The sequence below is a fragment of the Streptomyces sp. NPDC003720 genome (genome assembly GCF_042875075.1).
Lineage (GTDB): Bacteria > Actinomycetota > Actinomycetes > Streptomycetales > Streptomycetaceae > Streptomyces.
The window spans coordinates 371,585-484,965 of sequence record NZ_JBIANZ010000003.1 but is presented as its reverse complement, the minus strand read 5'-3'; the positions used below and the strand labels follow the sequence as shown (position 1 = coordinate 484,965).

The 113,381-nt window shown below is 72.7% G+C and carries 99 protein-coding genes, 2 tRNA genes and 2 pseudogenes (2 of these 103 running past the window's edge); 33 read left to right on the top strand and 70 right to left on the bottom strand.

The annotated features are described in order from the left end of the window. The 3 genes in view from ACFYU0_RS11100 to nirD are tightly spaced (each overlapping or abutting the next) and all read left to right on the top strand, a layout consistent with a single transcriptional unit that may run on beyond the window. Positions 1-276, top strand: the 3' end of a protein-coding gene (locus ACFYU0_RS11100; protein ID WP_389299670.1) for an NAD(P)/FAD-dependent oxidoreductase. 942 nt of this gene lie to the left of the window's left edge; the window shows 276 of its 1,218 coding nt (coding positions 943-1,218); its start codon lies beyond the left edge, outside the window; the stop codon is at positions 274-276. Then, complete coding sequence (gene nirB, locus ACFYU0_RS11095) at positions 276-2,897, top strand: nitrite reductase large subunit NirB (protein WP_389299668.1); 2,622 nt, start codon at positions 276-278, stop codon at positions 2,895-2,897. Before ACFYU0_RS11100 ends, nirB begins: the two co-directional genes overlap by 1 nt. Then, a complete protein-coding gene (gene nirD, locus ACFYU0_RS11090; protein ID WP_351659644.1) occupies positions 2,894-3,244 on the top strand; it encodes a nitrite reductase small subunit NirD in 351 nt (116 codons plus the stop codon). Before nirB ends, nirD begins: the two co-directional genes overlap by 4 nt. A 74-nt stretch (positions 3,245-3,318) precedes the next feature. Here the strand turns inward: nirD and ACFYU0_RS11085 are convergent, their stop codons facing one another. From ACFYU0_RS11085 to ACFYU0_RS11060, 6 genes are all read right to left on the bottom strand, one after another. Further along, entirely contained in the window at positions 3,319-4,242 is a 924-nt protein-coding gene (locus ACFYU0_RS11085; protein WP_389299665.1) for an oxidoreductase, read from the bottom strand. A 109-nt stretch (positions 4,243-4,351) separates the two neighbouring features. Continuing rightward, complete coding sequence (locus ACFYU0_RS11080) at positions 4,352-4,852, bottom strand: GNAT family N-acetyltransferase (RefSeq protein WP_389299661.1); 501 nt, start codon at positions 4,850-4,852, stop codon at positions 4,352-4,354. An 84-nt stretch (positions 4,853-4,936) separates the two neighbouring features. After that, positions 4,937-5,605 (bottom strand): class I SAM-dependent methyltransferase, encoded by a 669-nt coding sequence (locus tag ACFYU0_RS11075; protein WP_351659635.1) that lies wholly within the window; start codon positions 5,603-5,605, stop codon positions 4,937-4,939. Between the two features lie 71 nt (positions 5,606-5,676). Next, a complete protein-coding gene (locus ACFYU0_RS11070; protein WP_389299658.1) occupies positions 5,677-6,285 on the bottom strand; it encodes a CAP domain-containing protein in 609 nt (202 codons plus the stop codon). Positions 6,286-6,590: 305 nt separating this feature from the next. Further along, positions 6,591-9,311, bottom strand: coding sequence for a pyruvate, phosphate dikinase (gene ppdK / locus ACFYU0_RS11065; protein WP_351659629.1), 2,721 nt, complete (start codon positions 9,309-9,311; stop codon positions 6,591-6,593). A 396-nt stretch (positions 9,312-9,707) separates the two neighbouring features. Continuing rightward, the gene (locus ACFYU0_RS11060; protein WP_351659626.1) at positions 9,708-10,928 is read right to left on the bottom strand and encodes an ROK family protein; all 1,221 of its coding nucleotides are present in this window, start codon (positions 10,926-10,928) and stop codon (positions 9,708-9,710) included. A 121-nt stretch (positions 10,929-11,049) separates the two neighbouring features. Here ACFYU0_RS11060 and ACFYU0_RS11055 point away from each other — a divergent pair, with 121 nt between their 5' ends. Together ACFYU0_RS11055 and ACFYU0_RS11050 are read left to right on the top strand one after the other, a co-directional pair. Continuing rightward, entirely contained in the window at positions 11,050-12,552 is a 1,503-nt protein-coding gene (locus ACFYU0_RS11055) for a hypothetical protein (RefSeq protein WP_389299655.1), read from the top strand. Beyond that, the gene (locus tag ACFYU0_RS11050; RefSeq protein ID WP_389299652.1) at positions 12,549-14,486 is read left to right on the top strand and encodes a glycogen debranching N-terminal domain-containing protein; all 1,938 of its coding nucleotides are present in this window, start codon (positions 12,549-12,551) and stop codon (positions 14,484-14,486) included. Before ACFYU0_RS11055 ends, ACFYU0_RS11050 begins: the two co-directional genes overlap by 4 nt. A 203-nt stretch (positions 14,487-14,689) precedes the next feature. Here the strand turns inward: ACFYU0_RS11050 and ACFYU0_RS11045 are convergent, their stop codons facing one another. After that, positions 14,690-15,094 carry a hypothetical protein gene (locus tag ACFYU0_RS11045; protein WP_389299965.1) on the bottom strand — a complete coding sequence of 135 codons (405 nt, stop codon included), beginning with the start codon at positions 15,092-15,094 and terminating at the stop codon, positions 14,690-14,692. Between ACFYU0_RS11045 and ACFYU0_RS11040 the strand changes: the two genes are divergently transcribed. Further along, a complete protein-coding gene (locus ACFYU0_RS11040) occupies positions 15,047-16,729 on the top strand; it encodes a CDP-alcohol phosphatidyltransferase (protein WP_389299952.1) in 1,683 nt (560 codons plus the stop codon). The genes ACFYU0_RS11045 and ACFYU0_RS11040 overlap by 48 nt on opposite strands. Positions 16,730-16,736: 7 nt before the next feature. Here the strand turns inward: ACFYU0_RS11040 and dusB are convergent, their stop codons facing one another. After that, entirely contained in the window at positions 16,737-17,879 is a 1,143-nt protein-coding gene (gene dusB, locus ACFYU0_RS11035; protein WP_389299649.1) for a tRNA dihydrouridine synthase DusB, read from the bottom strand. An 81-nt stretch (positions 17,880-17,960) separates the two neighbouring features. Between dusB and ACFYU0_RS11030 the strand changes: the two genes are divergently transcribed. After that, positions 17,961-19,412 carry an MFS transporter gene (locus tag ACFYU0_RS11030; RefSeq protein WP_389299646.1) on the top strand — a complete coding sequence of 484 codons (1,452 nt, stop codon included), beginning with the start codon at positions 17,961-17,963 and terminating at the stop codon, positions 19,410-19,412. 30 nt (positions 19,413-19,442) lie between these two features. Here ACFYU0_RS11030 and ACFYU0_RS11025 read toward each other — a convergent pair whose 3' ends face one another. Further along, positions 19,443-20,324, bottom strand: a complete 882-nt coding sequence (locus ACFYU0_RS11025; protein WP_351659606.1) for a helix-turn-helix transcriptional regulator — start codon at positions 20,322-20,324, stop codon at positions 19,443-19,445. 101 nt (positions 20,325-20,425) lie between these two features. Between ACFYU0_RS11025 and ACFYU0_RS11020 the strand changes: the two genes are divergently transcribed. The 4 genes from ACFYU0_RS11020 (at position 20,426) to ACFYU0_RS11005 (ending at position 24,761) form a co-directional block, all read left to right on the top strand. Then, positions 20,426-21,856 (top strand): MFS transporter, encoded by a 1,431-nt coding sequence (locus ACFYU0_RS11020; RefSeq protein WP_389299644.1) that lies wholly within the window; start codon positions 20,426-20,428, stop codon positions 21,854-21,856. Positions 21,857-21,958: 102 nt separating this feature from the next. After that, complete coding sequence (locus ACFYU0_RS11015; RefSeq protein ID WP_389299641.1) at positions 21,959-22,183, top strand: hypothetical protein; 225 nt, start codon at positions 21,959-21,961, stop codon at positions 22,181-22,183. Between the two features lie 146 nt (positions 22,184-22,329). After that, positions 22,330-22,677, top strand: a complete 348-nt coding sequence (locus ACFYU0_RS11010) for a trypco2 family protein (RefSeq protein WP_389299639.1) — start codon at positions 22,330-22,332, stop codon at positions 22,675-22,677. After that, complete coding sequence (locus ACFYU0_RS11005; RefSeq protein WP_389299636.1) at positions 22,674-24,761, top strand: hypothetical protein; 2,088 nt, start codon at positions 22,674-22,676, stop codon at positions 24,759-24,761. Before ACFYU0_RS11010 ends, ACFYU0_RS11005 begins: the two co-directional genes overlap by 4 nt. Positions 24,762-24,799: 38 nt before the next feature. Here the strand turns inward: ACFYU0_RS11005 and ACFYU0_RS11000 are convergent, their stop codons facing one another. The 3 genes from ACFYU0_RS11000 to ACFYU0_RS10990 all read right to left on the bottom strand — a co-directional run bounded on the left by ACFYU0_RS11000 (position 24,800) and on the right by ACFYU0_RS10990 (position 27,993). Continuing rightward, entirely contained in the window at positions 24,800-25,402 is a 603-nt protein-coding gene (locus ACFYU0_RS11000; protein WP_389299634.1) for a TetR family transcriptional regulator, read from the bottom strand. 26 nt (positions 25,403-25,428) lie between these two features. Next, positions 25,429-26,439 (bottom strand): aldo/keto reductase, encoded by a 1,011-nt coding sequence (locus ACFYU0_RS10995; protein WP_351659595.1) that lies wholly within the window; start codon positions 26,437-26,439, stop codon positions 25,429-25,431. Between the two features lie 171 nt (positions 26,440-26,610). Then, entirely contained in the window at positions 26,611-27,993 is a 1,383-nt protein-coding gene (locus ACFYU0_RS10990; protein ID WP_389299631.1) for a glycine--tRNA ligase, read from the bottom strand. A 163-nt stretch (positions 27,994-28,156) separates the two neighbouring features. Between ACFYU0_RS10990 and ACFYU0_RS10985 the strand changes: the two genes are divergently transcribed. Genes ACFYU0_RS10985 through ACFYU0_RS10970 form a run of 4 tightly spaced genes read left to right on the top strand, consistent with a single transcriptional unit; the run spans position 28,157 to position 31,309 of the window. Then, positions 28,157-29,140, top strand: a complete 984-nt coding sequence (locus tag ACFYU0_RS10985) for a metal ABC transporter substrate-binding protein (RefSeq protein WP_351659590.1) — start codon at positions 28,157-28,159, stop codon at positions 29,138-29,140. Between the two features lie 17 nt (positions 29,141-29,157). Beyond that, entirely contained in the window at positions 29,158-29,928 is a 771-nt protein-coding gene (locus ACFYU0_RS10980) for a metal ABC transporter ATP-binding protein (RefSeq protein ID WP_389299950.1), read from the top strand. Continuing rightward, the gene (locus ACFYU0_RS10975; protein ID WP_389299627.1) at positions 29,928-30,830 is read left to right on the top strand and encodes a metal ABC transporter permease; all 903 of its coding nucleotides are present in this window, start codon (positions 29,928-29,930) and stop codon (positions 30,828-30,830) included. Before ACFYU0_RS10980 ends, ACFYU0_RS10975 begins: the two co-directional genes overlap by 1 nt. A 59-nt stretch (positions 30,831-30,889) precedes the next feature. Beyond that, positions 30,890-31,309 (top strand): transcriptional repressor, encoded by a 420-nt coding sequence (locus tag ACFYU0_RS10970; RefSeq protein ID WP_351659581.1) that lies wholly within the window; start codon positions 30,890-30,892, stop codon positions 31,307-31,309. 197 nt (positions 31,310-31,506) lie between these two features. Here the strand turns inward: ACFYU0_RS10970 and ACFYU0_RS10965 are convergent, their stop codons facing one another. The 3 genes from ACFYU0_RS10965 to ACFYU0_RS10955 are packed head-to-tail and all read right to left on the bottom strand — an operon-like array spanning position 31,507 to position 33,400. Further along, a complete protein-coding gene (locus ACFYU0_RS10965; protein ID WP_351659578.1) occupies positions 31,507-32,346 on the bottom strand; it encodes an isoprenyl transferase in 840 nt (279 codons plus the stop codon). A gap of 33 nt (positions 32,347-32,379) precedes the next feature. Next, positions 32,380-33,126, bottom strand: a complete 747-nt coding sequence (recO, locus tag ACFYU0_RS10960) for a DNA repair protein RecO (RefSeq protein WP_351659575.1) — start codon at positions 33,124-33,126, stop codon at positions 32,380-32,382. Between the two features lie 49 nt (positions 33,127-33,175). Continuing rightward, positions 33,176-33,400 carry a hypothetical protein gene (locus tag ACFYU0_RS10955; RefSeq protein ID WP_351659572.1) on the bottom strand — a complete coding sequence of 75 codons (225 nt, stop codon included), beginning with the start codon at positions 33,398-33,400 and terminating at the stop codon, positions 33,176-33,178. 229 nt (positions 33,401-33,629) lie between these two features. Here ACFYU0_RS10955 and ACFYU0_RS10950 point away from each other — a divergent pair. Further along, positions 33,630-33,764 (top strand): annotated as a pseudogene (locus tag ACFYU0_RS10950) (peptide ABC transporter ATP-binding protein); the annotation flags it as partial. Continuing rightward, on the top strand, positions 33,765-34,691 hold the full coding sequence (locus ACFYU0_RS10945; protein ID WP_351659569.1) for a dihydrodipicolinate synthase family protein: 927 nt from the start codon (positions 33,765-33,767) through the stop codon (positions 34,689-34,691). It abuts the pseudogene before it with no gap. 37 nt (positions 34,692-34,728) lie between these two features. Here the strand turns inward: ACFYU0_RS10945 and ACFYU0_RS10940 are convergent, their stop codons facing one another. The 4 genes from ACFYU0_RS10940 to leuA all read right to left on the bottom strand — a co-directional run bounded on the left by ACFYU0_RS10940 (position 34,729) and on the right by leuA (position 38,989). Beyond that, positions 34,729-35,097, bottom strand: a complete 369-nt coding sequence (locus ACFYU0_RS10940; RefSeq protein ID WP_389299621.1) for a hypothetical protein — start codon at positions 35,095-35,097, stop codon at positions 34,729-34,731. A 47-nt stretch (positions 35,098-35,144) separates the two neighbouring features. Next, complete coding sequence (locus ACFYU0_RS10935) at positions 35,145-36,332, bottom strand: exo-alpha-sialidase (RefSeq protein WP_389299619.1); 1,188 nt, start codon at positions 36,330-36,332, stop codon at positions 35,145-35,147. Between the two features lie 55 nt (positions 36,333-36,387). Continuing rightward, positions 36,388-37,083: a TerB family tellurite resistance protein gene (locus tag ACFYU0_RS10930; protein WP_389299616.1), complete on the bottom strand. Its 696-nt coding sequence runs from the start codon at positions 37,081-37,083 to the stop codon at positions 36,388-36,390. Positions 37,084-37,267: 184 nt separating this feature from the next. After that, a complete protein-coding gene (gene leuA / locus ACFYU0_RS10925) occupies positions 37,268-38,989 on the bottom strand; it encodes a 2-isopropylmalate synthase (RefSeq protein WP_351659559.1) in 1,722 nt (573 codons plus the stop codon). 352 nt (positions 38,990-39,341) lie between these two features. On the opposite strand from leuA, the gene ACFYU0_RS10920 reads away from it, so the two are divergent. From ACFYU0_RS10920 to ACFYU0_RS10905, 4 genes are all read left to right on the top strand, one after another. Further along, complete coding sequence (locus ACFYU0_RS10920; RefSeq protein ID WP_351659556.1) at positions 39,342-40,412, top strand: M4 family metallopeptidase; 1,071 nt, start codon at positions 39,342-39,344, stop codon at positions 40,410-40,412. A 21-nt stretch (positions 40,413-40,433) separates the two neighbouring features. Then, positions 40,434-40,700, top strand: a complete 267-nt coding sequence (locus ACFYU0_RS10915) for a protealysin inhibitor emfourin (protein WP_351659553.1) — start codon at positions 40,434-40,436, stop codon at positions 40,698-40,700. A gap of 70 nt (positions 40,701-40,770) precedes the next feature. Further along, positions 40,771-42,084, top strand: a complete 1,314-nt coding sequence (locus tag ACFYU0_RS10910) for a GH1 family beta-glucosidase (RefSeq protein ID WP_389299611.1) — start codon at positions 40,771-40,773, stop codon at positions 42,082-42,084. After that, the gene (locus ACFYU0_RS10905; protein WP_389299609.1) at positions 42,081-43,331 is read left to right on the top strand and encodes an MFS transporter; all 1,251 of its coding nucleotides are present in this window, start codon (positions 42,081-42,083) and stop codon (positions 43,329-43,331) included. The genes ACFYU0_RS10910 and ACFYU0_RS10905 overlap by 4 nt, the downstream gene beginning before the upstream one ends. Positions 43,332-43,334: 3 nt before the next feature. Here ACFYU0_RS10905 and ACFYU0_RS10900 read toward each other — a convergent pair whose 3' ends face one another. Further along, on the bottom strand, positions 43,335-44,180 hold the full coding sequence (locus tag ACFYU0_RS10900; RefSeq protein WP_351659545.1) for an NAD(P)-dependent oxidoreductase: 846 nt from the start codon (positions 44,178-44,180) through the stop codon (positions 43,335-43,337). 123 nt (positions 44,181-44,303) lie between these two features. Between ACFYU0_RS10900 and ACFYU0_RS10895 the strand changes: the two genes are divergently transcribed. Continuing rightward, a complete protein-coding gene (locus ACFYU0_RS10895; RefSeq protein WP_351659542.1) occupies positions 44,304-45,152 on the top strand; it encodes a helix-turn-helix transcriptional regulator in 849 nt (282 codons plus the stop codon). A gap of 18 nt (positions 45,153-45,170) precedes the next feature. On the opposite strand, the gene era is transcribed toward ACFYU0_RS10895, so the two are convergent. Beyond that, positions 45,171-46,124 (bottom strand): GTPase Era, encoded by a 954-nt coding sequence (era, locus tag ACFYU0_RS10890; protein WP_351659539.1) that lies wholly within the window; start codon positions 46,122-46,124, stop codon positions 45,171-45,173. Between the two features lie 174 nt (positions 46,125-46,298). Here era and ACFYU0_RS10885 point away from each other — a divergent pair, with 174 nt between their 5' ends. Both ACFYU0_RS10885 and ACFYU0_RS10880 read left to right on the top strand, forming a co-directional pair. Further along, positions 46,299-47,621, top strand: coding sequence for an ammonium transporter (locus tag ACFYU0_RS10885; protein WP_389299605.1), 1,323 nt, complete (start codon positions 46,299-46,301; stop codon positions 47,619-47,621). Beyond that, positions 47,618-47,956 (top strand): P-II family nitrogen regulator, encoded by a 339-nt coding sequence (locus tag ACFYU0_RS10880; protein ID WP_351659533.1) that lies wholly within the window; start codon positions 47,618-47,620, stop codon positions 47,954-47,956. Before ACFYU0_RS10885 ends, ACFYU0_RS10880 begins: the two co-directional genes overlap by 4 nt. A gap of 16 nt (positions 47,957-47,972) precedes the next feature. On the opposite strand, the gene ACFYU0_RS10875 is transcribed toward ACFYU0_RS10880, so the two are convergent. The 7 genes from ACFYU0_RS10875 to ACFYU0_RS10845 form a co-directional block, all read right to left on the bottom strand. Beyond that, the gene (locus ACFYU0_RS10875; protein WP_389299603.1) at positions 47,973-48,335 is read right to left on the bottom strand and encodes a cytidine deaminase; all 363 of its coding nucleotides are present in this window, start codon (positions 48,333-48,335) and stop codon (positions 47,973-47,975) included. Between the two features lie 65 nt (positions 48,336-48,400). Then, positions 48,401-49,423 (bottom strand): S66 peptidase family protein, encoded by a 1,023-nt coding sequence (locus ACFYU0_RS10870; RefSeq protein WP_389299600.1) that lies wholly within the window; start codon positions 49,421-49,423, stop codon positions 48,401-48,403. Positions 49,424-49,464: 41 nt separating this feature from the next. Continuing rightward, positions 49,465-49,824, bottom strand: a complete 360-nt coding sequence (locus tag ACFYU0_RS10865) for an MmcQ/YjbR family DNA-binding protein (protein WP_351659525.1) — start codon at positions 49,822-49,824, stop codon at positions 49,465-49,467. Continuing rightward, complete coding sequence (locus ACFYU0_RS10860; RefSeq protein WP_351659522.1) at positions 49,821-51,119, bottom strand: hemolysin family protein; 1,299 nt, start codon at positions 51,117-51,119, stop codon at positions 49,821-49,823. Before ACFYU0_RS10860 ends, ACFYU0_RS10865 begins: the two co-directional genes overlap by 4 nt. Positions 51,120-51,137: 18 nt before the next feature. After that, the gene (ybeY, locus tag ACFYU0_RS10855; RefSeq protein WP_365123631.1) at positions 51,138-51,635 is read right to left on the bottom strand and encodes an rRNA maturation RNase YbeY; all 498 of its coding nucleotides are present in this window, start codon (positions 51,633-51,635) and stop codon (positions 51,138-51,140) included. Between the two features lie 12 nt (positions 51,636-51,647). Beyond that, positions 51,648-52,727, bottom strand: coding sequence for a PhoH family protein (locus tag ACFYU0_RS10850; protein WP_351659516.1), 1,080 nt, complete (start codon positions 52,725-52,727; stop codon positions 51,648-51,650). Between the two features lie 147 nt (positions 52,728-52,874). Continuing rightward, entirely contained in the window at positions 52,875-54,017 is a 1,143-nt protein-coding gene (locus tag ACFYU0_RS10845; protein ID WP_351659513.1) for a PfkB family carbohydrate kinase, read from the bottom strand. A 275-nt stretch (positions 54,018-54,292) separates the two neighbouring features. Here ACFYU0_RS10845 and ACFYU0_RS10840 point away from each other — a divergent pair, with 275 nt between their 5' ends. After that, entirely contained in the window at positions 54,293-55,528 is a 1,236-nt protein-coding gene (locus ACFYU0_RS10840) for an MFS transporter (protein ID WP_389299595.1), read from the top strand. Here the strand turns inward: ACFYU0_RS10840 and ACFYU0_RS10835 are convergent. From ACFYU0_RS10835 to hrcA, 10 genes are all read right to left on the bottom strand, one after another. Next, positions 55,492-56,484 (bottom strand): adenosine deaminase, encoded by a 993-nt coding sequence (locus tag ACFYU0_RS10835; RefSeq protein WP_389299592.1) that lies wholly within the window; start codon positions 56,482-56,484, stop codon positions 55,492-55,494. The genes ACFYU0_RS10840 and ACFYU0_RS10835 overlap by 37 nt on opposite strands. Positions 56,485-56,504: 20 nt before the next feature. Continuing rightward, the gene (locus ACFYU0_RS10830) at positions 56,505-57,410 is read right to left on the bottom strand and encodes a ribonuclease Z (RefSeq protein WP_389299590.1); all 906 of its coding nucleotides are present in this window, start codon (positions 57,408-57,410) and stop codon (positions 56,505-56,507) included. 6 nt (positions 57,411-57,416) lie between these two features. Next, complete coding sequence (locus ACFYU0_RS10825; protein WP_389299589.1) at positions 57,417-57,770, bottom strand: histidine triad nucleotide-binding protein; 354 nt, start codon at positions 57,768-57,770, stop codon at positions 57,417-57,419. A gap of 64 nt (positions 57,771-57,834) precedes the next feature. Continuing rightward, positions 57,835-61,041 carry a S41 family peptidase gene (locus ACFYU0_RS10820; RefSeq protein WP_389299587.1) on the bottom strand — a complete coding sequence of 1,069 codons (3,207 nt, stop codon included), beginning with the start codon at positions 61,039-61,041 and terminating at the stop codon, positions 57,835-57,837. Positions 61,042-61,087: 46 nt separating this feature from the next. Further along, positions 61,088-61,642, bottom strand: a complete 555-nt coding sequence (locus ACFYU0_RS10815) for a hypothetical protein (RefSeq protein WP_351659498.1) — start codon at positions 61,640-61,642, stop codon at positions 61,088-61,090. A gap of 102 nt (positions 61,643-61,744) precedes the next feature. Continuing rightward, positions 61,745-62,137, bottom strand: coding sequence for a VOC family protein (locus ACFYU0_RS10810; protein WP_389299584.1), 393 nt, complete (start codon positions 62,135-62,137; stop codon positions 61,745-61,747). 16 nt (positions 62,138-62,153) lie between these two features. Beyond that, positions 62,154-62,906 (bottom strand): 16S rRNA (uracil(1498)-N(3))-methyltransferase, encoded by a 753-nt coding sequence (locus ACFYU0_RS10805; protein WP_351659492.1) that lies wholly within the window; start codon positions 62,904-62,906, stop codon positions 62,154-62,156. Then, positions 62,903-64,024 carry a nitronate monooxygenase gene (locus ACFYU0_RS10800; RefSeq protein WP_351659489.1) on the bottom strand — a complete coding sequence of 374 codons (1,122 nt, stop codon included), beginning with the start codon at positions 64,022-64,024 and terminating at the stop codon, positions 62,903-62,905. Before ACFYU0_RS10800 ends, ACFYU0_RS10805 begins: the two co-directional genes overlap by 4 nt. A gap of 169 nt (positions 64,025-64,193) precedes the next feature. Then, a complete protein-coding gene (gene dnaJ, locus ACFYU0_RS10795) occupies positions 64,194-65,330 on the bottom strand; it encodes a molecular chaperone DnaJ (RefSeq protein ID WP_351659486.1) in 1,137 nt (378 codons plus the stop codon). Beyond that, positions 65,331-66,347 (bottom strand): heat-inducible transcriptional repressor HrcA, encoded by a 1,017-nt coding sequence (gene hrcA, locus ACFYU0_RS10790; RefSeq protein ID WP_389299580.1) that lies wholly within the window; start codon positions 66,345-66,347, stop codon positions 65,331-65,333. Positions 66,348-66,507: 160 nt separating this feature from the next. Between hrcA and ACFYU0_RS10785 the strand changes: the two genes are divergently transcribed. Both ACFYU0_RS10785 and ACFYU0_RS10780 read left to right on the top strand, forming a co-directional pair. Further along, positions 66,508-67,230, top strand: a complete 723-nt coding sequence (locus tag ACFYU0_RS10785; RefSeq protein WP_389299577.1) for an MBL fold metallo-hydrolase — start codon at positions 66,508-66,510, stop codon at positions 67,228-67,230. Between the two features lie 34 nt (positions 67,231-67,264). After that, positions 67,265-68,074 carry a DUF3097 domain-containing protein gene (locus tag ACFYU0_RS10780; protein WP_389299575.1) on the top strand — a complete coding sequence of 270 codons (810 nt, stop codon included), beginning with the start codon at positions 67,265-67,267 and terminating at the stop codon, positions 68,072-68,074. 37 nt (positions 68,075-68,111) lie between these two features. On the opposite strand, the gene hemW is transcribed toward ACFYU0_RS10780, so the two are convergent. The 4 genes from hemW to lepA all read right to left on the bottom strand — a co-directional run bounded on the left by hemW (position 68,112) and on the right by lepA (position 75,381). After that, positions 68,112-69,344, bottom strand: a complete 1,233-nt coding sequence (hemW, locus tag ACFYU0_RS10775) for a radical SAM family heme chaperone HemW (protein ID WP_351659474.1) — start codon at positions 69,342-69,344, stop codon at positions 68,112-68,114. A gap of 27 nt (positions 69,345-69,371) precedes the next feature. Continuing rightward, positions 69,372-71,183 (bottom strand): SpoIIE family protein phosphatase, encoded by a 1,812-nt coding sequence (locus ACFYU0_RS10770; protein WP_351660173.1) that lies wholly within the window; start codon positions 71,181-71,183, stop codon positions 69,372-69,374. Between the two features lie 187 nt (positions 71,184-71,370). Then, positions 71,371-73,245, bottom strand: coding sequence for an AMP-dependent synthetase/ligase (locus ACFYU0_RS10765; RefSeq protein WP_351659471.1), 1,875 nt, complete (start codon positions 73,243-73,245; stop codon positions 71,371-71,373). A 261-nt stretch (positions 73,246-73,506) separates the two neighbouring features. Then, entirely contained in the window at positions 73,507-75,381 is a 1,875-nt protein-coding gene (gene lepA, locus ACFYU0_RS10760; protein ID WP_351659468.1) for a translation elongation factor 4, read from the bottom strand. 227 nt (positions 75,382-75,608) lie between these two features. Between lepA and rpsT the strand changes: the two genes are divergently transcribed. Continuing rightward, positions 75,609-75,875, top strand: coding sequence for a 30S ribosomal protein S20 (gene rpsT / locus ACFYU0_RS10755; protein WP_181795096.1), 267 nt, complete (start codon positions 75,609-75,611; stop codon positions 75,873-75,875). 189 nt (positions 75,876-76,064) lie between these two features. On the opposite strand, the gene ACFYU0_RS10750 is transcribed toward rpsT, so the two are convergent. From ACFYU0_RS10750 to leuS, 9 genes are all read right to left on the bottom strand, one after another. Then, positions 76,065-76,460 carry a nuclear transport factor 2 family protein gene (locus ACFYU0_RS10750; RefSeq protein ID WP_389299570.1) on the bottom strand — a complete coding sequence of 132 codons (396 nt, stop codon included), beginning with the start codon at positions 76,458-76,460 and terminating at the stop codon, positions 76,065-76,067. 131 nt (positions 76,461-76,591) lie between these two features. Continuing rightward, positions 76,592-77,581 carry a DNA polymerase III subunit delta gene (gene holA, locus ACFYU0_RS10745; protein WP_351659462.1) on the bottom strand — a complete coding sequence of 330 codons (990 nt, stop codon included), beginning with the start codon at positions 77,579-77,581 and terminating at the stop codon, positions 76,592-76,594. 126 nt (positions 77,582-77,707) lie between these two features. After that, complete coding sequence (locus ACFYU0_RS10740; RefSeq protein WP_351659459.1) at positions 77,708-77,953, bottom strand: hypothetical protein; 246 nt, start codon at positions 77,951-77,953, stop codon at positions 77,708-77,710. 92 nt (positions 77,954-78,045) lie between these two features. Continuing rightward, positions 78,046-78,894: an arylamine N-acetyltransferase gene (locus ACFYU0_RS10735; RefSeq protein ID WP_389299567.1), complete on the bottom strand. Its 849-nt coding sequence runs from the start codon at positions 78,892-78,894 to the stop codon at positions 78,046-78,048. A 28-nt stretch (positions 78,895-78,922) separates the two neighbouring features. Next, positions 78,923-81,502: a ComEC/Rec2 family competence protein gene (locus ACFYU0_RS10730; RefSeq protein WP_389299565.1), complete on the bottom strand. Its 2,580-nt coding sequence runs from the start codon at positions 81,500-81,502 to the stop codon at positions 78,923-78,925. Next, positions 81,499-82,656 (bottom strand): helix-hairpin-helix domain-containing protein, encoded by a 1,158-nt coding sequence (locus ACFYU0_RS10725; protein ID WP_389299562.1) that lies wholly within the window; start codon positions 82,654-82,656, stop codon positions 81,499-81,501. The genes ACFYU0_RS10730 and ACFYU0_RS10725 overlap by 4 nt, the downstream gene beginning before the upstream one ends. 133 nt (positions 82,657-82,789) lie before the next feature. Continuing rightward, the gene (locus ACFYU0_RS10720; RefSeq protein WP_351659448.1) at positions 82,790-83,635 is read right to left on the bottom strand and encodes a DegV family protein; all 846 of its coding nucleotides are present in this window, start codon (positions 83,633-83,635) and stop codon (positions 82,790-82,792) included. Positions 83,636-83,707: 72 nt separating this feature from the next. After that, positions 83,708-84,439: a hypothetical protein gene (locus ACFYU0_RS10715; RefSeq protein ID WP_389299559.1), complete on the bottom strand. Its 732-nt coding sequence runs from the start codon at positions 84,437-84,439 to the stop codon at positions 83,708-83,710. Between the two features lie 160 nt (positions 84,440-84,599). After that, positions 84,600-87,470 (bottom strand): leucine--tRNA ligase, encoded by a 2,871-nt coding sequence (leuS, locus tag ACFYU0_RS10710; protein ID WP_351659442.1) that lies wholly within the window; start codon positions 87,468-87,470, stop codon positions 84,600-84,602. Between the two features lie 427 nt (positions 87,471-87,897). Here leuS and ACFYU0_RS10705 point away from each other — a divergent pair, with 427 nt between their 5' ends. Both ACFYU0_RS10705 and ACFYU0_RS10700 read left to right on the top strand, forming a co-directional pair. Further along, positions 87,898-89,190, top strand: a complete 1,293-nt coding sequence (locus ACFYU0_RS10705) for a cytochrome b/b6 domain-containing protein (protein WP_389299556.1) — start codon at positions 87,898-87,900, stop codon at positions 89,188-89,190. Next, positions 89,187-90,797: an NADH-ubiquinone oxidoreductase-F iron-sulfur binding region domain-containing protein gene (locus tag ACFYU0_RS10700; protein ID WP_351659436.1), complete on the top strand. Its 1,611-nt coding sequence runs from the start codon at positions 89,187-89,189 to the stop codon at positions 90,795-90,797. The genes ACFYU0_RS10705 and ACFYU0_RS10700 overlap by 4 nt, the downstream gene beginning before the upstream one ends. A gap of 121 nt (positions 90,798-90,918) precedes the next feature. On the opposite strand, the gene ACFYU0_RS10695 is transcribed toward ACFYU0_RS10700, so the two are convergent. Continuing rightward, positions 90,919-90,991: transfer RNA gene (locus ACFYU0_RS10695), tRNA-Ala, on the bottom strand. Between the two features lie 102 nt (positions 90,992-91,093). Here ACFYU0_RS10695 and ACFYU0_RS10690 point away from each other — a divergent pair. Then, a complete protein-coding gene (locus tag ACFYU0_RS10690; RefSeq protein ID WP_389299553.1) occupies positions 91,094-92,335 on the top strand; it encodes a glycosyltransferase 87 family protein in 1,242 nt (413 codons plus the stop codon). On the opposite strand, the gene ACFYU0_RS10685 is transcribed toward ACFYU0_RS10690, so the two are convergent. The 8 genes from ACFYU0_RS10685 to ACFYU0_RS10650 form a co-directional block, all read right to left on the bottom strand. Then, positions 92,314-92,547 carry a hypothetical protein gene (locus ACFYU0_RS10685; protein WP_006136074.1) on the bottom strand — a complete coding sequence of 78 codons (234 nt, stop codon included), beginning with the start codon at positions 92,545-92,547 and terminating at the stop codon, positions 92,314-92,316. The two genes, ACFYU0_RS10690 and ACFYU0_RS10685, sit on opposite strands and share 22 nt — an antisense overlap. Before the next feature lie 541 nt (positions 92,548-93,088). Next, positions 93,089-93,161, bottom strand: a tRNA-Ala gene (locus tag ACFYU0_RS10680). 130 nt (positions 93,162-93,291) lie between these two features. Further along, positions 93,292-93,966: a histidine phosphatase family protein gene (locus ACFYU0_RS10675; RefSeq protein WP_389299946.1), complete on the bottom strand. Its 675-nt coding sequence runs from the start codon at positions 93,964-93,966 to the stop codon at positions 93,292-93,294. Continuing rightward, positions 93,957-94,403, bottom strand: a complete 447-nt coding sequence (gene rsfS, locus ACFYU0_RS10670; RefSeq protein WP_389299551.1) for a ribosome silencing factor — start codon at positions 94,401-94,403, stop codon at positions 93,957-93,959. Before rsfS ends, ACFYU0_RS10675 begins: the two co-directional genes overlap by 10 nt. A gap of 101 nt (positions 94,404-94,504) precedes the next feature. Next, positions 94,505-96,277 (bottom strand): LytR C-terminal domain-containing protein, encoded by a 1,773-nt coding sequence (locus ACFYU0_RS10665; RefSeq protein ID WP_389299548.1) that lies wholly within the window; start codon positions 96,275-96,277, stop codon positions 94,505-94,507. A 16-nt stretch (positions 96,278-96,293) separates the two neighbouring features. After that, on the bottom strand, positions 96,294-96,956 hold the full coding sequence (nadD, locus tag ACFYU0_RS10660) for a nicotinate-nucleotide adenylyltransferase (protein ID WP_351659424.1): 663 nt from the start codon (positions 96,954-96,956) through the stop codon (positions 96,294-96,296). A gap of 56 nt (positions 96,957-97,012) precedes the next feature. Beyond that, the gene (locus tag ACFYU0_RS10655) at positions 97,013-97,177 is read right to left on the bottom strand and encodes a hypothetical protein (protein ID WP_351659421.1); all 165 of its coding nucleotides are present in this window, start codon (positions 97,175-97,177) and stop codon (positions 97,013-97,015) included. A 141-nt stretch (positions 97,178-97,318) separates the two neighbouring features. After that, positions 97,319-97,483, bottom strand: coding sequence for a hypothetical protein (locus ACFYU0_RS10650; RefSeq protein ID WP_351659418.1), 165 nt, complete (start codon positions 97,481-97,483; stop codon positions 97,319-97,321). Between the two features lie 105 nt (positions 97,484-97,588). Here ACFYU0_RS10650 and ACFYU0_RS10645 point away from each other — a divergent pair, with 105 nt between their 5' ends. Next, on the top strand, positions 97,589-98,719 hold the full coding sequence (locus ACFYU0_RS10645; protein ID WP_389299544.1) for a M48 family metallopeptidase: 1,131 nt from the start codon (positions 97,589-97,591) through the stop codon (positions 98,717-98,719). 43 nt (positions 98,720-98,762) lie between these two features. Here ACFYU0_RS10645 and ACFYU0_RS10640 read toward each other — a convergent pair whose 3' ends face one another. From ACFYU0_RS10640 to proB, 5 genes are all read right to left on the bottom strand, one after another. Beyond that, positions 98,763-99,833 carry a hypothetical protein gene (locus tag ACFYU0_RS10640; RefSeq protein WP_389299542.1) on the bottom strand — a complete coding sequence of 357 codons (1,071 nt, stop codon included), beginning with the start codon at positions 99,831-99,833 and terminating at the stop codon, positions 98,763-98,765. An 89-nt stretch (positions 99,834-99,922) separates the two neighbouring features. Continuing rightward, positions 99,923-100,519 carry a hypothetical protein gene (locus tag ACFYU0_RS10635; RefSeq protein ID WP_351659409.1) on the bottom strand — a complete coding sequence of 199 codons (597 nt, stop codon included), beginning with the start codon at positions 100,517-100,519 and terminating at the stop codon, positions 99,923-99,925. A gap of 59 nt (positions 100,520-100,578) precedes the next feature. Next, positions 100,579-101,865, bottom strand: coding sequence for a glutamate-5-semialdehyde dehydrogenase (locus ACFYU0_RS10630; protein ID WP_351659406.1), 1,287 nt, complete (start codon positions 101,863-101,865; stop codon positions 100,579-100,581). 144 nt (positions 101,866-102,009) lie between these two features. Beyond that, entirely contained in the window at positions 102,010-102,444 is a 435-nt protein-coding gene (locus tag ACFYU0_RS10625; RefSeq protein ID WP_351659403.1) for a hypothetical protein, read from the bottom strand. A 138-nt stretch (positions 102,445-102,582) separates the two neighbouring features. After that, positions 102,583-103,710 carry a glutamate 5-kinase gene (gene proB / locus ACFYU0_RS10620; protein ID WP_351660167.1) on the bottom strand — a complete coding sequence of 376 codons (1,128 nt, stop codon included), beginning with the start codon at positions 103,708-103,710 and terminating at the stop codon, positions 102,583-102,585. Positions 103,711-104,012: 302 nt separating this feature from the next. Between proB and ACFYU0_RS10615 the strand changes: the two genes are divergently transcribed. Continuing rightward, complete coding sequence (locus ACFYU0_RS10615) at positions 104,013-105,344, top strand: polysaccharide pyruvyl transferase family protein (protein WP_389299539.1); 1,332 nt, start codon at positions 104,013-104,015, stop codon at positions 105,342-105,344. 22 nt (positions 105,345-105,366) lie between these two features. Here the strand turns inward: ACFYU0_RS10615 and ACFYU0_RS10610 are convergent, their stop codons facing one another. The 5 genes and pseudogenes from ACFYU0_RS10610 to obgE form a co-directional block, all read right to left on the bottom strand. Next, entirely contained in the window at positions 105,367-106,605 is a 1,239-nt protein-coding gene (locus tag ACFYU0_RS10610; protein WP_351659397.1) for a glycosyltransferase, read from the bottom strand. Positions 106,606-106,840: 235 nt separating this feature from the next. After that, a complete protein-coding gene (locus ACFYU0_RS10605; protein WP_389299537.1) occupies positions 106,841-108,967 on the bottom strand; it encodes a hypothetical protein in 2,127 nt (708 codons plus the stop codon). A 175-nt stretch (positions 108,968-109,142) separates the two neighbouring features. Continuing rightward, complete coding sequence (locus ACFYU0_RS10600) at positions 109,143-110,639, bottom strand: SDR family NAD(P)-dependent oxidoreductase (protein WP_389299535.1); 1,497 nt, start codon at positions 110,637-110,639, stop codon at positions 109,143-109,145. Between the two features lie 735 nt (positions 110,640-111,374). Then, positions 111,375-111,797: pseudogene (locus tag ACFYU0_RS10595) on the bottom strand (alkaline phosphatase D family protein); the annotation flags it as partial. A gap of 337 nt (positions 111,798-112,134) precedes the next feature. After that, positions 112,135-113,381 carry the 3' portion of a GTPase ObgE gene (gene obgE, locus ACFYU0_RS10590; protein WP_389299532.1) on the bottom strand. It continues 202 nt past the right edge of the window, so the window shows 1,247 of its 1,449 coding nt (coding positions 203-1,449); its start codon lies beyond the right edge, outside the window; it ends in the stop codon at positions 112,135-112,137.

Here is a 113,381-nt window from a genome sequence, read left to right as displayed (position 1 = left end):
ACCCGGCTCACCCTGACCGGACCCGACTCGCCCTTCGACCTGGCCGCGTTCGGCGAGACCGAGGCCCGCCCCGGCGACGACGTGGTCCAGCTCGCCGACGCCACCCGGGGCACCTACCGCAAGGTCGTGGTCCGCGACGACCGCCTGGTCGGCGGGGTCCTGGTCGGCGAACTCGGCACCGTCGGCGCGCTGGCGCGCGCCTGGGAGGGAGCGGAGCCGCTCCCGTCCGACGGCGGCCCCCTGCTCCACCTGCTCACCAACGACGGAGGCTCCTGATGACCGCCACCCCGGAGGCCGCTTCGGAGGCCACCCCCACGATCGTGCTCGTCGGCCACGGCATGGTCGGCCAGCGCTTCCTCGAAGCGCTCGCCGAGCGCGGCCTGACCGCCACGCACCGCGTGGTCGTGCTGTGCGAGGAACCGCGTCCGGCGTACGACCGGGTGCAGCTCACCTCGTACTTCTCGGGCCGCACACCCGAGGAACTGTCCGTGACCGACCCGGAGTTCATCAAGGACCACGGGATCGAGCTGCACGTCGGCGACCCGGCGCGGACGGTCGACCGCGAGGCGCGGACGGTGACGGCCAGGTCGGGTCTCGTCGTCGGCTACGACGTCCTCGTCCTCGCCACCGGCTCCTACCCGTTCGTGCCGCCGGTCCCCAACAAGGACGCGACCGGCTGCTTCGTCTACCGCACCATCGAGGACCTCCTCGCGATCGAGGAGTACGCGCGGACGAGGGCCGTCACGGGCGCCGTGGTCGGCGGCGGCCTGCTCGGCCTGGAGGCGGCGGGCGCGCTCAAGGGGCTCGGACTCACCTCCCACATCGTGGAGTTCGCGCCGCGCCTGATGCCGGTGCAGGTGGACGACGGCGGCGGCGCGGCGCTGCTGCGCACCATCGAGGACATGGGTCTGAGCGTGCACACCGGTGTGGGCACGCAGGAGGTCGTCGTCGGCGAGGACGGCGCGGTCACCGGCATGAGGCTGTCCGACGGTTCCGAACTCGCGACGGACCTCGTGGTGTTCTCCGCCGGCGTCCGCCCCCGCGACCAGCTCGCCCGGGACTGCGGCCTCGCGGTCGGCGAGCGCGGCGGCGTCACCGTCGACGAACAGTGCCGTACCGTCGCGGACCCGCGCGTGTTCGCGATCGGGGAGTGCGCGCAGGCGTCTGACGGCCGGGTGTACGGCCTGGTCGCTCCCGGCTACGAGCAGGCGGAGACGGCGGCGGCGGCCATCGCCGGGGACGAGGCGTCCTTCACCGGCGCCGACCTGTCGACCAAGCTGAAGCTGCTCGGCGTGGACGTGGCCTCCTTCGGCGACGCCCACGGCACCGCCGAGGACTGCCTGGACGTCGTCTACTCCGACTCCCGCGCGGGTCTGTACAAGAAGCTGGTCGTCGGCCGGGACGGCACGCTGCTCGGCGGCATCCTGGTCGGCGACGCGGACGCGTACGGCACCCTGCGCGCGCTGACCGGATCGGTTCCCCCGGTCTCCCCCGAGTCGCTCGTCCTGCCCGCCGGAGCGGACTCCGGGGCCCAGCTCGGCCCGTCGGCCCTGCCGGACGAGGCGGTCGTCTGCTCCTGCCACAACGTCAGCAAGGGCGCCATCCGCGGCGCGGTCACCGAGCACCGCTGCACCACCGTGCCCGAGGTGAAGAAGTGCACCAAGGCCGGCACCGGCTGCGGCAGTTGTGTGAAGGTGCTCGGGCAGCTCGTCACCGCGGAGCTGGAGGCGTCCGGCGTCGAGGTCGACAAGGGCCTGTGCGGCTGCTTCGCCCGGACCCGCGAGGAGCTGTACGAGATCGTCCTCGCCCTGCGCCTCACCTCGTACCAGGAGCTGCTGGACCGGTACGGCCGCGAGGACGCCCGGGGCGGCGACGGCTGCGAGGTGTGCAAGCCGGCGGTGGCCTCGGTCATCGCCTCGCTCGCCCCGGTGATCGGCGCGAGCGGCTATGTGCTGGACGGCGAGCAGGCGGCCCTGCAGGACAGCAACGACCACTTCCTCGCCAACCTGCAGAAGAACGGCTCCTATTCGGTCGTGCCGCGCATCCCCGGCGGTGAGATCGCGCCCGAGAAGCTGATCGTGATCGGCGAGGTGGCCCGGGACTTCGGCCTCTACACGAAGATCACCGGCGGTCAGCGGATCGACCTGTTCGGCGCCCGGGTGGAGCAGCTGCCGCTGATCTGGGCCCGTCTGGTGGACGCCGGCTTCGAGTCGGGCCACGCGTACGGCAAGTCGCTGCGCACGGTGAAGTCCTGCGTGGGGCGGACCTGGTGCCGCTACGGCGTGCAGGACTCGGTCCGGATGGCCATCGACCTGGAGCTGCGCTACCGGGGCCTGCGCTCGCCGCACAAGCTCAAGTCGGCCGTCTCGGGCTGCGCCCGGGAGTGCGCGGAGGCCCAGTCGAAGGACTTCGGCGTCATCGCCACGTCCAACGGCTGGAACCTGTACGTCGGCGGCAACGGCGGCGCCACCCCGCGCCACGCCGACCTGCTCGCGCAGGACCTGTCCGACGCCGAACTGGTCCGGCTGATCGACCGGTTCCTGATGTTCTACATCCGCACCGCCGACCGCCTCGAACGCACCTCCACCTGGCTGGAGCGGATCCCCGGCGGCCTGGACCACGTGCGGGACGTGGTGGTGCACGACTCGCTCGGCATCTGCGACGAACTGGAGTCTCTGATGCGGGCCCACGTCGCGCACTACCGGGACGAGTGGGCCGAGACCATCGCCGACCCCGAGAAGCTGGCCCGGTTCGTGTCCTTCGTGAACGCCCCGGACACCCCGGACCCGGTGGTCGCCTTCGTCCCCGAGCGCGACCAGATGAAGCCCGACCTGCCGCTGCTGTCCATCGGCCTGCGACCGGCCGACGACGTCCTGGAAGGAAGCGCCCGACGATGACCCTGGCACCCGAGACGACCGATCTGCTGGTCCAGCTCCGGCTGGAGGACGGCTGGTTCACCGTCTGCGACCTGCACCGCCTGGTGCCCGGCCGCGGCATCGCCGCCCTGCTGCCGGACGGCCGCCAGGTGGCGGTGTTCCGGGACCGCGCGGACCGGCTGTACGCCATCGACAACCGCGACCCGTTCGGCGGCGCCGCCGTCCTCTCCCGCGGCCTGACCGGCACCCACCGGGGCCGGCCCTTCGTGGCCTCCCCCCTGCTGAAGCAGCGCTTCGACCTGGAGACCGGGCAGTGCCTGGACGACGAATCGGTCCGGGTGACGGCGTACGAGGTGCGCCGAGCCTGACGCACCGGGCGGGACGGCGGCGCCCGGGTACAGCGGTGACCCGGGCGCCGCCGTCCCGTCGTCGCGTGGGCCGGTCAGACCCGCAGGGCGTCGTACCGTACCCCGGTCAGCTCCTCCGAGGCGGCCCAGAGCCGGGCCGCCGCCTCGTCGTTCAGGGTCCAGGGGGCGCGGCGGGAGGGCGCCGGGGAGCCGCGCCACATCGCGAAGGACGGCCCCCAGAACGAGTCGGGCCGTACGCCGGGGGCGGTCGCCGCGTACAGCGTGGGCAGCGCGCCCGCCTCGGCCGGCTGGGCGAAGACGCGGTTGGCGAGCTCGATCATCCGCTCGGCTCCCCGGCGGCCCTCGGCGCGCGGCCCGGCCGTCTGGAGGTTGGTGGCCGCGTACCCGGGGTGCGCGGCGGCCGCGACGACGCCGGAGCCGTGGGCGGCCAGCCGGCGGCACAGCTCGTGGGTGAAGAGCAGGTTGGCGGTCTTGGAGCGGGCGTAGGCGGTCCAGCGCCGGTAGTGCCGCTCGCTGTTGAGGTCGCGCGGGTCGATGTTGGCGAGGACGTGCAGGAAGCTGGACACGGTGACGATCCGGGCGCCGGGGGCGGCCAGCAGGGCGGGCAGGAGCAGTCCGGTGAGCGCGAAGTGCCCGAGGTGGTTGGTGCCGAACTGCCGCTCGAACCCGTCGGCGGTGGTGCCGTAAGGCACCGCCATCACGCCGGCGTTGTTCACGAGCAGGTCGAGCCGTTCGTACGGCAGCCCGGCCGTGAACTCCCGGACGGACGCCAGGTCCCCGAGGTCCAGCCGGCCGAGCTCCACCCGTGCGTCCGGCACCTCGCCCCGCAGCCGCTCGACGGCGTCCCTGCCCCGCGTCTCGTCGCGGCAGGCGAGCACCACCCGGGCCCCCTTGCGGGCCAGCTCGCGCGCGGTGACGTAACCGAGGCCGCTGTTGGCCCCGGTGACCACGGCGGTGCGGCCGCTCTGGCCGGGGACGTCCTGCGCGGTCCAGCCCATGCGGGCCCCTCCTCAACTGGACAGGGCGGCCGGGCCGACGGCTCGGCCCGCATCCTGGCGGGTCCAGCGTAGGCGCCGGGGGCACGGTTTCCCGCGGCGACATGACGGTCTACCGCCGAAGCCCCAGGTCGCGCTGGTACCAGGTGCCGCTCTTACCGCCGAGGTGAGCCGGGTCGGCCGGGCCGACGGGCACGAACCCGGCCTTGACGAGCACCCGGTGGGACGCGGCGTTGCCATGGCCGGCGGCCGCCCGCAGGGTGCGCAGCCCGTGCCGCGCCGCCGCCAGCCGGCACAGCTCCCGGACGTTCGCGGTCGCCACCCCGCGGCCCGCGACATGCCGCGCGACCCGGTAGCCGAGCTCGGCGGCGCCGTCATCGAGGTCGTACAGGTTGAACCGGCCCAGGACCGAGCCGTCCCCGGCGACGAGCGCGTAGAAGGCGCAGACGCCGGCCTCCTGCTCGGCCAGCAGGGCGTCGTAGCGCTCGGTGAACCGGGCGAAGAACTCGTCGCCGCGGTCGGAGACGGAGGCGGCGAAGTAGGCGCGGTTCGCCAGCTCGAAGGCCAGCACCGCCGGGGCGTCACCGGCCTGCAGCCGCCTCAGCTCGGACACCGCGCGACCGTACTGGGACGACGCGCACGGGCGTCCGTTGCCGCACTGTCCGTTCACGAGCCATGCCTCCGGAGCCCGGGTTCCTCAGACGGGGCGCTTGGCCATGACGACCACGCCCGGCCCGCTCCACTGGTCCGCGGGGAGCCGGAGTTCGGCGACCGGGTGCAGTCCGGCCTGCTCGATCAGGGCCACGAGCTGCTCCGGCCGCCACTTGTGCGTGGTCCAGCGAACGGGCACTCCTCCGTAGGCCTCGGTGCGCACCACGTCCTCGTCGCCGACGTGCGTGCCGGCGATGAAGTGCCCGCCCGGCTTCAGGGCGTAGGCGAAGTGGGCGAGGACCTGGGGAAGGACGGCGCGGGGGAGGTTGAACAGCGACCACCACCCGAGCACGCCGCCGAGGGAGGCTTCGCCGAGGTCGAGTTCGGTGGCGGAGGCGACGCTGAAGCGGCATCGCGGGTGCAGACGGCGCGCGTTCTCGATCATGCGGGGAGAGAGGTCCACCCCGGACACGTCGAGTCCGCGTTCGGCGAGGTAGCCGGTCACCGTGCCGGGACCGCAGCCGACGTCGAGGACGGGCCCGAGGTCGCCGACGGAGTCGGCGAAGGCGTCGATCGACGCCTTGAGCCAGGGCTGGCGGCGGATGTCCCCCATGCCCGTCGTCAGCACCATGTGGGCGTAGTTGTCGGCCACCTGGTCATAGGACTCACGGACGACGTCGAGATCGGCTGGGCGGTCGATAGGGCGTGTGCGCATCAGCCCACACTAGGACCGTGGGCCGGCGGGAGTGGAGGGAACAGGTCAACGCTGCTTATGTGCTTGGGCGTTCACTGCTGGCAGCGTCCGAACGTCACGACGTACGTGCCCGCGCTGGACGACGAGGCTCCGGCCCGGTCCGCCGAGCCCGGCTGGGCCCACGGGCCGATCTCGCGCAGCGACGGCTTGAGGATGATGGCGCGGTGACCGGGGCTGTTCATCCACCAGTTGACGGCCGCCTGCGGAGTCCCCGATCCGCCCCACCCGGTGTACGTGATCTCGCTGAACTCCCACGAGCGGGGGTTGGGACAGTAGCCGGCGCCCTGGATGCGGGTCTGCGGGGTCGAGCCGGTCTGCGGGTTGCGGTGCGGGTCCTGGCCCGGTCCCCACCACTTCAGCTGGACGGCCGCGACAGCGTGCTGCTGGGCCGCGTTCGTCAGGGCCTGGTTGATGGCGAGGGCGGGCAGCCCGCGCTGTGTGCGCTGCGCGTTGACCAGGCACATCACGGCGGCCCTCGCCTGCGTGATCGTCGCGGCGGTCGGGGCCCGGTCGGCGGCGGCGGGGTCGCAGGTCACGGCCGCCGCGGGCGAGGCCGTGACGGCAGGGAGGAACGTGGCCGACAGGGCGGCGACCGCGGCGGTGCTCAGCAGTCTTCGTGTGCGCGATATGTGGCTTCGCACGGGCACTCCACCTCCTGTGAAAAAGAAAGGTGTTGTTATCCAGGCTGCCACCGGCCCTGACCCGTCGCCATCCGGGCCCGGAGTGCACACCGGGGGCACACCGAGGACACGGCGGTGTCGGGCCGGTTCGGCGGCGGCCGGCACCAACAAGCCGCACTCCGGCCGGTGTAACCGAAAAGCCCCGCGGACGACGTGTGAAGGGGCGGCACCCCCGCACAGGGTGCCGCCCCTTTCTGGTGCGCCGGAGCCGTCGTCGATCGGTGTTGAGGGTCGGGGACCGACGACGGCTCCGGGGCCGGTGGGGGTCAGCGGTGGTCGCTGCCCGCCGACTGGGTGGCCGCGCGGCCCGCTTCCAGGCGGGCGACCGGGATGCGGAACGGGGAGCAGGAGACGTAGTCCAGGCCGGCCTCGTGGAAGAAGTGGACCGACTCCGGGTCGCCGCCGTGCTCGCCGCAGACGCCGAGCTTGAGGTCGGGGCGGGTGGCGCGGCCGGCCTGGGCGGCCGCCTTCACCAGGGAGCCGACGCCGTCCTTGTCGATCGTCTCGAACGGGCTGACGCCGAAGATGCCCTTCTCCAGGTAGGCCGTGAAGAAGCTCGCCTCCACGTCGTCCCGGGAGAAGCCCCAGACCGTCTGCGTCAGGTCGTTGGTGCCGAAGGAGAAGAACTCGGCGGCCTCGGCGATCTGGCCGGCGGTCAGCGCGGCGCGCGGCAGCTCGATCATCGTGCCGATGGCCAGCTTGAGCTTCGTGCCGGTCGCCGCCTCCACGTCCGCGATGACCTGGTCGGCCTCGTCGCGGACGATCTCCAGCTCCTGGACGGTGCCGACCAGCGGGATCATGATCTCGGCGCGCGGGTCGCCCTTGGCCGCCTTGCGCTCGGCCGCGGCCTCGGCGATGGCACGGACCTGCATGGTGAACAGGCCGGGGATGACCAGGCCGAGACGGACACCGCGCAGACCCAGCATCGGGTTCTGCTCGTGCAGGCGGTGGACGGCCTGGAGCAGGCGCAGCAGGTTCTCGTGCGGCTCCTGACGGGCCTCGGCGAGGGCCACGCGGACGGAGAGTTCCGTGATGTCGGGCAGGAACTCGTGCAGCGGCGGGTCGAGCAGGCGGACGGTGACCGGCAGGCCGTCCATCGCCTCGAACAGCTCGACGAAGTCCTTCTTCTGCAGCGGCAGCAGCTGCTTGAGGGACTCCTCGCGCTCCTCCTCGGTGTCGGCGAGGATCAGGCGCTCGACCAGTTCCCGGCGGTCGCCGAGGAACATGTGCTCGGTGCGGCACAGGCCGATGCCCTGGGCGCCGAAGCGGCGGGCGCGCAGCGCGTCCTCGGCGTTGTCGGCGTTGGCGCGCACCCGCAGCCGGCGCTTGCGGTCGGCGAAGGCCATCATGCGGTGCACGGCCTCGACCAGCTCGTCGGCGTCGTCGGCGCCCGGGTGCATCCGGCCCTCGAAGTACTCCACGACCGGGGACGGGACCACCGGGACCTCGCCCAGGTAGACCTTGCCGGAGGAGCCGTCGATGGAGATGACGTCGCCCTCCTCGACCACGTGGCCGCCCGGCACCGTCATCCGGCGGCGCTTGGTGTCGACCTCCAGCTCCTCGGCGCCGCAGACACAGGTCTTGCCCATGCCGCGCGCGACCACGGCCGCGTGGGAGGTCTTGCCGCCGCGCGAGGTCAGGATGCCCTCGGCGGCGATCATGCCGTCCAGGTCGTCGGGGTTGGTCTCGCGGCGGACCAGGATGACCTTCTCGCCCGAGCGGGACCACTTGACGGCGGTGTAGGAGTCGAAGACCGCCTTGCCGACCGCGGCGCCCGGCGAGGCGGCGATGCCCCGGCCGACCTTCTCGACCTTGGCGGACTCGTCGAAGCGCGGGAACATCAGCTGGGCGAGCTGGGCGCCGCTGACGCGCTGGAGCGCCTCGGTCTCGTCGATCAGGCCCTGGTCCACGAGCTGGGTCGCGATCCGGAAGGCGGCGCCGGCGGTGCGCTTGCCGACGCGGGTCTGCAGCATCCAGAGCTGGCCGCGCTCGATGGTGAACTCGATGTCGCAGAGATCCTTGTAGTGGTTCTCCAGGGTCTCCATGATCTGCATGAGCTGGTCGTACGACTTCTTGTCGATGCTCTCCAGCTCCGCGAGCGCGACCGTGTTGCGGATGCCCGCCACGACGTCCTCGCCCTGGGCGTTCTGCAGGTAGTCGCCGTAGACGCCCTGGTGGCCGGAGGCGGGGTCGCGGGTGAAGGCGACGCCGGTGCCGGAGTCGGGGCCGAGGTTGCCGAAGACCATGGAGCAGACGTTGACGGCGGTGCCGAGGTCGTGCGGGATGCGCTCCTGACGGCGGTACAGCTTGGCGCGGTCGCCGTTCCAGGAGTCGAAGACCGCCTTGATGGCGAGGTCCATCTGCTCGCGCGGGTCCTGCGGGAAGTCCCGGCCGGCCTCGGTCTTGACGATCTTCTTGAACTTGGTGACGAGCTTCTTGAGCTCGGCCGCCTCGAGATCGGTGTCGACGGTGACCTTCTTGGCCGCCTTGGCGGCCTCGAGCGCCTCCTCGAACAGCTCGCCGTCGACGCCGAGGACGGTCTTGCCGAACATCTGGATGAGGCGGCGGTAGGAGTCCCAGGCGAAGCGGTCGTCGCCGGCCTGCTTGGCCAGGCCCTGCACCGACTTGTCGGAGAGGCCGATGTTGAGGACGGTGTCCATCATGCCCGGCATGGAGAACTTGGCGCCGGAGCGGACGGAGACCAGCAGCGGGTCGTCGGCCTGGCCGAGCTTCTTGCCCATCTTCTGCTCGAGGGCGTCGAGGTGCGCACTCACCTCGTCACGCAGTGCCACGGGCTCCGAGCCGCTGTCGAGGTAGACCTTGCAGGCCTCCGTGGTGATGGTGAACCCGGGAGGGACCGGCAGGCCCAGGTTGGTCATCTCGGCGAGGTTGGCGCCCTTGCCGCCGAGAAGGTCCTTGAGGTCCTTGTTGCCCTCGGTGAAGTCGTAAACGAACTTCGCTACGTGGGGTTCTTTGTTTTCCGACACGGGTCTCGACTCCTTGAGGCCGCGGTGGCTGCCCTGACGGCGAGGAACATACCCAGATCGAAGGCCCCTGGGTACGTCCACTTGTGCGTCATGCGCCCGTAACCACGCGTCCGCCAGTGGATTGAAAGTCAAGGCTTGGCAAGTGGAGACGCCTCGATGTTTTCACTTCTTGAACGCATCCATCCCCAGAGGGGCGGCTGGGCGCTCATGTGAGCGACCCTCCGACACGTTTGAGTTCGATCGATGAACGATCAAAGGGTGGCACCCAGTGCCACCCTTTGGAGAAGTGCAGTCGCTCAAGATCCGCTCATCTGAGCGCCGCCCTTATCAAGGGTGGCGAGAATCACGCTGTCACACTGAGCCGGATTTCACCATGCGGACGTGGAAACGCCCGGTTCACACGCCGAGTGCGGCGAGCCGTTCCTCCACTCGCAGCGGCGCGTACAGGTGCTCCACGACCAGCGCACCCGCGCCGACCAGCGCGGCCCGCTCCCCCAGCCGCGACGTCACCACGTCCAGCCGGGCCGTCGAGCGGGGCAGCGCCCGCTGGTAGAGCAGCTCGCGCACGCCGGTGAGGAAGGGGGTTCCGGCCAGATCCCCGGCGATCATCAGCACGCCCGGGTTGAGCAGGGTCACGACCGTCGCCAGCACGTCGCCCACCCGCCGCCCGGCCTCCCGGGCCAGCGCGGCCGCCTCCGGGTGCCCGGCGGCCAGCAGGTCCCGCACGTCCGAGCCGGACGCGGCCGGCACCCCGGCCTCCGTCAGCCGCCGGGCCACGGCCCCGCCACTGGCGACGGCGGCGAGACAGCCGTACGAGCCGCACCGGCACAGCGCCTCCGCGCCCACCCTGATGTGCCCGATGTCGCCCGCGCCGCCGTCCACGCCCCGGTAGATCGAGCCGTCGACCACGACGCCCGCGCCGATGCCGGTGGACACCTTGACCAGCACGAAGGCCGCGCAGTCCGGATGCCCGGTGCGCTGTTCGCCGTACGCCATGAGGTTGGCGTCGTTGTCCACCAGGACCGGGACCGCGGGCGCGCCGGTGTGCTCGGTGAAGGCGCGGGACAGGCGGCCCCTCGTGTCGTAGCCGTCCCAACCGGGCATGATCGGCGGCTGCGCCACCCGGCCGCTCTCGCGGTCCACCGGCCCGGGCACCGCGAGGCCGATGCCGCAGACCTCCGCCGCCCGGCGGCCCGCCTTCGCGAGCACGTCGGCGAACCAGCGGCCGAGTTCGCCGAGCACGGCCTCGGGGCCGTCCTCGACTACCAGCGTGCCGGCGTGCTCGGCGAGGATCTCGCCGGTCAGGGTGAGGACGGCGGCCCGGGCGTGCCGGGTGTCCAGGTCTGCGGCGAGGACCACCGCGTGGGAGTCGTCGAACTCCAGGGTGATGGAGGGCCGCCCGCCGAGCGGCGAGCCGACCGGGCCGCCGGCCCCCTCGCGCAGCCAGCCGGCCCGGAACAGCCGGTCGAGACGCTGGCCGACGGTGGCGCGGGACAGCCCGGTGGCCTGCTGCAGCGCGCCGCGTGTCACGGCCCGTCCGCTGCGCACCAGTGCGAGCAGATCGCCGGCGCTCGCCTGGCTTCCGCTCTTCCCGGTCCTGCCCGGCCGTCCGGTCATGCGCACCCCCTTGTGTTTCCCAAGCCTGCATTACATATTGGGTTTTGCGTGTTAAATAGACGTAACCCTGCGGTAGCCACAGCCAAACCCGGTTCGGCCGGACGTCTTCGGGGAGCCCCGAGTGGATCGCACTGCCCAGCTCGTCGCACGTCTCCCGGAGCGGGAGCCCGCATACGATCCACCGGCGTCGGCGTCGTCCCTGCACGCCGGAGCCGCGCGGGTGCTGGCGGAGAACTGGACGGGCACGTCGACGGTCCCCTCCCGGAGCCTGTACCCGCACCAGTGGTCGTGGGACTCCGCGTTCGTCGCGATCGGGCTGCGCCACCTGTCGCCGTTACGGGCGCAGACGGAACTGGAGACGCTGCTGGCGGCCCAGTGGGGCGACGGTCGCGTCCCGCACATCGTCTTCAACCCCTCCGTACCCCTCGACGCCTACTTCCCGAGCCCCGACTTCTGGCGCTCCTCGGCCGCCGGGCGCGCCGCGGGCGCCCCGCGCACCGTACAGACGTCCGGCATCGTGCAGCCACCGGTGCACGCGCTGGCGGCCTGGCTGGTGCACCGCGCCGATCCGGGCCTGTCCCACGCACGCGGCTTCCTGGCCCGGGTGTACCCCCGACTGGCCGCCTGGCACCGGTATCTGCTGCACCGGCGCGACCTGGGCGGGGGCGGTCTCGCCTGCGTCGTGCACCCCTGGGAACAGGGTATGGACAACAGCCCCTGCTGGGACGCCCCGCTCTCGCGGATCACCCCGGCCCCGGCCCGCTCCTTCCGCCGCGCCGACCTCGCCCACGGCGCCCCGGAGGACCGGCCGACGGACCTCGACTACGGGCGGTACGTGCGGCTGGCGGCGGACTACCGCGACGGCGGGTACGCCGACGGCGGCGGGGAGTTCGCGGTGGAGGACCCGGCGTTCAACGCGCTGCTGATCGCCTCCGAGCAGGCGCTGGCACGGATCGCCGGGGAGCTGGGGGCGGCCGGCACCGCCCGGTACGCGCGCGCCGAGCGGCTGACGGCGGCTCTGGTGGAGCGGCTGTGGGATCCGGCGAGCGGCCTGTTCCGCTGCCTGGACCTGCGCGGCGGGGGCCAGGTCCCCGAGCGGAGTGTCTCGGGTCTCGTCCCGCTGCTGCTGCCCGGGCTGCCCCGGGAGGTCTCCGGCGCGCTCGTCCGCACGCTGTGCGGACCGCACTTCGGGCTGGGCACGAGCACCGAGCTGGTGCCGAGCTACGACCTGCTCGGCGAGGCCTTCGACCCGCACCGGTACTGGCGCGGCCCGGCGTGGTTCAACACGAGCTGGCTGCTGGAGCGGGGCCTGCGCGCGCACGGCCACCCGGAACGGGCGGACGCGCTGCGAACGGCGGTGCTGCGGCTGGCACCGGCCGGCGGCTTCGCCGAGTACGTCGACCCGTACACCGGCGAGGCGTGCGGCACGACCGGCTTCGCCTGGACGGCGGCACTCGCGCTGGACCTGCTGCACCGGGGCCCGGGGCACGGGGACACGGCCGGCGCCGGGGACACGGCCAGCGCCGGGGGCACGGCCAGGACGAGGGACACGGCCGAAACAAGGGACACGGCCGAAACAAGGGGCACGGCCGGGACGAGGGACCAGGGAGGGGACCGGGGATGACGGATCGGCAGCATCTGCTCGTGCACGGGGCGACGTTCGCCGCCGTGGGCGACCGGGGTGACATCAGCGGGGTGCGGGGCGGCGGCTCCCCGGACGGACTGTTCGTGCGCGACGCCCGGCACCTCAGCCGGTGGCAGCTCACCGTGGACGGCGCGGTGCCCGAGGCGCTCGCCCCGGTCACGGACGGCGACGCGGCCCGCTGTGTGCTGGTGCCGCGCGGCGGCCGGCAGGAGCCGCCCGCCTGCACCCTGTTCCGCGAGCAGGCGGTCGGCGACAGCTCGTTCGTGGAGTCGCTGCGGGTGACCGGCAACCGCCCGGTGCCCACCACGGTCCGCCTCGCCCTCACCGTCGACGCCGACTTCACCGACCAGTTCGAGCTCCGTTCCGACCACCGCACCTACGCGAAGTCCGGCGCCGTGCGCTCCCGCGAGGTGCTGGACGACGGGATCGAGTTCTCCTACCGGCGCGCCGAGTGGCACTCGGTCACGACCATCACCGCCGACCCCGCCCCGGACGCCGTCGAGGAGACCGGCACCGGCGCCCGCCGTCTCGTGTGGACCCTCGGCCTGGAGCCCCACGGCACCGCCGAACTGGTGCTGCGCGTGATGGCCCGCCCGCACGGCGACCGGCGCGCCCTGCGGGTGCCCCGCTCCCCCGCCTCGGTGAGCGAGCAACTCGCCGCGGCGGAGGCCCGGTTCGCGGAGGGCGTGGCCTTCCCCACCGGCCGGCCGGAGCTGGCGGCCGCCTGTGCGCGGGGGCTCGCCGACCTGGCCGCGCTGCAGGTCCCGGCGACCGGACCGGACGGCGAGGAACTGCGCGTGCCGGCGGCCGGCGCCCCCTGGTTCCTCACCCTGATCGGCCGGGACGCCCTGCTCACGTCCCTGTTCACGCTGCCGTACCACCCGCGGCCGACCGCCGCCACGCTGCTCGCCCTGGCCGCGGCCCAGGCGACCGGCGCCGGCGCGTCCCCGCTCGCCCAGCCCGGCAAGATCGTGCACGAGGTGCGGCACGGGGAGCTGGCGCACTTCGGGCAGGTGCCGTTCGGCCGGTACTACGGCTCGGTCGACGCCACCCCGCTGTTCCTCGTCCTGCTCGGGGCCTACACCGAGGGGACCGGCGACACCGCCCTGGCCCGGCGTCTGGAGCCGCACGCCCGCGCGGCGATCGGCTGGATGCTGGACCACGGCGGGCTGACCTCGCGCGGCTATCTCGTCTACCGCGCCGACGAGGGCGGTCTCGCCAACCAGAACTGGAAGGACTCCCCCGGCGCGATCTGCTGGGCCGACGGGACCCGGCCCACCGGGGCGGTGATGGCGGCGGGCGCCCAGGGCTACGCGTACGACGCGCTGCGCCGCACCGCGTGCATGGCGCGCGGGGTGTGGGGCGACGAGACGTACGCCGCCCTGCTGGAGCAGGCGGCGGCCGATCTGCGGGACCGCTTCCAGCGGGACTTCTGGATGGGCGAGCACTCCTTCCCGGCGCTGGCCCTGGACGGCACGGGCCGCCAGGTCGACGCGCTGGCCTCGGACGCCGGGCATCTGCTGTGGTCGGGGCTGCTGGACAAGGAGTACGGGGAGGCGGTCGGACGGCGGCTGCTGGAACCGGACTTCTTCTCCGGCTGGGGCGTGCGCACCCTCGCCTCGGGCCAGCCGGCGTACCACCCGCTCTCGTACCACCGGGGCTCGGTCTGGCCGCACGACAACGCGCTGATCGCCCTCGGCCTCGCCCGCTACGGCCTGCACGACGAGGCCCGTACGGTGGCGCACGCGCTGGTCGACGCCGCGACGGCCAGCGGGCACCGGCTTCCGGAGGTACTGGCGGGCTACGGCCGCGGCACCCATCCGGAGCCGGTCCCCTATCCGCACGCGTGCGTCCGCGAATCCCGCTCGGCGGCGGCCCCGCTCGCCCTGCTCACTGCGGTCGGCGGGGTCTGAGGGGCGCCTTGACCACGGGTTTGCCGGGTGTTTGCCCGGTGCCGTGAACAGGGGCGGACGGGCGCCCGTACGACATGGGCGGCGGGCCAGGCGGGCCGGGGTTGCTTCGGCCCTGCCCATCCTCCCAGCGTGGCCCGCCGCCTCCGTCACGGGTCTCGCACGGAAGGACCTCCGGGTTGCCTCAGCACACGAGTACGCGCCAGTCACCGGACACGACCGGAGAAAACGAGGCCGCCCTCGGCAAACAGAGGAAACGGGAGGAAACGGAACGACCCGCCCGAGCCGGTCAGGCCGAGCAGAGCGAGCGGGTCGAGCGGGCGGGCGAGGCCGAGCAGGGCGAGCCGGCCGAAGGCGCCGACCGAGCCGAGCGGGCCGGGCAGGCCGAGCGGGTTGAGCGGGTTGAGCGGGTTGAGCGGGACGAGCCGACCGCGACGGCCGAGTTGACCGAGCCGGACGGCCGGGCCGGCCCGGTCAAGCCAACCGAGCAGGCCGGGCAGGCCGAGCAGCCTTCCGCCGCCGGTGAGCCCTCCGCATCCCGGGCGGGCAGCCCCGTTCGGCGGGTGCGGGATGCCTGGTCCGGGCGGGTCGGGCGTTGGCGGCGGGCGCATCCGGGGGGTGCCAGGGTGCTGTCGGTGGCCGTCACCGTGCTGGCCGCCGTCCTGGTCGTGGCCGCGCTGGTGCTGCCGAACACCGTGGTCGGGCTCGGGCCCGCCAAGTTCGCGCGCATACCGGGCGAGGCCGTCATCGGGGCCGCCGTGCTGCTCGCGCTGCCGCGCCGGCCACGGGTGGCGCTGGCCGCGGTGTCCGGTGTCGCGCTGGCCGCCATGACCGTGCTGAACCTGCTCGACATGGGGTTCAACCAGTACCTGGGCCGCCCGTTCAACCCCGTCCTGGACTGGAGCCTGCTCGGCGACGCGCAGTCGTACCTGGAGGACTCGCTCGGCCGCACGGCCACCCTCGCCGCCACCGCCGGCGTGGTCGTGCTGGTGCTGCTGCTGGCCGTCCTGCTGGCCCTGGCCACCGTCCGGCTGGGCAACCTGCTCGCCCGGCACAGCGGGGCGGCGACCCGCGGCACGATGATCGCGGGTGTCGTCTGGATCATCTGCTCCGCCCTCGGCCTGCAGATCGCCGGGGTGCCGGTCGCCTCCGACCGCACCACCACCGCGCTGAGGATCGAGTCCCGCCGGGTCTCGGACACCCTCAAGGACGAGGCGCAGTTCCGGAAGGTCGCCGGCGAGGACCGGTTCGGCGCCACGCCGGGCAGCCAGCTCGTCCCCGACCTGCGCGGCAAGGACATGGTGTTCACGTTCATCGAGAGCTACGGCCGCAGCGCCATCGAGGACCCGGTCATCGCCCCCGGCGTCGACGCCACCCTGAACGCCCGGACCGAGGCCCTCGCCAAGGCCGGGTTCCACGCCCGCAGCGGCTGGCTGACCTCAGCGACCTACGGCGGCAGCAGCTGGCTCGGCCACTCCACCACCATGTCGGGCCTGTGGGTCAGCAACCAGCAGCGCTACCGCACGGTCATGGCGAGCGACCACCTCAGCCTGACCGAGGCTTTCAAGAAGACCGGCGCCTTCGACACCGTCGGCGTCATGCCGGGCGTGCAGAAGGGCTGGCCCGAGCAGAAGTGGTACGGCCTCGACAAGGTCTACAACGCCTTCCAGCTCGGCTACCGGGGCCCGAAGTTCAGCTGGTCGACCATGCCCGACCAGTACGCGCTGCAGAGTTACGAGCAGCGCGTGCACAGCAAGCGCCCGGCCGCCGGGAAGTCGCGGATGTCGCTGCTCATCCTGACCTCCAGCCACCAGCCCTGGGCGCCGGTGCCGAAGATGGTCGACTGGGACGCGCTGGGCGACGGCTCGGGGTTCAAGGACATGGAGGCGGCGGGCGCCAAGCCGGCCGACGTCATCGCCGACACCACCAAGTCACGTCAGCAGTACGGCAAGTCGATCCAGTACTCGGTCACCGCGCTGACCGAGTGGCTGGAGCGCCACGGCACGAAGGACACCGTGCTCGTCTTCCTCGGCGACCACCAGCCGATCGCCCGGGTCAGCGGCAACCACGCCAGCCGCGACGTGCCCGTCTCGATCGTGGCCAAGGACCCGAAGGTGCTGGACCGGATCGCCGACTGGCACTGGACGGAGGGCCTGCGCCCCGCCCACGACGCCCCGGTGTGGCGGATGAGCTCCTTCCGCGACCGGTTCCTGACGGCGTACGGCTCGGTCCCGCACCCCAAGTAGAGGCTGATCAGCCGCCGGAGGTGTCCAGCTCCGCGTCCTCGCCGACGCCCGCGCAGTCGTACGGGTCCTTCAGCCAGCCGTCCGGCAGCACCACCCGGTTGTTGCCGGACGTACGGCCGCGGGGCCCGTCGGCGCCGGCGGGCCAGGGCTGGTCGAGGTCCAGCTCGTCGAGGCCCAACCGCAGCTCCTGGAGCGAGGAGGTGATCGCGAGCCGCTTGCGCATCTCGGAGCCGACCGCGAAGCCCTTCAGGTACCACGCCACGTGCTTGCGGAAGTCGACGACGCCCTTGGACTCGTCGCCGATCCACTCGCCGAGCAGGGTGGCGTGCCGGACCATGACGTCGGCGACCTCGCGCAGGGAGGGCCGCGCGATGTCGTCCGTCCGGCCCTCGAAGGCGGCCACCAGGTCGGCGAACAGCCACGGCCGGCCCAGGCAGCCCCGGCCCACGACCACACCGTCGCAGCCGGTCTCACGCACCATGCGCAGCGCGTCCTCGGCCGACCAGATGTCTCCGTTGCCGAGCACCGGGATCTCCGGGACGTGCTCCTTCAGGCGGGCGATGGCCTCCCAGTCGGCGGTGCCGCCGTAGTGCTGGGCGGTCGTGCGGCCGTGCAGCGCGATCGCCGCGACGCCCTCCTCGACGGCGATGCGGCCGGCGTCGAGGTAGGTGATGTGGTCGTCGTCGATGCCCTTGCGCATCTTCATCGTGACGGGGAGGTCCCCGGCGCCGGAGACCGCCTCGCGCACGATGGCCCGCAGCAGGTTCCGCTTGTAGGGCAGCGCGGAGCCGCCGCCCTTGCGGGTCACCTTCGGGACCGGGCAGCCGAAGTTCAGGTCGATGTGGTCGGCCAGGTCCTCCTCCGCGATCATGCGGACGGCCTTGCCGACGGTCGCCGGGTCCACTCCGTAGAGCTGGATCGAGCGCGGCTTCTCGGACGCGTCGAAGTGGATGAGCTGCATCGTCTTCTCGTTGCGCTCGACCAGCGCCCGGGTCGTGATCATCTCGCTCACGAACAGGCCCTTGCCGCCGCTGAACTCTCGGCACAGGGTGCGGAAGGGAGCGTTGGTGATGCCGGCCATGGGGGCCAGGACCACCGGCGGCCGGACGGTGTGCGGGCCGATCTGCAGGGGGGACTCGGGCGTGGGCATTCCCCCATTGTCACGTATCCGCGGAGATCATGTAGCGGTCATTAGTTAACCGCACTATCGAAATCCCGTACCATGAGCCACATGCCCGAGCTCAGCCACCGCCGACGTCTGCTGGTGCTCGCGATCTGCTGCATGAGTCTGCTGATCGTGAGCCTCGACAACACCGCCCTGAACGTCGCGCTGCCCTCGATGCAGCGCGAGCTGCACGCCACCACCTCCGGCCTGCAGTGGTCGATCGACGCCTACACGCTCGTCCTCGCCTCGCTGCTGATGCTCGCGGGCTCCACGGCGGACCGGATCGGCCGCAAGCGGGTCTTCATGACGGGCCTGGTCCTCTTCTCCGTCGGCTCGCTGCTCTGCTCCCTCGCGCCGAACCTGGAACTGCTGGTCGTCTTCCGCATGGTCCAGGCGGTCGGCGGCTCCATGCTCAACCCGGTCGCCATGTCGATCATCACCAACACCTTCACCGACTCCCGCGAACGGGCCCGCGCGATCGGCGTGTGGGGCGCGGTGGTCGGCATATCCATGGCGGCGGGCCCGCTGGTCGGCGGCCTGCTGGTGGAGTCGGTCGGCTGGCGCTCGATCTTCTGGGTCAACCTCCCGGTCGGCCTCGCGGCCCTGCTGCTCACCCTGCGGTTCGTCCCCGAGTCCCGCGCGCCCCGCGCCCGCCGGCCCGACCCGGTCGGCCAGGTCCTGGTGATCGCGCTGTTCGGCTCGCTGACGTACGCGATCATCGAGGCGCCGGACTCGGGCCCCGGCACGGTGGCCCCGTTCGGCGCGGTGGCCCTCGCGGCCCTGCTCGGCCTGCTGGCCTATGAGCCCCGGCGCGAGGAACCCCTCATCGACCTGCGCTTCTTCCGCTCGGCCCCGTTCAGCGGGGCGACGGTGATCGCGATCAGCGCGTTCGCCGCGCTCGGCGGCTTCCTGTTCCTGTCCACGCTCTACCTGCAGAACGTGCGCGGCCTCGACGCCCTGCACGCGGGCCTGTGGATGCTGCCGATGGCCGTGCCGACGTTCCTGTGCGCACCGCTGTCCGGCCGCCTCGTGGGCAGCCGGGGCCCGCGGCTGCCGCTGCTGGTGGCGGGCGCCGCGATGACCGTGAGCGGTGTGCTGTTCGCGGCCTTCGAGGCGGAGACCTCGAACACCACGCTGTTCGCCGGGTACGTGCTGTTCGGCATCGGCTTCGGCTTCGTGAACGCGCCGATCACCAACACGGCGGTCTCGGGCATGCCCCGGGCCCAGGCCGGTGTCGCCGCCGCCGTCGCCTCGACCAGCAGGCAGCTCGGGCAGACGCTGGGCGTCGCCGTGGTCGGCGCGGTGCTGGCCGCGGGCGTGGGCTCCTCGCCGTACCGGGACACGTTCGTCGCGGCTGCCCGGCCCGGCTGGTGGATCCTCGCCGGGTGCGGTCTGGCCGTGCTGGTCCTCGGCTGGATGACCAGCGGCCGCTGGGCCCGGCGCACCGCCGAGCGGACCGCCGAGGAGCTTCAGTCGGCGGACCTGAAGGACGCCGTGGGGGTCACGGCCCGCTCCTAGGAGCTCCGGGGCCCAGGAGCGCTCCCCCGGTCACCGCGGCGCGGACGCCAGTTCGCACAGCCTCTCCAGGCGCTCCCGGGTCTCCTCGTTCTTCGGCGTGTAGGTGACCAGCCGGGGTCCCGCCTGCGGGCCCAGCCACAGGTCCGTGTGCTCCAGGGTCAGATGGCCGACGTACGGGTTGAGGAACTCCTTGGTCTTCGAGCGGTTGCCCACGACCTCGTAGCGCTCCCAGATCTCGCGGAACTCCGGGGACTCGCATTCCAGGCGCCTGAGCAGCATCTTCCAGGCGGGCTCGCCGAGGTGGCCGGCCATCGAGGCGCGTAGCCGGGCGGCCATCAGGCGCATGGTCTGCTCCAGGTGCACGACGGCCGCCCGCCAGTCGCTGTGGGTGTACACGAGGAGCATGCAGTTGCGGTCCTCCGGCGGGACCGCGTCCAGGTCGCCCATGAGGCGGGCGTAGGTGCGGTTGTAGGCGAGGATGTCGTACCGGCTGTTCTGGACGCAGGCCGGGAACGGCTCCAGCGCGCGCAGTGTCTCGCGCAGGGCCGGGGTGACGCTGGGGCAGCTCGCGGCCGGTGTGGGATCGGCGGCCGCGGCGAGCTGGAAGAGGTGGGCGCGTTCGCTCGCGTCCAGCAGCAGGGTGCGGGCCAGGGCGTCCAGGACCTGCACCGAGACCTGGATGTCCCGGGCCTGTTCGAGCCAGGTGTACCAGGTGACGCCGACCGCGGAGAGCTGGGCGACCTCCTCCCGGCGCAGACCGGGGGTGCGGCGCCGGGTGCCGCGCGGCAGCCCCACCTGCTCGGGTGCGATCCGCTCGCGGCGGCTGCGGAGGAAGGCGGCCAGCTCGTGCCGCCGTATCTCGGCGCCGTGCGGGGGCCGCGCGGGGGCGGACACCGGTGCAGTCGTCGTCATGCCTCAAGGATGCTGCCCGACGGATCCTGTTGCCAGGTATTTCTTCTACCAGGATGAGGAGACTCTGGTACCAGTCTGAGCGCGGACGCAGGCTCGGTGCCATGACAGAGACCGTCACCCCTCCCGCCGTCCGCGTCCGGGCGTCGGCGCCGCCCGCGCTGAGCGGGCCGGGGCTGTTCACCGTTCTGCTGGCCGCGGCGCTGCCGCTGGTCGACTTCTTCATCGTCAACGTCGCGCTGCCGACCATCGGCGCCGATCTCGGCGCGGGCGAGGCCGTGCTGGAGCTGGTCGTGGCCGGCTACGGCGTCGCCTACGCCGTGCTGCTCGTGCTCGGCGGGCGGCTCGGCGACCTGTTCGGGCGGCGCCGGCTGTTCGTCGTCGGAATGGCCGCCTTCGGGCTGACCTCGCTGGCCTGCGGGCTCGCCCCGGGCGCCTGGAGCCTCGTGGCGGCGCGGGTCGCGCAGGGCGCGTCGGCCGCCGCGATGCTTCCGCAGGTGCTCGCCACCATCCAGGCCGCGACCAGCGGCACCCGCCGGGCGAAGGCCATGAGCCTGTACGGCGCCACGGCCGGGCTGTCCATGGTGGCGGGCCAGATCCTGGGCGGCCTGCTGGTCGCGGCGGACATCGCCGGGACCGGCTGGCGGGCGATCTTCCTCGTCAACGTCCCGGTCGTCGTGCTGGGGCTGGTGCTGGCCGTGCGGCACGTGCCGGAGACCCGCTCGCAGCGCCCGGAGCCGGTCGACGTGCCCGGCACCGTCCTGCTCGCCGTGTCCCTGCTGACCCTGCTCGCCCCGCTGACCGAGGGCCGCGCGGCGGGCTGGCCGCTGTGGACCTGGCTGTCGCTGGCCGCGTTCCCGTTCGCAGCGGCCGCCTTCTACGTGGTGGAGCGGCGGGCGGACCGGCTGGGGCGGACCCCGCTGGTGCCGCCGAGCCTGTTCGCGCTGGCGTCACTGCGGCGGGGGCTGGCGCTGATGGTGCCGTTCTCGATCGGCTTCAGCGGGTTCATGTTCGTCATCGCGCTGGCGCTGCAGCGGGGTGCCGGCCTCGGTCCGGTGCCGGCGGGGCTCGCGCTCGCGCCGATGGCCGTGGCGTTCCTGTTCGTCTCGCTGGCCGGGCCGCGCCTGATCGCCCGGTACGGCACCCGGGTGGTCACGGCCGGCTCCGTCCTCCAGGGCGTGGGCGTGGTGCTGATCGCCCTCGCCGCCTGGCGGGACTGGCCGCACCTGGGCTTCGGCGCGCTGCTGCCGGGCGCGGCGGTCGCCGGCGCCGGACAGGCCCTGCAACTGCCCAACGTGCTGCGGATCGTGATGTCCGAGGTGCCGGCGATCCGGGCCGGGGTGGGCAGCGGTGTGATGGTCACCACCCAGCAGTCGGCGTTCGCGCTCGGCGTCGCCACCCTCGGCACCCTGTTCCTGACCCTGGTCCCGCAGCAGGGCATGCGGGACGCGCTGGTCGTCACGCTGCTGGTGCAGTTCGCGGGCATCGTCCTGACCGGCCTGCTGAGCCTGCGGCTGCCCCGCCGAATCGGCTGAGCCGGGGCCCGGCGGGGGCAACTCGCCGCCGGGGATCCCCCGTTGATGTTGGACTTGCTGCAGACTCCTTGCGGTCGGACGGGCCGGACGCGGGGAGGCGTCATGTCGCGGGACAACAGCACGAGCAAGGTGAGCCGGTGGGACCGGCACGGCCGGGAGCACGTGGTCCGGGTGCGGCGCACCGGCGTGCAGCGCACGATCGACTGCGGCACCTGCGGCTGGTCCCGCAGCGCCCAGTTCCTGCCCTGGCTGAAGGCCGAGGAGCACCTGGCCGAGGCCCACCAGGCCACGGTGGACCCGGCGGGAACCCGGCAGCCGTCGCGCTGACGGCCGATGCTCGGCGGGTCACCTTCTGACGGCCTGACACTCACACGCGCCCCCCTGACACGCCCCGCGCACTTCGTCCCGGCTCATGCGAGCCTTCCACCCCTCGTCCCGCCCGGGGACAGTTGCCCTCCTGCGAAGGGGGGCACATGAGCGGGGACGACAGGGCGACCGAACTGAGTGAGGCCATCGAGGCGGTCCGCGCGGGTCTGCAGACCGCCGCGGGGATGGGGGCGGGGAAAGGCCTGCGGTTCCGGGTTGAGCAGGTGGAACTCGAGTTCACCGTCGAGCTGAGGCGGTCAGCGAGGGGCGGAACCGGGGTGCAGGCTTGGGTGGTGAGGGCCGACGCGGGTGGTGAGCGCTCTGCCGGCAGCACACACCTGCTGAGGGTCGTGTTGCAGGTGGCGGAGGGCAACCTGATTCATTCTCCGCAGCCGGGTCATGGCCTGGCGGTACCGCCACCCGCCAACTCCGGAGCGGACGGAGGAGGATCATGACCGACTGGAGGCGCGTGGCGGTCGTCGAATCCGCTGACGGTATTTCTTCCGGGTACCGGATCACCCCGCACCTGGTACTCACGGCGGGGCATGGGATCTCGGATCCGTCATCCGGCGGCAAGGTGAGAGTGGCCTTCATGCTCTCGCCACGACAGCGGTGGAAGGCAACGGTCGTTTGGCACAGTCGCTACGGCTGCCGCGCGGGCAGCACATGGCAAAGAGTCGGAGAGTGCCACCACCAGCCACCCGCTGTCGCAGCGGCCGAGTCGCTCGACCTCGCCCTCCTCTGCGTCGACGCGGGGCCGGACGGCGCCCAGGCACAGGCGCCGGTTCGCTGGGGGCGCTTCGCCACTGGTGAGCGACAGAGGGCCGAGGCTGTAGGGTTTCCGAATCGACAGCGGTACCAGGGTTACCTCGACCCGTACGGGGTGCAGGGGACGATCAGCCCAGCGACCGGGCGGTGGACCCAGTTGCCCAGCCTCGATCTACCCGGCTGGTCGATGACGGGCGGGACCGACGACTGGCGGGGGTTGTCCGGGGCGGCTGTCTTCGTCTCCGAGTTCTACGTCGGGTGTGTGCAGACCTTCGACCGCACACGTTTCAAGGTCATGCCCGCCGACCGCATGTTGTTCCACCCCTGTTTGCGAGCTTGGATCACGAGGGACGCTGGGACCCCTCCCGTGGAGCCCGCGGACTTGTGTCATGTGTTCACCGCACCGCCGCCGCGGCCCCGTACACCGGCCCAGCTCCTCGACCCGGAAGTGAGGGCGACGCCGTTCCGAGGCAGCCGCGAACTGGTCCAGGAGCTGGCGCAGTGGTGCCGTAACCCCGAGGACGCAGAGGCGCGTCTACTTACCGGATCCATCGGGGTCGGCAAGACCCGCACCGCTGTGGAGTTGATCCGGGAACTGGCGCTCGCCCCGGAGCCCTGGGCGGCGGGGTTCCTCCGTCAGGAGACGCTCGGCGCACGGCAGTGGGACATCTTCCAGAACCTGCAGGCGAATCTGCTGCTCGTCGTGGATCGAGCGGAGAGTCGTGACAACGACGAAATCGAGACGCTGCTGAACGCGGCAGCCCACCACAGGGACCGCGTCCGCATCCTGCTGCTCGCGCGGTCGGAGGACCCTTGGGATGGGAAGTGTCTTCCCACGGCCGTGCCTCCCTTCGCGGAAGGGGTGAACGCACAGGATCTGTACGCGGCGGCCCGAGAAGCCTTGGCCTACCGTCTGGATGCGCTGAAGACCCGGCGCACGCCGGGCAGCCTCTCCAACCGGCCCGCCATAATCCGGGACGCCGACACTCCGGCGGAAGTCCAACTCATCGCTCTGACTGACCTGCTGTGGGAACGCGGCTTGGCCCATCTCGCGGAGGACGCCCGCATGGTGCTCCTCGATATGGAACGGCAGTACGTGCGCTCCGCCGTCCGTCGGCGGCTGCCCCGAGTCGACGAGACCTTGCTGGACCTCGTCCTGACGTCTGTGGCGCTTTCCGGCGGACGCGATGAGAGCGACTCGGCGCGGGACGTCCTTGAGGCCCTGCGGTTCAGGTACCGCTACATCACGGCCGGGGACGGGCTGCGGACCGACTACCGGGTCGTCCGTGAGGTCGACACGATCCTGGAGTCCCTGAGCAGCCTGTATCCCCCGCGCGAGGCGGAGCACCACAGCCGCCTCCCCGATACCGTCGTAGCTGCCCAGATCGTTCGGGCGTGGGGAGACGAGCGAGCGCGGGAGTTCGTCTGCGAGCTTCTGGCGGATGATATGCGACTGAACACCGGCTACGCCCTGGAGGAGGCGCACTGCCTGTTCCCGGATGAGGTTGACGGGCTTCCGTCGCCCTGGGATGAACCGGGGGAGGCCGGTGCCACCCTGCGGGAGATCCTCGACGCCATGGACGTCTCCCCGGAATTACCGGAAACTCCTCCGGCTCCATACCTCGCCTCGCGCAAGCCCGACGCCCCCATCGCGTACGACGACCCAGATCATGTCGAGCCTCTGCCCCCGCCGTACGACTTCGTCGACGCACCCCAGATCAAGGACCGTGGCGACCATCGCGGCATCGGCCGCCAAGGCCCCTGGCTGTGACGATCTAGCACTCCCGCCATCGTACGCACCGCTGGCGCTCAGTCCCGGCCGCCGGTCGATCGCAGCCCTCGTATCAGCAGGTCCACGACCGCCGTGAACTCCTCCTCGATGCCGGGCTGCCGCCACTCGGCGGCGTAGCACGGGTCGTGGAAGCGGCCGGTGGCCTGGAAGACGGCGCGGGCCGTGGTGGCGGGGTCGGCGGGGCCGAAGGCGCCCGCGGCCATGCCCGCCTCGACGACGCGGGTGAGCTGGCCGGTCAGGTCGGCGAGGTGGTCGCCGACCACCGTGCCGTTCTCGCTGGTGAGCACGGTGTAGGTGGCGAACAGTTCCGGGTCGTCGCCGGCCTTGTGCCGCTTGGCGTCGAACAGGGCCGCCAGCCACTCCCGCAGCCGGTCCTCGGGGGCGCCGGTCCCGGCGGCGATGCCGGCCAGCCGCTCCGAGGTGCGGTCCAGCCACCGCTTGGTCACCGCCTCGCGCAGCGCCGCCTTGGTACGGAAGTGCCGGTACACGCTGCCGTGGCTGACGCCGAGCGCGCGGGCCACGTCGACCACGGTGGCCTTGGCCGGGCCGTGGCGGCGCAGCACCTCCTCGGTCGCCTCGAGGATGCGCTCGGCGGTCAGGGTCTCGCTGGTCGGTGCCATGCCTCAGACGGTACCGGGGAGCGGGATCAGCGTTCGCTGTCGAGGAGTGCCATCTGCGCGCTCGGGTAGCGGTCGCCCGCCGCCGCGTCCGCCGGAACGGCCTTCTCGATCGCGGCGAGGTCGGCCTCGTCCAGGGTCACGTCGAGCGCGCCCAGCGACTCGGCGAGCCGGTCACGGGTGCGGGCGCCGACGAGCGGCACGATGTCCTCGCCGCGCGAGAGCACCCAGGCGATGGCGGTCTGGGCGACCGTGACGCCCTTGCGGTCGGCGATCTCGCGCAGCGCCTCGACCAGGTTCAGGTTGTGCTCCAGGTTCTCGCCCTGGAAGCGGGGCGAGAAGGAGCGGAAGTCCCCCGCGGCCAGCCGCCGGTCGCGGGAGTAGTGCCCGGAGATCAGGCCGCGGGAGAGCACGCCGTAGGCGGTGATGCCGATGCCGAGCTCCCGGGTCGTGGGCAGGATGTCCCGCTCGATGCCCCGGGAGATCAGCGAGTACTCGATCTGGAGGTCGGCGACGGGTGCGGTGGCGGCGGCCCGGCGGATGGTCTCGGCGCCTACCTCGCTCAGGCCTACGTGCCGGACGTAGCCCTTCTCGATCAGTTCGGCGATGGCGCCGACGGTCTCCTCGACGGGGACGTCCGGGTCGAGGCGGGCGAGCCGGTAGACGTCGATGTGGTCCACGCCGAGGCGCTGCAGGGAGTAGGCGGCGAAGTTCCGCACGGCGGCGGGCCGGCCGTCGACGCCGGTCCAGTTCCCCTCCGGGTCGCGCAGGGCGCCGAACTTCACGCTGACCAGCGCCTTCTCCCGAGCGGCCGCGGGGGCGGTGCGCAGGGCCTCGCCGATCAGCATCTCGTTGTGGCCCATGGCGTAGAAGTCGCCGGTGTCGAGCAGGGTCACGCCCGCGTCCAGGGCGGCGTGGACGGTCGCGACGGACTCGGCCCGGTCGGTGTCGCCGTACAGCGCGGACATGCCCATGCAGCCGAGGCCGAGGGCGGAGACCTGGGGGCCGGTGGTGCCGAGGTTTCGGGTTCGCATCGTCATGCCTTCACCCTGCCATGACGAATGACAGATTTCAATATCTGTCATTCCATACTTGTCGCCCGTCGCCGCATCGCACACCGCGGGGCCCGGCCCCCGCGGACAGCACAACGCCCACCTCCCCGCCGGGCGAACCGGCCGGGAAGTGGGCGTGGAGTGCGAGCCGCGCGGGCCTCAGCAGCCGAGAAGGCGCTGGGCCAGGTAACCCTCGATCTGGTCCAGGGACACGCGCTCCTGCTTCATGGTGTCGCGCTCGCGCACGGTCACCGCGTTGTCCTCGAGCGTGTCGAAGTCGACCGTCACGCAGAACGGCGTGCCGATCTCGTCCTGACGGCGGTAGCGGCGGCCGATGGCGCCCGCGTCGTCGAACTCGATGTTCCAGTTCTGGCGCAGCGCCTGGGCGAGGCCCTTGGCCTTCGGCGACAGTTCCGGGTTGCGGGACAGCGGGAGCACGGCGACCTTCACCGGGGCGAGGCGGTGGTCGAGGCGCAGCACCGTGCGCTTCTCCATCTTGCCCTTGGCGTTGGGCGCCTCGTCCTCGACGTACGCGTCGAGCAGGAAGGCCAGCATGGTGCGGCCGACGCCGGCCGCGGGCTCGATGACGTACGGCGTCCAGCGCTCCTGGGCCTCCTGGTCGAAGTAGGAGAGGTCCTGGCCGGAGGCCTTGGAGTGCGCGCCGAGGTCGTAGTCGGTGCGGTTGGCGACGCCCTCGAGCTCACCCCACTCGCTGCCGCCGAACTGGAAGCGGTACTCGATGTCGGCGGTGCGCTTGGAGTAGTGGGAGAGCTTCTCCTTCGGGTGCTCGTACCACCGCATGTTCTCCTCGCGCAGGCCGAGACCGGTGTACCAGTTCCAGCGCTGCTCCATCCAGTACTCCTGCCACTTCTCGTCCTCGCCCGGCTTGACGAAGAACTCCATCTCCATCTGCTCGAACTCGCGGGTCCGGAAGATGAAGTTGCCGGGCGTGATCTCGTTGCGGAAGGACTTGCCCATCTGCGCGATGCCGAACGGCGGCTTGCGGCGCGAAGTGGTCTGAACCTGGGCGAAGTTGGTGAAGATGCCCTGGGCGGTCTCCGGACGCAGGTACGCCACGGAGCCGGAGTCCTGGGTCGGGCCGAGGTGCGTCGACAGCAGACCCGAGAACTGCTTGGGCTCGGTGAACTGGCCCTTGTTGCCGCAGTTCGGGCAGTTGACGTCGGCCAGGCCGTTCGCGGGGGCGTGGCCCTTCTTCTCCTCGTAGGCCTCTTCCAGGTGGTCCGCGCGGAACCGCTTGTGACACGAGGTGCACTCGGTCAGCGGGTCCGTGAAGGTGGCGACGTGGCCGGAGGCGACCCAGACCTCGGGGGCCAGGATGACGGACGAGTCGATACCGACCACGTCCTCGCGCGACGTCACCATGTAACGCCACCACTGGCGCTTGATGTTCTCCTTGAGCTCGACACCCAGCGGTCCGTAGTCCCAGGCGGCACGCTGTCCGCCGTAGATCTCACTGCAGGGGAAAACGAAGCCACGGCGCTTGCTCAGGCTGACGATGGTGTCGATCTTGTCGGCGGCCACGGTGCTCTCTTCATTACGACGACGGGCGTTGAAGCGAGATGCTTCCAGCGAATTGATTCAGGTTACCGGCGCAGGCTCCCCCACAGCCAAATCGGCCCCCTGTCCAGGGTCTCACCCCGGGCGTTGTTGACAACGGTTTCCATGTTTGTTGAAAATGACTGTCATGAACGAACGTCGACGCCGCGCGTCCTCCCGAATAGGCAAGGCCGGGCCCGCGGTCGCGGTCGCCACCGCGCTGGGCCTGGCGACCCTCACCGGCTGCTCCACCGGCAGCGCCGCCGCGGGCGACCCGGGCAGGTTCGAGGTCGTCGCGTCGTTCTACCCGATGGCCTTCCTCGCCGAGCGGATCGGCGGCGGCCACGCCGACGTCACCACGCTCACCTCGCCCGGGCAGGAGCCGCACGACCTGGAGATCAGCCCCCGGCAGATCGGCCGGCTCGAGCAGTCCGACGCCGTGCTGTACCTGAAGGGCCTGCAGCCGAGCGTCGACGACGCGGTGGCCCAGTCCCCGGTCCCGGTCAAGATCGACGCGGCCTCGCTGACCACCCTGGAGCAGCACGGCGACGAGGTCGGCGGCCACGCCCACGGGCACGACGAGCACGAGCACGAGAGCGAGGAGCCCGGCGGCAAGGACCCGCACGTCTGGCTCGACCCGGTGCGCTACGCCCAGGTCGCCGAGGGCGTCGGCAAGGCCTTCGAGAAGGCCGACCCGGACCACGCGGCCGACTACCGGAAGAACACCGCGGCCCTGGTGAAGGAGCTGGACGCGCTGAACACCCGGTTCGAGGACGGGCTGGCGCACACGGACACCAAGGTCTTCGTCACCGCCCACGCCGCCTTCGGCTACCTCGCCGAGCGCTACGGGCTCACCGAGGAGGCCATCAACGGCCTCGACCCCGAGTCGGAGCCCAGCGCCGCACGGATCAGGGACCTGCAGCGGATGGCCGGGGCGGACGGCGTCACCACCGTCTTCTACGAGACCCTCGTCAGCGACCGGACCGCGAAGACCGTGGCGGACGACGCCGGGCTGCGGACCGACGTCCTGGACCCGCTCGAGGGCATCACGTCCAGGTCCCGCGGCACCGACTACTTCTCGGTCCAGGAGGCCAACCTCAAGGCGCTCCAGCGGGCCCTGGGCGCCAAATGACCGGCAAGGAGGGGCAGATCATGGAAGAAGCCGTCATAGCGCTGCGCCGGGTGACCGCCGAACTCGGCGCGCGTCCCGTGCTGCGCGGCATCGATCTCACCGTGCGCCGCGGCGAGGTCGTCGCGCTGCTCGGCGCCAACGGCTCCGGCAAGTCCACCGCGATCCGCACGATCATCGGCCAGGTGCCCGCCACCGGCGGCACGGTCGAGCTGTTCGGCACCCCCCGCCGCGCCTTCCGCGACTGGGCGCGCGTGGGCTACGTGCCCCAGCGCACCACGGCCGCCGGCGGGGTGCCGGCGACGGTGAGCGAGATCGTCTCCTCGGGCCGGCTGTCCCGCACCCGCTTCGGCCTGTTCCGCGGGTCCGACCGGGAGGCCGGGCGCCGCGCCCTGGAGCTGGTCGGCATGGCGGACCGCGCCGGGGACCCGGTGGACGCGCTCTCGGGCGGCCAGCACCAGCGGGTGCTGATCGCCCGCGCGCTGGCCGCCGAGCCCGAGCTGCTGATCATGGACGAGCCGATGGCGGGCGTCGACCTGGCCAGCCAGGAGGTGCTGGCCGCGACCCTGCGCGAGCAGGTCGGCCGGGGTGCCACGGTCCTGCTCGTACTGCACGAACTGGGCCCGCTCGAGCCGCTGATCGACCGGGCGGTCGTCCTGCGCGACGGCTGCGTGCTGCACGACGGCCCGCCGCCGAAGGCACTGGGGCAGCACGCCCTGCCCGGCCACGACCACGTACACCCGCACGCGCCCGCGGGCACCGAACCGATCCGCACGGGACTGCTGAGCTGATGGAATTCCTGAACTACGCCTTCATGCAGCGGGCGCTCCTCGCGGCCGTCCTGGTCGGCGTCACCGCGCCCGCGATCGGCATCTTCCTGGTCCAGCGCCGCCAGCCCCTGATGGGCGACGGCATCGGGCACGTGGCGATGACCGGCGTCGGCCTCGGCTTCCTGCTGAACGCCTCCCCGGTGTGGATGGCCACGGCCGTCTCGGTGCTCGGCTCGGTCCTGATGGAGCTGATCCGCTGGTACGGCAGGACGCGCGGCGACATCGCGCTCGCCATGCTCTTCTACGGCGGCATGGCGGGCGGCGTGATGTTCGTCAACATCGCGCCCGGCGGGTCCAACGCCAACCTGACCTCGTACCTGTTCGGCTCGCTGTCGACGGTCTCCCCGTCCGACGTGAACGCGATCATGGTGCTGGCCGCGTTCGTGGTCGTGGTCACCCTGGGGCTGCGGCGGCAGTTGTTCGCGGTCGGCCAGGACGAGGAGTTCGCGCGGGTCACCGGTCTGCCGGTGCGCGCGCTGAACCTGCTCACCGCGGTCACGGCGGCCGTCACGGTGACGGTCGCCATGCGGGTGGTCGGTCTGATCCTGGTCTCCGCGCTCATGGTGGTGCCGGTCGCCGCCGCCCAGCAGCTCACCCGGAGCTTCGCCGCGACCTTCGCGGTCGCCGTGGCGCTCGGCATCACCGTGACGATCAGCGGCACGATCACGTCGTTCTACCAGGACGTGCCGCCCGGCGCGACCATCGTGCTGCTGACCATCGCCGCGTTCGTCGCGCTCACCGCGGCCGCCGCGCCGCTGGCCCGCCGGCGCGCCCGCGCGGCGGCCGCGGCACGGCCGGCCGGGGATCCCGCGGAGTGCTCGATTCCGGCCGGACGGGCGGCCGGGGACGGCGTCGGAGTCTGACCGCGGGTGGCCCGGGCTGGCACAATGGCCCGGGCAGACGCAAGACGAGGAGGCAACCGGTGACGACCGCTGGACCGCCCGTGAAGGGCCGCGCCACCCGGCAGCGTGCCGCAGTGGCGGCGGCCCTGGACGAGGTCGACGAGTTCCGCAGCGCGCAGGACCTGCACGACATGCTCAAGCACAAGGGCGACTCGGTCGGGCTCACCACCGTCTACCGCACCCTGCAGTCCCTCGCCGAGGCCGGCGAGGTCGACGTCCTGCGCACCTCCGAGGGCGAGTCCGTCTACCGCCGCTGCTCCACCGGCGAACACCACCACCACCTGGTCTGCCGCGCCTGCGGCAAGGCGGTCGAGGTCGAGGGCCCGGCGGTGGAGAAGTGGGCGGAGGCCATCGCGGCCGAGCACGGCTTCGTGAACGTCGCCCACACGGTCGAGATCTTCGGCACGTGCGCGGACTGCGCGGGTGCCTCCGGCGGCTGACCCGCCCAACCCACCGGCCCGAGCCCTGGCCTCCGGCTCTACGCCCGCCCGGCACGCCGGCCGGTCCGGCGCGGGGCCGCACACCCGGTACCGGTCCCTCGGCCGGAGCGCCGCCGGGACTACGGAACGGCCACCCGGCACGGATCGCGGCCGCCCCAGGCCACCGGCCCGAGCACGACCGGCACGCCAGCGCCGCATCAGTCCTCCTCGGTGCGGCCTTCCATCGCGGCGAGCTCCTCGTTCGGGATCGCGCCACCGAAGCGGCGGTCGCGGGAGGCGAACTCGATGCAGGCCCGCCACAGGTCGCGGCGGTCGAAGTCGGGCCACAGCACGTCCTGGAAGACCATCTCCGCGTAGGCGCTCTGCCAGAGCAGGTAGTTGGAGGTGCGCTGCTCGCCGCTGGGACGGAGGAAGAGGTCGACGTCCGGCATGTCCGGGTAGTACAGGTACTTCTGGATCGTCTTCTCGCTGACCTTGGACGGGTCGAGCCGGCCCGCCTTCACGTCCTCGGCGAGCCGCTGCGCCGCGTCGGCGATCTCGGCCCGGCCGCCGTAGTTCATGCAGAAGTACAGGGTGAGCAGATCGTTGCCCTTGGTCTGCTCCTGGGCGACCTGGAGCTCCTTGGCCACCGACTTCCACAGCCTGGGCATCCGGCCCACCCAGCGCACCCGGATGCCCAGCGCGTCGAGCTGGTCGCGGGTGCGGCGGATGAAGTCGCGGTTGAAGTTCATCAGGAAGCGGACCTCGTCGGGCGAGCGCTTCCAGTTCTCGGTGGAGAAGGCGTACAGGGAGATGTTGCGGACGCCGATCTCGATGGAGCCCTGCAGCACGTCCAGCACCCGCTCGGCGCCGACCTTGTGACCCTCGGTGCGGGGCAGCCCCCGGTCCTTCGCCCAGCGGCCGTTGCCGTCCATGACGATCGCCACGTGGTTCGGCACCAGCTCGCCCGGGAGCTTCGGCGCGCGGGCGCCCGACGGGTGCGGCTCGGGCGCCCTGTACTCACGGCGCCGGCTTCCCAGGATCCCGCGTACGACCATGTGCTCCTCGACTCCCTCTTGCTCTTCTCGCGCTTACTTCTCGACGTACCGGAGCGAGCGCAGGCCGCGCTCCAGGTGCCAGTGCAGATAGGCGGACACCAGACCGCTGCCCTCCCGGACGTGGCGTGCCTCGCACGCGTCCGCCGTCTCCCAGTCTCCCGTAAGCAGCGCGCCCAGCAGCACCAGGGTCTGCGGGGAGGGCACGACGCTGCCCGGCGCCCGGCAGTCGGCGCAGACCGAGCCGCCGGAGGCCACCGAGAAGAACCGGTTCGGGCCGGGCATCCCGCACTTCGCGCAGTCGCCGAAGCTGGGCGCGTAGCCGTTGACGGCGAGCGAGCGCAGCAGGAAGGCGTCCAGCACGAGGTGCGGGGCGTGCTCGCCGCGGGCGAGGGTGCGCAGGCCGCCGACGAGCAGCAGGTACTGCTGGACGGCCGGCTCGCCCTCGTGGTCGGTGAACCGCTCGGCGGTCTCCAGCATGGCGGTGCCCGCGGTGTAGCGGGCGTAGTCGGTGACGATCCCGCCGCCGTAGGGGGCGATGGTCTCGCTCTGCGTGCACAGCGGCAGCCCGCGTCCGACCAGCTCGCTGCCGCGTGCGAAGAACTGCACGTCGACATGGGAGAACGGCTCCAGCCGGGCCCCGAACTTCGACTTCGTCCGACGTACACCCCTGGCCACGGCCCGCACCCGGCCGTGCCCGCGGGTGAGCAGCGTGATGATGCGATCCGCTTCGCCGAGCTTCTGGGTCCGCAGGACGATGCCGTCGTCGCGGAACAGACTCATGGCTCCATTCTGCCCGCCCGCGCGGGCCGCCGGGCCCGCGGGCGGTCCTTCAGGCCACCGGCCGCCCGTGCCCGGCCGTGCGGGCGCCGGCGTACGCCGTCTCGGCGCGCAGCCGTTCCGCGTGGGTGGCCTCCCGCACGGCCCGCGGATCGCAGTCCCACTCCCGGCCGCCGCCGTAGGGCCGCAGCTGCACGTACGGTCCCTCGTGCCCCATGACGATGCCGAGGCGTCCGGTACGGGTGTCGACGGCGCAGGAGCCGACGGGGGGTTTCATCGCGTCCACCTCCGGTGGCTCCCCTGCCGGCGGCGATTTCACTCATCGCATGCCCCTGGTGGCCCAGCGTGTCTACACTCCCCCGGAGTCCGCCCGCGGCGCCGCCTGCCCTCCCGCGTCAACTTCGCTCCCGCCGCCGCCCGTTGACCGCCCTCGGCGCTGCCTGTGGTGGTCGGGCGTTCGGCTGGGCCATTCGTACGGCAACCACGTCCACGAGGGGCTGCTCGACTGGAAGGCCGACGAGCCGTGCGCGCGGGAGATGCCGGAGTTCTCGGCCGCGTCGTGGCCCGGACACCGCTACCGCTGCCACCATCCTGTGGAGGAGGACCAGCCGATCCGCGACCCAGCCCGCCAGGAGCCGTGAATGACCTTCCCCGCCCCGCTCACCGGTGTCGTCCCGCCCGTCTGCACCCCCCTCACACCGGAACGCGAGGTGGACGTGCCCTCGCTGCTGCGGCTGGTGGACCATCTGGTCGCGGGCGGGGTGCACGGGCTGTTCGTGCTCGGGTCGACCTCGGAGGCGGCGTTCCTGACGGACCGGCAGCGCCGGCAGGTGGTCGAGGCCGTCGCGGGTCATGCCGGCGGACAGCTCCCCGTGCTCGCCGGGGCCATCGACATGACCACCCCGCGTGTCCTGGAGCACGTCCGGGCGGTCTGCGCGGCGGGCGCGGAGGCCGTCGTCGTCACCGCCCCCTTCTACGCCCGGACCCACCCCGCCGAGATCGTCCACCACTACCGCCGGATCGCCGCCGCGAGCCCGGTCCCCGTGATCGCCTACGACATCCCGGTCGCCGTGCACACCAAGCTCCCCGCCGAGCTGGTGCTGGGCCTGGCCGCCGACGGGGTGCTGGCCGGGCTGAAGGACTCCAGCGGGGACCTGGCCGCGTTCCGGGAGGTCGTCACCGGGGCCCGCGCCCATGCCGGCTTCAGCGTGCTGACCGGCTCCGAACTCGTCGCGGACTCCGCGCTGGCGCTGGGCGCCGACGGGGCGGTGCCCGGGCTGGCCAACGTCGACCCGCACGGGTACGTCCGGCTGTACCGCCTGTGCCGGGCGGGCGACTGGGAGGGCGCACGAGCCGAACAGGAACGGCTGTGCGCGCTGTTCGGCATCGTCGGGGTGGGCGACCCGGCCCGCATGGGCGGCAGCTCGGCGGCCCTGGGCGCCTTCAAGGCGGCCCTGCACCTACGCGGAGTGATCACCTGCCCGGCGACGGCCGAGCCCCAGGTGCCGCTGTCGGGCGACGAGGTGGCCCGGGTGGGAAAGCTGCTGGCGGGGGCGGGACTGCTGTAGGCGGAGGCACGAGCGCCCCACACCTCGATTGACCTGCCTATGGGACCGGGACCCGTTGCAGATGCTGAACGATGAGAGCGAGGTCCGAAATGGACGCCATACAGAATTCCTGGTCCCGAGTGTTCACGGAGTGAACGACGTCAGCGAATGCCGGGTTCCCGAGACCGCCGGCCTCGAGCAGAACGCGGTCCGGTAGAAGGATTCGGTTTCTCCTCGTCCGGTCGAGCACCCATGCGAGCTGAGTGGGAACGCCCTTCACGACGTCCTCGATGAACTGGTCGACGCCTTCCCTCGGAGCCTTGTAGCGCCAGCCCATGTAGGCCACCTGGTGGTAGCAGAACTCGTCATTGTATTCGGTCGGCAGCTTGAACCAGGCGAGTTCGCCAAACCTGCTGAGCGCCTTCATCGCATCCACGGTCCACCGCCGCTGACCCGCCGCTCGCCGCCGGCCGGTCAGCGTGCCGTCCCCGCAGGCAGCCGCCGGAACTCGATGGTCTCGTACGGCCCCTTCGCCCCCGTCTCGTACAGCAGCCCGACCGTGTCCGCGTCGACGCGGACGAGGTCGGAGTAGGCGGCGGGCCGGTCGGAGAGGGTGAGTGCCCGGCCGAAGGTCCGTCCGCCGTCGGTGCTGCGCCACAGGGCCATCGCCCGGCGGGCCGTGGGCACGGAGGGGGCGGAGAACAGCAACGGGGCCTTCGGTCCCGGCAGTTGCAGGACGCTGCCCTGGACGACCGGGACGTCGTTCAGCGTGCTACGGACGGTGAAGGGGCCGTCCAGGGTCTCGCCCGCGTCGCTCGACCAGGCGCCGAGCCGGTCGCCTGGGCTGCTGCCGTTCTGGTCGCGCGCGGAGAAGTACAGGCGCCCGTCGCCGAGTTGGGCGGCGCTGGTCTCGTTGGCGTTGGTCACGCCGTCCTTGGCGTCGGCCACGAAGCCCAGGCGCCAGGTGCGGCCGCCGTCGTCGCTGCAGAGGGCGTGGGCGCCGTAGTACCGGGGCTCCTGGCCGGTGTCCGAGGAGCCGGGCGGCGGCGCGGTGGAGTGGTCGGCCGGGACCAGGAGGCGGCCGGCGTGCGGGCCGCGGGTCACGGCCAGGGCGTGGCCGGGGCCGGTCGCGTACCAGCGCCAGTGCGCCGGCTTCACCGCGGCCGTGATGTCCCGCGGCGGCGTGAAGCGGCGGCCGTCGTCCCGGCTGCGCTGCACGAACACCCGGCGGCCCTGCGCGGGGGTGACCTCGCCGCGCATGATCTGCGCCTCGGTCACCGCACCGCTGTTGTACGAGGTGACGAGCACGACGGTGCCGGTGCGCGGGTCGACGACGGGTGCCGGGTTGCCCCGGGTGTCGCCCCGCCCGGCGGCCACCACCGTCAGCGGTCCCCAGGTGCAGCCGCCGTCGGCGGAGCGGCGCAGCACGACGTCGATGTCGCCGCTGTCCCCGGCCTCGTCGTGCCGGCCCTCGGCGAAGGCCAGCAGGGTCCCGCGCCCGGTGACGACGGCGGCGGGGACGCGGTAGGTGTCGTAGCCGCCCTCCCCGGCGGTGTACGGCACCGAGGAGTCACAGCCGGGTGCGGACCGGGCGGGGTGGACGGCGGTGAGCGGGGCGAGGAACGCGGTGGCGACGAGGAGGGCGCGGCTCAGCGGGGTCACGGCTCCATGCTTCCCGCGTTCAGCGCTCTCCGCTCACGGGCTTGCCCCGGGAGGGTCAGGACGGCGTGCGCGCCGCCGCCAGGAGTCTGCCGACGTCGTCGGCGCAGATGGTGAGGGCGGCGCCGACGGTGGTGAGGGCGTCTCGCTCGGCGGGTGTGTAGGGGCCGTCGGCCAGGGCGATGCGGGCGGCGTCGAGGAACAGGGACTCGCGGCCGGCCGGGGCGAGGTGCGGGGCGAGCGGGTCCAGGGCCTCGTGCAGCTCTATGGCGAGGCTCGCGCCGCACGGCCCGCCGAGGACCCGGCCGGTGTCGGCGGCGAGCGCCTCGACCAGGGCGGCCAGCCGGTTTTCGGTGCACTCCTGGAAGCCGGCGGCGCGGACGGTGCCGGCGGCCGTCTCCAGGGCCGTGCGGGAGGAGGTGCCGCCCGCGGCGAGGACGGCGAGGGCGACGGTGTGCACCGCGTCGCGGAGCATCGCGGAGAAGCGGCGGGTGGTGGGGTGGTCGAGGACCTCGGTGCCGTAGTGGTGGCCGCAGGCGGCGCACTCCACGACCGGTCCGGTGGCGCCGCGCGGCAGCAGGGGCACGCCGAGGAGGGTGAGGCGGCGGCGGCCGGAGAGCCGCTGGTAGTTGCGGTCGCCTCCGCAGCCCGGGCAGTAGAACTCGCCGTCCCCGACGGGTGTCCAGGCGGTGCGGGTGCCCAGGATGCGCGCAGCCCTGGCGGCACGGCCGTCTCGTCCCCGTACTGGCAGCACGTCGCACCTCCGTAACCGCGCGGCAACATCGCAGCGCTTGCGTGATGTTAGCCACATCCCGGAGGCTGAGTCAGTACCCCGTACGAGACCTTTCCGTGACCTGCACGGCGCGATGGCCGGTATACGACGGCGCCCCGGCCGCCCGGTACGGCGGCCGGGGCACCGAAGAGCCCGGTCAGAGCGGTCAGCGGGCCGCGCGGTTCACCGCGGAGACGACGGCCTTCAGCGACGCACGCGTCGTGTTCGCGTCGATGCCGATGCCCCACAGGACCTTGTCGCCGATCGCGCACTCGATGTACGAGGCGGCCTGCGCGGAGGCGCCCTCGCTCATCGTGTGCTCCTGGTAGTCCAGCAGGCGCACGTCGACGCCGATGGACTGCAGGGCGTCGAAGAAGGCGGAGATCGGGCCGTTGCCGGAGCCGGTCAGGACGGTGTCCTCGCCGTCGACGGTCGCCTCCACGGTCAGCGTGTCGACGCCGTCCGTGTCGGTGGTCGACTGGCCGGTGCGGACCTGGATGCGGCCCCACGGGTTCTCCGGGTTCGGCAGGTACTCGTCCTGGAAGGCCGCCCAGATGTCCTTCGGCGTGATCTCGCCGCCGTCGGCGTCCGTCTTGGCCTGGATGAGCTTGGAGAACTCGATCTGCATGCGGCGCGGCAGGTCCAGCTTGTGGTCGTTCTTCAGGACGTAGGAGACACCGCCCTTGCCGGACTGCGAGTTGACCCGGATGACCGCCTCGTACGAGCGGCCGACGTCCTTGGGGTCGATGGGCAGGTACGGCACCGCCCACTCCAGGTCGTCGACGGTGACGCCCTTGGCCTTCGCGTCGGCCTCCATGGCGTCGAAGCCCTTCTTGATGGCGTCCTGGTGGGAGCCGGAGAAGGACGTGTAGACCAGGTCGCCCACGTACGGATGGCGCGGGTGGACCTCCATCTGGTTGCAGTACTCCCACGTACGACGGATCTCGTCGATGTCGGAGAAGTCGATCTGCGGGTCGACGCCCTGCGAGAACAGGTTCATGCCCAGGGTGACCAGGTCGACGTTGCCGGTGCGCTCGCCCTGGCCGAACAGGCAGCCCTCGACGCGGTCGGCGCCGGCCATCACCGCCAGCTCGGCGGCGGCGACGGCGGTGCCGCGGTCGTTGTGCGGGTGCACGGACAGGCAGACGTACTCGCGCCGGGACAGGTTGCGGTGCATCCACTCGAACCGGTCGGCGTGCGTGGACGGGGTCGAACGCTCCACCGTGGCGGGCAGGTTGAGGATGATCTCGCGGCCCGGGCCCGGCTGGTAGACGTCCATCACCGCCTCGCAGACCTCCAGCGCGAACTCCAGCTCGGTGTCGGTGAAGATCTCCGGGGAGTACTGGTAGCCGAACTCCGTCTCCGGGCCCAGCAGTTTCTCGGCGTACTCCATCACCAGGCGGGTGCCGTCGACGGCGATCTGCTTGATGTCGTCCTTGGAGCCGCGGAAGACGACCCGGCGGAACACGGGGGCGGTCGCGTTGTACAGGTGGACGGTGGCCCGCCGGGCGCCCTTCAGGGACTCCACGGTCCGCTCGATCAGGTCCTCGCGGGCCTGGGTCAGGACGGAGATCGTCACGTCCTCGGGGATCGCGCCCTCTTCCTCGATGATCGAGCGTACGAAGTCGAAGTCGGTCTGGCCGGAGGCGGGGAAGCCGACCTCGATCTCCTTGTAGCCCATCGCCACCAGCTGGTCGAACATCCGGCGCTTGCGCTCGGGCGACATCGGGTCGATCAGTGCCTGGTTGCCGTCGCGCAGGTCGGTGGAGAGCCAGCGGGGGGCGACGGTGATCCGCTTCTCCGGCCAGGTGCGGTCCGGGATGCCGACCTGGTCGTAGCGGCCGTACTTGTGGATCGGCATGGAACTGGGCTGCTGGCGGTTGGCCATGATGCGTGGGCTCCTCAGGGTGTCCGGATGTCCGAGTGGACGGCCGACGACGCAACGCCAGAGCTCCGCGGGGAGGGGGTCGGCCTTGTCTACAGGCCCTCGCCGCGGCAGCTAAGGAGAAGCAGCCCGAAACGCATGATGCTCCGCAGCCTAGCCGAGCCGCACCGGGTGCGTGGGCCTGTCCCAGTATGCGGGACCGTGGGGACCAAACGGACATAAAGTGCGCAATCCCACTCGGCGACTCCTCTCTCTTACCACTCCGTGACGCAGCGCGACATGGGATGTCCGGGTATTTCACCAATCATGGTTGCGAGTGGTGACAGTCGCGTCACTCAGTGCGATGGTGCCGGACATGACCACCAACGGGGGCTTCGAGCCCGTCTTCTGCACGATCGTCCCGCCGCACGTCCTCGACCGGCTCGCACAGGCCGAGGACTCCGCGGTCTCCGGTCCCGCCCGCCGGTCCCTGGAGCACGACGCCTTCCAGCGCACCAAGCGCCGCCTGACCACGGTGCTCGGCGCGCCCGCGGTCGCCCCGCCCGCCGGTGCCGCCGCAGGCCGGCCGCACCGCACCGTCTACGACGCCCGGCACCGGCAGGACCTGCCCGGCGTCAAGGTCCGCGAGGAGGGCTCGGGGCCGGGCTCGGACGCCTCGGTGAACCGCGCCTACGCGGGTCTCGGCGCCACCTTCGACCTGTACCAGAAGGCCTACGGCCGCGACTCCATCGACGGCGAGGGCCTGCCGCTGGACGCCAGCGTGCACTTCGGCACCGACTACGACAACGCCTTCTGGAACGGCGAGCAGATGGTGTTCGGCGACGGGGACAACGAGATCTTCCTGGACTTCACCATCCCGGTCGACGTCATCGGCCACGAGCTGACCCACGGCGTCACCCAGCACACCGCCAACCTCACCTACTTCGGCCAGCCCGGCGCGCTCAACGAGTCGCTGTCCGACGTCTTCGGCTCGCTGATCAAGCAGTACAGCCTCGGACAGACCGCCGCCGAGGCCGACTGGCTGATCGGCGCGGGCCTGCTCGCGCCGGGTGTGCACGGCACCGCCCTGCGCTCGATGAAGGCGCCGGGCACGGCGTACGACGACCCGAACCTCGGCAAGGACCCGCAGCCGGCGACCATGGAGCACTACGTCCGCACCGGCCGGGACAACGGCGGCGTGCACATCAACTCCGGTATCCCCAACCACGCGTTCTACCTGGTCGCCACCGCCCTGGGCGGCCACTCCTGGGAGAAGGCCGGGCAGCTCTGGTACGACGTGCTGACCGGCGGCGAGCTGAAGCAGCAGGCCCTGTTCACGGACTTCGCCACGCTCACCGTCAAGGCGGCCCGCGAGCGGTTCGGCGCGGGCGACGAACTGGAGGCCGTGCAGAAGGCCTGGGAGCAGGTCGGGGTGCGGACGCTGTAGTTCCGTACTAGACAGGCACCCATGCGTATTCAGGTACGGCGCACGGGCGGTTTCGCCGGCATCGAGCGCCGGGCCGAGGTGGACACCTCGGCCCGGCCCGACGACCGGGAGTGGCAGTCCCTGGCCGAACGGGTCCTGGCCTCCGGCAGGCCCACGCCACCGGCGGGGGTACCGGACGGCTTCGCCTACGAGATCACGGTCGACGGCCGCACGGTCTACGCGGCCGATCCCCGACTGACCGAGGAACAGCGGGAGTTGATCACCAGAGTGCTGAAGGAGGGGGCCTAGGCGGGTCGTGCGCCCCGGTTTCGCGCCGGGGCGTTGACTTCCGTTACCGACGGTACGGATGATCCGGGCCATGGCGACTGACGCAGGCAAGGCGATTCCCCGTTTCCCGGCCGGCTTCCTGTGGGGCGTGTCCACCTCGGCCCATCAGATCGAGGGGGCGGCCGACGAGCGGGAGCCCTCCGTGTGGGACGTGTTCACGGCCGCGCCGGGGCGGGTGAAGGACGGCTCGACGGCGGCGGTGGCCTGCGACCACTACCACCGCTACCGCGAGGACGTGGCGCTGCTCGCCGGCCTCGGCGTGGACGCGTACCGCTTCTCCGTGTCCTGGCCTCGGGTGAACTCCCCCGGCGGCCTCGACTTCTACGACCGCCTGGTGGACGAGCTGTGCGCGGCGGGCGTGCGCCCCGTGCCCACCCTCTTCCACTGGGATCTGCCGGCCGGCCTGGACTGGCTGGAGCGGGACACGGCCGCCCGGTTCGCCGAGTACGTGTCCGCGGTCGCCGGGCGGCTCGGCGACCGGGTGACCAAGTGGATCACGCTCAACGAGCCGGCCGAGCACACCCTGCTGGGCCACGCCCTCGGCGTGCACGCTCCCGGCCGCAAGCTGCTGTTCGACGCGCTCCCCGCCGCCCACCACCAGCTCCTCGCCCACGGCCTCGCCGTGGGGGCCCTGCGCGCGGCCGGAGCGGCGGACATCGGCATCGCCAACTCCCACGGCCCCACCTGGCCGGCCTCCGGCGACCCGGCCGACCAGGAGGCGGCCGGCTTCTACGACCTGCTGCTCAACCGGCTGTTCGCGGAGCCGGTCCTGCTGGGCGAGTACCCGGAGGGCGTCGGCGAACTGATGCCGGGCGACGTGGAGTCCGACCTGAAGACCATCTCCGCGCCGGTCGACTGGTACGGCGTCAACTACTACGCCCCGACCCGGGTGGGCGCCCCGCAGGGCATCGCGACCGAGTTCGGCGGCATCGACATGCCCGCCGAACTCCCCTTTTCGGTAAGGCGAATCGAGGGCCGCCCGGAGACGGACTTCGGCTGGCCGGTGGTCCCCGAGGGGCTGACGGAGCTGCTGACCGGCTTCCGCGACCGGTACGGCGACCGGCTCCCGCCGGTGGTCGTCACGGAGAACGGCTGCTCCTACGAGGGCGTCGACGACCAGGACCGGATCGCCTACCTGGACGCCCACATCCGCGCCCTGCACGCGGCACTCGAGGCGGGCGTAGACGTGCGCGGCTACTTCGTCTGGTCGCTGATGGACAACTTCGAGTGGGCGGAGGGCTACGCGCGCCGCTTCGGTCTGGTGCACGTGGACTACGACACCCTGGAGCGCACCCCGAAGGCCTCGTACCACTGGTACCGGGACGTGCTGCGGGCGCAGAGATGACCGCCGCCGCCCCGGCCGCCCTGGCGGAGCCCGCCGGGCCGGTCCCCCGCGGCTGGACGGCGGCACTGGCACTGGCCAACGGGGCGATCTGGGTCGGCTGGTTCGGGCCGCTGCAGATCCTGCTGGCCTCCCAGGCGAGGGACTTCGCGCCCGGCGCCGGGATGCCGAAGGAGACGCTCCTGGCCTGGGTGACCGGCGCGGGCGCGGTCGTCTCGCTGGTCGCCAACCCGCTCTTCGGCGCCCTGTCCGACCGCACGACCGGCCGCCGGGGCCGCCGTACGCCGTGGATCGTGGCCGGCGCGGCGGGCGGCGCCCTCTCGCTGCTGCTGCTCGCGGGCGCGGACGGGGCGGGGACGATGGCGCTGGGCTGGTGCCTGGCGCAGCTCACCCTGAACGCGGCCTTCGCGGCGATCACGGCGGCGGTCCCGGACCGGGTGCCGCGCGGCCGCCGCGGCGCGGTGGGCGGCTGGCTGGGCGCGGCCCAGATCCTGGGCGTGGTCGGGGGCACGGGTCTGGCCACGGCGGCGGGCGGCACCGCGGCCGGGTACCTGGCGTGCGCGGTGTTCACGCTGGTGGGCGTACTGCCGTACGTGCTGCGGTACGAGGACCTGCGGCTGGCCGCGGCGGACCGGCCGGCCTGGTCCTGGCGCGGCTTCCTGGCGGGCTTCTGGCTGAGTCCGCGCCGCCACCCCGACCTGGGCTGGGCCTGGCTCACCCGCTTCCTGGTCAACCTCAGCAACGCGCTGGTCCTGCTGTACCTGCTGTACTACCTGCGGGACCGCCTCCGGTACGGCGATCCCGGCCGGGGCGTGCTGATCCTGACGGCCGTGAACGGACTGACCCTGCTCGCCACGGTCGTCGTGGGCGGTGTGTGGTCGGACCGCACGGGGCGCCGCAAGCCGTTCGTGATCTGGTCGGGCGTGCTGATGGCGGTGGCGACGGCGGCCCTCGCCGGCTGGCAGACCTGGCCCGGCGCGATCGTCGCGGCGGCGGTCCTCGGGGTCGGCTTCGGGGTGTTCACCTCGGTCGACTTCGCGCTGATGACGGACGTCCTGCCGAAGGCGCTGGACCGCGGCAAGGACCTCGGCGTGATCAACGTGGCCAACGCGCTGCCGCAGGTCGCGGCGCCCGCCCTTGCCGCGCCGATCGTGACGTACCTGGGCGGCTACCGGGTGCTGTACCTGGTGGCGGCCGTGATCGGTCTGGCGGGGGCGGTGCTGGTGCGGCGGATCAGGGGCGTCGAGTGACCGTCACAGGACCCCGGCGTCCCGGGCGCTCCACAGCGTCGGGTAGGAGGGGCGGTAGCCCAGCTCGCGGCGGATGCGGTCGGTGGAGGCGAGCCCGTACCAGGGGTCGGGGTCGGGGCCGTCGGCGGGCGGCTCGACGCCGAGGAGCCGGTGGATCTCCAGGACCGTGACCGGGGCGTCGTCGGCGATGTTGTAGACCCGGCCGCCGGCGCCCGGGGCGTACAGCAGGCGCGTCAGTCCCTGGGCGACGTCGGCGACGTGCACGAGGTGGTGCCGCTTGGTGGCCGGCTGGCTCGCGGTCCAGCGGGTGATGCCGGGCAGGTGCGGGTCGCCGTCGCCGTAGACGAAGGCGAGCCGGCCCACCCGCACGTCCAGCCCGTCCAGCGCCAGCAGCGCGCGCTCGGCCTCCAGCTTGGACTCCGGGTACGTCATCCACATGGGGCCGCCGGGCACCGTGGGATCGTCCTCGACGAGCGGCCGGCCGCGCCCGGTGCCGTACGACAGGATCGTGCCGGTCTGCACGAAGCGCCGTGCTCCGGAGGCGATCGCCGCCCGGCCCAGTTCCACCGCCGCGTCCCGGTTGACCGCCCACACCTCCTCGTCCGGCACGCCGCGGAACGAGGCGGCGACGTTGACCACGGCGTCGGCCCCGGCGAGGGCCTTGCCGAGCACGTCGGTGTCGCGGAGGTCGCCGACGACGATCTCGGCGCCGCGGTCGGCGAGGTCGGCGGCGCGGGACTCGTCGCGGACGAGCACACGGATCCGCTCGTCGGGCCGCGACTGGGCGAGCAGCCGGGGGACGAATCCGCGTCCCACCTGTCCGGTGGCGCCGGTGATCAGGGTCAGCATGGCTGGGTTCCTCTCGTTCGGTGCTCCCAGCCTCGGCCGTGTCCGGCGGCGCCGGGAGAGACCTCCCGATCGGGGGACCGGCGGTCCCTGGATAACGCGGCCGGAGTGCCGCAGCCTGGGAGGGTGAACCGAGCCGAACTCGCCGACTTCCTGCGCCGCGGCCGGGCCCGCCTGGAACCCGCCGACGTGGGCCTCGCGGCCGGCGCCCGCCGCCGTACCCCGGGACTGCGCCGGGAGGAGGTGGCCCAACTGGCCGGGATGTCCGTCGACTACTACACCCGGCTGGAACAGCGCCGCGGTCCCCGCCCGTCCCGCCAGATGCTGACGGCGCTGGCGCGCGCCCTGCGCCTGTCCGACGACGAGCGGGACCACCTCTTCCACCTGGTGGGCGAGGAGCCCCCGCGGCGGGGCGCGGCCTCCGCGCACGTCCGCCAGGGCCTCCTGCTGGTCCTGGACCGGCTGTACGACTCACCGGCCCAGGTGGTGACGGACTGCGGCACGGTGCTGGCGCAGAACGCGCTGGCCAAGGCGCTGGTCGGGGACGCGCTCGCCCGCCCGCCGCGCGAGCGGAACCTGACGCGGCGGTTCTTCCTGGACCCGGCGGCCCGCGCGCTGTTCCCGCCGGAGGACCTGCCCGCGCACGCCTTCGACCACGTGGCCGCCCTCCGCGCGGTGGCCGCGGCCCGCCCCGAGGACCCGGAGCCGGCCGCCCTGGCCGCCGAACTGCGTGCGGCGAGCGAGGAGTTCGCCCGGCTGTGGGAGGCGCACGAGGTGTCCCTGCGCCGCCCGTCCACGAAACGCTTCGTGCACCCGGTGGTGGGCCTGCTGGAACTGGACTGCGAGGTCCTGCTGAGCCACGAGGGCCATCAGCACCTCATCATCCACACGGCACGGCCGGGCACGGAGTCGGCCGAGCGGCTGCGGCTGCTGAGGGTGGTGGGGCTGCAGGACATGACCCCGTCGCGCGCCTGAGCGCGTCCCGGGGCGCCCTCAGAAGCCCAGCCGGCGCAGCTGCTTGGGGTCCCGCTGCCAGTCCTTGGCCACCTTGACGTGCAGGTCCAGGAAGACGGGCGTGCCGAGCAGCGCCTCGATCTGCTTGCGGGACTTGATGCCGACGTCCTTCAGCCGCTTGCCCTTGGGGCCGATGATGATGCCCTTCTGGCTGGGGCGCTCGATGTAGACGTTGGCGTGGATGTCCAGCAGCGGCTTGTCGGCCGGGCGGTCCTCGCGCGGCAGCATCTCCTCGACGACCACGGCGATGGAGTGCGGCAGCTCGTCGCGGACGCCCTCCAGGGCCGCCTCGCGGATGAGTTCCGCGATCATGACCTGCTCGGGCTCGTCGGTGAGGTCGCCCTCGGGGTAGAGCGCCGGGCCCTCGGGCAGCATGGGGACCAGCAGGTCCGCCAGCAGGTCGACCTGCTTGTTCGCGGTCGCCGAGACGGGGACGATCTGCGCCCACTCGATGCCCAGCTCCTTGCCGAGCTGGTCGATCGCGATGAGCTGCTCGGCGAGGGTCTTGGAGTCGACGAGGTCCGTCTTGGTGACGATGGCGACCTTCGGGGACTTGCGGATGCCGGCCAGTTCCTTGGCGATGAAGCGGTCGCCGGGGCCGATCTTCTCGTTCGCCGGCAGGCAGAAGCCGATCACGTCGACCTCGGCCCAGGTCGTCCGCACGACGTCGTTGAGCCGCTCGCCGAGCAGGGTGCGCGGCTTGTGCAGCCCGGGGGTGTCCACCAGGATCAACTGGGCGTCGGGCCGGTGCACGATGCCGCGCACCGTGTGCCGCGTGGTCTGCGGCTGGTTGGCGGTGATCGCCACCTTCTGCCCGACCAGAGCGTTCGTGAGGGTGGACTTGCCCGCGTTGGGGCGGCCCACGAAGCAGGCGAAGCCGGCGCGGTGGGCGGTCTCGCCCGACGGCTCGGATGACTGGGTACGAACGCTCATGGCGTTCATTGTCCCTGATCCACGGGACCGCGCCGTACCAACGGCCGCCACCGGCTCTTGATGTGAGCTTGACGAAACCACGGCGCAACGAAACGTCACGGAAACACACCTGTACGCAACCGGAAACGGTGACCGGTGAACCTCTGACGAGCCCCCACACCGTTGGAGACGCCCGTGACCCTCGCCGCAGCCCACGTCGACACCGGCGACACCGCCTGGCTCCTCGCCGCCACCGCCCTCGTCCTGCTGATGACCCCGGGTCTGGCCCTCTTCTACGGCGGCATGGTGCGCACCAAGAGCGTGCTGAACATGCTGATGATGAGCTTCGTGTCGATCGCCCTGGTGACCGTGGTCTGGCTGGCGGCCGGCTACTCGCTCGCCTTCGGGGACGACGTCTTCGGTGGGCTGATCGGCGGCCTCGGGCACTCCGGGATGGCCGGGATCGGCCCGCGCAGCGTGCACGGCACGGTCCCCACCCTGCTCTTCGCCACCTTCCAGCTCACCTTCGCGATCATCACGGCGGCCCTGGTCAGCGGCGCGGTCGCGGACCGCACGAAGTTCTCCGCCTGGCTGGTGTTCGTCCCGGTCTGGGCGCTCGCGGTATACGTTCCGGTGACCCACTGGGTGTGGGGCCCCGGCGGCTGGATCGTGGACCGGCTCGGGGCGCTCGACTTCGCCGGCGGCATGCCGGTGGAGATCACCTCCGGCGCCTCCGGGCTCGCCCTGTGCCTGGTGCTCGGACCCCGGCTCGGGTTCAGGAAGGACGCCATGCGTCCGCACAACCTGCCGATGGTGATCCTCGGCGCCGGTCTGCTCTGGTTCGGCTGGTTCGGCTTCAACGCGGGCTCCGCGCTCGGCGCGAACGGCCTCGCCGCCGCGGCCTTCCTGAACACGCTCGCGGCCGGCTGCACGGGCCTGCTCGGCTGGCTCTTCGTCGAGCAGAGGCGCGACGGCCACCCCACCACCCTGGGCGCGGCCTCCGGCGCGGTGGCGGGCCTGGTCGCGATCACCCCGTCCTGCGGCACGGTCTCCCTGCTGGGCGCGCTGGTGGTGGGCCTGGCCGCCGGTGTCGTCTGCTCGTACGCGGTGAGCTGGAAGTTCCGGCTGAACTACGACGACTCGCTGGACGTCGTCGGCGTCCACCTGGTCGGCGGCCTCATCGGCACCCTGCTGATCGGGCTGTTCGCGGAGCGGGCGATGACCGGCGGCGCCGAGGGCCTGTTCTACGGCGGCGGGCTGCTCCCGCTGGGCCGGCAGCTGCTGGCCGTGGCGGCCGTCGGGGCGTACGCCTTCGGGGTGACCTACGGGCTCGGCAAGCTGATCGACCGGGTGCTGGGCTTCCGGGCGAGCGAGGAGCAGGAGCACACCGGCCTGGACCTTACGGTGCACGCCGAGACGGCTTACGATCACGGGGTCCTGGGCCATGGCGCTCCGGTCACCCACTCCCTCGTCGCCGCCCAGCAGGCACCCAGCCGGAAGGTCGAGAGCCAGGCATGAAGCTCATCACCGCGATCGTCAAGCCCTACCGGCTGGACGAGGTCAAGACCGCCCTGCAGGAGCTGGGCGTGCAGGGACTGACCGTCAGCGAGGCGAGCGGTTACGGCCGGCAGCGCGGGCACACCGAGGTCTACCGGGGCGCGGAGTACCGGGTCGACCTGGTGCCGAAGGTGCGCATCGAGGTCGTGGTGGAGGACGCCGTGGCCGACGACGTGATCGACGCGATCGTCGCGGCCGCGCAGACGGGGAAGATCGGGGACGGCAAGGTCTGGGCGCTGCCCGTGGAGACCGTCGTGCGGGTGCGGACCGGCGAGCGCGGTCCCGACGCCCTCTGACGGGCAGCGCCGTCGGTCACTCGGCGGCGACCGCCGGGGCCGTCCGCCGCACCTCCCCGTCGGGGCCGGCGAGCAGCACGGGCGTCCCGGCCCCGCCGAGGTCCGCCACGGCGGCCAGGTCCTCGGCCGCCGCCTCCCCGGCCTCGCTCACCACGGCCGCCGCCTCAAGCGACCGCGCGCCGGAGGCCACCGCCATGGCGACGGCGGTCCGCAGGGCGCTCAGCCGCAGCGAGGGGAGCTCCACCGATCCGGCGGCGTAGGTACGCCCGGTCTCGTCCCGTACGGCCGCCCCCTCGGGCACACCGTTGCGGGCGCGCACGGAGCGGGCCAGCGTGACGATCTTGCGGTCCTCGGGGTCAAGCTCGTTGCTGTCGGTCATGCCCAGAGCATACGAACCCGCCACGGGCCCGCCCCGCCACGGGGTGCGCGGTCCCGGCGCCAGGGTCAGTCCAAGGTCTGGACGATCTCGCCGCGCCCGGCCGTGTGCACCACGCGGCCGCGGGCGCCGTTCACCAGCGCCAGGTAGGGCGGGACGTGCCCGCACTCGACGTCGGCGACGATCGGCACCCCGAGCGGGCCGAGGGCGTCGAGGACCGCCTCGGCTTGGGTGAGGGTGCGGCCGTCGGGGGCCTTGGTGCGGCCCACGAGGACGGCGGCGGCGCGGTCGAAGAACCCGGCGAGCCGCATGCCGTGCAGATTGCGGCAGATGGTGTAGGCGTTGTCCTCGCACGCCTCGACGTAGACGAGCAGGTCGTCGCCGTCGGCGAAGGACCTGGTGTCCAGCAGGCGGGTGCCCGCGAGGTTGACCAGGGTCTCGATGCAGCCGCCGATCAGCCGGCCCTCGACGTCCACGTCGCCCGTGCCGTCGAGCCGGGTCCAGGCGCCGGCCCTGTCCAGGGTGAGGTCGCGGACCTCCGGGTACAGCGCGTAGTCGTCCCAGCCGGTGGCGCGGTGGCGGCCGGGCGGGGTCTGGACGAGGGGCTGCCCCTGCTGCGGGTCGGTCACCACGTCCAGCCAGGACAGCAGGCCCTCGGGTGTCCGGTAGGGCGTGTCCATCAGGTTGTTGCCGTGCACGGTGGCGACACCGGTGAGCAGGGTCAGCGGGGTGATGATCGTCGAGATGTCGGACCAGCCGACGACCCAGGTCGGCTCGGCCCGCCCGATCGCCTCGAAGTCGAGCAGCGGCAGCAGGTCGACGGCGGTCTCCCCGCCCCACGGGGGCACCACGGCCCGGACGGCGGGGTCGGTGAGCATCGCGGTCAGCTCGGCGGCGCGCTCGGCGGCGGGGGCGCTGATGTGGGTCGAGCCGTCCATGCAGCGGCCCACGACGACCTCGTAGCCGCGCGCCTGAAGGTCCCGGACCGCGACGTCGAGCCGCCCCCGGTGCTCCTTCGCCACTCCGCTGGACGGAGAGGTCACGCCGACACGGTCACCGGGGCGCAGGGGGCGCGGATATCGAACAGTCATGCGCGATTCTGACACGACGTCACCGGGCCGGGGCAAGGCGATTACGGCCGGTCAAGCCGCAGCCGCTCCGCCCTCGGCAGCCCCGCGACGACGAGGTCGTAGGAGTCCTCGACCAGCTCCCGGACCTGACGGTCCGGGAGCGGGCCGTCGACGGTCACGGTGTTCCAGTGGCGCTTGTTCATGTGCCAGCCGGGGACGATCAGCCCCTCGTGCTCCGCGCGCAGCCGGACCGCGTCCTCCGGGTCGCACTTGAGGTTCACCGTCAGGGGCCGCGCGCCCAGGTTCGTCAGGGCGAACATCTTGCCGAGGACCTTGAACACGGAGGTCTCCGGGTTGAACGGGAAGTCCTCCACGACCGCGTTGAAGGACAGGCAGAGGTCGCGCAGCTCCCCGGGGGTCACTCGGGCGTCCCCTCCTCGGCGGGCTTGCCGGCCGGCTCCACCAGCACCGTCACGATCTTGTTCCGGCGGCCGGCCGCCGCCTCCGCGGTCAGCCGCAGCCGGCGCTCGTCGGGGAGCTCGACCTCGGCGGACGCGCCGGCGATGGGGACGCGGCCGAGCGCCTTGGCGAGCAGCCCGCCGACGGTCTCCACGTCCTCGTCGTCGTACTCCTCCAGGCCGTACAGCTCGCCGAGGTCGGTGATGTCCAGGCGGGCGGTGACCCGGTACCGGTCGTCGCCGAGGTCCTCCACGGGCGGGAGTTCCCGGTCGTACTCGTCGGTGATCTCGCCGACGATCTCCTCGAGGATGTCCTCGATGGTGACGATGCCCGCGGTGCCGCCGTACTCGTCGATGACGACGGCGACGTGGTTGCGCTCCTTCTGCATCTCGCGCAGCAGGTCGCCGGCGTTCTTGGTGTCGGGCACGAAGACGGCGGGGCGCATGGCGGTGGACACCAGGTCGTTCTCGGCGTCGCGGCTGATGTGCGTCTTGCGGACCAGGTCCTTCAGGTACACGATGCCGACGATGTCGTCCTCGCTCTCGCCGGTGACCGGGATGCGGGAGAAGCCGGAGCGCAGGGCGAGGGTGAGCGCCTGCCGGATGGTCTTGTAGCGCTCGATGACCACCAGGTCGGTGCGCGGCACCATCACCTCGCGCACCAGGGTGTCGCCGAGTTCGAAGACCGAGTGCACCATGCGGCGCTCCTCGTCCTCGATCAGCGACTCCTTCTCGGCGAGGTCCACCATCGCGCGCAGCTCGGCCTCGGAGGCGAAGGGGCCGCGGCGGAAGCCCTTGCCGGGGGTGAGCGCGTTGCCGATGAGGATCAGCAGCGAGGGGATCGGGCCCATGATCCGGGCCAGCGGCAGCAGCACGTACGCGGCCGCCGTCGCGGTGTTGAGCGGGTGCTGGCGGCCGATGGTGCGCGGTGAGACGCCGACGGCGACGTACGACACCAGCACCATGACGCCGATGGCGACCAGCAGGGCCTGCCAGGTGGCGTCGAACTCCTGCAGGCAGGCGTACGTCACCAGGGCCGCGGCCGCCATCTCGCAGGCGACGCGGACCAGCAGGGCCACGTTCAGGTAGCGGGTGGGGTCGGCGGCGACCTGGGCCAGCCGGGCGCTGCCGCGCCGGCCGGACTTCACGGCCTCCTCGGCCCGGAAGCTGGAGACGCGCGCGACGCCCGCCTCGGCGCAGGCGGCCAGCCAGGCGACGACGACCAGCGCGATCGCGCCGATCACGATCTGCGGACTCATCTGTGGACCGACCCGCGCCTACGAGACGGTCGGCGCCGGGGACGGCCCGGTCAGCCCGCGCTCGGACCGCCACCCATCCACGATGGCGGCCTGGAGGCCGAACATCTCGGCCTTCTCGTCGGGTTCCTCATGGTCGTAGCCCAGCAGGTGCAGCACGCCGTGGACGGTGAGCAGCTGGAGCTCCTCGTCCATGGAGTGCTGCGTCGGCGCCTCGTCGCCCTGCTTCTTGGCGACCTCCGGGCACAGCACGATGTCGCCGAGCAGCCCCTGCGGCGGCTCGTCGTCGTCCTTCGACGGCGGCCGCAGCTCGTCCATCGGGAACGACATGACATCGGTGGGCCCGGGCAGGTCCATCCACTGGATGTGCAGCTGCTCCATGGCGTCGGCGTCCACGACGATCACCGAGAGCTCGGAGAGCGGGTGGATGCGCATCCGCGCGAGCGCGTAGCGGGCGATGTCGAGGATCGCCTGCTCGTCGACCTCGGTACCGGACTCGTTGTTGACGTCGATCGACATGGGCGTGCTGGTCTACTTCCCCTTGGAACCCTTGGCGCCGGGCCTGCCACGGCCGCCCTGGTGGGTGCCGTTCTCGGTGCCGTGCTTGCTGTCGTACATCTCGTACGCGTCGACGATACGGCCCACTAGCTTGTGCCGTACGACATCCTGCGACGACAGCCGGGAGAAGTGGACGTCCTCGACGCCTTCCAGGATCTCCTGCACCTGCCGCAGACCGCTCTTGGTGCCGTTCGGCAGGTCGACCTGGGTGACGTCACCGGTGATCACGATCTTCGAGTCGAAGCCGAGCCGGGTGAGGAACATCTTCATCTGCTCGGGCGAGGTGTTCTGGGCCTCGTCCAGGATGATGAAGGCGTCGTTGAGCGTACGGCCGCGCATGTACGCCAGCGGCGCGACCTCGATGGTCCCGGCCGCCATCAGGCGCGGGATCGAGTCCGGGTCGAGCATGTCGTGCAGCGCGTCGTACAGCGGGCGCAGGTAGGGGTCGATCTTCTCGTAGAGCGTGCCGGGCAGGAAGCCGAGCCGCTCGCCCGCCTCCACCGCCGGACGGGTCAGGATGATCCGGTTCACCTGCTTGGACTGCAGGGCCTGGACCGCCTTGGCCATGGCCAGGTAGGTCTTGCCGGTACCGGCGGGGCCGATGCCGAAGACGATCGTGTGCTTGTCGATCGCGTCGACGTACCGCTTCTGGTTGAGCGTCTTGGGCCGGATGGTCCGGCCGCGCGAGGACAGGATGTTCTGCGTCAGTACCTCGGCCGGGGTCTCCGGGCCGTCGCTCGTCCCGTTCTCGCTCGCCTTGAGCATGGCGATCGAGCGTTCCACTGCGTCCTCCGTCATCGGCTGCCCGGTGCGGAGCACCAGCATCATCTCGTCGAACACGCGCGAGATCAGGGCGACGTCCGCGGGTTCGCCGACCGCGCTGATCTCATTGCCCCGGACATGTATGTCGGCTGCCGGGAAGGCCTTCTCGATCACGCGCAGGAGGGAGTCGCCGGAACCCAGCACGGTCACCATGGGGTGCTGGGCGGGGACGGTGAGCTGTGCTCGCGCCTGCTCCCGCGCGGGGATGTGAGCTTGGGGTGTCTGAGTCATGGGCCGGCGCTTAAGGCCTGCGGTTCCTCCTCGTCACGGCCGCGCAGCTGAGGGCGGCCTCGCACTGTCCAGAGTACGACGGGCCACCGACAACGCCGCAGGGTTTTTCCACCGGACGGGCGGCTTCGCGGGCGGGCCCCCGGACCGTCAGGCCGAACGCCCGAACCCCAGCGTCGGCACCGCCCGGCGCAGCGGCCACGGCCGGTCCAGCTCCTCGGGCACGAGGCCGTCGAGGAAGCCGTACCGGCGCAGCGCCTCGGGGCTCTGGCCCGGCACCGACTGGACGCGGCGCCACCAGGCCCCGATCTCGGACCATCCCGGCGCCGACAGCGAGCCCCCGAACTCCTGCACGGACAGGGCCGCGGTGAGCCCCGCGAGCGCGAGCCGGTCGGCGAGCGGCCAGCCGGCCAGGGTGCCCGTGACGAACCCGGCCACGAAGACGTCACCGGCCCCGGTGGGATCCAGCGCCTCCACCGCGATCGCCGGGACCTCCGCGCTCTCCCCGGTGCGCCGGTCCACGGCGTACGCGCCCTCCGCGCCCAGGGTCACGACGGCCACCGGGACGTGCTCGGTCAGCGCGTGCGCGGCCGCGCGCGGGCAGTCGGCCCCCGTGTAGCGCATCGCCTCCGCCGCGTTGGGCAGGAACGCCTCGCAGTGCCCGAGATCGGGAAGCCCGGCCAGGTCCCAGGCCCCGGTCTCGTCCCAGCCGACGTCGGCGAAGATCCGGGTGCCCGCGCGGGCGGCCTCCGCGATCCAGGGGGCGCGCTTGCCCGGGGCCAGGGAGGCGACGGCGGCCCGGGCGCGGGGCGGGAAGTCCGGCGCCGGTTCCTCCGGGGGCGGTTCGTGGCCGTGGGAGACCATCGTGCGCTCCCCCTCGTACGCCATGGAGACGGTGACCGGCGAGTGCCAGCCGGGCACGGTCCGGGAGGGCGCGAGGTCGATGCCCTCGCCCTGGGCGAGGGTGTTCCAGCAGTACTCGCCGTAGTGGTCGTCGCCGAACGCCGCCGCGAGGGAGGTCCGCAGGCCGAGCCGGGCGAGCGCGGTGGCCATGTTGGCGACGCCGCCGGGGCTGGAGCCCATCCCCCGGGCCCACGACTCGGTGCCGCGCACGGGCGCCGAGTCCAGGCCGGTGAAGACGATGTCGAGGAAGACGGTGCCCGTCAGGTACACGTCCCAGGGCGGGTCGCCGGATGCGCGGAGGGCGGCGAGCGGGTCGACCTGGACCTGGCGGCGCGCCGCCTGTGTGAGGTGTTCGGGTTCCTCTCCGGCGACCGGGCGGGACGGGGTCACGGTGCGCTCCCTGAGCTGGTGCGGATCTGGCCAGTGTGCACCACTTCACGCCAGTGGCACGCCGGTCCGGCGGGCAGCTCGACCCGTCGGAGCGAGCGCGTCTACCCGAGATCATCCGGACCAAACACAGGAGTGATCCAGATCACTTCACCCGGTCTACTTCTGGAACCGCGTGCTTGATACAACTTGCTCGCGCGTTCCCGTCCGTCGACGGCCGTCGCCCTCCCCTCTCCCCCGGCTCTCGAGCCGCTCCTTCGCCTGCCCTGGGAACGCCCGTGTCCGCCCCCCGCTCCATGCCCTGGCCCCTCGTCGCCCTTTTCACGGCCGGGTATCTCGCCCCGTATCTGCTGCCGACCACCGTCGGCCGGCTGGACACCGGGCTTCCGCTCACCACCACCCAGGCCGGCGCCATCGGCAGTGCCCTGCTGCTGAGTTCGGCGGCCGCCGGCTTCCTGCTGGCCTCCCGCGTCGAGCGGGCCGGCGCCCGCACGCTGGCCCGCCTCGGCCTCACGCTCGCCTTCCTCGGCTACGGCGGGGCCGCGCTCAGCGAGGCCGTGCCGGCCGTCGTCGTGGGCGCGCTGCTCGGCGGCTTCGGCTCCGGCACCGTCACGGCGGTCGCGGCCAGTGGCATCGCCGCCCACCGGGACCCGCACCGGGCCACCACCTTCGGCCTGCTCGGCGTCTCCGCGCTGGCCGGCGCCCTGTATCTGACGATCCCCCACCTCGGCCCCGGCCACGGCCTGCCGCTCGCCGCGATCGCCCTGACCGCGCTCGCGGTGTGGCCGTTCACCGGCCGGCTGTCCGGCGCCACCGCCCCCGCCCGCCGGCCGGCCGGACCGGGCGCCCGGCTGCCCCACCGGCGGGCCGGACTGCTGCTCGCCGCGGCCATGCCCTGCTGGTCGCTGGCGCAGAACGCGCTGTGGGGCGTCAGCGGGCGCATCGGCCTCGGCCAGGCCCATCTGACCGAGGTCACCGTCGGCGCGGTGTTCGCCGTCGCGCTCGGCGCCGGACTGGTCGGCGTGCTGGGCGCCGGGGCGCTCGGGCCGCGGCTCGGCCGGGCGGTGCCGATCGGCGCGGGTACGGCGCTCATCGCGGGCTGCATCGCGCTCAGCGCCTCGGCGGACGGCCTGACCGCCTTCGCGGCCGGCGAGATCTCCTGGAACCTGCTCTACCCGGTCGTGCTGTCCTACGTCATCGGCCTGGCCGCGTCCCTGGACCCGCGGGGCCGCTGGGCGGTGCTGGTCGGCTCGGCGGCGTCCCTGGGGACGGCGGCGGGCCCGCTGACCGGGAGCGTGCTCGCGGCCGGGGCGGGCTTCCCGGTCATGGGCCAGATCCTGGCCGCCGGTCTGCTGGCGATCGCGGTGCCGATGACGCTGGTCGCGCTGCGCGCGGGCCGGCTGCCGCTGCCGGTGGTGGAGATCCACGTGGAGGCTCCGGTCCCAGCCGCGCAGGGGGCGTACGACACCGCCGCCGCCTATCCGAACTCGTACGCCTCCACCTCGGCGAGGTAGCGGGCCCGGCGCTCCTCGTCGTCCTCCAGGAAGGAGGCGAGGAAGGAGTTGCGGGCCAGCTCCCGCAGGCGTTCGTCGCCGAGGCCCAGCTCCGCGCGCACCGCGTCGAAGTTGTCGCCGGCGTACCCGCCGAAGTAGGCGGGGTCGTCGGAGTTGACCGTGCACCGCAGCCCGGCGTCCAGCATGGCGGGCAGCGGGTGCCCGGCGAGCACGTCCACCGCGCGCAGCCGGACGTTGGACAGCGGGCACAGGGTCAGCGGGACGCGGTCCCGGACCAGCCGCTCGACCAGCGCCGGGTCCTCCATGCAGCGCAGGCCGTGGTCCACGCGCTCCACGCCGAGCACGTCCAGGGCCTCGGTGATGTACTCCGGCGGCCCCTCCTCGCCGGCGTGCGCCACGCGGCGCAGCCCGAGCGCGGCGGCCGCCTCGAACACCTCGCGGAACTTCACCGGCGGGTGGCCGACCTCGGCGGAGTCCAGGCCGACGCCGGTGATCCGGTCCAGGTGGGGCCGGGCCGCATCGAGGGTCTCGAGCGCCGACTCGGCGGGCTCGTCGCGCAGGAAGCACATGATGAGCCTGGTGGAGACGCCGTGGTTCTCCTCGCTGCGGCCGAGCGCCCGCCACAGCCCCTCCACCACGGTGCCCATGCCCACTCCCCGGGCGAGGTGGGCCTGCGGGTCGAAGAAGATCTCCGCGTGCCGGACGCCCTGCGCGGCGGCGCGGGCGAGGTAGGCGTCGGCCAGGTCCGCGAAGTCCTGCTCGGTGCGCAGGACGGCCATCAGCTCGTAGTACAGGTTCAGGAAGGACTGCAGGTCCTCGAACCGGTAGGCCTCGCGGAGCTCTTCGGTGCCGGCGTAGGGCAGCTCGACGCCGTTGCGGGCGGCCAGCGCGAAGGCCAGCTCGGGCTCCAGGGTGCCTTCGATGTGCAGGTGCAGTTCTGCTTTGGGGAGGGGCATCAAAGCATCGTACGAGGGTTTTATCTCCGTTTCGGAACCGGCACCCGCAGCAGGTCGTGGGCCACGGTCAGCTCGCCCTCGAACCCGGCGGCCCGCGCCTGCCGCTCGAACTCCTCCGGGTCCGCGTAGCGCTGGCTGAAGTGGGTGAGGACGAGGTGCCGCGCCCCGGCGTCGCGTGCCACGGCCGCCGCCTGTCCCGCCGTCAGATGGCCGTGGTCCGACGCGAGCGCGGCGTCCTCGTCGAGGAACGTGGACTCGATGACGAGCAGGTCGCATCCGTCGGCGAGCGCGTGCACCCCGTCGCACAGCCGGGTGTCCATGACGAACGCGAACCGCTGCCCGCGCCGCACCTCGCTGACGTCCTCCAGCGTCACGTCCCCGAGCCGGCCCTCGCGCTGGAGCCGGCCGACGTCCGGGCCCCCGATGCCGTGCGCGGCGAGCCGGCCGGGCAGCATCCGGCGCCCGTCGGGCTCGGTCAGCCGGTAGCCGTAGGACTCGACGGGGTGGGACAGCTTCCGGGCCTCGAGCGTGTACGACGGGCTCGCGGCGAGGACGCCGTCGGCGTCGACCGGCGCCTCGGTGAGGCGGACCGTCTCCCGGTAGGCGGTGGCGTACCGCAGCCGGTCGAAGAAGCGCTGACCGGAGCGCGGGTAGTGCGCGGTCACCTCGTGCGGCACCTGGTCGAGGTTGATCCGCTGGATCACTCCGGCCAGCCCGAGGGAGTGGTCGCCGTGGAAGTGCGTGACGCAGATCCGGTTCAGGTCGTGGGCGGCGACCCCGGCGCGCAGCATCTGCCGCTGGGTGCCCTCGCCGGGATCGAACAGGATGCCCTCGCCGTCCCAGCGCAGCAGGTAGCCGTTGTGGTTGCGGTGCCGGGTCGGGACCTGGCTGGCGGTGCCGAGGACGACGAACTCACGGACGGACATGACCGGTTATCCGGGGGGCCATTCGAGGCCACGGCCGCCGAGGACGTGCGCGTGGGCGTGCCAGACGGTCTGGCCGGCGCCGCTGCCGGTGTTGAAGACGACGCGGTAGCTGTCCAGCTTCTCCTCGTCGGCGACGGCCTGGGTCTCGGCGAGCACGTCGGCGGCGAGCCCCGGGGCGCCGGCGGCGAGTTCGGCCGCGTTCCTGTAGTGGGCCTTGGGGATCACCAGGACGTGCGTGGGGGCCTGCGGGTTTATGTCCCGGAAGGCGACGGTGGTCCCGGTCTCACGGACGACCGTCGCCGGGATGGCCCCCGCGACGATCTTGCAGAACAGGCAGTCGTCCTGCGGTTCCCCTGCCATGGGGTGCCTCCTGACGCCGGTGATCAGTACCGGGGCATCGTATCGGGGCCGCCGCGCGATCCGGTCACGGCAGTTCGGGCGGCACCTTGGCGGGTGTCGCCGCCAGCGCCTCCAGGGCCAGCCGGATCGCCTCGTCGAGCTGGACGTCCCGGCCCGCCGCATGGTCCTGCGGGCGCTGCACGACCTCCACGTCGGGGTCGACGCCGTGGTTCTCCACGCCCCACCCGGCGCCCTCCAGCCAGAACGCGTACTTCGGCTGGGTGATCAGGGTGCCGTCGACCAGGCGGTAGCGGCTGTCGATGCCGATGACCCCGCCCCAGGTGCGGGTGCCGACGACGGGACCGATGCCGAGGGCGCGGATCGCCGCGTTGACGATGTCGCCGTCGGAGCCGGAGAACTCGTTGGCCACGGCGACGACGGGGCCGCGCGGGGCGTCCCTCGGGTAGCTCTCGGGCCGCATCCCGCGCGGCAGGTCCCAGCCGACGATCCGCCGGGCCAGCTTCTCCACGACGAGCTGGGAGGTGTGGCCGCCCCGGTTCTCCCGGACGTCGACGACCAGCCCCTCGCGGGCCACCTCGATCCGCAGGTCGCGGTGGATCTGGGCCCAGCCGGGCGCCTGCATGTCGGGCACGTGCAGATAGCCGAGCCTGCCGCCGGACCGCTCGTGGACGTGGGCCCGGCGGTCCGCGACCCAGGCGTGGTAGCGCAGGGGCTCCTCGTCCGCGAGCGGGACCACGACCACGTGCCGCAGTTCGCCGCCGCCGGCCGGCGAGACGGTCAGCTCGACGGGCTTGCCGGCCGTGCCGGTCAGCAGCGGGCCGGGACCGGTCACCGGGTCGACCGGCTGCCCGGCGACCGCCACGACGGCGTCCCCGGGGCGCACGGCGACGCCGGGCGCGGCCAGCGGGGAGCGGGCGTTCGGGTCGGAGGTCTCCGAGGGCAGGATGCGGTCGACGCGCCAGCCGCCGTCCTCGTGGCGGGAGATGTCCGCGCCGAGCAGCCCCTGCCGGGCGCCGTCGCCGAAGCCGCCGCGCGGGGTGACGTAGGCGTGCGAGGTGCCGAGTTCGCCCTGCACCTCCCACAGCAGGTCCACCAGGTCGTCGTGGGTGGCGAGACGGCCGAGGACGGGCCGGTAGCGGCCGAGGACGCCGTCCCAGTCGACGCCGCCCATGTCGGCCCGCCAGAAGTTGTCCCGCATGATGCGGCCCGTCTCGTCGTACATCTGCCGCCATTCGGCGACCGGGTCGACGGTCTGCCGGATCCGGGTCAGGTCGACGGGGATGTTCGCGTCGCCGTCCTCGTCGTCGGGGGCGTGCCGGTCGGCGGGCACCACCCTGAGCCGGCCGTCGCTCCACAGCAGCACCCGCCTGCCGTCGCCGCTGACCTCGAAGTGGTCGGCGTCGGCGGCGAGGTGCTCCAGGCGCTGCTGGGCGAGGTCGTAGCGCTCGAGCCGGGTCTTGGGGTCGGGGGCGTCGGGCGTGGCGCGGCCCGCGCCGAGGACGCCGCGCACCGGGTGGCGCAGCCAGAGCACCCCGTCCCTGGCCGCGCGCAGGTTGGAGTAGCGGGCGGCCTCGACCGGGAAGGGCACGATGCGGTCGGCGAGGCCGTCGAGGTCGATCCGGGTCGCCGGGGCGCCCTCGCTGTCCGGCGTCTCCTCCTTGTCGGGGGCGCCGAAGGGCCGGCCGTGCCGCTGCGGCCCGAACGGGGACGGGGTCGTCGCGGCGAGGGTGATCAGGTGCGGGCGGACGCCCTCCACGAAGGCCAGGTCGAAGACGTGCTCGTCGTAGACCGGGTCGAAGGCGCGGCTGGAGAGGAAGGCGAGGTGCTTGCCGTCCAGGGTGAAGGCGGGCGCGTAGTCCTGGAAGCGCAGCGGGGTCGCCTCGGTGACCGACAGGTCGGTGGTGTTGGCGAGGCGGAGCTGGGAGAGGGGCTGCGGTCCGGGGTGGGCCCAGGCGAGCCAGCCGGAGTCGGGCGAGAACGCGAGGCCGTGCACGTCGCCGTGCTCGCTGCGGGTCACCTCGCGCACCTCGCCGGTCTCCCGCTCGACCAGCAGCAGCCGTCCGTCGTGCGCGGCGACGGCGGCCCGGCTGCCGTCGGGCGCCATGGCCAGTTCCAGGACGCGGCCGAGCTGCCCGGCGGCGAGCCGGCGCGGGGGCGTGCCGAGCGCCGCCCCGGTGGCGGGCGCGAACTCCAGGGCGTCCTCGCCCTCGGCGTCCGTCACCCACACCACCCACTCCTCGCCCTCGGAGCGGAAGGTGCGCGGCAGCCGGGCCCGCACGCCGGGCTGGGCGGCGAGCGCGCGGGCGGGGCCGGAGCGGTGGGTGACCCAGTGCACGGCGCCGCGCACGGCGACGGCGCTGCCGCGCGCGGTGTGGTCCGGGGCGGCGGCGCCGAACCAGTGGGAGGCGTTCACCGGGAACGGCTGGAGGTCCACGCGCGGTCCGCCGAGCCGGATGTCCAGCCGGCGCGGCTCGGCGCCGTCGAGGTCGTCCAGCACCCAGAGTTCACCGGCGCTCGAGTACACGACCCGGGTGCCGTCGGTGGCGGCGTGCCGGGCGTAGAAACCCGCCGGCGGGGTGTGCCGGCGCAGGTCGGAGCCGTCGGCGAGGGAGGAGTAGAGCGCGCCGGTGCCCTCGTGGTCGGAGAGGAACGCGATCCGGTCGCCGGCCCACAGCGGGTACTCGATGTTGCCGTCCAGCTCCTCGTGCAGCCGGACGAACTCGCCGTCGCCCTCCCGGTCGATCCACAGCTTGCCCGCGGTGCCGCCCCGGTACCGCTTCCACCAGGCGGCCTCACGGCCCATCGGGGCGGACAGCAGCACGGTGTGCGGGCCGTGGGCGACGTCGCCGACCGGCCCGTAGGGCAGGGTGGTGGCCGGTCCCCCGTCGAGCGGGACGGCCCGGGCCCAGCTCCGGCGCAGGCTCGCCTGGCCGTGGGTGCTGAGCGCGAGCACCGCGCCGTCCGGGGTCCAGCCGCGCACCTGGGTGCGCCAGCTCCCCCAGTGCGTCAGCCGCCTGGCGGGGCCGCCGTCCACCGGGGCGAGGTGCACCTCGGGGGCGCCGTCGCGGGTGGAGGTCCAGGCGACGGCGGTGCCGTCGGGCGAGATGCGGGGGTGGTTCACGGGGACGTGGTCGGCGCTGATCCGCCAGGCGCGCCCGCCGTCGAGCGGGGCCAGCCAGACGTCGTCCTCGGCGACGAAGGTCACCAAGTCGCCGTGCGGGTGCGGGAATCGGAGGTAGCCGGAGGATGCCGTCGAAGCCGCCTGAGTCACTCCGTCACTGTACGCAGCGACCGGCGTCCCCCGCTCCCGGTTCCGATCACTTGCCCTCGACGGGCCGGCAACCGGGGTCGTCCAGACACCAGATGGTCCGCGTCACGGTCACGGTGACGGTCGGCTGCCCGCCCTGCCCGCCGGGTGGCCGGTACGTCGGACCGGGGGTGGCGCCGCAGTCGCCGAGCCCGCTGACGCGGAAGACCTGCCTGCCGCCGACGGTGGCCGTCAGGTCGCCGCGCACACAGGCCCCGTCGACGGCCCGGGTCACCTTCCCCTTGACGGTGATTTCCCGCCCGTCCTTGGTCCGCCCCTGGCAGTCGACGGTCACGACGGTGCTCTCGGACGGCGAGGGCGAACCGCTGGACGCACCGCCGCCCCTGCTCCCGTAGTCACCGGTGCAGGTGAGCCAACTCACGTCCACGTGCCGCCGCTTCAGCTCGGCGGTCGCGGTGCTGTCGGTGGTGTACGCGGCCGACGCCGAACTCAGGTCCCCGGGCTGGCACGCCACCACCGCGCCCGCGCCCAGCACCACGAGACCTGCCACGGCCACACCGCGCACGGCCCGCGGCCGGCGCCGAATCCGCCTCGATGCCCCCATGGAGGGCAGCGTGCCACCGCCGTCCCCGGGACGGAAGGCCGCATACGGCCACTCACCCGTTCGGGCAGCGGCGGCCGGTGCGCGCCGGCGCGCCCCGCGCCGTCAGGGGCACAGGAGGAGCCACTCCTGGAGCTCCACCAGGTTGCCCTCCGGGTCCTTGAGGTGGGCCACGCGCATGCGGTCGGTCATCGGGGCGGGGCCGTGCAGCACGGTCGCGCCCCGGGCGGTGATCTCCGCGCAGTACGCGTCGAGGTCGTCCACGCGCAGCACGACCAGGGAGCGGTGGCCGGTGGCGGTCTCGCCCAGTTCCGCCAGGACGCCGGCCATCATGGTGCGGTCCTGCAGCGCGACCCCGGCCGACCCGGCGTGCGGGCTGAACTTCTCGTACGGTCCCTCGCCGGTGCCGGACTGCGGCTTGAGGCCGAGGATGTCGGCGTAGAAGCGGTAGCAGGCGGCGAAGTCGGTCACGAGGAGCCGGACTTGGGCGAGTTCCACGGTGTTCCCCCAGGTTTCAGGACCAGCGGCCGGTGCGGCCCAGCAGGAGGGCCGCCGCGGCGGTGCCGGCGGTGGACGTGCGCAACACCGTAGGCCCCAGCACGCACGGCTTGGCGCCCGCCTCCTCGAAGAGGGCCAACTCGTCCCGGGCGACGCCGCCTTCGGGTCCGACGACCAGCACGATCTCGCCCTGCTCGGGCAGTTGGGCGGTGGCGAGGGGGGCGCTGTCGTGCTCGAAGTCGGAGTGCAGCACGGCGGCGAAGTCGGCCGCGGCGAGCAGGGCGGCGACCTGCCTGGTCGTCGCGGCGTCCGCGACCTCGGGGAAGCGCAGGCGGCGGGACTGCTTGCCGGCCTCGCGCGCGGTGGCGCGCCACTTGGCGAGCGCCTTCTGCCCGCGGTCGCCCTTCCACTGGGTGATGCAGCGCGCGGCCTGCCAGGGCACGATCGCGTCGACGCCCGTCTCGGTCATCATCTCCACGGCCAGCTCACCGCGGTCGCCCTTGGGCAGGGCCTGGACGACGGTGATGCGCGGCCGGGGCTCGGGCTCCACCGGGAACTCGACGGGCTCGACCACCAGGTGGTCCTTCCCCGAGGTGCTGAGGACGACCCCGGACGCCCCCCGGCCCTTGCCGTCGGTGATCACGACGTCCTCGCCGGGCTGCAGCCGCCGCACCGAGACCGCGTGCCGTCCCTCGGGACCCGTCACGTCGATGACCGAGCCGGGGCCCACGCCCTCGAGCGAGTCCACGACGAACACCGGCGCGGTCATCGCGCGTCACCCCCGGCCGAAAGCGCCGTGCGGGCCGCGGCCAGCTCGGCCGCCAGCACCTCGACGAGCTGCCCGGCCGGCAGCTCCCGGGCCAGCCGATGCCCCTGTCCCGCCCACAGCGCCATGCCCTGCGCGTCGCCGGCCTTGGCGGCGGCCTTGCGCAGCGGCGCCGTCACATGGTGGATCTCGGGATAGGCGGCGGGGGCGTAGGGGCCGTGCTCGCGCAGGAAGCGGTTGACCAGTCCGCGCGCCGGGCGGCCGGAGAAGGCCCGGGTCAGTTCGGTGCGCGCGAACAGGGGGTTGGTGAGCGCCTGTTTGTGCAGGGCGTGGGCGCCGGACTCGGGGGTGGCGAGGAACGCCGTGCCGAGCTGGGCGGCGCTCGCGCCCGCCGCGAGGACGGCGGCGATCTGGTCGCCGCGCATGATGCCGCCGGCGGCGACGACCGGGATGCGCACCGCCTCGCGGATCTGCGTGAGCAGCGACAGCAGTCCGATGCCGGAGCCGTCGTTCTCGGGGACGTCCCGGTGGGTGCCCTGGTGGCCGCCGGCCTCGACGCCCTGCGCGATCACCGCGTCGGCCCCGGACCGCTCGACCGCGCGCGCCTCCTCCGGGGTGGTGGCGGCGGCCAGGATGAACGTCCCGGCGCGGTGCAGGGAGTCGACGACCTCGCGGGTGGGGACCCCGAAGTGGAAGGAGACGACCGGCACCGGGTTGTCGAGCAGCACGGCGAGTTTGGCGTCGTAGCCGTCGTCGCGGCCGCTGTCCGGGTCGCCCAGCTCGGTCTCGTACCAGGCGGCCTCACCGGCGAGCTGGTGGGTGTAGACCTCCACGGCGCCCGCGTCGAGGGGCGCGGCTGCGGCCGCTCCGGTGGAGCCGGTGCCCGCACCGGGGTACACGGGCTGCGGCACGAAGAGGTTCACGCCGAAGGGCCGGCCGGTGAGTCCGCGCAGCTGCTTGATCTCCTGGTACATGCCGTCGGCGGTCTTGTACCCGGCGGCGAGGAACCCGAGGCCGCCCGCCTCGGACACGGCGGCGGCGAGCTGCGGCACGGAGACCCCGCCCGCCATGGGTGCCTGCACGATCGGCTGGGGGAAGAGATCGGTCAGCGCGGAGGACATGCCCGCATGTTGTCACGTCCTGGGGGAGGCGCCGAATCGGGTCTTCCTCCTGGCACATGCCACTTTCCGGTCCGCCGGTCCTGCCGGTGGGAGAGCGTGGCCCGGGGCCGGGGGACGGGAGCCCCCCGGCGGGGTCCAAGGGGCCGGAGCCCCCTGGACCCGGCGCGCCTCAGCGCCCGTTGAACGCGTCCTTCAGCCGCGAGAACAGCCCCTGCTGCCCGGGCTGGAACTGCCCCTGCGGACGCTCCTCGCCGCGCAGCTTCGCCAGCTCGCGCAGCAGCCGCTCCTGCTCGGGATCCAGCTTGGTCGGGGTGGTGACCTCGACGTGGACGATCAGGTCGCCCCGGCCGCCGCCCCGCAGGTGGGTGACGCCCCGGGTGTGCAGCGGGATCGACTGGCCGGACTGGGTGCCCGGCCGGATGTCGACCTCCTCCAGGCCGTCCAGCGTCTCCAGCGGGACCTTGGTGCCGAGGGCCGCCGCGGTCATCGGGATGGTGACCGTGCAGTGCAGGTCGTCGCCGCGCCGCTGGAAGGTCGAGTGCGGCAGCTCGTGGATCTCGACGTAGAGGTCGCCGGCCGGACCGCCGCCGGGGCCGACCTCGCCCTCGCCGGCGAGCTGGATCCGGGTGCCGTTGTCGACGCCGGCCGGGATCTTCACGGTGAGGGTGCGGCGGGAGCGCACCCGCCCGTCGCCCGCGCACTCCGGGCACGGGGTCGGCACGACCGTGCCGAAGCCCTGGCACTGGGGGCAGGGGCGGGAGGTCATGACCTGACCCAGGAAGGACCGGGTGACCTGCGACACCTCGCCGCGGCCGCGGCACATGTCACAGGTCTGGGCGGTCGTGCCCGGAGCCGCGCCCTCGCCGCTGCAGGTGTTGCAGACGACCGCGGTGTCGACCTGGATGTCCTTGGTCGTGCCGAAGGCCGCCTCGTCCAGCTCGACGTCGATGCGGATCATCGCGTCCTGGCCGCGCCGGGTGCGCGAGCGCGGCCCGCGCTGCGACGCCGTGCCGAAGAACGCGTCCATGATGTCGGAGAAGTTGCCGAAGCCGCCGGCCCCGAAGCCGCCCGCGCCCGCGCCGCCCGACTGGGAGAGCGGGTCGCCGCCGAGGTCGTAGACCTGCTTCTTCTGCGGGTCCGACAGCACCTCGTAGGCGGCGTTGATCTCCTTGAACCGCTCCTGGGTCTTCGGATCGGGGTTGACGTCCGGGTGCAGCTCGCGCGCGAGCCGACGGAACGCCTTCTTGATCTCATCCTGCGACGCGTCGCGGCGCACGCCGAGAACGGCGTAGTAGTCCGTGGCCACTTACGACTCCGCCAGGATCTGTCCGACGTACCGTGCCACTGCGCGTACCGCTCCCATCGTTCCCGGGTAGTCCATGCGGGTCGGTCCGACCACGCCGAGCTTGGCAACCGCCTCGCCGCCCGAACCGTAGCCGACCGACACGACGGACGTGGAGTTGAGTCCTTCGTGTGCGTTCTCGTGCCCGATGCGCACCATCACGCCCGGATCCTTCGCCTCGCCGAGGAGCTTGAGGAGCACGACCTGCTCCTCCAGGGCCTCCAGGACGGGCCGGATCATGAGGGGAAAGTCATGTCCGAAACGGGTGAGATTGGCGGTGCCGCCGATCATCAGCCGCTCCTCGTTCTCCTCGACCAGTGTCTCCAGCAGAGTGGAGAGCACCGTGGAGACCGTACCGCGATCCTCGTGGTCGAACGCCTCCGGCAGGTCCTCGACCAGGCGCGGCACGTCGGTGAACCGGCGGCCCGCGACCCGGCTGTTGAGTCTCGCCCGGAGGTCGGCGAGGGCCGTCTCCCCGAACGGCGCCGGGCAGTCCACCATCCGCTGCTCGACCCGGCCGGTGTCCGTGATCAGCACGAGCATCACGCGCGCGGGGGCGAGCGAGAGCAGCTCCACGTGCCGCACGGTGGACCGGGTCAGGGACGGGTACTGCACGACGGCGACCTGCCGGGTGAGCTGCGCGAGCAGCCGCACCGTCCGCGCGACGACGTCGTCGAGGTCGACGGCGCCCTCGAGGAAGTTCTGGATCGCCCGCCGCTCGGGCCCGGTCATCGGCTTGACGCCGGCGAGCTTGTCGACGAACAGCCGGTAGCCCTTGTCGGTGGGGATGCGCCCGGCGCTGGTGTGCGGCTGGGCGATGTACCCCTCGTCCTCCAGGGCGGCCATGTCGTTGCGCACGGTCGCCGGTGACACGCCGAGGTTGTGCCGTTCGGTGAGCGCCTTGGAGCCGACCGGCTCCTCGGTGCCCACGTAGTCCTGGACGATGGCGCGCAGCACCTGAAGTCTGCGTTCACTCAGCATCCGCGCGCACCTCCAGCATGTCTTCGCCCGGCCCTTCGAATCTTCCCCCTGGCACTCTGCGTGTCCGAGTGCCAGCGTTCCCCCGCCAGTGTACGGCCGTGGGGTACTCACCGGGCAAGGTCGGTCCCTCCCCGCCCCGTCCTACCGTTAGCGTCGCGGCATGACCGTGACTTGGGAAGAGCTGGAGTGGGAGCGGTTGGCCGACGGGGTCGGGCGGTGCCGGCTGCCAGGCTGGGACTGCACCGCGGGCCTGGTGCTGGGGGCGGGCACGGCGCTGATGGTGGACGCCGGGTCGAGCCTCGCCGAGGGCGCGCGGCTGCGGGAGCGGGCGCAGCGGCTCGCCGGTCACCGTGTGACCCATCTCGCGCTCACCCACCCCCACTTCGACCACGTCTTCGGCGCGTCCGCCTTCGCCGGGGCGGAGGTGTTCGCCGCGGTCGGCATGGACTCGGCGCTGGCGCACGGGCGCGAGGAGCTGCGCCTGGACGCGACCCGCAACGGCCTGCCCGTGCCGGAGGCCGACGAGGCGGTGGACGCGCTGGCGTCGCCCCGGCACCTGGTCTCCGGGGAGTGGACGCTCGACCTCGGCGACGGACGACAGGCGCTGCTCGCCAACGTGGGCCCCGGCCACACGGCCCACGACCTGGCGGTGCTGGTGCCGGGCGACCCCGAGGTCGTCTTCTGCGGCGACCTGGTGGAGGAGTCCGGCGAACCGCAGGCGGGCCCGGACGCGGTCCCCTCCCGCTGGCCGGACGCGCTGGACCGCCTGCTGTCCCTGGGCGGCGAGGACGCGCTGTACGTGCCCGGTCACGGAGCGGTGGTGGACGCGGCGTTCGTACGGCGGCAACGCGAGGAGCTGGCGGCGCGTTTCGGCGTGTCATGAGCACGAGCCCGCCGGTTCTCCTATCGTCATCCGAATGCGCCAGTACTCCGCCGATCTGACCCCTCCCTGGAAGAAGTCCCAGCCCGTGCCGGAGGTCGCGGCGGAGCCGGGTCTCGTGGTGGAGGAGCCCGGTTCCGGGTTCTGCGGGGCGGTGATCCGCTGCGAGGCGGGCACGGTGACGCTGGAGGACCGCTTCGGCAAGCACCGGGTGTTCCCGCTGGAGCCGCGCGGATTCCTGCTGGAGGGCAGGGTGGTGACCCTGGTGCGGCCGCCGTCGGGTCCGGCGCGGGCCACCCGTACGGCGTCCGGCTCGGTGGCCGTCCCCGGCGCACGCGCGCGTGTGGCCCGCGCCGGCCGCATCTACGTCGAGGGCCGGCACGACGCCGAGCTGGTCGAGAAGGTGTGGGGTGACGACCTGCGCGTCGAGGGCGTGGTCGTGGAGTACCTGGAGGGCGTGGACGACCTGCCGTCGATCGTCGCGGAGTTCGCGCCGGGCCCGGACGCGCGCCTCGGCGTCCTGGTGGACCACCTGGTGCCGGGTACCAAGGAGTGGCGCATCGCCGAGTCGGTGACGAGCGCGCACGCGCTGGTCGTCGGCCACCCGTACATCGACGTCTGGGAGGCGGTGAAGCCGGCCTCGCTGGGCATCGCCGCCTGGCCCCGCGTCCCGCGCGGCCAGGACTGGAAGACCGGCGTGTGCCGGGCCCTCGGCTGGCCGGAGAACACCGGCGCGGCCTGGCAGCGGATCCTGTCCCGGGTGCGGTCCTACAAGGATTTGGAGCCGGAGCTGCTGGGGCGGGTGGAGGAACTGATCGACTTCGTCACGGGCGACGGCGAGGTCTGACGCCCTCGCGGGCGCCGGGCGCCGGGCGCCGGAGTGATCAGTCCACCAGGTCCCGTACCACCGCGTCCGCCAGCAGGCGGCCGCGCAGGGTCAGCGCGGCGCGGCCCTCGTCGTACGGCTCCTCCTGGAGCAGCCCCTCCGCCAGCGCCCGACGTGCGGCCGCCAGCCCCTTTTCCTTCAGCAGGGACAGCGGCACGCCCTCCCGCAGCCGCAGCTCCAGCAGGATCCGCTCCACCCGCCGGTCCTCGTCGATGAGCAGCTCGCGGCCCGCGCCCGGCGACCGGCCCGACGCCAGCGCCGCCGCGTAGGCCCCCGGGTGCTTGACGTTCCACCAGCGCACCCCGCCCACGTGCGAGTGGGCCCCGGGTCCCGCGCCCCACCAGTCCGCGCCCCGCCAGTACAGCTCGTTGTGCAGGCAGCGCCCGGCCTCGGAGGTGGCCCAGTTGGAGACCTCGTACCAGTCGAAGCCCGCGGCGGACAGGCTCTCCTCGGCGATCAGGTAGCGGTCCGCGTGGACGTCGTCGTCCGTCATCGGGACCTCGCCGCGGCGGATGCGGCGGGCGAGCTGGGTGCCCTCCTCCACGATCAGGGCGTACGCGCTGACGTGGTCGGGGCCCGCGCCGACGGCCGCGTCCAGCGAGGCCCGCCAGTCGTCGTCGCTCTCCCCGGGGGTGCCGTAGATCAGGTCCAGGTTGACGTGCTCGAAGCCCGCCGCCCGCGCCTCCGCCACGCAGGCCTCGGGGCGGCCGGGGGTGTGCGTGCGGTCCAGGATCCGCAGCACGTGCTGCCGCGCGCTCTGCATGCCGAAGGAGATCCGGTTGAAGCCGCCCTCGCGCAGGGTGGCGAGGTACGCCGGGTCGACCGACTCCGGGTTCGCCTCGGTCGTGATCTCCGCGTCCGGCGCGAGACCGAACTCGTCGCGGATCGCCGCCAGCATCCGGACCAGGTCGCCGGCTGCCAGCAGGGTGGGCGTGCCGCCGCCCACAAAGACCGTGCGGACCGGGCGGGGGTCGTCGCCGAGGACCTTCCGCGCCAGCCGGACCTCGTCCGTCAGGGTGTCCGCGTAGTTGTCCCGGGAGGCGAGCACGCCGCCGGTGCCGCGCAGCTCGGTGGCGGTGTACGTGTTGAAGTCGCAGTAGCCGCAGCGGGTCGCGCAGTACGGGACGTGCAGGTAGAACCCGAGGGGGCGGTCGGCGGCCCCGGCGAGCGCGGAGGCGGGCAGTGCGCCGTCGTCGGGGACGGGCTCACCGTCGGGGAGTGCGGAAGGCATGTCCCCCATTGTCCCGTACGGCGGGACTCACCCCGCCTGGAGCACCAGCAGGGCCAGGTCGTCCTCGGGCAGCCCGCCGCCGAAGTCGTGCACGAGGCGGCGGATCCGCTCGGCGATCTCCTCGGCGCTGAGCCCCGCGCAGCCGGACAGCGCCCGCGCGAGCCCGTCGCCGTCGTCGAACTGGCGGGAGCCGGAGCGCCGCTCGGTGACGCCGTCGGTGACGCACAGCAGGCTGTCGCCGGGCCGCAGCTCGACCGTCTCGCTGGTGTAGGTCTCGTCCTCGACGACGCCGAGCAGGGTCTGGGGGCGGGCGGCGGTGCGCACCTCGCCGTCGGGACGCAGCAGCAGCGGCAGCGGATGCCCGGCGGAGGCGAGGGTGCAGCGGACGCCGCCGTCCGCGTGGGGCGTCAGCTCGCCATAGAGCAGGGACAGGAAGCGGGTCTGCGGTCCGTCCCCGGCGGCCACCGGCCGGCCGCCGGCCGCGACCAGGGCGCGGGCTGCGGCGTCGGCGGCCTCGGTGGCGTCGTCCAGGAGGAGCTGGTTGAGCCGGTCCAGGACGTCGGCGACCCGGTAGCCCTCGCGGGCCAGCAGGCGCAGCCAGGGCCGGGCGAGCCCGATCACGACGGCCGCCTCCGGCCCCTTGCCCTGGACGTCGCCCACGGCGAAGCACCAGCGGCCGTCGCCCGCCGGGAACAGGTCGTAGAAGTCGCCGCTCGGGCCGCCCTTGTCGCGGGGCTCGTAGACGAGGGCGCTGCTCATCCCGGGGATCTCGGCGACCGCTCCGGGCAGCAGCCCGCGCTGCAGCACGGCGCTGATGGTGGCCTGCCGGGCGTACTGGCGGGCCGCGCCGATGGCCAGGGCCACCCGGCGGCTCAGATCCTCCACCAGGCCGGTGACCTCGTCGGGGAACCGGGGCTGCCCGCACCGCCCGAGGACCAGGGTGCCGAGCGGGCGGCCGCCGGCGATGAGGCGGAAGGCGAGGGCGGTGCCGGGGGCGCCGAGCGCCTCGCCGGGCCAGGGATACGGCTCCGGGTCGGGCCGCAGGCCGTCCGGCGGCCGGGGCGGGTCCTTCTCCAGGGCGCGGTGCAGTTCCTCGGCGCGGTCCTCGCCGTCCACCCAGACACGGGCGGGCGCGCCGCCGTCGCCGCCGCGCGCGGTCGCCTCGTCCTCCAGCCAGACCGCGCACCAGTCGGCGAGCCGGGGCACGATCAGCCGGCCGGTGAGGGCGGCGACCAGGTTCTCGTCGAGCTGCCCGGCGAGCAGGTCGGAGGCCTCGGCGAGGAAGGACAGCGCGCCCCGGCCGAGCCAGTCCCGGTCGCCTCCGGCGCCCTGCGGCCGCGGGGCGAGGACCTCGGCGACGTCCAGCGCGTGGTCGGGGACGGGTCCGTCCAGCGGCTCGCCGCCGGGCCGCAGCCGCGCCCACACGGTTTTCGCGCCCCGGCGGTAGGTGACGCCCCAGGACTCGGCGAGGGTGGCGACCAGGCGCAGCCCGCGCCCGTACTCGGACGTCTCGTACGGGGCGTCGCCGGTGCCGGGATCGCGCGGGGCGCGGGAGGGGTGGCGGTCGCCGACCTCGACGACGAAGGCGCCGGTCGCCTCCAGACGCCAGTCCACGTCTACGTCGGTGCCCGCGTGGACGACGGCGTTGGTGACCAGTTCGCTGACGACGGCCATCGCGTCGTCGACGAACCGCCGGGGCGCACCGGGGACCTCGGCGAGCGCGGCGCGCACCAGGGCGCGGGCGGAGCCGGGGGCGAGGGGGCTGCCGGGCAGGCCGGCGTGCCCGCGCACGACGGGTGCGTGGGTGTCGTTCTCCCGCTGCGTCGGTATGGCCGCCATGTCCATGCGGCCAGGGTGACAGACCGGACGCGCGCCTAAGCGGTGAGTGACCGAAGCGAGCGGCAACGCGTGAGAACTGTGCTGCCGAAGGGTGGGAAGACGGTCAGTTCCGGGCGGGATACGAAGCGAGTCGTAAGGGGCGGGGGCCGCACCGCCGGTGCCGCCCCCGCCTCCTCCCGCGACGGCGTCAGGACTCCCGGGTCCCGGCGTACATCTCGTCGATGAGGTGCTTGTACTCGCGCTCCACGACGGGCCGCTTCAGCTTCAGGCTCGGCGTGATCTCGCCGTGCTCCACGTCGAGGTCGCGGGGCAGCAGCCGGTACTTCTTGATGGTCTGCCAGCGCTGCAGGCCCGCGTTGAGCTCCTTGACGTAGCCGTCGACCATCTCGACGGTCTGCGGCGCGGCCACCACCTCGGCGTACGGCTTGCCTTCGAGGCCGTTGTCCTTGGCCCACTGCAGGATCGCGATCTCGTCGAGGGCGATGAGGGCGGTGCAGTAGTTCCGGTCGGCGCCGTGCACCAGGATGTTGGAGACGTACGGGCACACCGCCTTGAACTGGCCCTCGACCTCGGCCGGGGCCACGTACTTGCCGCCGGAGGTCTTGATGAGGTCCTTCTTGCGGTCGGTGATGCGCAGGTAGCCGTCGGCGGACAGCTCGCCGATGTCGCCGGTGTGGAACCAGCCGTCGGACTCCAGCACCTCGGCGGTCTTCTCGGGCTGCTGGTGGTAGCCGTCCATGATGCCGGGGCCGCGCAGCAGGATCTCGCCGTCGTCGGCGATGCGGACCTCGGTGCCGGGCAGCGGCTTGCCGACGGTTCCGGTGCGGTAGGCCTCGCCGGGGTTGACGAAGGAGGCCGCGGAGGACTCGGTGAGGCCGTAGCCCTCCAGGATGTGGATGCCGGCGCCGGCGAAGAAGAAGCCGATCTCGGGGGCGAGCGCGGAGGCGCCGGAGACGCAGGCGCGCAGCCGGCCGCCGAAGGCCTCACGGAGCTTGCCGTAGACGAGGGTGTCGGCGACCTTGTGCTTGGCGGCCAGGCCGAACGGCACCGCGTGGGCGCCGGTGCGGCGGAAGTTGTCCTGGGAGACCTTGGCGTACTCGCGGGCGACCACGGCGGCCCACTGGAAGATCTTGTACTTGGCCGCGCCGCCCTCGCGGGCCTTGGCCGCGACGCCGTTGTAGACCTTCTCGAAGATGCGCGGCACGGCCGCCATGTACGTCGGCCGCACCACCGGGAGGTTCTCGATGATCTTGTCGACGCGGCCGTCGACGGCGGTGACGTGGCCGACCTCGATCTGCCCGGAGGTGAGCACCTTGCCGAAGACGTGCGCCAGCGGCAGCCACAGGTACTGCACGTCGTCGCCGCTGACCAGGCCGGTCGCGGCGATCGCCTTGGCCATGTACGCCCAGTTGTCGTGCGGCAGGCGCACGCCCTTGGGGCGGCCGGTAGTGCCGGAGGTGTAGATCAGGGTGGCGAGCTGGTCGCTGGTGATCGCGCCGACCCGCTCCTTGATCAGCTCGGGGTGCTTCTCGAGATAGGCGGCGCCGCGCTGCTCCAGTTCGGTGAGGGTGGTCACCCAGTCGCTGGTCTCGACGCCGGCCGGGTCGATGACGACGACCTTGGTCAGCGCGGGCAGCTCGGCCCGCTTCTCCACGGCCTTGGCGAGCTGGGCCGCGTCCTCGGCGATCAGGACCCGGCTGTCGGAGTCGGAGAGGATGAACGCCGACTCGTCGGCGTTGGTCTGCGGGTAGATCGTGGTGGTGGCGCCGCCCGCGCACATGATGCCGAGGTCGGCGAGGATCCACTCGACCCGGGTGGAGGCGGCGAGCGCGACCCGCTGCTCCGGCTCCAGGCCCAGCTCGATGAGTCCGGCGGCGATGGCGTAGACCCGCTGGGCCGCCTCGCCCCAGCTGAGCGACTTCCAGTCGTCGGGGCCCTCCCCGGAGGCCGGGGGCACGGGATGGCGGTAGGCCTCGGCCTCCGGTGTGGCCGCCACGCGCTCCAGGAAGAGGGCCGCCACGGACGGCGGACGGTTCTCGATCAGGGTCTGTGTGTCGCTCACGACATCCTCCGGGGCCCGCGACGGCGCGGCTGGCTCAGGTGCGGCTGGGTTGACTCACGGTGGGGTTGGGACTCGTTGTTTAACTCGCGAGTAACTATCGAGCAGGGATCAGGGTAAGCGGCGACCGGCCGCTGCGTAAGAGGCATCGGCCTGTCACTTTCCACGCAGAGCGACGCTACGCACGCGTAGGGGCCCGCCGCACTTTCGCACGACGAGCCCCTCGGTGTCCGTTTTGCGCGTGTGACCGGGAGTAACCTCCGGTTACTTCTTGCCCTTGCCCGACCCCGCGCTGTCATCGCTGGACAGGACGGCGATGAAGGCCTCCTGCGGAACCTCCACGGAACCCACCATCTTCATCCGCTTCTTGCCTTCCTTCTGCTTCTCCAGCAGCTTCCGCTTACGGGAGATGTCACCGCCGTAGCACTTGGCGAGGACGTCCTTGCGGATGGCGCGGATGGTCTCGCGGGCGATGACCCGGGAGCCGATGGCGGCCTGGATGGGCACCTCGAAGGCCTGCCGCGGGATGAGCTCGCGCAGCTTGGCGACGAGCCGCACGCCGTACGCGTAGGCCGCGTCCTTGTGGGTGATCGCCGAGAAGGCGTCCACCTTGTCGCCGTGCAGCAGGATGTCGACCTTGACCAGGCTCGACGTCTGCTCGCCGGTGGGCTCGTAGTCCAGCGAGGCGTAGCCGCGGGTCTTGGACTTCAGCTGGTCGAAGAAGTCGAAGACGATCTCCGCGAGCGGCAGCGTGTAGCGGATCTCGACCCGGTCCTCGGAGAGGTAGTCCATGCCGAGCAGGGTGCCGCGCCGGGTCTGGCACAGCTCCATGATCGAGCCGATGAACTCGGTGGGCGCCAGGATGGTGGCGCGCACGACCGGCTCGTAGACCTCGTTGATCTTGCCTTCGGGGAACTCGCTCGGGTTGGTGACCGTGTACTCGGTGCCGTCCTCCATGAGCACGCGGTAGACCACGTTGGGGGCGGTGGCGATCAGGTCGAGACCGAACTCGCGCTCCAGCCGCTCCCGGATCACGTCCAGGTGCAGCAGACCGAGGAAGCCCACGCGGAAACCGAAGCCGAGGGCGGCGGACGTCTCCGGCTCGTAGACCAGCGCGGCGTCGTTGAGCTGCAGCTTGTCCAGGGCCTCGCGCAGCTCGGGGTAGTCGGAGCCGTCCAGCGGATACAGACCCGAGAAGACCATGGGCTTGGGGTCCTTGTAGCCGCCGAGCGCCTCCGTGGCGCCCTTGGCCTGGCTGGTGACCGTGTCGCCGACCTTGGACTGGCGGACGTCCTTCACACCGGTGATCAGGTAGCCCACCTCGCCCACGCCGAGGCCGTCGGCGGGGAGCATCTCGGGCGAGTTGGTCCCGATCTCCAGCAGCTCGTGCGTGGCGCCCGTGGACATCATCCGGATGCGCTCACGCTTGTTGAGCTGGCCGTCGATGACACGGACGTACGTCACGACACCGCGGTAGGAGTCGTAGACCGAGTCGAAGATCATGGCGCGGGCGGGGGCGTCCGCGACGCCGACCGGCGCCGGGATCTCCTTGACGACCTTGTCCAGCAGGGCTTCCACGCCCAGGCCGGTCTTGGCGGAGACCTTCAGCACGTCGTCCGGGTCGCAGCCGACCAGGTTCGCCAGCTCCTCGGCGAACTTCTCCGGCTGCGCGGCCGGCAGGTCGATCTTGTTCAGCACGGGGATGATCGTGAGGTCGTTCTCCATCGCCAGGTAGAGGTTGGCGAGGGTCTGCGCCTCGATGCCCTGGGCGGCGTCGACGAGGAGGATGGTCCCCTCGCAGGCGGCCAGCGACCGCGACACCTCGTAGGTGAAGTCGACGTGACCCGGGGTGTCGATCATGTTGAGGATGTGGGTCGTGCCCTGGTCGGGGCCCTCGGTCGGGGCCCAGGGCAGACGCACCGCCTGGGACTTGATCGTGATGCCGCGCTCGCGCTCGATGTCCATCCGGTCGAGGTACTGAGCACGCATCTGCCGCTGCTCGACCACACCGGTCAGCTGGAGCATCCGGTCGGCGAGCGTGGACTTGCCGTGGTCGATGTGCGCGATGATGCAGAAATTGCGGATCAGAGCCGGGGCGGTACGGCTCGGCTCGGGCACATGGTTAGGGGTCGCGGGCACGCAGGGTCCTGTCTCTTGAGGCGCCTTATGCCTCGGGTCGGATCGATACGTAGCCTCCATGGTCCCACGCGGAGGGACCGAGGACCGTTTTGGGCCGCTCGCAGGGCCACTGGTACTGTAGATGGCTGTGCCTCATGCCCTCTCAGCGCGAGGTACGTCAGAGAAATTTTGGATCACCGGTCCGGGACTCTTCCCGGTCCGGCACCTGAACCTGAAAAGGCTCCTTCGTGGCGAACATCAAGTCCCAGATCAAGCGGATCAAGACCAACGAGAAGGCCCGGCTGCGCAACAAGGCCGTCAAGTCCTCCCTGAAGACCGCGATCCGCAAGGCCCGTGAGGCCGCTGCCGCGGGTGACACCGAGAAGGCCACCGAGCTGCAGCGCGCTGCCGCGCGTGCGCTCGACAAGGCCGTCTCCAAGGGCGTCATCCACAAGAACCAGGCCGCCAACAAGAAGTCGGCGCTTGCTTCCAAGGTCGCGTCCCTCAAGGGCTGAACCTCCTTTCTGATCTGACCGCCGGCAGGACCCAGAGCGGGCCCTCTCTCATCCGCTCCCTACCGGCATCCCGGATCCGCACGCGGCCTGCGTTCGCCACGCGGGTGCGGATCCTCACGTCTTGAACCGAAGGCCCCGGCTCCCTCCCTTCCCCAGGGCGGGCGCCGGGGCCTTCGGCTTTCCCGTGCCTCAGCCCCAGAACGCGTTCTCCTTGTCCACGTCCTCGACGCACTCGTCGATGTCGGTGACCCTGTCGCCGACGATGCGCAGGACGAGGCATCCGTCCACGCGGTGGCGTCGGCCCTCGCGCTCGGCGGTGACGTGGTGCAGGGCCACGGCGTGGCCCCGGCCGTCGACGAAGACATGGCGCAGATCGGCGCGGAAGCTGCCGCCGGTCTCCTGGAAGAGCCTGCGGTACATGCCGATCACCGCGTCCCGGCCCTTGAGGTCGCCCGAGAAGGCGTGGTCGCCGGGCACGTGGTAGGTGACGTCCGCCGTCATCAGCTCGCGCAGGGTGTCCAGATCCACGCGGAGGAAGGCGTCGTAGACCTCGCGGACGAGGGTCGCGTGCGGGTGCTCAGCCATGGCGATCGCCACCTTCCAGCGCGTCGGCGATGTACGGCTGACACGTACGATTCTCCTCGCCGGCCGCCACGGGGCGACTGGATCACGTCAGGCCCGTACGGCCCAGCCCCTTCGGACGGGAGCGCCCGGTGTCAGCCTCGGCCTCTGGAGCGGGCGGCGCGGGCGATGATCACGACCGCCTTCTCCAGCGCGTACTCGGGGTCGTCACCGCCGCCCTTCACTCCCGCGTCGGCCTCGGCCACCGCGCGCAGCGCCACGGACACTCCGTCCGGTGTCCAGCCCCGCATCTGCTGGCGCACCCGGTCGATCTTCCAGGGCGGCATGCCCAGCTCCCGCGCCAGGTCCGCGGGCCTGCCACCGCGCGCCGAGGAGAGCTTGCCGATGGCGCGCACCCCCTGGGCGAGCGCACTGGTGATGAGCACCGGAGCCACGCCGGTCGACAGCGACCACCGGAGCGCCTCCAGCGCCTCCGCCGTGCGCCCCTCGACGGCCCGGTCGGCGACCGTGAAGCTGGAGGCCTCGGCACGGCCGGTGTAGTACCGGCCGACGACCGCCTCGTCGATCGTCCCCTCCACGTCGGCGACGAGCTGCGACACCGCGGAGGCCAGCTCCCGCAGGTCGCTGCCGATGGCGTCGCAGAGCGCCTGGCAGGCCTCCGGCGTCGCCGACCGGCCGAACGCGCGGAACTCGCCCCGCACGAAGGCCAGCCGGTCCGCCGGCTTGGTCATCTTCGGGCAGGCCACCTCCCGCGCGCCCGCCTTGCGCGCGGCGTCCAGCAGCCCCTTGCCCTTCGCACCGCCCGCGTGCAGCAGCACGAGCGTGATCTCCTCCGCGGGCGACCCGAGGTACGCCTTCACGTCCTTGACCGTGTCGGCCGAGAGGTCCTGCGCGTTGCGCACGACCACGACCTTGCGCTCCGCGAAGAGCGAGGGACTCGTCAACTCGGCGAGCGTGCCGGGCTGCAACTGGTCCGGCGTCAGGTCCCGTACGTCGGTGTCGGCGTCGGCGGCCCGGGCGGCGGCCACCACGTCGCGCACGGCACGGTCGAGCAGCAGGTCCTCCTGGCCCACGGCGAGGGTCACCGGGGCGAGAAGGTCGTCATTCGCAGCTTTTCTGGCCATCGCCTACAGCATCCCACGCGGCACTGACAGTGGACCGGCCCGCGCACCCGGACCGGACCCCGGCCTCTCCCCGGTCCGAGCCCCGACCGGCACCCCGAGGGGAAGCCGGAGTCGCGGGGCCCGGGATCACGGCTCCTCGCGCCAGCCGTCCCACCGGCCCGCGAACGCGTCAAGCTCGGCGGGGTCGAGCCGGCCGGCCTCGTCGCGCAGCGCCAGCAGCCACTGGGCGTCCTCGGCGTCGTCCTCGCCGGCCAGGGCGTCCCGGACCGGCCGGGGGTCCTCGTCGATGCCGAAGTGCTCCGCGAGCGCCTCGGCCACCTCCTCGGCGGTGTCGCGGTCGGGCAGCACCAGCACATGTCTCACATCACTCACGGAAACATTCTCCGGCACGAGGTCACGCCGGTCCGGCCGGCCTGGTTCAGCCCGCCTCCTTCAGCTCGTTCAGACCGCCTCGTTCAGCTTGCTCAGCCCACCTGGCCCCTCTGTCGCACCGTAGGCACCACGGCCGGCTCGATCCCGAACTCCTCCCGGTACAGCGCCAGCACCTCCTCGTCCGTCGCCGGCTCCCGTGTCTCCTTCCTCCCGTCGGGTGCGGTGGTGGTCAGTACGCGTCCGCTGAGGGTGAGTCGCCCGCCGTCCTCGGTCAGCCGCGAGCACACCAGGGACCGCGTGAAGTGCGAACGCGGCGAGGTGCTGTGCCACCAGGCCCCGCCCGTGAAGTCCGCGAGCGCCCGCGGCCGCGTCTCCAGCCGGTACTGCGGTCCGCCGTTCCGCAGCACGTCCAGGTCCGCGCCCCCGGCGGCCGACCCCGGCCCGGCAGTACCGGTCACGCCGGCCGGGTCCGGGCCGGCCTCCGTCACCCGGAACGTCCCGCCGGGGTCCGTCTGCTCACCGCGCTCGGCGAGCGACAGCGGGAAGTGGCTGTGCGCACCGAACCCGACGTCGGCGAGCCAGTCGGCGCCGTCCGCCGTCCGTACCCGCAGCGCGAGATGGTCGTACGGGATGCCGAGACGCCCCTCGTCCCCGTACACCCGTCCCGCCAGCAGCTCGACCTCGTAGCCGAGTGCGGTGAGCAACGCCCCGAAGGCGCCGTTCAGTTCGTAGCAGAAGCCGCCCCGCCGCCGGCCGACCACCTTGTCGAGCAGCCGCTCCTCCTCCAGGACGATCTCCTCGCCCAGGTGGATGGAGAGGTTCTCGAAGGGGACGGTCCGCAGATGGCGCAGGTGCAGCTCCCGCAACGCCTCGACGGTGGGGTGCTGCGGGCGCGCGGCCCCGATGCGGCGGAGGTAGGCGTCTGCCTGGGATGGATTCATGCGTCCAGTCTGGGCGGACACCCGCCGCTCAGTCTCTGGTCACCCGCACCTCCCGCTCCGTCCCCCCGCCGCCGACCGCGAGCGCACCGTCCCGGTCGGTGCGCAGCACCATCGCCCCGCCGGCCCGCAGCGCGGCCACGGTCACCGGTGCCGGATGCCCGTAGGGGTTGTCGGCGCCGGTGGAGATGAGCGCCACCCGCGGTGCGGCCAGCCGTATCAGGTCCGGGTCCTGGTACGCCGAGCCGTGGTGGGCCACCTTCAGCACGTCCACCCTCGCGAGCCCGGCGGCGGCCGGGGACCGCAACAGGGCCTGCTGGGCCGGGGGTTCGAGGTCGCCGAGCAGCAGCAGCCGCAGCCCGCCGGACCGCACGAGCAGGACGACACTGGCGTCGTTCGGGCCGTCGGGCTCCGGTGCCGGCGGCTGACCCGGGGCGGGTGGCGCGGGCGGCCACAGCACCCGCCAGCTCAGTGCCCCGATGCGCCGCTCCTCCCCCGCCACCGCCGTGCCGAGCGGGATGTGCCGTCGAGCCGCCTCCCTCCTGACGAATTCGGCCTGGTCGGCCGGTTCCGCGTAGTCCGTGGTCTCGATCGCGGCCACCGAGCGGCCCCTCAGCACACCGGGCAGGCCCGTGACGTGGTCGGCGTGGAAATGGGTCAGGACCAGCAGCGGGACGCGTGTGACGCCGAGTGCCCGCAGGCAGTGGTCCACCGGCTCCGGATCGGGTCCGGCGTCCACGACCACCCCGGCGCCGTCACCGGCCGCCAGCACGGTGGCGTCGCCCTGCCCGACGTCGCACATCGCGTACCGCCAGCCCGGGGGCGGCCAGCCCGTGATCACCCGGGTCAGGGGTGCCGGCCGGACCAGCGCGAGCAGGAGCAGCCCGGCCAGCGCGGCGCACCACCAGGGGTGCCGCAGCAACCGCCGCCCGGCCGACACGACGGCCACCGTGACCGCCGCGAGCAGCAACGCCCCGGACCAGCTCGCCGGCCAGTCCACTCCCGCGCCGGGCAGCGCCGCGCCGGTCCGGGCGATCCGCGCGATCCATCCGGCGGGCCAGCCGGCGCACCACGCCAGCGCCTTGGCCGCGGGCATCGTCACCGGTGCCACGGCCAGCGCCGCGAAGCCCAGCACCGTGGCCGGGGCGACCGCCACCTCGGCGAGCAGGTTGCAGGGCACCGCCACCAGGCTCACCCGGGCCGACAGCACCGCCACGACCGGCGCGCACACGGCCTGTGCGGCGGCGGCCGCGGCCAGTGCCTCGGCGAGCCGGGCCGGCACCCGGCGCCGCCGCAGCGCCTCGCTCCAGCCGGGCGCCAGCACCAGCAGCGCGCCGGTGGCCAGCACGGAGAGCAGGAACCCGTAACCGCGGGCCAGCCACGGGTCGTACAGCACCAGCAGCAGCACGGCCGTGGCCAGGGCCGGGATCAGGGATCTGCGGCGCCCGGTCGCCAGGGCGAGGAGGGCGACCGAGCCGCAGGCCGCGGCCCGCAGCACGCTGGGGTCGGGCCGGCACACGATCACGAAGCCGAGCGTGAGCGCCGCCGCCAGCAGTGCGGTCGCCCGCAGCGGTAGCCCCAGACGCGGGGCCAGTCCGCGGCGCTCGGCGCGCTGGGCCAGGCCGGGCGGACCGAGCAGCAGGGCGAGCAGGATCGTGAGGTTGCTGCCGGAGACGGCGAGGGTGTGCGCGAGGTCCGTCTCCTTGAAGGCCTCGTCGAGTTCCGGCGTGATCCGGGAGGTGTCGCCGACGACCAGCCCGGGCAGCAGCGCCCGGGCGTCGGCGGGCAGTTCCTCGGTCGCCTCCCGCAGCCCGGCCCTGAGCCGGCCCGCGAGCCGCTGCGGACCGTTCGGCCCCGCCACGATCTCCGGCTCCGGATCGCCGCGTACGCGCAGCACGGCCGCGGTGCGGTCACCGCCGGTCAGGGCGGGAGCCAGCCGGGCGGTCACCCGAAGCCGGGTGGACGGCAGCAGCCCGAGCCAGGCCGAACGCGCCTCGCGGGGGCCCCGGGCGACGGGCCCTTCCTCGCCCGGCGGCGCCCTCGGCGCCGGGACGTCCCGGTCCACGACCATCAGTACGGGGCTCCGTGTCCGCACGGTCCGCCCGTCGTCCTGCTCGACGCGCCGCACCTCCGCCCGGGCCAGCACCGCCACCGGCGCCGCGTGGTCGCCCCGCACCCGCGGTCTGCTGAGCCAGGGGTCGCCGCTCACCTCGACCTCGGCGGTCAGGGTGGCGAACCGCCGTGCCGACTCCGGCACCGGGCCCCGCCGTACGTCCGCCCCGTGCAGCCCGGCGGAGGCGGCGGCAGCGGCCACGCACAGGAGCACGGCGGCGACCGGGGCACGCGACCGGGCGAGGCGGCCGCCGCCAGGCCGGCGCCGCGCCGCGAGCAGAGCGGCCCCCGCGACACCGCAGCCGACCGCGAGGACGGCGCTCCAGGCCGGCGAGGCGCCGAGCACCAGGGCGGCCGTCCCCCAGGCGGCGAGGGCGGGCGGCACCAGTCGCAGGTCGGCCGGGGCCTCGGACTCGCCCGGGCGGCTGCTCTCGCAGTGGTCCCCGGGGGCTTCCCGGGCGGACCACGGCCGCGCTGCTCCGGCCTCTCCCCCGCTCATGGCCGCACCATGACGCGCAGGTCGGCGAAACGGCGGTCGCCGATCCCGTTGACCTGGCGCAGCTCGTCCACCGAGCGGAAACCGCCGTGCCGCGTGCGGTAGTCGAGGATGTGCTGGGCCAGCACCGGACCGACCCCGGGCAGGGTGTCGAGCTGATCCACGGTCGCGGTGCTGAGGGAGACCGGGGCCGCGGGCGCCCCGGCCGCCGCCGCTCCGCCGCCGGGCCCGGGCGCCCCGGCCGCCGTCCCCGGGGGCGCGCCGACCAGGATCTGTTCGCCGTCCACCAGGAAACGGGCCCGGTTGAGCCCCTCGGTGCTCGCCCCCGGCCGGACCCCGCCCGCCGCGCGCAGTGCGTCGGCCACCCGGGAACCCGCCGGAAGCCGCCGGATTCCGGGCCTGCGGACCTTGCCGCCGACGTCCACGACGATCTCCGCGGCGGGCGCGGTCGAGGCGTCCGCGACGGACGTGTGCGCAGCGGAGGCGCCGGTGGACCGGCCGGACTTCGCGTCGTCGTCCTTGCCCGCGTACGGCGCCTCGGCGCGCACCACCTGAGGAGCGCTCACCGTCTCCGTGCGGCCCGCCCAGAAGTGCTGGACGGCGAACACGGCCGCCGCCACGAGCACCACCGCCAGCGCGATCACGCCCCGCCGCTCCACCCCGCACCGCGTCTGCAGCCAGAGCGGCAGCCGCTCCCGAAGTGCGAGCCCCGCCCGTTCCCGCATGCCGGGCACGAGCCGTCCCGCCGGCTCGAAGTGGTCAGCGTCGTCCGCCGGTTGTGTCTCGTGAACGCCGGCCGCATCGGCGCCGGAGGCCGGGGCAGCCGGCTCGGCCTCATGAGCGGGCTCGGCCCTCCCGCGCCGAGCGAGGGGCGGGACGGTCGGTGACGGCAGTCCGGGCGCGGGCCCCGTCACGCTCACCGTGCTCGCGGGACGCCAGGCGTCCGACGGTGGGGCGTTGCCCGACTCCGGCCAGTGCGCGCCGCGTTCGCCGAAGAGAAGGTCCGCGCGGCGTCGCAGTTCGTCGGCGGGCGCGGGGGCGCGGTGCCGGGCGCGGGGGTGCCCTGCGGGGCGGCGGCGGACGCGCCCGTCGGAGGCGGGGCCACGGCCCGGTCCACTGGTCGGGGTGGCGGTGCGTGAACGTGATCGAAGTGCCATGCGACGAGGATCGGACATCCCGCCGATTCGCGATGATCTTGATCGATTTCCGTGGAGGGAGGCTCCGTTGTGGAAAACCCGGCCACCCGCACGAGTGACGACACCCCGCACGAGCGCACCGCCGAGCGGCGCCTCAGCGCGGTGAGACGACCGCGCCCAGCAGTCCGGGCCCGGTGTGCGCCCCGATCACCGCGCCGACCTCGCTGACGTGCAGGTCGGCCAGCCGGGGCACCCGGGCCCGCAGCCGGTCGGCGAGGGCGGACGCCCTGTCGGGCGCGGCGAGATGGTGGACGGCGATGTCCACCTCGGCGCCGCCCGCCCGGTCGGCGACGATCTCCTCGAGGCGGGCGATCGCCCGGGACGCCGTGCGGACCTTCTCCAGGGGTTCGATGCGGCCGTTCTCCAGCTGGAGCAGCGGCTTGACCGCCAGCGCGGATCCGAACAGGGCCTGGGCGGCGCCGATGCGCCCGCCGCGGCGCAGATAGTCGAGCGTGTCGACGTAGAAGTAGGCGGAGGTGCCGGCCGCTCGCTTCTCGGCGGCGGTGACGGCCTCGTCCACGGTGCCGCCCGCCTCCGCCGTCTCGGCGGCGGCCAGGGCGCAGAACCCGAGAGCCATCGCGATCATCCCGGTGTCCAGCACCCGCACCGGAACCGGCGCTTCGCGCGCCGCGAGCACGGCCGCGTCGTAGGTGCCGGACAGCTCGGCGGACAGGTGCAGGGAGACGATGGCGCTCGCGCCGGATTCGGCGACCTTGCGGTAGGTCTCCGCGAACAGCTGCGGGCTGGGCCGGGAGGTGGTGACCGGGCGGCGTTTCTGCAGGGCCTGGGCGAGGGAGCGGGTCGAGATCTCGGTGCCCTCTTCGAGCGCCCGGTCGCCGAGGACGACGGTCAGGGGCACCGCGGTGATGCCGTGGCGCTCCATCGTCCGTGGCGGCAGGTAGGCCGTTGAATCGGTGACGATCGCGACATGGCGGGACATGAGCTGGAGGTTACCCGCCGGAGTGCCCCTACGGCAGCCCGGCCCCTGTCCTCCGGTCCCGGCGCGGTCCGGTCAAGTGGTGCTCTCGGGGCGCGGTTTCTTCTGCCAGGGGTAGGCCGGGCGCGGCGAGGGCGGGGTGAGCGCGGCCGGTGCCGGCGCCTCGTCGGAGCGGGGTGCCCGCGGGCCGGGTCCGGGCCGGGCGCTGCCGTCGGCCGCCGCGGGGGCGTCCGGCCACGGGGGCGGCGCCTGCTGGGCCTCGGTGTGCGTCCAGTGCCGAAGGGCGCCCGTCTCGACGTCGATCTGCGCGCTCAGCGAGTCCAGGTCGTCCTCCGCGAAGCGGTGGGCGCGGTCGCGGGCCGCCCAGCGGAGCGAGTCCGCGGAGTGGGTGATCCGCTCCGTGCGCCGGCGCAGTTCGGGAAGGTGCGCGGCGAGCGTCGTCCGGTCCGGCTCGGACTCCAGCCGCTTGAGGTCCGCGTCCAGCTCCTGGCCGTGCGCGCTGAGCCGCTGGAAGAGCCCGAGGGACTCCCGGAGCGACTCGTCCTCGGCCACGCCCGCGTGCAGCGCGTCCTGGGTGGCGCGCATCGAGTTGCGCAGCGCGAGCCGCAGCTGGGCGATCTCGCCCGCCGGACCGACCTGGGCGATGGACCTGGCCCGCAGTGTGTGGTCCTCGACCGTGCGGCGGGCCTGCGCGATCGTGCGGTCGACACCGCGCTTGGCGGCGCCGACGGCCTTGACCGTCGCGTACGCGCCGAGCCCGATGAAGACCAGGAACAGCAGGGCGAACACGGTGATCACTGTTTCCATGCCGCTCCTCCTCAGCCCGATGCGGCGTTCGCCGCTGTGCTCTCCACGGTAAACGCAGCGGGCAGGCCCGGGGTTCCGGAAAAACCCCGAACCTGCCCGTAGGGGACTACCCCGAGGTGTCCGGCACCCCGGTCCCCGGCGCGTTCACGTGGCTACGCGGTCACGCCGGAACGATGTTGACCAGCTTCGGCGCCCGCACGATCACCTTGCGGATCGCCGCGCCGTCCAGGGCGGCGACGACCTTCTCGTCCGCCAGCGCCGCCTTCTCCAGCTCCTCGTCGGAGATGGCCGGCGACACCTCCAGCCGGGCCTTGACCTTGCCCTTGATCTGCACCACGCAGGTCACGGTCTCGTCCACCACGTACCGCGGGTCGGCGACCGGGAAGTCCTGGTGGACGACCGAGTCGGTGTGGCCCAGCTTGCGCCACAGCTCCTCGGCGACGTGCGGGGCCAGCGGGGCGACCAGCAGCACCAGCGGCTCGGCGACCGAGCGGGACACCTCGCCACCGGCCTTGGTCAGGTGGTTGTTCAGCTCGGTCACCTTGGCGATGGCGGTGTTGAAGCGCAGGCCCTCCAGGTCCTGGCGCACGCCGTCGATCGCCTTGTGCAGGGCGCGCAGCGTCTCCTCGCCGGGCTCGGCGTCGGTGACGGTGACCTCGCCGGTGCTCTCGTCCACGATGTTGCGCCACAGCCGCTGCAGCAGCCGGAACTGACCGACCACCGCGCGCGTGTCCCACGGCCGCGACACGTCCAGCGGGCCCATCGCCATCTCGTACAGGCGCAGCGTGTCGGCGCCGTACTCGGCGGCGATCTCGTCCGGAGTCACCGCGTTCTTCAGGGACTTGCCCATCTTGCCCAGCAGGCGGGTGACCTGCTCGCCCTGGTGGTAGTAGGCGCCGTCCCGCTCCTCGACCTCGGCCGCGGGGACCGCGATGCCACGGCTGTCGCGGTAGACGTAGGCCTGGATCATGCCCTGGTTGAACAGCTTGTGGAACGGCTCGGCGGAGGAGACGTGCCCCAGGTCGAACAGGACCTTGGACCAGAAGCGCGCGTACAGCAGGTGCAGCACGGCGTGCTCGGCGCCGCCGACGTACAGGTCGACACCGCCGTGCGGCAGGCCCTCGCGCGGGCCCATCCAGTACCGCTCGATCTCGGGGTCGACCAGCTGCCGGTCGTTGTGCGGGTCCAGGTAGCGGAACTCGTACCAGCAGGAACCGGCCCAGTTGGGCATGGTGTTGGTCTCGCGGCGGTACTTCTTCGGCCCGTCGCCCAGGTCCAGGGTGACGTTGACCCAGTCCTCGTTGCGCGACAGCGGGGTCTCGGGCTGGGTGTCGGCGTCGTCCGGGTCGAAGGTGCGCGGGCTGTAGTCCTCGACCTCGGGCAGCTCCAGCGGCAGCATCGACTCGGGCAGCGCGTGGGCGACGCCGTCCTCGTCGTAGACGATCGGGAAGGGCTCGCCCCAGTAGCGCTGGCGGCTGAACAGCCAGTCGCGCAGGCGGAAGTTGACGGTGCCCTCGCCGATGCCCCGCTGCTGCAGCCACTCGGTGATGCGGGCCTTGGCCTCGGTGACGCCCAGGCCGTCCAGGGAGATGTCGTCGTTGGCGGAGTTGATGATCTTCGCCTCGTAGGACGCGAAGGCGTCCTCCCAGGTGGAGGTGTCCGTGCCGCGGCCGTCGGTGGGCTCGACGACGCAGTGGATCGGCAGTTCGAAGGCGCGCGCGAACTCGAAGTCGCGCTGGTCGCCCGCCGGGACGGCCATGATCGCGCCGGTGCCGTAGCCCATCAGGACGTAGTCGGCGATGAAGACGGGCACCTGCTCGCCGTTGACCGGGTTGGTGGCGTACGCGCCGATGAAGACGCCGGTCTTGTCCTTGGCCTCGGCCTGCCGCTCGACGTCCGACTTGGAGGCGGCCTGCGCCCGGTAGGCGGCGACGGCCTCGGCGGGCGTGGCGTGGCCGCCGGTCCACACCTGGTGGGTGCCCTCGGGCCAGGCCTGCGGGGTGAACTTCTCGACCAGCGGGTGCTCGGGGGCCAGCACCATGTAGGTCGCGCCGAACAGGGTGTCCGGGCGGGTGGTGAAGACCGTGATGCGCTCGCCGTCGATCGGGAAGTCGACGCGGGCGCCCTCGGAGCGGCCGATCCAGTTGCGCTGCTGCAGCTTGATGGCCTCGGGCCAGTCCAGCGCCTCCAGGTCCTCCAGCAGCCGGTCGGCGTAGGCGGTGATGCGCATGTTCCACTGGCGCAGCTTGGCCTTGAAGACCGGGAAGTTGCCGCGCTCGGAACGGCCGTCGGCGGTGACCTCCTCGTTGGCCAGCACGGTGCCCAGGCCGGGGCACCAGTTGACCGGCGCGTCGGAGGCGTAGGCCAGCCGGTACTCGCCCAGCACCTCGGCGCGCTCGACGGCGCTCAGCTCGTGCCAGGGGCGCCCGCCGGGCACCGCGCGCTCACCGGACTCGAAGCGGGCGACCAGCTCGGAGATCGGGCGCGCCGCACCGGCCTCGTCGTCGTACCAGGAGTTGAAGATCTGCAGGAAGATCCACTGGGTCCACTTGTAGTACTCCGGGTCGATCGTGGCGAACGACCGGCGCTTGTCGTGGCCCAGGCCCAGCCGGCGCAGCTGGGCCTTCATGTTCTCCATGTTCGCCTCGGTGGACACGCGCGGGTGCGTGCCGGTCTGCACGGCGTACTGCTCGGCGGGCAGGCCGAAGGCGTCGAAGCCCAGGGTGTGCAGGACGTTGTGCCCGGTCATCCGCTGGAAGCGGGCGTAGACGTCGGTGGCGATGTAGCCCAGCGGGTGACCGACGTGCAGGCCCGCGCCCGAGGGGTACGGGAACATGTCCATGATGAACTTCTTGGGCCGGGCGGCCAGCTCGGGGTCACCGGCCAGGTCACCCTTGGGGTTGGGCGCCGCGTAGGTGCCGTCGGCGTCCCAGAAGTCCTGCCAGCGTGCCTCGATCTCGGCCGCCATGGCGGCCGTGTAGCGGTGCGGCGCGGCCACCTCGGCGGTGGCAGCGGGGTTCGTCTCGCTCATGATCCTCAAAGCTCCATCGATCGTCTCTGCCTGCGCTGCCTGCGGCTGTGACACTCAGGAAACGAAAAATCCCCTCGCACAGGAGGGGACGCCGCGCCGATGCCGACCACACGGTTCGACCGGTGGGTCGGTACTGATCAGCGCGGCCCGCTAAGCAGGAGGCGTACGGCACGCATGGCGCTAGGGTACCGCAGCCCTTGAGCAAGCCGCGACGCGCTTCCGTATGCCTGGTGGACATGACACTTCGCCCCGCCACGACTGAACCAAGGTCAGAGATTACTTCGCGTAACAGCCACTAAGGGACACCGTCCCAGTCACATTGTCCTTTGATAACAACGCAATAACTCAAAGCTCCTACTGATCGGTATGGCGCCACTTAGAGTTCGGCAGCGGGACCGCTTTCCCGAAACTGCTCGGAGTTGCCCCCATGAACCCTCGTCGTAGTAACAGCTCGCTCCCCAAACCGGGCCGGTCGGCCTACGGGGTGGCGTCCGCCGTCGTCCTGCTGCTCATACCCGTGGTCGTGCTGGTCGGAGGCAGCCAGTTCCAGGAGTTCCTGAACTTCGGAGCGGGCGTGCTGTCCCTGGTCTCGCTGAGCTGTTCGGTGATCTGGGGGCTGTTCGCCCAGGACCGGATCTTCCTGAACACGCGCCAGCGGATCGTCGGCCAGGCGGTGCACCGGACGACCGCGGTCGCCTCCATCGCGTTCCTGCTGCTGCACATCACCACCAAGATCGCGCTGGACCACACCAAGTTCATCGCCGCGGTCATCCCCTTCTCGCTCGGCGTCACCGGAAGCGGCGGCCTCATCGGCCTGGGCTCATTGGCGGGCCTGCTGATGATCTTCGTGGGCGTCACCGGCGCCCTGCGCAGCAACTTCGCCGCGCCGGCCCCGGTGGCCGCCCGCTGGCGGGCGATGCACATGCTGGCCTATCCGGCCTGGTGCGCGGCCCTGGTGCACGGGCTCTACGCGGGTCGCCAGGCCAAGCCGGTGTTCGTGATCCTCTACAGCCTGTCCCTGCTCGGCGTGATGGGCGCGCTGGCGCTGCGCTCGGCCCCGCGCCCCTTCAAGCGCAAGGTCGCCGACCGGCTCGTCGCCGTCCTGGGCAGCTCCGAGCGACGGGGGCTGGACGAGCTGGACGCGAGCCGCTCGCGGGCCGCCGAGTCCGCCCTGCCGGGCTTCGAGTCCCGGCGCGAGGCGAGGCAGTCGCCCGCCGGCCCGTCGGCCGGCTCCGGGACCGCGCCGCTCTACCAGACGCCGGCCGCGCCGGCCGCCGAGCCCGCCTCCGGCTTCGCGGCCGCCTACCGCGCGGTGAACACACCGGGCCGTCCCCAGCAGCCGTTCGGGGCCGACCGGACCGCGCGCATGGATCTCCCCTTCGACCTGCAGGCGACCGAGGCGATGCCGCGCGTCGACGGCCCCTCCAGCACCTCGGGGAGCTGGCCGATCCCGTCCCCGCCGCCGGTCGGCGAGGCCCCGCCGTCGGCGTACGACCCGCTCCAGGACACCGGATACACCATCCCGGCCTATGGCAATCCGGGCACCGGCGGATACGGCGGACGTGACATGTACGACACCGGTGAGACGAACGCCTCCTACGGGACGTACAACTCGGGTGACACGTTCAACAGCGGTCCCGCCACCGAAACAACCCCCGGCGCTTACGACACGCCGGGTTCGGGCGAACCTTGGAACACGCCTTCCGGAGGCTATAGGTGAACGAGGCCCTGCCCGACGTCCCGGAAGTCCGCGTGGTCGGCCTTCCCCAGCTGACCTCGGGCTTCGACCTTGTGGAGCGGCTCGACCTGCCCATGCACCTGAAGGTGCACGGGCCGCTCGACCCGCTGGGCGGCGAACAGCTCGCCCAGCTCGCCGAGCGCATCAACCTCAGGGGCCGCGGCGGCGCGGGCTTCCCCTTCCACAGGAAGCTGCGCTCGGTCGCCGAGTCGGCGATCAAGCGCGGGGTGCGGCCGGTCGTCGTCGTCAACGGCAGTGAGGACGAACCGGCCTGCCGCAAGGACACGGTGCTCATCAACCGCGCCCCGCACCTCATCCTGGACGGCGCCCTGCTGTGCGCCGAGGCGCTCGGCGCCCGCACGCTCGTGATCGGGGTGACCCGGGAGTCCACCCAGCGCTCCATGGAGGCCGCGCTCGCCGAACGCGGTCTGAGCAACAGCCGCAGGTCGGCGCTGCGCGCCTGGGTGCAGCGCAACCCGGTCCGGATGGTCACCGGCGCCGCCGCGTCGCTGATCCGGTCGGTCGACGGCGGCCCGGCGATCCCGCCCGGCCGCAAGATCAGCGCTTCGCAGAGCGGCGTGGGCGGTGCGCCCACGCTGCTGTCGAACGCGGAGACGTTCGCGCAGCTCGCCATCGCCGCCCGCATCGGCCCCGAGCGCTACGGCAACACCGGCCTGTACGACGAGCCGGGTACCGTCATGCTCACCGTCTCCGGAGCGGTCGCCCGGCCGATGGTGCTCGAGGTCCCCACCGGTGTGCCGCTGCGCTACGTCCTGCAGCTGGCCGGCGCCCCACCGGTGCCGCAGGGTGTGCTGACCGGCGGCTACCACGGCAAGTGGATCGACGCGGCGACCGTCAACGAGGCGATCGTCTCCCGCAACTCGCTGGACGCGGTGGGCGGTTCGCTGGGCGCGGGCGCGATCCTGCCGATCAGCCAGGAGACCTGCCCGCTGGGCGAGTCGCTGCGGGTGGCCCAGTGGCTGGCCGAGGAGAGCGCCGGCCAGTGCGGCCCCTGCTACCTCGGGCTGCCCGCCGCCGCGCGCGGCCTGGAGGACATCCTGAACGGCGGCGGCCCCGCCGCCCTGGAGGCGCTGAAGCAGGTCGCGAAGAACGTGAAGCGGCGCGGGGCGTGTTCGCACCCCGACGGTTCCGCGATGTTCCTGGAGTCGACCATCAAGGCGTTCACCGACGACCTGGCCGCGCATGTCCTCGGCAACGGCTGCGGACGGCCCGTGGAGGGCGTGCTGCCGCTCTTCGAGGGGGGCAGGGCGCCCACGGGCATCCCGGGCGGCGCGGAGCCCGAGGAGACCGGCGGCAGCCGCCAGAAGATCTACGTCGACTGGACGCTGTGCCGGGGCCACGGCCTGTGCGCCGACATCCTCCCCGAGGTCTTCGAACTCGGTGCGGACGGCTTCCCGACGGTGGCGCAGGCTCAGGTGCCGCGCTACGCCGAGGCGAAGGCGCTGCGCGCGGTGCGCCGCTGCCCCGCCCTGGCGCTGCGCATCGAGGAGGACACCCGCGGCCAGGCGCCGTCGCGCAACCTGCCCGTCCTCTCCCAGGGCCGGGGCCGGCGCGCCCTCGGCCGCTGACGACACCGCCGCGCGCGATGGGGGGCGTCCGGACCGGGCGCCCCCGCCGCGTGTCGGGGAAAGCGACCGGGAACACGACGAAGGCGGATCATCCGTTCGGATGACCCGCCTTCGATTTCTGTGGAGCTAAGGAGAATTGAACTCCTGACCTCCTGCATGCCATGCAGGCGCTCTACCAACTGAGCTATAGCCCCTTGCTTTGTTCCGCCCGGTTTCCCCGGCGGCGACGCCAACATTACACGGTCACCGGGGTGCAGTACCAAATCGGTTTCCGGTTGGTTCCCGTACGGGGGCTAATGTCTGCTTTCGTGACCCCGACAGCGTTCTCCGGAGCCCGGCGCCGCGTGCCGGTGGCGGCGGGCGCGTGCCTGGTGTCGTTCACCGCGTTCTGGCTGGCCCAGCGGGCCGCGCACGTGTCGATGATCGACCTGATGGTGTACCGGGCGGAGGGCGCCACCGTCCTCGCGGGCGGCGATCTGTACGCCCTGCGGGCGACCACCGCGCACCTGCCCACCACCTATCCCCCCTTCGCGGCCCTGTTGTTCACGGCGTTGACGCTGCCGGGCGCCGCGGTGCTGCGCACGCTGGCCACGGCCGGGAACCTGGTGCTGCTGCTGGTGTTCGTACGGCTGTCCCTGAGACTCGCCGGCCACACGCGCGTGGAGACCGTCCTGTGGGCCGCGGCGGCGGCGGTCTGGTGCGAGCCGGTGTGGACGACCGTGCGCTACGGCCAGGTGAACCTGCTGCTCGCCACGGCGGTGCTGTGGGACCTGACCCGGCACCCCGCCGGGAGCCGCGGCCGCTGGGCCGGCGCGGGGCTGGGGTTCGCCGCCGCGGTGAAGCTGACGCCCGCCCTGTTCCCGGTGTTCCTGCTCACCGCGGGGGTCGCGGCCCGGCTGCGGAGCGGCGACGGGGGCCCCTGGCTGCGTCACGCGCGCGGAGCGGCCGTCGCGTTCGCCGGGGCCACGCTGCTCGCGGCGGCCGTCCTGCCGTACGACTCGTGGCGGTTCTGGACGGACGCGGTGTTCCGCTCGGACCGGGTCGGGCGGCCCGAGGACACCGCCAACCAGGCCCTGCGCGGGGTCCTGGCGCGCCTGCTGCACACGCCGGACCCCGGAGCCGTCTGGGCGGCCGTGGCGGCCGTGGTGACCGCCCTGGGGCTCGCGGTGGCGGTGCGGGCGGAGCTGCGTGGGGCGCGAGCCTGGGCGGTGTGCGCCTGCGCGGTCACCGCGCTGCTGGTCAGCCCGGTGTCGTGGACGCACCACTGGGTGTGGTGCGTACCCCTGGTGCCGCTGCTGTGGACGCGCGGCCACCGGGCGACGGCCCTCGGCACGGCCCTGGTGTTCTGCTCGTACGCCCCCTGGTGGGTACCGCACGGACCGGCACGGCCCGAACTGCACCAGAACGGCGCCCAGATGGCGCTCTCGGCCCTCTACGCGGGGGCCGCCGCGCTGTTCCTGGCGCTGGCCCGGACCCCGACATCGTTGCCGGGGCAACCGCGGGGGCCGGCGCTACGTCAAGCGGTGACGAAGGAGTAGAACCTCTTGAGGGTGCAGTGCTCCTCCAGCAGGCGCCCGTAGATCGGCTCGCCCTCCAGCTCGCGGTAGGTCTCGATCGGGTCGCCTTTTATGATCAGCGCCCGCGCGCATTCCTCGCACCAGTACTGGTAGTCGGGGTTGATCGGCTCCATGTCACGGACGATCGGCGTACCACTGCCGCACCAGTCGCACTTCCGCCTGTGTGCACCCATCGATCAGCTCCAGCTGTGGCCGCAGGCCGTGCACACGTAGGAGATTCCGCCGTTGTCGCCGAGCACTTGCGCCACATGCCCGGAACCGCAGGAAGGGCAGCTCAGCCGGGTGGTCGTGTCCCGTATCAACGCAGCATCGAGGAGGTGGCCGACCTCCCCAAGGATGCTCGCAGGCATCGCTACTCCTCCCGTCGGGCCGCGCCACCTCCGGCCGTTTGATTCTGCCACGGCCGGGCCAATACGGTCAGCGACGCCTCGGTACCGGTCCGGACACGGCGGCCCCGGCGACCGGGCCGGCCGGTGTCCGCACGCCCCCCGCGAACGCCTCCGGGGAGGTATACGCCCGTGGGACCCCATGTGACTCAAGGCGGTACGGGACCAGTCTGCCCAACTCCGCCCCGCCGGGTCAGCCGGACGGCCGGTGCCGCGGGAACGGGCCGCGGAACAGCGGGACAGTCGCCGGAACACAGAGGATCCCGCCCCCTGTGGGGGACGGGATCCTCATCACCGATCTCTGACAACTCGACAGAGTGTCGATCCGTGGAGCTAAGGAGAATTGAACTCCTGACCTCCTGCATGCCATGCAGGCGCTCTACCAACTGAGCTATAGCCCCTTGTCCCACGCGGCGAGCCGCATGGTGTTTCGCCCCGCTCGGCGGGGCGAACAAGAAGAACTTTAGCCTGTGACCTGCCGGAAAGTGAAATCCGGGGCCCCGGGTGGGGAACGGCGGGTCCGGCGGCCGCTCAGTCGTCGTCGCCGAGCACGGGCTCCGGGAGGGTGCCCGCGTTGTGCTCCAGCAGACGCCAGCCGCGGGCGCCCTCGCCGAGCACGGACCAGCAGCAGTTGGACAGGCCGCCGAGGCTCTCCCAGTGCGGGGCCTCGAGGCCGAGGAGCCGGCCGATGGTGGTGCGGATGGTGCCGCCGTGGCTGACCACCACGAGGGTGCCGTCCTCCGGCAGCTTCTCGGCGTGCCGCAGCACCACGGGAGCGGCGCGGTCGGCGACCTCGGTCTCCAGCTCGCCGCCGCCGCGGCGGATCGCCTCACCGCGCTTCCAGGCGGCGTACTCCTCGCCGTAGCGGGCGATGATCTCGTCGTGCGTCAGCCCCTGCCAGACGCCCGCGTAGGTCTCGCGCAGACCCTCGTCGCGGGTGACGTCGAGCCCGGTGAGGGCGGCCAGCTCGGCGGCCGTGTCCGCGGCCCGTCGCAGGTCGGAGGCGATGATCGCGTCGGGACCGAGGGAGGCGAGCAGCCGGGCGGCGCGGCGGGCCTGGCCGATGCCGGTCTCGGTCAGCTCGACGTCCGTGCTGCCCTGGAAGCGGCGTTCGACGTTCCACGAGGTCTGGCCGTGCCGCCACAGGATGATGCGGCGGCCCCGGCCCGTGCGGTCGGTCACCTCGCCCGTGGCGCTCACCGCCAGTCCCCGTCGGGCTCCTCGGCGGCCTCGGCGGCCTGCAGCTTGGCGTGCTCCTCGGCCTTGCCGCGGGTGGCCTTGGCGTCGGCGGGCAGCTCGAGCTCGGGGCAGTCCTTCCACAGCCGCTCCAGGGCGTAGAAGACCCGCTCCTCGCTGTGCTGGACGTGGACGACGATGTCGACGTAGTCGAGCAGGATCCAGCGGGACTCGCGGTCGCCCTCGCGGCGAACGGGCTTGGCGCCGAGTTCCTTCTGCAGGCGCTCCTCGATCTCGTCGACGATCGCCCGGACCTGGCGGTCGTTCGGCGCGGAGGCCAGCAGGAATGCGTCGGTGATCGACAGCACGTCGCTGACGTCGTAGGCGATGACGTCGTGGGCGAGCTTGTCGGCCGCCGCCTGGGCGGCGGTGCTGATGAGGTCGAGGGAACGATCGGTGGCGGTCACTACGCGGCTTTCGGTCGGCGGTCTGTTGACCTCAAGGGTCTCACGAGCCGCCTGGCGCACCCCACGCGATTACGGCATCGCGTGGGGTGACCGGGCCGCGGTCAGGAGGAGGCGGGCCGGTAGTCGGCGCCGAGGACGACCGAGACGTCGGCTCCGGATGACACCGCGCCCTTGGCCACGGAGCCGGCCGGCAGGCCCAGTGTCTTGGCGACCTCGGCGGCGTCCGCCTTGTCGGCGGCGTCGGCGTAGAGCACCTGGGAGGTGGTCCGGGAACCGGACGCGGTGCCGCCCTCGAGGAAGGTGAAGCCGCCGTTCAGGAGCACGACGCGGGCCTTCTCCGTGTCGTCCTTCACACCGGTGGCGTTCTGGACGGAGACCCGCACCGCCGATCCCGCGTCCGGGCTCTTGGCGGCGCCGCCGAGGATGTCCTTGACGACGCTGTCGCCGGTCGCGGCGCTCAGGGTGCCGTCGGGCCGCACGGGCAGCAGGGCCGTGCGGTAGTCGCCGCCCTTGGCGAGGTCGGCGAGGCCCGCGAGGAAAGCGCCGAGGTCCTTGTCGGTCAGCGGCGGGTCGAGGATCTGCGCCAGGGACTGCACGGTGGTGGTGGCGGACGCGGGCTCGGAGGAGAGCTTGCGGAGCACGCCCTGCATGACCTGGCCGAACCGCTCGAGCTGGGCGTTCTGGGACTCGCCGGACGCGCGGTAGGTGGCGTAGGCGACGGCCATCTTGCCGCTGAGCGTCTGCGCCTTGCCCCGGTGGACCAGCACGGCGGAGCCCTTCTTCTTGGCGTCCGGGTCGGGCACGTCGGCGTTGGTGTCGATCTCGATGTCGCCGACCAGGTCGACGAGGTTCTGCAGGTAGGGGGTGTCCAGACGCCAGGTGCCCTGGATGCTGGTGCCGAGGACGGTGTCGAGCTGCTCTCGGGTGCCGGAGGCGCCGTCGTCGTCCACGGACTTGGCGAGCGTCGTGGTGGAACCGTCGTCGCCGCTCAGCGCGAGGGAGTTGGGCAGCAGCACGGTGGTGCCCTGCTTGGTGGTGGTGTTGTCCACCAGCAGTGCCGTGGAGGTGCCGGACTTCCCGGTGTTGTGCAGGTGGACGACGAGCACGTCGCGCTTCTGGGCGCCCGCAGGCGTCGCCGCGCCCGTCCCGGAGCCGGAGGAGGACAGGCCGGGCAGCTTCCCGGCGTACCAGAGGTAGCCGACACCGCCCACGGCCACGAGGGCGAGGACGACGACGAGGGCGATGATCCGGCTGCGCGCGCGGCGGCGGGCCTCCTCGCGGCGCTCGGTGCGGTTCTCGGTGAACGCCAGCCAGTCGATGACGTCCTCAGAGTCGCCGTCGGGCTCCTCGACGAAGGCGAACTGGCCGTCGGCGCCGTCCTGTCCACCGGCGGCCGGGGATTCGGGGGCGGCGGGCGGTCCGGGGGCCTCGGACTCCCGCGGGGCCGGGGCGCCGCCGGGGCCGGCCTGCTGCGGGATGTAGGCGGTCTGCTCGGCGACCCGGGGGTGCTGCCCGCTCGTCGCCGCCTGCCCGTAGGGGTCGTACGGGGCGGAGGTTCCCTGGGCGCCGCCGTAGGGGTCGTACGGGGTCTGGGAGCCGTAGGGGTCGTAGGAGGGCGGCGCGGCGGGCTGCTGCTGCCGGCCGGCGCCGTACGCGTCGTAGGACTGCGGCTGCTCGTAGGACTGCGGCTGCTGGGGGCCCGTGGCGTACGGGTCGTAGCCGTAGCCCTGCTGGGCGTACGGGTCGTAGGTGTGCTGCGGCGCCTGCTGTGCCGGGATCTGCCGGTACACGGGCTGCCCGTACTCGTCGTAGCCGACGAGTTCGTACGGGGCGGCGCCCTGGGCGGCGTCATCCGCGTCGTATCGGTCGTTCACCGGTGCCCCTCTCGGCTCACTCGCCGCGGTACAGCTCGCGCTTGTCGATGTAACGCACGACTCCGTCCGGCACCATGTACCAGATGGGGTCGCCCTTGGCGACTCTCGCGCGGCAGTCCGTCGAGGAGATGGCGAGCGCGGGAACCTCGACGAGCGAGACGCCGCCCTTCGGCAGCCCCTGGTCGGTCAGGTGGTGGCCGGGGCGGGTGACGCCGATGAAGTGCGCCAGGGAGAACAGCTCCTCGGAGTCCCGCCAGGTGAGGATCTGGCCGAGGGCGTCGGCGCCGGTGATGAAGAACAGGTCCGTGTCGGGGTTGAGGGCCCGCAGGTCGCGCAGGGTGTCCACGGTGTACGTGGGGCCGCCGCGGTCGATGTCGATGCGGCTGACGGAGAACTGCGGGTTCTCGGCGGTGGCGATGACCGTCATCAGGTAGCGGTCCTCGGCCGGGGAAACGTTCCGGTGGGACTTCTGCCACGGCTGGCCGGTGGGCACGAACACCACCTCGTCCAGCTGGAACTGGGCGGCGACCTCGCTGGCCGCCACGAGGTGCCCGTGGTGGATCGGGTCGAACGTGCCGCCCATGACGCCCAGGCGGCGCTTGCCCGCGCGGGCGGTGCCGTCGCCCGGGCGCGGCGCCGGGGTGCGCGCCGGGCCGGTGGGCATGTCCTGCTCTTCCATGCGTGCAGACCCTACCGGCCCGGTCCGTGGGCCCTGGCCGGGGACGGGGTCCCGGTTCAGCGGTCGCGGTTGAAGCGGGTGGTGATCCACAGCAGGAGCAGCAGGATGATCAGCGCTCCGCCGCCGGTGACCGCCGGGTTCAGGCTGTTGTGGTTGCCACCGTGCTCCTCACCCTCGGCGGCGAGGGTGACCAGCTGGGCAGCGGCGAGGTGGAGGCTCATCGGCAGGACCTATCGCGTGTGGGCGGCATGAAGATGTCTGCTCATCGTAAGCGTGCGGCCCGGCGGCGATCACCCCGACTCCGCCGTCGCGGCGGACGCGGGGCGTCGGGTGCGGCGCCGGCCGGGAACTCCGGCGGCCCGTCAGTCGTCCTTCTGCTTGTAGCCGCGCAGCAGGAACCATGCGGTCAGTGCGCAGCCGAGGAACATCACGATCAGAACGATCCGGAGCAGGTTGCCCGATCCGTGCTGCTGGGCGGCGGTGCCGGCGGCCTCGGTCAGCCAGGCGGCCGGGGGGCGGTACTCCATGACGTGGTCTCCTTCGCTGTACTGCCCGTCCACGGTAACTCCGCCCGGGCCGGCCCCCGCCTCGGGGGGCGGCAGGGGCACCGACACGCACATGGGGGAGAAGACATGTCCGACGACGGCCGTGAGCAGACCGGGCACGAGCGCGTGCCGAGCAGGCAGCGCAGGCGTTTCCCGGGGATCTCCTCGCGTGCTTACGAGCATCCGGCCGACCGCTCGGCCCTGGTGGCGCTGCGCAAGCTGAGCGGCTTCGACACCGTGTTCAAGGCGCTCAGCGGGCTGCTGCCGGAGCGGAGCCTGCGGCTGCTGTTCCTGTCCGACTCGGTGCGCGTCTCGGAGCGCCAGTTCGCGCACCTGCACGACATGCTGCTGGACGCCTGCTACATCCTGGACCTGGAGAAGGTCCCGCCGATGTACGTCACGCAGGACCCGCAGCCGAACGCGATGTGCATCGGTCTGGACGAGCCGGTCGTCGTGGTCACCACGGGCCTGGTCGAGCTGCTCGACGAGGAGGAGATGCGGGCGGTCGTCGGGCACGAGGTGGGGCACGCGCTGTCCGGTCACTCGGTGTACCGCACGATCCTGCTGTTCCTGACGACGCTGGCCCTGAAGGTCGCCTGGATACCGCTGGGCAACATAGCGATCATGGCGCTCGTGACCGCCCTCCGGGAGTGGTTCCGCAAGTCGGAGCTGTCGGCGGACCGGGCCGGGCTGCTGGTGGGCCAGGATCTGCGGGCCTCCATGCGCGGCCTGATGAAGATGGCGGGCGGCAACCACCTGCACGAGATGAACGTGGACGCGTTCCTGGAGCAGGCCGAGGAGTACGAGGCGGGCGGCGACCTGCGCGACTCGGTGCTGAAGATCCTCAACGTGCTGCCCCGTTCGCACCCGTTCGCCACCATCCGGGCCGCGGAGCTGAAGAAGTGGGCCGAGTCCCGCGACCACCAGCGCCTGATGGACGGCCACTACCCGCGGCGCAGCGAGGACGGCGAGGCCTCGGTGAGGGACTCCTTCCGTGAGTCCGCCGCGAGCTACGCCGGCGATGTGAAGAGCTCGAAGGACCCGCTGATGAAGCTGGTCACGGACCTCGCGGGGGGCGCCGGCGACTTCGGCGGCCGGGTCCGCCGCGGCTTCGACGGCTTCCGGAGCCCGGCCCCGCCGAAGGACGGATCGCGGCCCGGGCCGAAGGACGGGCCGGCCGACGGGCCGCACGGCGCGTCCGAGCAGGACGGGGAGTAGCCGGGACGACGGCCGCGGGCCCCCGGGAGGTCGGGCCCGGGCGTCAGACCTTCGGCTGGGCCTCGGTGGCGAGCGTGCCGCACAGGGCCGTGGCGCTGCCCGGGGCATAGGGGTCGGTGCCCGCCGGGCCGCCGCTACGGGCGGTCTGGCCGGACAGCAGGGGACGCAGGTAGGAGGCGGCGTCCTCGGCGCAGGACAGCGGACCGGCCTGGGTCGAGGAGCCGGCCAGCCGGACCTGGCCCACGCGCAGGTCGTCGCGGGTGAAGCGGAAGGCCAGCTCGCGGCGGACGGTGAAGAGGGACACGGCCGCGTCGGCGGCGGCGCCGGCCGGGCGCAGGGCGTAGACGAAGATCGTGTCGGCGCTGATCTCCAGGGTGGCCGCATCGGTCTCGGCGGCCCGCAGGGTGCCCTGGGCCCGGATCCGGTCGTCGGCCAGGCGCGCGCGGGAGGGGTCGATGCGGACCAGCCAGCCGGTGGGCGCGTGGCGGCCGTCGGCCGCCGGGTGGTCGAAGGCGCGGTCGAACTGGGCGAGCTGGTCGGAGTCGAGCAGGGCCCGGACCGGGCGGACCAGGCGGCCGGTCAGCACTTCGGGGTCGAGGGAGGAGCGGACCAGGTAGTTCCTGGCGATGCTCAGGGCGGCGGTGACCTGGCTGTCCGAGAAGTGCGCGGTGGCGCGGGAGGCGGGCAGCGGGATCCCGGCCGCGCCGACCTCGAAGTGGGCGGCCGGACTGTGCGCGTACAGGCTCTCGGCCTCCGTGGCGCCGGGCACCCTGCCGCGCGGGACGAGGGGGATGACGGTCATCCGCAGGGGTTCGACGGTGCGCCGGGCCTGCGGGGAGCCGTAGGGGTGGCGGACCCCCATGTAGACGGCGGTGGCGAAGGCGACGGCGATCAGCAGGAGCAGGATCAGGGCCTGCCGGGTCAGCCCCCGGCGCAGCGGCGGGCGGCGGCGCACGGCGGGCGCGTGGTCGGTCATGCGCTCCTGCGCGGAGTACTCCTGGAGGCGGGCAGCGCGGACGAACGACTCGTCGAACACGACGGATCGGTACTCGTCCTCGCCACCTGCGGGGGCGCCCTCGGGTGTCCCCTCCGGTGGGTCTCCAGGCCCGCCCATACTTTCAGGGTGGGTTCCGGGGGACTCCGGTAAACGCCGCGCCGGGCGACAACTTCTGACAGGTTCTCACCACGAACGCGGGGCGGCTGTCAGGGCGATCGCGGGACCGCCGAGGCCGCGGGGCGCACCGTGTCGGCGGACGGACGGGCCGCCGCTCCCTGCTCCAGGCCGGTGGAGGCGGGCGGCGGCAGCCGGTCGCGGGTGCCGGAGGAGGCGCCCCGGTAGACGGCGGCGAAGGCCAGTGCCACCATGCCGACGCCCATCACCAGCGCCAGCACCCAGGCGACGGGCCGGTGCCAGCGGACCTGCCTGCCGTAGGGCCAGAAGGCGCCGTGGTGGTCGTCGCGGGCATGCTCGTCGTCGTCGAATTCGTCGTCGTCGTGATCATGACCGAATCCGATGCCGTCGAGGCCGTAGCCGTCGTCGTAGCGGTCGCCTCCGGCGGGGGCCCGGCGGGCTTCCGCCTCGGAGGCCTCGGCTCTGGCCTGGGCGGCGGCCAGGAGGCGTTCGACGGCGGTCGGCTCGTGCACCACGGCCGCCCGTACGAAGGCCTCGTCGAAGACCACGGAGGCGAACTCTTCGTCCGACACCCCGCGGTCGTGGTCGTCGTCGGGCTCCCGGCCGTCCGAGAACGGCGTGCCCCCCACGTCCTCCGGCACGCCTCCAGAGTAGACCTGGGGGGTCAATTTGGGCAGACGGTACGGAAATTCATCCGCCTGCTGAGACGTCTTCGCGCCAGGCCCGGTCAGCGGCGTACGTGCCCGTCGCCGGTGACGATGTACTTCGTGCTGGTCAGCTCCGGCAGGCCCATCGGGCCGCGGGCGTGCAGCTTCTGGGTGGAGATGCCGATCTCCGCGCCGAAGCCGAACTGGCCGCCGTCGGTGAACCGGGTGGAGGCGTTCACGGCGACGGTGGTGGAGTCGACCAGCTGGGTGAAGCGGCGGGCCGCCTGCTGGGACGTGGTGACGATCGCCTCGGTGTGCCCGGAGGTCCACAGCCGGATGTGCTCGACGGCCTTGTCCAGGGAGTCCACGACCGCGGCGGCGATGTCGTGGGACAGGTACTCGGTCTCCCAGTCCTCCGGGGTCGCCTCGACCACGGTGGCCTTGGAGTCCTTCGCGTGGGCCAGCACCCGCTCGTCGGCGTGCACGGTGACCCCGGCCTCGGCCAGGGCGTCAAGAGCCCGCGGCAGGAACTCGGCGGCGATGTCCTGGTGCACCAGGAGGGTCTCGGCGGCGTTGCAGACGCTGACCCGCTGGGCCTTTGAGTTGACCAGGATGTCGATCGCCATGTCGATGTCGGCCTGCGCGTCCACGTAGACGTGGCAGTTCCCGGTGCCGGTCTCGATGACGGGGACGACGGACTCGTTGACCACGGTCCGGATCAGGGAGGCGCCGCCGCGCGGGATGAGGACGTCGACGAGCCCGCGGGCGCGCATCAGCTCGCGCACGGAGTCGCGGCTCTCGCCGGGCACCAGCTGGACGGCGTCCGCGGGCAGCCCGGCGCCGCCGACCGCGTCCCGGATCACCCGGACGAGGGCGGTGTTGGACTCGTAGGCGGAGGCCGAGCCGCGCAGCAGGACGGCGTTGCCGGACTTCAGGCACAGCGCGGCGGCGTCCACGGTGACGTTCGGGCGGGCCTCGTAGACGATGCCGACGACGCCGAGCGGGACGCGGACCTGGCGCAGGTCGATGCCGTTGGGGAGGGTGGAGCCGCGCACCACCTCGCCGACCGGGTCGGGCAGCTTCGCCACGTCGCGGACGTCGGCGGCGATGGCGCGGACCCGCTCGGGGGTCAGGGTGAGCCGGTCGACCACGGACTCGCTGGTGCCGTTCTCCCGGGCCTTGGCCACGTCCTTGGCGTTGGCCTCGACGATCTCGCCGGTCCGGACCTCCAGGGCGTCGGCGATGGCGAGCAGCGCGTCGTCCTTCGCGGCGCGCGGGAGCGGCGCGAGATCGGCGGCGGCGGCCTTGGCCCGGTAGGCGGCCTGGGTGACCGGGGACATCGAGTCGTACGGCGAGAGCGTGGTCATGGGGGAAGGGTAGTGCGCGGCGCCGGGCCGTTCAGCCGTCGTCCCACACCGCGAGACGGGTCGAAAAGGGACGAAGGCCGCCCCCTGAAGGGCGCCCCTGAAGCCGGCCGCGGAACCGGGCGCCCGCCGGCGCCGGGCGGCCGTTCAGAAGGGGTGCACCCCTACCGGGGTCGCGGGCGCGGGGCCGTATCCCTCGGCGATGCGCTGGTGGTACGTCTCGCGGTCGATGACCTCGAGGCCGACGATCTCCCAGGCGGGCAGTCCGGCGGTCTGCCGGTGCTCGCCCCACAGCCGCAGCGCGACGGCGGCCGCGTCGTGGAGGTCGCGAGCCTCCTCCCAGTAGCGGATCTCGGCGTGGTCGCCGGCGTATCTGCTGGTCAGCAGGAAGGGGTGGTCGTGGGCGAGCTGTTCCAGGGCGCGCCGCAGGTCGGGCAGCGGCACCTCGTCCCCGGAGACGCTGAGGGTGACGTGCCACAACCGCGGCAGGTCCCGGAGCCCCTCGCGCCGCTCGTAGGTCTCTCCGGCCGCGACGCTCGTCAGAGCACCACGGGACGCCGGCCCGGGGCGCGCTCGTCTCACGACGGCCTCCTTCTCGCCTGACCCTTGACGGAACGTGTTCCATCGACATGTCCCCGAGGGAAAGTTGAGCAGGCCGCCGGGCTCCGCGTGGCGGTTTTACGGAACGTCCCCCACCGGGGGCGGTCCGTACGCCCTGTTCTACGAGTGGCTTTGCGGGCGTGACGAGCGCAGCAGCACCAGGTCGTCCCTGTGTACGACCTCGCGTTCGTACGCCGGGCCCAGTTCGCGCGCCAGCTCCCGGGTCGAACGCCCGATCAGCAGGGGGATCTCCTTGGCGTCGAAGTTGACGAGTCCCCGGGCCACCGCGCGCCCCGCTCCGTCGCGCAGCTCGACCGGGTCGCCGGCGCTGAACTCGCCCTCCACCGCGGCGATGCCGGCGGGCAGCAGCGAGGTGCGCCGCTCCACGACCGCGCGGACGGCGCCGTCGTCGAGGGTGAGGGAGCCCTGCGGGGTGGAGGCGTGCTGGAGCCACAGCAGGCGGTCGGCGGAGCGCTTGCCGCTGGGGTGGAAGTAGGTGCCGGTGTCGCCGCCGCTCAGCGCCTCCGCCGCGTGGACGGCGCTGGTCAGCACCACCGGGATGCCCGCGGCCGCGGCGATCCCGGCGGCCTCGACCTTGGTGACCATGCCACCGGTGCCGACCCCGGCCTTGCCCGCGCTGCCGATCTCGACCTCGGCGAGGTCCTCGGGCCCCCGCACCTCCGCTATCCGCGAGGTGCCCGGCTTGCTCGGGTCGCCGTCGTAGACGCCGTCGACGTCGGAGAGCAGCACCAGCAGGTCGGCGTGGACGAGGTGGGCGACCAGGGCGGCGAGGCGGTCGTTGTCGCCGAAGCGGATCTCGTCGGTGGCGACGGTGTCGTTCTCGTTGACGACCGGCAGGGCGCCCATGGCCAGCAGCTTGTCGAAGGTGCGGGAGGCGTTGCGGTGGTGGGCGCGGCGGCTCATGTCGTCGTTGGTGAGCAGCACCTGGCCGACGCGGACGCCGTAGCGGGCGAACGAGGCGGTGTAGCGGGCGACGAGCAGGCCCTGGCCGACGCTGGCGGCGGCCTGCTGGCGGGCCAGGTCTCTCGGGCGGCGGCGCAGGCCCAGCGGGGCGAGTCCGGCCGCGATGGACCCCGAGGAGACCAGGACGACCTCCCGCTCCCCTCCGCCGCGCGCCTTGGCGAGGACGTCGACGAGCGCGTCGACGCGGTCGGCGTCCAGGCCGCCCGCGGCGGTGGTCAGCGACGAGGAGCCGACTTTGACTACGATCCTGCGGGCCGCGCTCACGGCCTGCCTTGCCTCGGTCACCTTGCCCGCTGTCCCCTCGCCCGGTACCGGCCGCCTGAGCGGCAATAGCTGCCTGTGCGGCAATCTACGCGAACGGGGCCGGGGGGTGCGCGTCGGTCCAGTCTCCGGACAGGCACACGGTAACCGTTTGCTTACGGTTCGCGTACGGCAAAAAGGTTGTACCCGTTGCCTATAGAAATTAAACGCTTCACCAACTTAAATTGACCGTCGTGTCACCTACCGTTCGCCACCCGAAGCGCATCCTCCTCCGATCGGGCAAGAGTCCCTATGACGTCTTCTCCGTGGAGCAAGCCCTCCACCAGGACGTCATCGCCACCAACTCCGGCAACCTGATCTTCCAGGACGCCGCGCACAAGATCCTCGAGACGCCGGACACCGAGGTGTTCTCGAACGGTGGGCGCACCGAAGTGTCCGCGGCGGCCCGCATCAACGCGGAGTACGACGCGTTCGTCGTGCCGCTGGCCAACGCCTTCCGCCCCTCCTTCGAGGTGGCGCTGCAGCGGCTGACCCGCCTCATCTCCAAGCTGCGCATCCCCGTGGTGGTGCTCGGCGTGGGCGCGCAGACCGGGGTGGGCTACGACGCGGCGCGGCTGAAGCGGATCGAGCCGACCGTGCGCGCCTTCTGCTCGGCGGTGCTGGAGCGCAGCGCCTCGATCGGCGTGCGCGGCGAGTTCACCGAGACGTACCTGCGGGACATGGGCTTCAAGGACGTCGAGGTCATCGGCTGCCCGTCGCTGTTCATGTACGGCCGCGAACTGCACGTGCGCAAGGACGACGCGGGCCTGACGGCCGAGTCGCGCATCGCGATCAACGGCTCGCACAGCGCGGTGAAGAAGCAGGGGCTGGCCCGGATCATCAGCCGCACCCACGAGCAGTACCCCAACCTGCGCTTCATCGGCCAGAACCTCAGCGACGCGCGGCAGCTCCACTGGCGGGACATGTCGGACCCGAACGCGGCGGTGACCGCGATACCGACGCACCCGGACCACCCGATGTACCGGGAGGACAAGGTGCGGGTGTACGTCGACCCGATCACCTGGATCGACGAGCTGCGCCCGTTCGACTTCTCCTTCGGCTCCCGCATCCACGGCAACATCGCGGCGCTGCTCGCCGGTACTCCGGCGACGGTGCTGTGCGGTGACTCGCGCACGCTGGAGCTGTGCCGCTACTTCGAGATCCCGCACCAGCGCCTGGACAAGGTCGCCAAGGACCCCGAGGCGGCGGACCCGGCTCGGCTGTACGAGCAGGCCGACTTCAGCGGGCTGACCGGCAACCACGCCGAGCGCTTCGAGCGGTTCACCGGCTTCCTGGACAAGAACGGGCTGCAGAACACCTTCACGCACGGCGACGGCGGCGCCGCCTTCGAGAAGCGGATGCGGTCGCTGTCGTTCCCGCCGGGCGTGCGCCCCTGGAACGACACGGACCTTGCCTCGCTCACCACGCGGTTCGGCTGGCTGCACACCCAGGTCGGCGAGCTGTCCAAGGACAACGACCGGCTGCGGCGGGAGCTGGCCCGGTCGAAGCGGGTCAAGGACGCCGTCCCCGCGCCCGCGGCCTCCGTCTACCGGCGCGCCCGCCGCGTGGTGGGCCGGGCGCTGCACCCGGGCAAGTAGCGGCGCTCGGCGCCGGCGGCCGTCAGGCCGCCGCCGCGCCGATCCCGCCGCTCGGCAGCATCCGCCTGATCCTGCGCAGCGCCCGGCGCGGCAGGGAGCGGGCGGCCGGCTCGCGGTAGCCGGGGAAGGCGCGGGCCTCGCGGGGCTCGGCGAGATACACGTCGTCGGGGATGCCGGCCGCCTCGGACCGGAAGTGCGGGTAGGCGAGGTACAGGCGGGTGCCGCGTTTCTCCAGCAGCGCGGCGGCCTGCTTCCCGGCCCGCACGAACTCCACGACGTCCAGCAGCTCCTCGGTCCGCTGCTCGGCCACCAGATGCAGCCGCAGCCGCTCGTGGACCTTCAGGCGGCGGGCCACTCCGGGCGTCCAGTAGGCGTCCATCAGGGGCTTCGCCAGTTCGAGCTTGTTCCGGCGGACCGCCTCGCCGTCCTTGAGGAACTTGGGCCCGAACTGCGGCAGCAGGGTGATGAGGAAGGGCCGGACCATCAGGTCGTCGCGCCGGGGGCCGGCCGGGACCATGTCGGCGATCAGCTTCATCAGGGCGCGCGCGGAGTCGAAGCGCAGCGTGTAGCTGCCGGTCTTCGTCACGTGCTTGCCGTCCTCGCGGCCCACCAGGTAGTAGCAGGTGTGGTCGGCGAGCACGGAGACGCCGTCCGCCCGCAGGTAGGCCTCCAGGGTGAAGAGCGCGTCCTCGCCGGTCCACAGCGACTCGTCGAACCGCATGCCGTGCCGCTCCAGCAGCGCGCGGCGGAAGAGCTTCTGCGCGCTGAGCGTGAACTTGATGTTGGAGGAGAAGACGTCGGTCCGCTCGAGGGTCCGGCCGAACATGGACTTCGGCGGGGTGCGGTTGACGCCCTCGACCCGGCCGAGGACGACGTCGGTGCCGTTCCGGTCGGCCATGGCGACCATGCGTTCCAGGGCCTCGGCCCCGAGCCGGTCGTCGGCGTCGAGGAAGAAGACGTAGCGGCCGGCCGCCTTGCCGAGGCCGACGTTGCGCGGGCCGCTGGGGCTGCCGGAGTTCTCCTGGCGGACGACGGTGACCGGCATCGCGGCGCGGGCCGCGAACTCCTCCAGGTACTCCCCCGTGCCGTCCGTCGAGCCGTCGTCGACCGCGATGACCTCCATCCGGGCCGGGCCGATGGTCTGCGCCTCGACCGACGCCAGGCAGTCGACCAGATACGGCATCGCTTCGTACGCCCCGATGACTACGGTCACATCAGGCTGCGTCACGACGGTCACGGTTCCCCCTTTGTCACAGAACATTTCCCCCGAATCACATCAATCGCAACTTGCTAGACGGGTTCCCGTCGACGGCGGTTGCCTGACGTCGAGTGGTGAGTGAGGCACGCCACATCGGACGCGGCGGCCGCATCCGAAGGTACGCACGGCCGGTAAGAGCTGCTCATCCGTGGGACAGGGGTGCGGTAAGGGAACGTGAAAAAGGGCCGGCCCCCGGAGTGATCCGGGGGCCGGCCCTTCGGTCCGGGTGGCGCGGACGTCAGACCGCGTTCACGTCGTCCGTCTCGCCGGCGGAGGCGCCGCGCTGGCCCGGCAGCGCGGTGGTCAGCTCGGCGGCCTCGGCGGGGTCGACGTTGGCCGCGCCCAGCCGCGACTGCTGGCCGACGTTGCGGGTCTCGGCCTTCAGGGCGAGGTCGGCGACCGCCGCGTTGAACTGGTCGATCGACTTCGGCTCGTCCGGGCCCAGCAGGTACTGCTTGAGCTCCTTGCGGTCCCCGGCCAGCGGGTCGGCGGACGGGTCGCGGACGGCGTCCAGCAGTTCGCCCAGCTCGGCCGCGCTGTTGGACAGGATCGTCGCGGCGCGCACGGCGGTGTTCTGCCGCTTGAACTCCTCCACGCCCAGCTCGCCGGAGTCCGTGACCGCGTACGGCTTGCCGCTCGCGATGAAGTCGGAGACCACCGAGGAGATGTCGGAGACCATCGCGTCGGAGACGTTGAAGCAGTCGTACAGGCGCGGCTCGGCGCCGGTGATGACCTTGTGCTCGTACGCCGGGAAGGAGTTCCAGTAGGCGGCGTTCCACTCGGTGCGCAGCCGGGCGATCTCCTGGTGCCGCTCGGCGTCGACGATGCCGTCGCGGGTGGCCTCGGCCTCGTCGCCCTTGTCGCCGCCGGCACCGGCCAGCTCGGCGAGGCGGGCCTCGATCCGGGCCAGCTCGGCCCGGGCCCGCTCCTGCGCCGCGGCGTCCGCGGTGAAGCGGGGGTCGGCGGCGCGCTCCGCGGCGGCCTTCTCGACCAGGGCGGTGACGCGCCGGTGCGCGGCGCCGGCCTGGGCGCTGACGGTGCCGGTGAAGGGGTGCGGCTTGTACAGGACGCGCACCGGCGGATCCGCCTTGACCAGCTTCCGGACGATGTTCTCACCGGCCAGCACGATCGAGGTGTTGCCGGGGTTGCCGTCCCAGCCCTCCCAGGTGGGGGCGTAGAGCACGGTCGGGACGCCTCCGCCGGCGGCTTCGCCGCGACGCCCGGTGGTGATCGGCGCGAGCTGCGGGCGGCCGACCTCGACGATGTCCTCGTCGCGGACGCCGACGTCGGCGATGGCGTAGCGGTCGCGGCCCGCCCGGCCGGCGGTCCACACCTCGTCGTAGACCTTGCTGTACGGGTTGACGCTGGCCAGCTTGTCGCTGTCGCCGTGGCCGATGAAGACGTGCTTCATGGTGGGCACGCGCAGCAGGTGGATGTTCTTGCCCACGTTCGCCGCGTAGAGGGCGACGCGCACCGTCGACAGGTCCAGGTTCATCAGGTGCACCCCTCCGGGCACGCAGATGACGGGGACGGTGGTGGGGGCGAGGTTGTTCAGGATGGCGCGCTCGCGCAGGATGATCAGCGGCCGGGTCTCCAGCTGCTCCATCGTCTCCAGCCACATGTTGACCTGGTACGCGGAGTCCTTGGAGCCGGAGAAGTACAGCACCGTCTCCGGCTTGTAGGCGGCCAGCCAGTCGTCCACGGCGGCGAGCACGGCCTCGGCCTTCGGCGGGGTCCGCCGGCCGCGCACGTACGGCAGCAGCACCGCGACGTACAGGCAGCCGAGGGCCACCGTGACCCCGGCGCCGACGAAGCCGACGAACGCGTCGTCCAGCGCGGCGGAGACCAGGAGGCCGGCGACCGCGAACAGGTCGAGGTGCAGCATCTTCTCCGCGGAGCGGTGCAGCAGGCGGCGCGGCGGCGCGTCCGGGATGCGGATGCGGGACTTCAGGTCGATGTTGCGGGTGGCGACCGGCATCCGGCGGCGGTTGCGGATCAGCGTCACGAGCGCGCCGTGCGGAGCCTGCAGGCCGTAGAAGGCGATGAAGCAGGCCACCGCCGCGTAGAAGACCAGGTTGTCCGCGAGGGACATCCGGGCCAGCAGCAGGATGAGCAGCAGCTGCCTGATCAGGAACCGGATCGACAGGCCGGCCCGGACCTTGCTCAGGCGGTTGATGAGATAGCTGCTCCTGCGGTGCAGAAAGTGGTCCGCCAGGTACGTCACGGCGGCCGCGACCACGAAGGCGTAAACGCTGGGTATGAGCGCGGCCACCATGAGGCAGGGGAAGCCCAGCATCATGAGGGCCGCCGCGGCCAGCTCGGCCGCGCTGCCCACCCGGGCGACGCGAATAGCGGTGGATATCACGGAGAAACCTGCTCTGGGAGGGGGGAGTGCCGGTTTTGTTCGGTATTGCCGGAATCAGGCGGCGATCGCGGGCCTTACCGATTTTTAAGAGGGGTACGGACTCAGGCCTCTGCGAACGCCCAGTGAATGAGCGAGCGCAGAGGCCTGAATTCCCAAAAGCTATTTACCGCGATTATTACACGCCGTCCTGACGGTCCAACACGGTGGCCAGAGCCTGCTCGAAACCGGAGGCCTTGGCGGCGCCCGCGGTCGGGTCCTGCTGGCGGACGTCGATGACGTGGCCGGTCAGCTCCGAGAGCAGCACGTCCAGGGAGGTGCGGGCCACCGCCTCGGAGGAGAGCAGCGAGCCGGCCGGCTCCTGGCCGAAGGCCTTGGTGCGCATCGGGGTCGCGGTGCGCTCGGGGTTGATGCAGTTGACGCGGATGCCCTCGGACGCCCACTCGTCGGACAGCGCCTGGGTGAGGTTCACCATGGCGGCCTTGGTGGAGGAGTAGAGGCTGTACTCGGCGCGGCCGCGGGTGTAGCTGCTGGAGGTGTAGAGCAGGAGCTGGCCCTTGGTCTCCGACAGGTACTTGTAGGAGGAGCGCGCGATCTGCACCGGGGCCAGGTAGTTGACCTTCAGCGCCTCCTCGATGGTGGCGTTGTCGGTCTCGGCGAGCTTGCCGATGCGCAGCACGCCCGCGGTGTTGACCACGTAGTCGATCCGGCCGGTCTCCGCGTACGCCTTGGACAGCGCGTCGTCGACCTCCTCCGGGTTTTCCACGTGGGTGCCGGTGGTGGAGCGGCCCAGCGCGTACACGGAGGCGCCGTAGGACTCGGCGAGTTCGGCGATGTCCTTGCCGATGCCGTAGGAGCCGCCGAAGATGACGACCGTCTTGCCGGTCAGCAGCTCGCGGTAGTCCTCCTCGCCGTTCTGCTCGGGGGCGGCCGTGGAGGCGAGCTGGAACAGCTTGTCGGCGATGAAGACGTCGACCGGCTGGGTCACCTTCATGTTGTACTCGTCACCCGCGACGACGTGGATCGGCACGTCCGGCAGGTACTTGAGCACGACGGAGCAGTCGTCCGTGGCCTGGAAGTTGGGGTCGCCGGCGGCGACCTCGTAGGCGCGGCGGATCGTGGACAGCTTGAAGGCCTGCGGCGTCTGGCCGCGGCGCAGCCGGGAGCGGTCCGGGATCTCGGTGATGAACTCGCCGTCCTCGCCGTGCGTGCGCGTGACGATGATGGTGTCCGCGGACGGGATGGCCACGTCCACGGCCTGGAAGCGCTCCAGCGCGGTCACGCAGTCGTCGATGACGCGCTGCGAGAGCAGGGGGCGCACGGCGTCGTGGAAGAGGACGTTGAGGTCCTCGCCCTCGGCCAGGCCCTCACCGAGGGCGGAAATCGCGCGCTCGGTGGTCTCGTTCCGGGTCGCACCGCCCTCGATGACCTTCTTGACCTTGGTGAAGCCGGCCTTGGCCACGATCTTCTCGATGTCCGGCACATAACCGGGCGCCATCAGCACGATGATGTCGTCGATCGAGTCGGCGTTCTCGAAAGTGGTCAGCGTGTGCTCGATGACTGCCTTGCCGGCGATCTTCAGCAGCTGCTTGGGGATCGAAAGACCCACCCGCTGACCGGTGCCACCGGCCAGGACGACTGCGGTGGTTCGGGGCTTGGCTATGTGCTGTGACACAGGCTGACCTACCTTGGGGCGACAGGGAACGTTCGAAATGGTCCCACTTCGGGTAACCGCTGTGCAAGGTGAGTGACGTCCCATGCATATGTGCGCGCCACCTGTCATTCACCTGGCACCCCGGGTGATTGGCCGACGGCCGGCGTGAACCTCCGTGGAATTGCTGTGAGTAAGTCCACAGGTCCCTCACAGGCCCCGGCGGGAGGGGTGTTCCTCCGGGGGCGTCCGGGGCTCCGGCGAGGACGGTACCGGCTGCTCGGGCGCCGTGGCCGGCGGGCCCGGGCCGCGAGGACCCGGGCGCCGAGCGCGCCGGGGCCGCCCAGCGAGGGGGCTGCGATGCGCGCGTCGGCGGGCGCGGGACCGCACATGTTCTCCATATGCGTCACGGCGCCGTTGCGGACCAGCCGGGAATGCAGCTCGTCCCGCAGCCCATTGCCGCGGAATTCGACATCAAGATTCCGCAGCATTTCGGTCTCGGCCAGGAACCGGCCGCAGGAGATTCCCCGGCAGTCCGAGCTGCGCCTCGAAGGTGCGCGGCGGCGCACCCGGCATCATCCTCGCCGGCGGGCACTGCGTGACCAGCACGTGCACGCGGTCGCCGCCGAGCAGCCCGGCGGTCCGGCGGTCCGGCGGTCCGGCGGTCCGGCGGTCCGGCGGTCCGGCGGTCCGGCGGTCCGGCGGTCCGGCGGTCCGGCGGTCCGGGCGATCGTCGCGTCGTCCGCCCGGTGGCCCTCGTCACACGGCCCGGACGCCGGGCTCGCCGGGTTCCACCCGCAGCCGTGCCAGGGTGCTCGCGGCCGACTCCGGCGCCAGGACCGTGTCGACGATCCGCACCTGGGCGTCGAGGCCGTCGCGGCCGATGCCGAAGAGGTGGTGGCCCCGGTGGGCGTCGACCACCTTCCCGTGCGGGTTGTCCGCCTTCAGCGGGTCCCACTGGGCGTGGAAGGCGGCCTGGTCCTGGTCGCCGTCGCTGGAGACGGACGTGCCGACGAACTCGGCGCCGACCACGGCGGATTCCGGGTCGGCGAAGTCCCTGCTCAGGTCCCTGACCATGGTGAGGTGCCGGTCGCCGCAGAGCACGACCGGGTTGCGGACGCCGGCGAACTCCTGGAGCAGGGCGTTGCGTTCGGCCTGGTAGCCGTCCCAGGCGTCGTAGTACGCAGCCAGAGCTGGGCGGAGGCGGCGGCGCCGAGGACGGCGGCGCCCGCGGTCAGAAGGCGGCGTCGGTCGGGCTGCGGTGCTGCTCCGGTCATGCCCCGGCTCCCTTGCCGCACACGGCTCGGGTTTCACTCGCGGACCCTCGGAAGCTCCCACGGCCGCGCTGCCCGGCCGCCGAACGGCGGCATGCGCGTGCATGACAAGCAGACGGACAACAGAAGACCCGCCACGGCGCCGGTCCTCGAAGAGGACGTGGTGGCGCCGTGACGGGTCACGGGCCGTCAGAAGACGACGACGTCGGTGGCGGGGTTCGCCGGGCGGACCCCGGGACGGGGTCCTACTCGAACGGGTCGAACTCGTCGTACTCGCGCAGCGCCTCGTCGCGCTCGGCCTGCTTGTCGCGCCGACGCTGGACGGCCGGCCGCGCCGCGTCGAAGCGGTGGTCCTCACCGCGCCGGCCCAGCATCTCGGCGCCGGCCATGGCGGTCGGCTCCCAGTCGAAGACGACCGCGTTCTCCTCGGGCCCGATGGCGACGCCGTCGCCGACGCGGGCGCCCGCCTTCATCAGCTGGTCCTCGACGCCGAGGCGGTTCAGGCGGTCGGCGAGGTAGCCGACGGCCTCGTCGTTGTTGAAGTCCGTCTGCCGCACCCAGCGCTCCGGCTTCTCGCCGCGCACCCGGAACAGCGGCTCGCCGCCGACGTCCTCGCAGGTGACCGTGAAGCCCGCGTCGTCCACCGCCTTGGGACGGATGACGATCCGGGTCGCCTCCTCCTTCGGCTTCGCGGCCCGCGCCCTGGCGACCAGCTCACCGAGCCCGAAGGTCAGCTCCTTCAGGCCGATGTGGGCCACCGCCGAGACCTCGAAGACGCGGTAACCGCGCGCCTCCAGGTCGGGGCGCACCATCTCGGCGAGGTCCTTGCCGTCCGGCACGTCGACCTTGTTCAGGACGACGATGCGGGGACGGTTGTCGAGGCCGCCGTACTGCTTCAGCTCCTCCTCGATGATGTCGAGGTCGGAGACCGGGTCGCGGTCGGACTCGAGGGTCGCGGTGTCCAGCACGTGCACCAGCACGCTGCACCGCTCCACGTGGCGGAGGAACTCGAGGCCGAGTCCCTTGCCCTGGCTGGCGCCCGGGATCAGGCCCGGCACGTCGGCGATGGTGTAGACGGTCGAACCGGCCGTGACGACGCCCAGGTTGGGCACCAGGGTGGTGAACGGGTAGTCGGCGATCTTCGGCTTGGCCGCGCTGAGCACCGAGATCAGCGAGGACTTGCCCGCGCTCGGGTAACCCACCAGGGCCACGTCCGCGACCGTCTTCAGCTCCAGGACGATGTCCTGCAGGTCCCCCGGCTCGCCGAGCAGCGCGAAACCGGGCGCCTTGCGGCGGGCGGAGGCCAGCGCCGCGTTGCCGAGGCCGCCCCGGCCGCCCTGGGCGGCGACGTACGAGGTGCCGTGGCCGACCAGGTCCGCGAGCACGTTGCCGGCCTTGTCCAGGATGACGGTGCCGTCCGGCACGGGCAGGACCAGGTCCTGGCCCTCCTTGCCGGAGCGGTTGCCGCCCTCGCCGGGCTTGCCGTTGGTCG

What these genes read in the sequence shown, in the direction of transcription:
- leuA (WP_351659559.1), bottom strand. Translation starts at nt 38,989, where the DNA reads ATGGCCAACCGCCAGCAGCCCAGTTCCATGCCGATCCACAAGTACGGC.
- ACFYU0_RS10735 (WP_389299567.1), bottom strand. Translation starts at nt 78,894, where the DNA reads ATGAATCCATCCCAGGCAGACGCCTACCTCCGCCGCATCGGGGCCGCG.
- ACFYU0_RS11075 (WP_351659635.1), bottom strand. Translation starts at nt 5,605, where the DNA reads ATGCGCACACGCCCTATCGACCGCCCAGCCGATCTCGACGTCGTCCGT.
- ACFYU0_RS10705 (WP_389299556.1), top strand. Translation starts at nt 87,898, where the DNA reads ATGAACCCTCGTCGTAGTAACAGCTCGCTCCCCAAACCGGGCCGGTCG.
- ACFYU0_RS10905 (WP_389299609.1), top strand. Translation starts at nt 42,081, where the DNA reads ATGACCGCCGCCGCCCCGGCCGCCCTGGCGGAGCCCGCCGGGCCGGTC.
- leuS (WP_351659442.1), bottom strand. Translation starts at nt 87,470, where the DNA reads ATGAGCGAGACGAACCCCGCTGCCACCGCCGAGGTGGCCGCGCCGCAC.
- ACFYU0_RS10940 (WP_389299621.1), bottom strand. Translation starts at nt 35,097, where the DNA reads ATGAAGGCGCTCAGCAGGTTTGGCGAACTCGCCTGGTTCAAGCTGCCG.
- ACFYU0_RS11020 (WP_389299644.1), top strand. Translation starts at nt 20,426, where the DNA reads ATGACAGAGACCGTCACCCCTCCCGCCGTCCGCGTCCGGGCGTCGGCG.
- ACFYU0_RS10655 (WP_351659421.1), bottom strand. Translation starts at nt 97,177, where the DNA reads ATGAGCCTCCACCTCGCCGCTGCCCAGCTGGTCACCCTCGCCGCCGAG.
- ACFYU0_RS10800 (WP_351659489.1), bottom strand. Translation starts at nt 64,024, where the DNA reads ATGTCCTCCGCGCTGACCGATCTCTTCCCCCAGCCGATCGTGCAGGCA.
- ACFYU0_RS10645 (WP_389299544.1), top strand. Translation starts at nt 97,589, where the DNA reads ATGTCCGACGACGGCCGTGAGCAGACCGGGCACGAGCGCGTGCCGAGC.
- ACFYU0_RS10770 (WP_351660173.1), bottom strand. Translation starts at nt 71,183, where the DNA reads ATGGCGGCCATACCGACGCAGCGGGAGAACGACACCCACGCACCCGTC.
- ACFYU0_RS10725 (WP_389299562.1), bottom strand. Translation starts at nt 82,656, where the DNA reads ATGGCACTTCGATCACGTTCACGCACCGCCACCCCGACCAGTGGACCG.
- ACFYU0_RS10685 (WP_006136074.1), bottom strand. Translation starts at nt 92,547, where the DNA reads ATGGGTGCACACAGGCGGAAGTGCGACTGGTGCGGCAGTGGTACGCCG.
- ACFYU0_RS10690 (WP_389299553.1), top strand. Translation starts at nt 91,094, where the DNA reads ATGTCTGCTTTCGTGACCCCGACAGCGTTCTCCGGAGCCCGGCGCCGC.
- ACFYU0_RS10650 (WP_351659418.1), bottom strand. Translation starts at nt 97,483, where the DNA reads ATGGAGTACCGCCCCCCGGCCGCCTGGCTGACCGAGGCCGCCGGCACC.
- ACFYU0_RS10860 (WP_351659522.1), bottom strand. Translation starts at nt 51,119, where the DNA reads ATGAGTCCGCAGATCGTGATCGGCGCGATCGCGCTGGTCGTCGTCGCC.
- ACFYU0_RS10995 (WP_351659595.1), bottom strand. Translation starts at nt 26,439, where the DNA reads ATGACGATGCGAACCCGAAACCTCGGCACCACCGGCCCCCAGGTCTCC.
- hemW (WP_351659474.1), bottom strand. Translation starts at nt 69,344, where the DNA reads ATGCCTTCCGCACTCCCCGACGGTGAGCCCGTCCCCGACGACGGCGCA.
- nadD (WP_351659424.1), bottom strand. Translation starts at nt 96,956, where the DNA reads ATGGAAGAGCAGGACATGCCCACCGGCCCGGCGCGCACCCCGGCGCCG.
- ACFYU0_RS10785 (WP_389299577.1), top strand. Translation starts at nt 66,508, where the DNA reads ATGACCGTGACTTGGGAAGAGCTGGAGTGGGAGCGGTTGGCCGACGGG.
- ACFYU0_RS10945 (WP_351659569.1), top strand. Translation starts at nt 33,765, where the DNA reads ATGACCTTCCCCGCCCCGCTCACCGGTGTCGTCCCGCCCGTCTGCACC.
- ACFYU0_RS10915 (WP_351659553.1), top strand. Translation starts at nt 40,434, where the DNA reads ATGCGTATTCAGGTACGGCGCACGGGCGGTTTCGCCGGCATCGAGCGC.
- ACFYU0_RS10850 (WP_351659516.1), bottom strand. Translation starts at nt 52,727, where the DNA reads ATGACTCAGACACCCCAAGCTCACATCCCCGCGCGGGAGCAGGCGCGA.
- ACFYU0_RS10975 (WP_389299627.1), top strand. Translation starts at nt 29,928, where the DNA reads ATGGAATTCCTGAACTACGCCTTCATGCAGCGGGCGCTCCTCGCGGCC.
- ACFYU0_RS11085 (WP_389299665.1), bottom strand. Translation starts at nt 4,242, where the DNA reads ATGGGCTGGACCGCGCAGGACGTCCCCGGCCAGAGCGGCCGCACCGCC.
- ACFYU0_RS11010 (WP_389299639.1), top strand. Translation starts at nt 22,330, where the DNA reads ATGAGCGGGGACGACAGGGCGACCGAACTGAGTGAGGCCATCGAGGCG.
- ACFYU0_RS10750 (WP_389299570.1), bottom strand. Translation starts at nt 76,460, where the DNA reads ATGGCTGAGCACCCGCACGCGACCCTCGTCCGCGAGGTCTACGACGCC.
- ACFYU0_RS10835 (WP_389299592.1), bottom strand. Translation starts at nt 56,484, where the DNA reads ATGCCCCTCCCCAAAGCAGAACTGCACCTGCACATCGAAGGCACCCTG.
- ACFYU0_RS11050 (WP_389299652.1), top strand. Translation starts at nt 12,549, where the DNA reads ATGACGGATCGGCAGCATCTGCTCGTGCACGGGGCGACGTTCGCCGCC.
- ACFYU0_RS10780 (WP_389299575.1), top strand. Translation starts at nt 67,265, where the DNA reads ATGCGCCAGTACTCCGCCGATCTGACCCCTCCCTGGAAGAAGTCCCAG.
- ybeY (WP_365123631.1), bottom strand. Translation starts at nt 51,635, where the DNA reads ATGTCGATCGACGTCAACAACGAGTCCGGTACCGAGGTCGACGAGCAG.
- ACFYU0_RS10955 (WP_351659572.1), bottom strand. Translation starts at nt 33,400, where the DNA reads ATGAAACCCCCCGTCGGCTCCTGCGCCGTCGACACCCGTACCGGACGC.
- ACFYU0_RS10910 (WP_389299611.1), top strand. Translation starts at nt 40,771, where the DNA reads ATGGCGACTGACGCAGGCAAGGCGATTCCCCGTTTCCCGGCCGGCTTC.
- ACFYU0_RS10875 (WP_389299603.1), bottom strand. Translation starts at nt 48,335, where the DNA reads ATGACCGACAGCAACGAGCTTGACCCCGAGGACCGCAAGATCGTCACG.
- ACFYU0_RS10825 (WP_389299589.1), bottom strand. Translation starts at nt 57,770, where the DNA reads ATGGCAGGGGAACCGCAGGACGACTGCCTGTTCTGCAAGATCGTCGCG.
- era (WP_351659539.1), bottom strand. Translation starts at nt 46,124, where the DNA reads ATGAGCGTTCGTACCCAGTCATCCGAGCCGTCGGGCGAGACCGCCCAC.
- ACFYU0_RS11005 (WP_389299636.1), top strand. Translation starts at nt 22,674, where the DNA reads ATGACCGACTGGAGGCGCGTGGCGGTCGTCGAATCCGCTGACGGTATT.
- ACFYU0_RS10920 (WP_351659556.1), top strand. Translation starts at nt 39,342, where the DNA reads ATGACCACCAACGGGGGCTTCGAGCCCGTCTTCTGCACGATCGTCCCG.
- ACFYU0_RS10815 (WP_351659498.1), bottom strand. Translation starts at nt 61,642, where the DNA reads ATGGGGGCATCGAGGCGGATTCGGCGCCGGCCGCGGGCCGTGCGCGGT.
- ACFYU0_RS11045 (WP_389299965.1), bottom strand. Translation starts at nt 15,094, where the DNA reads ATGCGCCCGCCGCCAACGCCCGACCCGCCCGGACCAGGCATCCCGCAC.
- ACFYU0_RS10880 (WP_351659533.1), top strand. Translation starts at nt 47,618, where the DNA reads ATGAAGCTCATCACCGCGATCGTCAAGCCCTACCGGCTGGACGAGGTC.
- holA (WP_351659462.1), bottom strand. Translation starts at nt 77,581, where the DNA reads ATGGCCAGAAAAGCTGCGAATGACGACCTTCTCGCCCCGGTGACCCTC.
- ACFYU0_RS10720 (WP_351659448.1), bottom strand. Translation starts at nt 83,635, where the DNA reads ATGTCCCGCCATGTCGCGATCGTCACCGATTCAACGGCCTACCTGCCG.
- ACFYU0_RS10965 (WP_351659578.1), bottom strand. Translation starts at nt 32,346, where the DNA reads ATGGTCGTACGCGGGATCCTGGGAAGCCGGCGCCGTGAGTACAGGGCG.
- ACFYU0_RS11060 (WP_351659626.1), bottom strand. Translation starts at nt 10,928, where the DNA reads ATGACCGGACGGCCGGGCAGGACCGGGAAGAGCGGAAGCCAGGCGAGC.
- nirD (WP_351659644.1), top strand. Translation starts at nt 2,894, where the DNA reads ATGACCCTGGCACCCGAGACGACCGATCTGCTGGTCCAGCTCCGGCTG.
- ACFYU0_RS10900 (WP_351659545.1), bottom strand. Translation starts at nt 44,180, where the DNA reads ATGCTGACCCTGATCACCGGCGCCACCGGACAGGTGGGACGCGGATTC.
- ACFYU0_RS11030 (WP_389299646.1), top strand. Translation starts at nt 17,961, where the DNA reads ATGCCCGAGCTCAGCCACCGCCGACGTCTGCTGGTGCTCGCGATCTGC.
- ACFYU0_RS10830 (WP_389299590.1), bottom strand. Translation starts at nt 57,410, where the DNA reads ATGTCCGTCCGTGAGTTCGTCGTCCTCGGCACCGCCAGCCAGGTCCCG.
- hrcA (WP_389299580.1), bottom strand. Translation starts at nt 66,347, where the DNA reads ATGCTGAGTGAACGCAGACTTCAGGTGCTGCGCGCCATCGTCCAGGAC.
- ACFYU0_RS10985 (WP_351659590.1), top strand. Translation starts at nt 28,157, where the DNA reads ATGAACGAACGTCGACGCCGCGCGTCCTCCCGAATAGGCAAGGCCGGG.
- ACFYU0_RS10630 (WP_351659406.1), bottom strand. Translation starts at nt 101,865, where the DNA reads ATGACCACGCTCTCGCCGTACGACTCGATGTCCCCGGTCACCCAGGCC.
- dusB (WP_389299649.1), bottom strand. Translation starts at nt 17,879, where the DNA reads ATGCCCACGCCCGAGTCCCCCCTGCAGATCGGCCCGCACACCGTCCGG.
- recO (WP_351659575.1), bottom strand. Translation starts at nt 33,126, where the DNA reads ATGAGTCTGTTCCGCGACGACGGCATCGTCCTGCGGACCCAGAAGCTC.
- ACFYU0_RS10640 (WP_389299542.1), bottom strand. Translation starts at nt 99,833, where the DNA reads ATGGGCGGGCCTGGAGACCCACCGGAGGGGACACCCGAGGGCGCCCCC.
- ACFYU0_RS10610 (WP_351659397.1), bottom strand. Translation starts at nt 106,605, where the DNA reads ATGTTCTGTGACAAAGGGGGAACCGTGACCGTCGTGACGCAGCCTGAT.
- ACFYU0_RS11000 (WP_389299634.1), bottom strand. Translation starts at nt 25,402, where the DNA reads ATGGCACCGACCAGCGAGACCCTGACCGCCGAGCGCATCCTCGAGGCG.
- ACFYU0_RS11025 (WP_351659606.1), bottom strand. Translation starts at nt 20,324, where the DNA reads ATGACGACGACTGCACCGGTGTCCGCCCCCGCGCGGCCCCCGCACGGC.
- nirB (WP_389299668.1), top strand. Translation starts at nt 276, where the DNA reads ATGACCGCCACCCCGGAGGCCGCTTCGGAGGCCACCCCCACGATCGTG.
- ACFYU0_RS10730 (WP_389299565.1), bottom strand. Translation starts at nt 81,502, where the DNA reads ATGAGCGGGGGAGAGGCCGGAGCAGCGCGGCCGTGGTCCGCCCGGGAA.
- ACFYU0_RS11015 (WP_389299641.1), top strand. Translation starts at nt 21,959, where the DNA reads ATGTCGCGGGACAACAGCACGAGCAAGGTGAGCCGGTGGGACCGGCAC.
- ACFYU0_RS10870 (WP_389299600.1), bottom strand. Translation starts at nt 49,423, where the DNA reads ATGACTGTTCGATATCCGCGCCCCCTGCGCCCCGGTGACCGTGTCGGC.
- ACFYU0_RS10805 (WP_351659492.1), bottom strand. Translation starts at nt 62,906, where the DNA reads ATGACCGCGCCGGTGTTCGTCGTGGACTCGCTCGAGGGCGTGGGCCCC.
- ACFYU0_RS10715 (WP_389299559.1), bottom strand. Translation starts at nt 84,439, where the DNA reads ATGGAAACAGTGATCACCGTGTTCGCCCTGCTGTTCCTGGTCTTCATC.